At 52.2% G+C, this 115,343-nt stretch carries 91 protein-coding genes, 1 pseudogene and 1 riboswitch (2 of these 93 cut by a window edge); of the genes and pseudogenes, 22 read left to right on the top strand and 70 right to left on the bottom strand.

The features are described from left to right. The 4 genes from PUT07_RS21835 to PUT07_RS21850 all read right to left on the bottom strand — a co-directional run. Positions 1 to 931: the 5' portion of a GntR family transcriptional regulator gene (locus tag PUT07_RS21835; protein WP_274470560.1), read on the bottom strand. The gene continues 212 nt to the left of window position 1, outside the view; 931 of the gene's 1,143 nt are visible here — the first part of the coding sequence; the start codon lies at positions 929 to 931; its stop codon lies beyond the left edge, outside the window. An 815-nt stretch (positions 932 to 1,746) separates the two neighbouring features. Then, on the bottom strand, positions 1,747 to 3,615 hold the full coding sequence (locus PUT07_RS21840) for an S-layer homology domain-containing protein (protein ID WP_274470562.1): 1,869 nt from the start codon (positions 3,613 to 3,615) through the stop codon (positions 1,747 to 1,749). Positions 3,616 to 3,671: 56 nt separating this feature from the next. Continuing rightward, the gene (locus tag PUT07_RS21845) at positions 3,672 to 6,263 is read right to left on the bottom strand and encodes an Ig-like domain-containing protein (protein ID WP_274470563.1); all 2,592 of its coding nucleotides are present in this window, start codon (positions 6,261 to 6,263) and stop codon (positions 3,672 to 3,674) included. A gap of 25 nt (positions 6,264 to 6,288) precedes the next feature. Then, entirely contained in the window at positions 6,289 to 11,034 is a 4,746-nt protein-coding gene (locus tag PUT07_RS21850) for a pectinesterase family protein (RefSeq protein ID WP_274470564.1), read from the bottom strand. 421 nt (positions 11,035 to 11,455) lie between these two features. Here PUT07_RS21850 and PUT07_RS21855 point away from each other — a divergent pair, with 421 nt between their 5' ends. Together PUT07_RS21855 and PUT07_RS21860 are read left to right on the top strand one after the other, a co-directional pair. Next, complete coding sequence (locus PUT07_RS21855) at positions 11,456 to 11,860, top strand: VOC family protein (protein ID WP_274470566.1); 405 nt, start codon at positions 11,456 to 11,458, stop codon at positions 11,858 to 11,860. A gap of 3 nt (positions 11,861 to 11,863) precedes the next feature. Further along, the gene (locus PUT07_RS21860; RefSeq protein ID WP_274470567.1) at positions 11,864 to 12,001 is read left to right on the top strand and encodes a hypothetical protein; all 138 of its coding nucleotides are present in this window, start codon (positions 11,864 to 11,866) and stop codon (positions 11,999 to 12,001) included. Between the two features lie 524 nt (positions 12,002 to 12,525). Here PUT07_RS21860 and PUT07_RS21865 read toward each other — a convergent pair. From PUT07_RS21865 to PUT07_RS21905, 9 genes are all read right to left on the bottom strand, one after another. Then, positions 12,526 to 13,512 carry a LacI family DNA-binding transcriptional regulator gene (locus PUT07_RS21865; RefSeq protein ID WP_274470568.1) on the bottom strand — a complete coding sequence of 329 codons (987 nt, stop codon included), beginning with the start codon at positions 13,510 to 13,512 and terminating at the stop codon, positions 12,526 to 12,528. Positions 13,513 to 13,536: 24 nt separating this feature from the next. Beyond that, on the bottom strand, positions 13,537 to 14,292 hold the full coding sequence (locus PUT07_RS21870; protein WP_274470570.1) for an SDR family oxidoreductase: 756 nt from the start codon (positions 14,290 to 14,292) through the stop codon (positions 13,537 to 13,539). Positions 14,293 to 14,312: 20 nt separating this feature from the next. Continuing rightward, a complete protein-coding gene (locus PUT07_RS21875) occupies positions 14,313 to 15,140 on the bottom strand; it encodes a phytanoyl-CoA dioxygenase family protein (RefSeq protein WP_274470571.1) in 828 nt (275 codons plus the stop codon). A 117-nt stretch (positions 15,141 to 15,257) separates the two neighbouring features. Next, positions 15,258 to 16,796: an extracellular solute-binding protein gene (locus PUT07_RS21880; RefSeq protein WP_274470572.1), complete on the bottom strand. Its 1,539-nt coding sequence runs from the start codon at positions 16,794 to 16,796 to the stop codon at positions 15,258 to 15,260. 97 nt (positions 16,797 to 16,893) lie between these two features. Beyond that, positions 16,894 to 17,754 (bottom strand): carbohydrate ABC transporter permease, encoded by an 861-nt coding sequence (locus PUT07_RS21885; RefSeq protein WP_274470574.1) that lies wholly within the window; start codon positions 17,752 to 17,754, stop codon positions 16,894 to 16,896. Further along, positions 17,748 to 18,608: an ABC transporter permease gene (locus tag PUT07_RS21890; RefSeq protein ID WP_379240391.1), complete on the bottom strand. Its 861-nt coding sequence runs from the start codon at positions 18,606 to 18,608 to the stop codon at positions 17,748 to 17,750. The genes PUT07_RS21885 and PUT07_RS21890 overlap by 7 nt, the downstream gene beginning before the upstream one ends. Before the next feature lie 230 nt (positions 18,609 to 18,838). Then, a complete protein-coding gene (locus PUT07_RS21895) occupies positions 18,839 to 20,590 on the bottom strand; it encodes a sensor histidine kinase (protein ID WP_274470576.1) in 1,752 nt (583 codons plus the stop codon). A 43-nt stretch (positions 20,591 to 20,633) separates the two neighbouring features. Next, positions 20,634 to 21,422, bottom strand: coding sequence for a response regulator transcription factor (locus PUT07_RS21900; RefSeq protein WP_274470578.1), 789 nt, complete (start codon positions 21,420 to 21,422; stop codon positions 20,634 to 20,636). Positions 21,423 to 21,593: 171 nt separating this feature from the next. Further along, complete coding sequence (locus PUT07_RS21905) at positions 21,594 to 22,325, bottom strand: MBL fold metallo-hydrolase (RefSeq protein ID WP_274470929.1); 732 nt, start codon at positions 22,323 to 22,325, stop codon at positions 21,594 to 21,596. Positions 22,326 to 22,425: 100 nt separating this feature from the next. Here PUT07_RS21905 and PUT07_RS21910 point away from each other — a divergent pair, with 100 nt between their 5' ends. From PUT07_RS21910 to PUT07_RS21920, 3 genes are all read left to right on the top strand, one after another. After that, positions 22,426 to 24,174 (top strand): sensor histidine kinase, encoded by a 1,749-nt coding sequence (locus PUT07_RS21910; RefSeq protein WP_274470579.1) that lies wholly within the window; start codon positions 22,426 to 22,428, stop codon positions 24,172 to 24,174. A gap of 74 nt (positions 24,175 to 24,248) precedes the next feature. Next, positions 24,249 to 24,347, top strand: a riboswitch (purine riboswitch). Between the two features lie 58 nt (positions 24,348 to 24,405). Then, on the top strand, positions 24,406 to 25,839 hold the full coding sequence (locus PUT07_RS21915) for an NAD(P)/FAD-dependent oxidoreductase (protein WP_274470581.1): 1,434 nt from the start codon (positions 24,406 to 24,408) through the stop codon (positions 25,837 to 25,839). Positions 25,840 to 26,358: 519 nt separating this feature from the next. Continuing rightward, positions 26,359 to 26,709 (top strand): LytTR family transcriptional regulator DNA-binding domain-containing protein, encoded by a 351-nt coding sequence (locus PUT07_RS21920; protein ID WP_274470582.1) that lies wholly within the window; start codon positions 26,359 to 26,361, stop codon positions 26,707 to 26,709. An 827-nt stretch (positions 26,710 to 27,536) separates the two neighbouring features. On the opposite strand, the gene PUT07_RS21925 is transcribed toward PUT07_RS21920, so the two are convergent. The 6 genes from PUT07_RS21925 to PUT07_RS21950 all read right to left on the bottom strand — a co-directional run bounded on the left by PUT07_RS21925 (position 27,537) and on the right by PUT07_RS21950 (position 34,228). Further along, positions 27,537 to 27,947, bottom strand: coding sequence for a hypothetical protein (locus PUT07_RS21925; RefSeq protein WP_274470583.1), 411 nt, complete (start codon positions 27,945 to 27,947; stop codon positions 27,537 to 27,539). Between the two features lie 79 nt (positions 27,948 to 28,026). Further along, positions 28,027 to 29,286, bottom strand: a complete 1,260-nt coding sequence (locus tag PUT07_RS21930; RefSeq protein ID WP_274470584.1) for an MFS transporter — start codon at positions 29,284 to 29,286, stop codon at positions 28,027 to 28,029. Positions 29,287 to 29,292: 6 nt separating this feature from the next. Further along, on the bottom strand, positions 29,293 to 29,733 hold the full coding sequence (locus tag PUT07_RS21935) for a MarR family winged helix-turn-helix transcriptional regulator (RefSeq protein ID WP_274470586.1): 441 nt from the start codon (positions 29,731 to 29,733) through the stop codon (positions 29,293 to 29,295). A 224-nt stretch (positions 29,734 to 29,957) separates the two neighbouring features. After that, positions 29,958 to 31,037, bottom strand: coding sequence for a lactonase family protein (locus PUT07_RS21940; protein ID WP_274470587.1), 1,080 nt, complete (start codon positions 31,035 to 31,037; stop codon positions 29,958 to 29,960). Between the two features lie 26 nt (positions 31,038 to 31,063). After that, positions 31,064 to 31,687, bottom strand: coding sequence for a DUF2238 domain-containing protein (locus PUT07_RS21945; protein WP_274470588.1), 624 nt, complete (start codon positions 31,685 to 31,687; stop codon positions 31,064 to 31,066). 87 nt (positions 31,688 to 31,774) lie between these two features. Further along, positions 31,775 to 34,228, bottom strand: coding sequence for an HAD family hydrolase (locus PUT07_RS21950; protein WP_274470589.1), 2,454 nt, complete (start codon positions 34,226 to 34,228; stop codon positions 31,775 to 31,777). Positions 34,229 to 34,324: 96 nt separating this feature from the next. On the opposite strand from PUT07_RS21950, the gene PUT07_RS21955 reads away from it, so the two are divergent. Next, positions 34,325 to 35,140, top strand: a complete 816-nt coding sequence (locus PUT07_RS21955; protein ID WP_274470590.1) for a glycosyltransferase family 2 protein — start codon at positions 34,325 to 34,327, stop codon at positions 35,138 to 35,140. Here the strand turns inward: PUT07_RS21955 and PUT07_RS21960 are convergent. Beyond that, complete coding sequence (locus tag PUT07_RS21960) at positions 35,129 to 35,974, bottom strand: helix-turn-helix transcriptional regulator (RefSeq protein ID WP_274470591.1); 846 nt, start codon at positions 35,972 to 35,974, stop codon at positions 35,129 to 35,131. The two genes, PUT07_RS21955 and PUT07_RS21960, sit on opposite strands and share 12 nt — an antisense overlap. A gap of 132 nt (positions 35,975 to 36,106) precedes the next feature. Here PUT07_RS21960 and PUT07_RS21965 point away from each other — a divergent pair, with 132 nt between their 5' ends. The 4 genes from PUT07_RS21965 (at position 36,107) to PUT07_RS21980 (ending at position 40,652) form a co-directional block, all read left to right on the top strand. Continuing rightward, positions 36,107 to 37,102, top strand: coding sequence for a Gfo/Idh/MocA family protein (locus PUT07_RS21965; RefSeq protein WP_274470592.1), 996 nt, complete (start codon positions 36,107 to 36,109; stop codon positions 37,100 to 37,102). Between the two features lie 37 nt (positions 37,103 to 37,139). Then, positions 37,140 to 38,078: an aldo/keto reductase gene (locus PUT07_RS21970; protein ID WP_274470594.1), complete on the top strand. Its 939-nt coding sequence runs from the start codon at positions 37,140 to 37,142 to the stop codon at positions 38,076 to 38,078. Positions 38,079 to 39,391: 1,313 nt separating this feature from the next. Next, on the top strand, positions 39,392 to 39,757 hold the full coding sequence (locus PUT07_RS21975) for a DUF1304 domain-containing protein (protein ID WP_274470595.1): 366 nt from the start codon (positions 39,392 to 39,394) through the stop codon (positions 39,755 to 39,757). Between the two features lie 139 nt (positions 39,758 to 39,896). After that, the gene (locus PUT07_RS21980) at positions 39,897 to 40,652 is read left to right on the top strand and encodes a DeoR/GlpR family DNA-binding transcription regulator (RefSeq protein WP_274470596.1); all 756 of its coding nucleotides are present in this window, start codon (positions 39,897 to 39,899) and stop codon (positions 40,650 to 40,652) included. A 54-nt stretch (positions 40,653 to 40,706) separates the two neighbouring features. On the opposite strand, the gene PUT07_RS21985 is transcribed toward PUT07_RS21980, so the two are convergent. The 14 genes from PUT07_RS21985 to PUT07_RS22050 all read right to left on the bottom strand — a co-directional run bounded on the left by PUT07_RS21985 (position 40,707) and on the right by PUT07_RS22050 (position 60,718). Then, positions 40,707 to 40,901: a YbdD/YjiX family protein gene (locus PUT07_RS21985; protein WP_274470598.1), complete on the bottom strand. Its 195-nt coding sequence runs from the start codon at positions 40,899 to 40,901 to the stop codon at positions 40,707 to 40,709. Between the two features lie 5 nt (positions 40,902 to 40,906). Next, positions 40,907 to 42,976, bottom strand: coding sequence for a carbon starvation CstA family protein (locus tag PUT07_RS21990; protein ID WP_274470599.1), 2,070 nt, complete (start codon positions 42,974 to 42,976; stop codon positions 40,907 to 40,909). A 119-nt stretch (positions 42,977 to 43,095) separates the two neighbouring features. Next, complete coding sequence (locus PUT07_RS21995; protein ID WP_274470600.1) at positions 43,096 to 43,854, bottom strand: LytR/AlgR family response regulator transcription factor; 759 nt, start codon at positions 43,852 to 43,854, stop codon at positions 43,096 to 43,098. Between the two features lie 5 nt (positions 43,855 to 43,859). Continuing rightward, positions 43,860 to 45,467: a LytS/YhcK type 5TM receptor domain-containing protein gene (locus tag PUT07_RS22000; protein ID WP_274470601.1), complete on the bottom strand. Its 1,608-nt coding sequence runs from the start codon at positions 45,465 to 45,467 to the stop codon at positions 43,860 to 43,862. Positions 45,468 to 46,607: 1,140 nt separating this feature from the next. Next, the gene (locus tag PUT07_RS22005) at positions 46,608 to 47,879 is read right to left on the bottom strand and encodes an MFS transporter (RefSeq protein ID WP_274470602.1); all 1,272 of its coding nucleotides are present in this window, start codon (positions 47,877 to 47,879) and stop codon (positions 46,608 to 46,610) included. Positions 47,880 to 48,032: 153 nt separating this feature from the next. Continuing rightward, entirely contained in the window at positions 48,033 to 49,127 is a 1,095-nt protein-coding gene (locus PUT07_RS22010) for an ROK family protein (protein ID WP_274470603.1), read from the bottom strand. Positions 49,128 to 49,315: 188 nt separating this feature from the next. After that, positions 49,316 to 50,950 (bottom strand): beta-N-acetylhexosaminidase, encoded by a 1,635-nt coding sequence (gene nagZ, locus PUT07_RS22015; RefSeq protein ID WP_274470604.1) that lies wholly within the window; start codon positions 50,948 to 50,950, stop codon positions 49,316 to 49,318. 27 nt (positions 50,951 to 50,977) lie between these two features. Further along, positions 50,978 to 51,790 carry a carbohydrate ABC transporter permease gene (locus tag PUT07_RS22020; protein WP_274470930.1) on the bottom strand — a complete coding sequence of 271 codons (813 nt, stop codon included), beginning with the start codon at positions 51,788 to 51,790 and terminating at the stop codon, positions 50,978 to 50,980. Further along, entirely contained in the window at positions 51,790 to 52,674 is an 885-nt protein-coding gene (locus tag PUT07_RS22025; protein ID WP_274470605.1) for a carbohydrate ABC transporter permease, read from the bottom strand. Before PUT07_RS22025 ends, PUT07_RS22020 begins: the two co-directional genes overlap by 1 nt. An 11-nt stretch (positions 52,675 to 52,685) precedes the next feature. Further along, positions 52,686 to 54,026 (bottom strand): extracellular solute-binding protein, encoded by a 1,341-nt coding sequence (locus tag PUT07_RS22030; protein WP_274470606.1) that lies wholly within the window; start codon positions 54,024 to 54,026, stop codon positions 52,686 to 52,688. 94 nt (positions 54,027 to 54,120) lie between these two features. Next, positions 54,121 to 55,722 carry a response regulator gene (locus PUT07_RS22035; protein WP_274470607.1) on the bottom strand — a complete coding sequence of 534 codons (1,602 nt, stop codon included), beginning with the start codon at positions 55,720 to 55,722 and terminating at the stop codon, positions 54,121 to 54,123. Further along, a complete protein-coding gene (locus PUT07_RS22040; protein WP_274470608.1) occupies positions 55,719 to 57,539 on the bottom strand; it encodes a cache domain-containing sensor histidine kinase in 1,821 nt (606 codons plus the stop codon). Before PUT07_RS22040 ends, PUT07_RS22035 begins: the two co-directional genes overlap by 4 nt. A gap of 138 nt (positions 57,540 to 57,677) precedes the next feature. Then, on the bottom strand, positions 57,678 to 58,121 hold the full coding sequence (locus PUT07_RS22045; RefSeq protein WP_274470609.1) for an OsmC family protein: 444 nt from the start codon (positions 58,119 to 58,121) through the stop codon (positions 57,678 to 57,680). 824 nt (positions 58,122 to 58,945) lie between these two features. Further along, positions 58,946 to 60,718, bottom strand: a complete 1,773-nt coding sequence (locus PUT07_RS22050; RefSeq protein ID WP_274470610.1) for a methyl-accepting chemotaxis protein — start codon at positions 60,716 to 60,718, stop codon at positions 58,946 to 58,948. 295 nt (positions 60,719 to 61,013) lie between these two features. On the opposite strand from PUT07_RS22050, the pseudogene PUT07_RS35650 reads away from it, so the two are divergent. Continuing rightward, a pseudogene (locus PUT07_RS35650) lies at positions 61,014 to 61,148 on the top strand (hypothetical protein); the annotation flags it as partial. A 15-nt stretch (positions 61,149 to 61,163) separates the two neighbouring features. Here PUT07_RS35650 and lplT read toward each other — a convergent pair. From lplT to PUT07_RS22070, 4 genes are all read right to left on the bottom strand, one after another. Next, positions 61,164 to 62,333, bottom strand: a complete 1,170-nt coding sequence (lplT, locus tag PUT07_RS22055; protein ID WP_274470611.1) for a lysophospholipid transporter LplT — start codon at positions 62,331 to 62,333, stop codon at positions 61,164 to 61,166. A gap of 15 nt (positions 62,334 to 62,348) precedes the next feature. Beyond that, positions 62,349 to 64,508 (bottom strand): AMP-binding protein, encoded by a 2,160-nt coding sequence (locus tag PUT07_RS22060; RefSeq protein ID WP_274470613.1) that lies wholly within the window; start codon positions 64,506 to 64,508, stop codon positions 62,349 to 62,351. A gap of 265 nt (positions 64,509 to 64,773) precedes the next feature. After that, positions 64,774 to 65,151, bottom strand: a complete 378-nt coding sequence (locus PUT07_RS22065) for a VOC family protein (protein WP_274470614.1) — start codon at positions 65,149 to 65,151, stop codon at positions 64,774 to 64,776. Positions 65,152 to 65,297: 146 nt separating this feature from the next. Continuing rightward, complete coding sequence (locus tag PUT07_RS22070; RefSeq protein WP_274470615.1) at positions 65,298 to 66,029, bottom strand: glycerophosphodiester phosphodiesterase; 732 nt, start codon at positions 66,027 to 66,029, stop codon at positions 65,298 to 65,300. A gap of 207 nt (positions 66,030 to 66,236) precedes the next feature. On the opposite strand from PUT07_RS22070, the gene PUT07_RS22075 reads away from it, so the two are divergent. The 4 genes from PUT07_RS22075 to serC all read left to right on the top strand — a co-directional run bounded on the left by PUT07_RS22075 (position 66,237) and on the right by serC (position 70,881). After that, the gene (locus PUT07_RS22075) at positions 66,237 to 67,208 is read left to right on the top strand and encodes a carbohydrate ABC transporter permease (RefSeq protein ID WP_274470616.1); all 972 of its coding nucleotides are present in this window, start codon (positions 66,237 to 66,239) and stop codon (positions 67,206 to 67,208) included. Further along, on the top strand, positions 67,205 to 68,026 hold the full coding sequence (locus tag PUT07_RS22080) for a carbohydrate ABC transporter permease (protein ID WP_274470617.1): 822 nt from the start codon (positions 67,205 to 67,207) through the stop codon (positions 68,024 to 68,026). The genes PUT07_RS22075 and PUT07_RS22080 overlap by 4 nt, the downstream gene beginning before the upstream one ends. 84 nt (positions 68,027 to 68,110) lie before the next feature. Next, entirely contained in the window at positions 68,111 to 69,499 is a 1,389-nt protein-coding gene (locus PUT07_RS22085; protein WP_274470618.1) for an ABC transporter substrate-binding protein, read from the top strand. Between the two features lie 293 nt (positions 69,500 to 69,792). After that, entirely contained in the window at positions 69,793 to 70,881 is a 1,089-nt protein-coding gene (gene serC / locus PUT07_RS22090; RefSeq protein WP_274470619.1) for a 3-phosphoserine/phosphohydroxythreonine transaminase, read from the top strand. Between the two features lie 82 nt (positions 70,882 to 70,963). On the opposite strand, the gene lpdA is transcribed toward serC, so the two are convergent. The 4 genes from lpdA to pdhA form a co-directional block, all read right to left on the bottom strand. Continuing rightward, positions 70,964 to 72,376 (bottom strand): dihydrolipoyl dehydrogenase, encoded by a 1,413-nt coding sequence (lpdA, locus tag PUT07_RS22095; RefSeq protein ID WP_274470620.1) that lies wholly within the window; start codon positions 72,374 to 72,376, stop codon positions 70,964 to 70,966. A 4-nt stretch (positions 72,377 to 72,380) separates the two neighbouring features. After that, entirely contained in the window at positions 72,381 to 73,715 is a 1,335-nt protein-coding gene (locus tag PUT07_RS22100; RefSeq protein ID WP_274470621.1) for a dihydrolipoamide acetyltransferase family protein, read from the bottom strand. A 32-nt stretch (positions 73,716 to 73,747) separates the two neighbouring features. Next, positions 73,748 to 74,728 (bottom strand): alpha-ketoacid dehydrogenase subunit beta, encoded by a 981-nt coding sequence (locus PUT07_RS22105; RefSeq protein WP_274470622.1) that lies wholly within the window; start codon positions 74,726 to 74,728, stop codon positions 73,748 to 73,750. A 113-nt stretch (positions 74,729 to 74,841) separates the two neighbouring features. Next, positions 74,842 to 75,924: a pyruvate dehydrogenase (acetyl-transferring) E1 component subunit alpha gene (pdhA, locus tag PUT07_RS22110; RefSeq protein ID WP_274470623.1), complete on the bottom strand. Its 1,083-nt coding sequence runs from the start codon at positions 75,922 to 75,924 to the stop codon at positions 74,842 to 74,844. Between the two features lie 264 nt (positions 75,925 to 76,188). Between pdhA and PUT07_RS22115 the strand changes: the two genes are divergently transcribed. Next, the gene (locus PUT07_RS22115; RefSeq protein WP_274470624.1) at positions 76,189 to 76,920 is read left to right on the top strand and encodes an alpha/beta hydrolase; all 732 of its coding nucleotides are present in this window, start codon (positions 76,189 to 76,191) and stop codon (positions 76,918 to 76,920) included. 1,125 nt (positions 76,921 to 78,045) lie between these two features. On the opposite strand, the gene PUT07_RS22120 is transcribed toward PUT07_RS22115, so the two are convergent. Then, positions 78,046 to 78,882: a lipoate--protein ligase family protein gene (locus PUT07_RS22120; protein WP_274470625.1), complete on the bottom strand. Its 837-nt coding sequence runs from the start codon at positions 78,880 to 78,882 to the stop codon at positions 78,046 to 78,048. A 193-nt stretch (positions 78,883 to 79,075) separates the two neighbouring features. Between PUT07_RS22120 and PUT07_RS22125 the strand changes: the two genes are divergently transcribed. Next, positions 79,076 to 80,347, top strand: coding sequence for an ATP-binding protein (locus tag PUT07_RS22125; protein ID WP_274470626.1), 1,272 nt, complete (start codon positions 79,076 to 79,078; stop codon positions 80,345 to 80,347). Here PUT07_RS22125 and PUT07_RS22130 read toward each other — a convergent pair. The 15 genes from PUT07_RS22130 to cymR all read right to left on the bottom strand — a co-directional run bounded on the left by PUT07_RS22130 (position 80,330) and on the right by cymR (position 96,554). Beyond that, a complete protein-coding gene (locus tag PUT07_RS22130; RefSeq protein ID WP_274470627.1) occupies positions 80,330 to 82,147 on the bottom strand; it encodes a peptidoglycan D,D-transpeptidase FtsI family protein in 1,818 nt (605 codons plus the stop codon). The genes PUT07_RS22125 and PUT07_RS22130 overlap by 18 nt on opposite strands. Positions 82,148 to 82,288: 141 nt before the next feature. Then, positions 82,289 to 84,466 carry a methyl-accepting chemotaxis protein gene (locus PUT07_RS22135; RefSeq protein WP_274470628.1) on the bottom strand — a complete coding sequence of 726 codons (2,178 nt, stop codon included), beginning with the start codon at positions 84,464 to 84,466 and terminating at the stop codon, positions 82,289 to 82,291. A gap of 189 nt (positions 84,467 to 84,655) precedes the next feature. Further along, complete coding sequence (locus tag PUT07_RS22140) at positions 84,656 to 85,939, bottom strand: peptidase U32 family protein (RefSeq protein WP_274470629.1); 1,284 nt, start codon at positions 85,937 to 85,939, stop codon at positions 84,656 to 84,658. A 26-nt stretch (positions 85,940 to 85,965) separates the two neighbouring features. Beyond that, on the bottom strand, positions 85,966 to 86,895 hold the full coding sequence (locus PUT07_RS22145) for a peptidase U32 family protein (protein ID WP_274470630.1): 930 nt from the start codon (positions 86,893 to 86,895) through the stop codon (positions 85,966 to 85,968). A 45-nt stretch (positions 86,896 to 86,940) separates the two neighbouring features. Next, the gene (gene mltG, locus PUT07_RS22150; protein ID WP_274470931.1) at positions 86,941 to 88,038 is read right to left on the bottom strand and encodes an endolytic transglycosylase MltG; all 1,098 of its coding nucleotides are present in this window, start codon (positions 88,036 to 88,038) and stop codon (positions 86,941 to 86,943) included. Positions 88,039 to 88,154: 116 nt separating this feature from the next. Next, positions 88,155 to 88,451, bottom strand: a complete 297-nt coding sequence (locus PUT07_RS22155) for a DUF1292 domain-containing protein (protein WP_274470631.1) — start codon at positions 88,449 to 88,451, stop codon at positions 88,155 to 88,157. Next, positions 88,448 to 88,756 carry a DUF1292 domain-containing protein gene (locus PUT07_RS22160; RefSeq protein WP_274470633.1) on the bottom strand — a complete coding sequence of 103 codons (309 nt, stop codon included), beginning with the start codon at positions 88,754 to 88,756 and terminating at the stop codon, positions 88,448 to 88,450. Before PUT07_RS22160 ends, PUT07_RS22155 begins: the two co-directional genes overlap by 4 nt. A gap of 6 nt (positions 88,757 to 88,762) precedes the next feature. Next, positions 88,763 to 89,179, bottom strand: coding sequence for a Holliday junction resolvase RuvX (gene ruvX, locus PUT07_RS22165; protein ID WP_274470634.1), 417 nt, complete (start codon positions 89,177 to 89,179; stop codon positions 88,763 to 88,765). A gap of 18 nt (positions 89,180 to 89,197) precedes the next feature. Then, positions 89,198 to 89,458 carry an IreB family regulatory phosphoprotein gene (locus PUT07_RS22170; RefSeq protein ID WP_028555746.1) on the bottom strand — a complete coding sequence of 87 codons (261 nt, stop codon included), beginning with the start codon at positions 89,456 to 89,458 and terminating at the stop codon, positions 89,198 to 89,200. 113 nt (positions 89,459 to 89,571) lie between these two features. Next, on the bottom strand, positions 89,572 to 92,199 hold the full coding sequence (gene alaS / locus PUT07_RS22175) for an alanine--tRNA ligase (RefSeq protein ID WP_274470635.1): 2,628 nt from the start codon (positions 92,197 to 92,199) through the stop codon (positions 89,572 to 89,574). Positions 92,200 to 92,993: 794 nt separating this feature from the next. Then, positions 92,994 to 94,064, bottom strand: a complete 1,071-nt coding sequence (locus PUT07_RS22180; RefSeq protein ID WP_274470637.1) for an AI-2E family transporter — start codon at positions 94,062 to 94,064, stop codon at positions 92,994 to 92,996. Positions 94,065 to 94,216: 152 nt separating this feature from the next. Continuing rightward, positions 94,217 to 94,417 carry a hypothetical protein gene (locus tag PUT07_RS22185; protein ID WP_238169887.1) on the bottom strand — a complete coding sequence of 67 codons (201 nt, stop codon included), beginning with the start codon at positions 94,415 to 94,417 and terminating at the stop codon, positions 94,217 to 94,219. 10 nt (positions 94,418 to 94,427) lie between these two features. Further along, positions 94,428 to 94,949: a PRC-barrel domain-containing protein gene (locus tag PUT07_RS22190; protein ID WP_274470638.1), complete on the bottom strand. Its 522-nt coding sequence runs from the start codon at positions 94,947 to 94,949 to the stop codon at positions 94,428 to 94,430. 28 nt (positions 94,950 to 94,977) lie between these two features. Then, positions 94,978 to 96,126, bottom strand: coding sequence for a cysteine desulfurase family protein (locus PUT07_RS22195; RefSeq protein ID WP_274470640.1), 1,149 nt, complete (start codon positions 96,124 to 96,126; stop codon positions 94,978 to 94,980). Between the two features lie 8 nt (positions 96,127 to 96,134). Beyond that, positions 96,135 to 96,554 (bottom strand): cysteine metabolism transcriptional regulator CymR, encoded by a 420-nt coding sequence (gene cymR, locus PUT07_RS22200; protein WP_274470641.1) that lies wholly within the window; start codon positions 96,552 to 96,554, stop codon positions 96,135 to 96,137. Between the two features lie 312 nt (positions 96,555 to 96,866). Between cymR and mnmA the strand changes: the two genes are divergently transcribed. From mnmA to PUT07_RS22215, 3 genes are all read left to right on the top strand, one after another. Next, complete coding sequence (mnmA, locus tag PUT07_RS22205) at positions 96,867 to 97,955, top strand: tRNA 2-thiouridine(34) synthase MnmA (protein WP_274470642.1); 1,089 nt, start codon at positions 96,867 to 96,869, stop codon at positions 97,953 to 97,955. A gap of 30 nt (positions 97,956 to 97,985) precedes the next feature. Then, positions 97,986 to 98,678 (top strand): AlkZ-related protein, encoded by a 693-nt coding sequence (locus tag PUT07_RS22210; protein ID WP_274470643.1) that lies wholly within the window; start codon positions 97,986 to 97,988, stop codon positions 98,676 to 98,678. 132 nt (positions 98,679 to 98,810) lie between these two features. Next, positions 98,811 to 99,191 carry a DUF3889 domain-containing protein gene (locus PUT07_RS22215; protein ID WP_274470644.1) on the top strand — a complete coding sequence of 127 codons (381 nt, stop codon included), beginning with the start codon at positions 98,811 to 98,813 and terminating at the stop codon, positions 99,189 to 99,191. Here PUT07_RS22215 and PUT07_RS22220 read toward each other — a convergent pair. The 6 genes from PUT07_RS22220 to PUT07_RS22245 form a co-directional block, all read right to left on the bottom strand. Further along, on the bottom strand, positions 99,186 to 100,505 hold the full coding sequence (locus PUT07_RS22220; protein ID WP_274470645.1) for a replication-associated recombination protein A: 1,320 nt from the start codon (positions 100,503 to 100,505) through the stop codon (positions 99,186 to 99,188). The genes PUT07_RS22215 and PUT07_RS22220 overlap by 6 nt on opposite strands. A 774-nt stretch (positions 100,506 to 101,279) precedes the next feature. Next, positions 101,280 to 101,501 (bottom strand): hypothetical protein, encoded by a 222-nt coding sequence (locus tag PUT07_RS22225; RefSeq protein WP_274470647.1) that lies wholly within the window; start codon positions 101,499 to 101,501, stop codon positions 101,280 to 101,282. 2 nt (positions 101,502 to 101,503) lie between these two features. Further along, entirely contained in the window at positions 101,504 to 102,256 is a 753-nt protein-coding gene (locus PUT07_RS22230; RefSeq protein WP_274470648.1) for a tRNA threonylcarbamoyladenosine dehydratase, read from the bottom strand. Positions 102,257 to 102,282: 26 nt separating this feature from the next. Then, positions 102,283 to 104,061 carry an aspartate--tRNA ligase gene (gene aspS / locus PUT07_RS22235; RefSeq protein WP_274470649.1) on the bottom strand — a complete coding sequence of 593 codons (1,779 nt, stop codon included), beginning with the start codon at positions 104,059 to 104,061 and terminating at the stop codon, positions 102,283 to 102,285. A 36-nt stretch (positions 104,062 to 104,097) separates the two neighbouring features. Further along, entirely contained in the window at positions 104,098 to 105,363 is a 1,266-nt protein-coding gene (gene hisS, locus PUT07_RS22240; protein ID WP_274470650.1) for a histidine--tRNA ligase, read from the bottom strand. A gap of 426 nt (positions 105,364 to 105,789) precedes the next feature. Then, positions 105,790 to 106,095 (bottom strand): winged helix-turn-helix transcriptional regulator, encoded by a 306-nt coding sequence (locus PUT07_RS22245; protein ID WP_274470651.1) that lies wholly within the window; start codon positions 106,093 to 106,095, stop codon positions 105,790 to 105,792. Between the two features lie 122 nt (positions 106,096 to 106,217). Between PUT07_RS22245 and PUT07_RS22250 the strand changes: the two genes are divergently transcribed. Both PUT07_RS22250 and PUT07_RS22255 read left to right on the top strand, forming a co-directional pair. Beyond that, on the top strand, positions 106,218 to 106,613 hold the full coding sequence (locus PUT07_RS22250; RefSeq protein WP_274470652.1) for a DoxX family protein: 396 nt from the start codon (positions 106,218 to 106,220) through the stop codon (positions 106,611 to 106,613). Positions 106,614 to 106,898: 285 nt separating this feature from the next. Further along, the gene (locus PUT07_RS22255) at positions 106,899 to 107,207 is read left to right on the top strand and encodes a hypothetical protein (protein ID WP_274470653.1); all 309 of its coding nucleotides are present in this window, start codon (positions 106,899 to 106,901) and stop codon (positions 107,205 to 107,207) included. Positions 107,208 to 107,308: 101 nt separating this feature from the next. On the opposite strand, the gene PUT07_RS22260 is transcribed toward PUT07_RS22255, so the two are convergent. The 6 genes from PUT07_RS22260 to recJ all read right to left on the bottom strand — a co-directional run. Continuing rightward, positions 107,309 to 109,255 (bottom strand): FAD-dependent oxidoreductase, encoded by a 1,947-nt coding sequence (locus tag PUT07_RS22260; RefSeq protein ID WP_274470655.1) that lies wholly within the window; start codon positions 109,253 to 109,255, stop codon positions 107,309 to 107,311. Positions 109,256 to 109,452: 197 nt separating this feature from the next. After that, entirely contained in the window at positions 109,453 to 109,626 is a 174-nt protein-coding gene (locus tag PUT07_RS22265; RefSeq protein ID WP_274470656.1) for a hypothetical protein, read from the bottom strand. A gap of 83 nt (positions 109,627 to 109,709) precedes the next feature. Further along, positions 109,710 to 110,150: a D-aminoacyl-tRNA deacylase gene (gene dtd, locus PUT07_RS22270; protein WP_274470657.1), complete on the bottom strand. Its 441-nt coding sequence runs from the start codon at positions 110,148 to 110,150 to the stop codon at positions 109,710 to 109,712. A 41-nt stretch (positions 110,151 to 110,191) separates the two neighbouring features. Continuing rightward, entirely contained in the window at positions 110,192 to 112,375 is a 2,184-nt protein-coding gene (locus PUT07_RS22275; RefSeq protein ID WP_274470659.1) for a RelA/SpoT family protein, read from the bottom strand. Positions 112,376 to 112,634: 259 nt separating this feature from the next. Further along, positions 112,635 to 113,147 carry an adenine phosphoribosyltransferase gene (locus PUT07_RS22280; protein WP_274470660.1) on the bottom strand — a complete coding sequence of 171 codons (513 nt, stop codon included), beginning with the start codon at positions 113,145 to 113,147 and terminating at the stop codon, positions 112,635 to 112,637. Continuing rightward, positions 113,144 to 115,343: the 3' portion of a single-stranded-DNA-specific exonuclease RecJ gene (gene recJ, locus PUT07_RS22285; RefSeq protein WP_274470661.1), read on the bottom strand. It continues 251 nt past the right edge of the window; the window shows 2,200 of its 2,451 coding nt (coding positions 252–2,451); the start codon falls outside the window, past its right edge; the stop codon is at positions 113,144 to 113,146. Before recJ ends, PUT07_RS22280 begins: the two co-directional genes overlap by 4 nt.

Consider the following 115,343-nt stretch of genomic DNA (forward strand, 5'->3'; position numbering starts at 1 on the left):
TCCCCATACTCAAAGCTGTATATAAGGTTGAAATGGCCACATGATCATCCCCGCACATGAGGGCCGTCATCTGCGGATTCTCCTGAATAAACCGTTCCTGTTCGGGGTCGCTCTCGTTAATACGGCTCGGATTGCACGGCACACTTTTGAAAAGAATAGATTGGTTCTTGACTGGAATCGCATGATCGAGCAGCGCCTGAATATAACCTTGGTACCTCTCCTCCCTGCTGGTGATATTATCTATCGAGTTCGAGGTGTATCCGATTTCACGGTGCCCTTTCTCGATCAAATATTGGGTCATCTGGTAAGAGCCTTGATAATGATCGTGATACACGCAATCAATCTGAACCTCACGAAAAATACGATCGATAATCACAATCGGAAACTGCTGTAATTTCAATCTCAGCACCTGATCACTGCAGGTCTTGCGCCCCTGAGGAAATAAAATGATGCCGTCGATCCCCCCTTCAACAAGCCTCTGCAGGCAGCGATCCTCATCATCTTTATCCTTGCTTATTTTCAAAATAAGATCACAATCGTGCTTTCGCACTTCGTTCTCCGCTGCCGCAATAATTTTTGAAGTGTAATCAGATAGATGGGGCACTATGAGCGCTACCTGATTACTCTTCTCCGCTTTTATTGGAAGCGCTTTATTAATTGGCGGAAGCACGCCGTTGTTAGGCTCTCCATCCCTTTGTTCGGAAAGGAAGGTCCCCCTTCTCGGCAAACGGTACACCAGCCCCTGCTCGACCAACCGTTCCAGCGCCAGCTTACTCGTCATCCGGCTAACACCGAACAGCTTCGCAAGTTCTCCTTCCGAAGGGACTGGATCATGCGGTTGAAGCCTGCGGCTCTGGATAATGCCTATAGCCTTATCGGCTATTTGCAGGTACAGTAGACTCGATTTCTTTGACGCCTGTGCATTTTTCATTACTGGTTATCCCTCGTTCTAATCAAAATCATGACGGCAGCATTGGCGGCTAGTTCATCATTCCCTTGTGTGATTCGTATTGCCATCTTGCTATGAGAACACTTAGTTCAGTGATCTATATTGAGCTTAATTCATGTCACTGACATATTCAATGACATATCTCGTTAAGTTTTTGTAAAACAAGTATTTTACCTGAAGAGTTCAAGATGCATGAACAATATGTATATCAATGCTTGCGTTTTAGAATATCGGTCAAAAAAGGCTGATGTCAACTGCTGCTGAATATGTTTGCAAAGCATTAATTATGCTGCAGCTTTGCTCTTTCGTATGCAGCATGGAAACAGGGACCAGCACCTTTTGGTGGTAGTCCCTGTTCGTGGTTAGGGCTTTTTCGGCGGCTGGACTTGCTGGAATTCCGGATCGCCGTGCAAGCAACCAACCGATAAATGGAAAAACTCCTGTTATTCCGCTAACAAAATAGCTCGCTCTATTGGATAACTGGAACATCTCCCGTTAAATCTGCGATAAATGACCGAATGGCGGCCATTTCACTGCGATTAGCGGGAGATTTTCCAGTTATGACGCCGGTTGAAGCTAGATATCGCGAAATTAACTGGAGAAATTCCAGTTACGCTCCCGCTTAGCTAGTTCGTCCTCCCCCCCATACGCAATGTGATACTACATCTTGTTGGCGAGGAAATTGGCTGCTTCGTTTCAAATGTTGCTTCACGCTATCCAATCTGCAGTCCAAGCAAAAACACCGATAATCGAATGGATTATCGGCGCTTAAGCCACATGAACTATTCTTATTTGATTTAAAGCTTATTAAAAATCCTGTACATAATAGCGGCAGTCTCGGCACGGGTGGCATTCGCGCGCGGATGGAGCAGGCTTCCGTCCCCGCTCACGATTCCTTCCCTCACCATGGCCGCGATATCTTCTACTGCATACGAAGCTATATCCGTTTTATCGCTGAAACTCTGAATATCATCCGCTTTGCCTTGACTCGTCAAAATGCCTGCGAGCGTCAGTGCTCTTGCGCTGAGAACCATCAAATCTTGACGGGAGATATTTTCCTTGGGATTGAAGGTATTCGTACCGGTTCCATTCGCGATCCCGAGCTTTTTCGCAATACCCACTGCTTCATAATAATAGTCGGATGGACTGACATCGCTGAAATTGTCGCTGAAATCCGCCGTTAACCCCAACGTTTTGATCAGGAGAAGCACGAAGTCCGCTCTTGTAATTTTCTCTGCCGGACGGAACTCAGACTCCGTGATCCCATTAATGATTCCCTTGGAGGCTAACACTTCGATTGGCGCTTGTGCCCAAGGGTAAATACCTGCATCGTCGAAGGTCTTCATTCCATAGGAGACAGCATATGTACTGAAATGGGACGTACGGAAGGTTACCGTTCCTGTTGCCGGATCGTATTTGGCATTCGGAACCTTGACCGCTTTCCCTGCTCCGTCTATATACCAAACTACCAAATGTTCAGGATTCTCTTCAGGCCGAGGGGTATACTTGACGGATACCTGGACGGGTGCATCCTTGTTTTCCCAGCTCATAACCTTGCCGTCAGCTAGCAAATTCAATTCTACGATTGGCCTGTCACCAATGGCTTCTCTCATTTCCGGATCAACAATCGTTGATAGGTCAACTGCTTTAATCGAAACGGAAATGGTGGTACTACCCGTTCCTGCTGATTTTACCATATTGCCCGGCAACTTGATGTCTCCCACAGGTGTATGAATGGCAATGATTTGTTTGCTTCCACCTTGAACCAACACGCTTGCGGGCAGTGACAGTTCGTAAGCCTCGGCGTCGTTAATGGGTTCCAGATGGATGATGACTGTTTTGACGCCTTTCTTATCGGCAGCTGCCTGGGCGAATGCATGGTTGACAGCTTCTTGTGCGACTTCTGCTTTGGCTGCAGCTGTTGAGCTATCCAGCTTGGACGGCACGGTTATCGTCGAACTGTTGACCGTTGATGTCGAGCCATTATTCGACGTTGTACCGCCGCTGTTCGTATTGTTATGCCCGCTCCCGTTATTGCTGTTATTGCCGTTGTTGTTATTGTTATTGCCGCCGCCGGCACTGCCATCGCCGACCTTGACAGCCAAACTCACCGTTTGGCTGCTTCCATTCACTTTACCGATCAGCGTATACTGACCGTCTCTGTCCGTTGTCGGTACGTTCATCCACTGAACACCGATCTCGCGATTGGCTCCATCATCGAAGACGGCAACGACGGAGCTTGGCAATACGAGGACCGCGCCTTTGGCTGCTGTTATCGGATTCAACGACCGAAATCCGACGATGCTCTCTTCCTTTACGATACGGAAGTCCTGAAGCATCACCTTCTCATTGCTCGCGGAGCTAACAAATCCGCTGTATTCACCCTTTGGCAGCAAGGTGCTGAATGTGAATTCCCCATTTGCAAGAACCGCTTGGTCCGTGTAGACCACGGAGTTCGTCTGCTTTTGCATGACCAATATGGATACCGCATCATTTGACGTTACGGCACCAACAACTTTAAATTCCGCTTTATTATTCTCTAAAGTCTGACTAACGGTTAGCGATGTGTTGGCGAATACTTTCACAGGGCTTGCTTGGAGAATCATCGTTGAGAATAACAGCACGGCCAACAGCATTCGCAAGCAGCTTAAACGATTGGTTGTCATATCTTCGCCCCTAATTTAGATTCCATAACAAGCTCAAATGAGGTTTCGAGCTCCGATTAATGAACCGACATTTCATTCGAAATTCTCATGCCCTCTGTCAAACTATTGACTACGAATGCTTTTAATTGGAGTCCCTCCACGCCTATCGGGGTGCTGAACCCAGCTTTCACCGTCTTGGTTTGCCCGGCATGGAACTGTGACTTTACGTAGGAAGTGCCCAGCACATGATCGTTCGAGTCACAAAGCTGAATCGCAATGACAGCATCCTGGACCGCTATAGAATTCTTATTTATTGTAACTTCAGCGACCGCATTTAATCCTGGCGTAAGACCGGTCCGTGCATTCCCCCATAAATCAGTAACCTTGATATCCTGCACGACAAATGAATTCGTGAGCTGGATGTTGGAGAATTGGGCCGTATTGTAATAAATATTAGCGATCGACGGCTGAGAGGCATCTACGGCGAAACCGATATAGGCCTCTTTCCCCATAGCCACCTCCTTCCTTGCAAGCTCCTTCCACGCATGACCATCATTCGAGGTGTAGGCAATTATCGTATTCTCCACACGCTCAATTTTCAACCAGACGGGCATGACGTGGTCCGTTAATGCCGGCAAATAATCTTGCGGATAATCACTGCTATTGAGTGTTTGGGCTGTTTGGCCTTTGTTCATTCGGGTTGAAAAATAAGTCGCATAATACGTGTCATCTTTATCGCCATTTAAATTCTCGTCTCGGTCAGCCTTCACGATGGAAGTACTGATGATCGCCTCAGCGGCATCGGAATCCAGGCTTTCCCGTATCATGAGACCGGAAATCGCATTATTATCCAACAGGGCAATCGAATCCAGTCTCGCCGTCAGTGCGGCATTGCCGCTGATGGGCTGGTAAACGAAGTGGAAGCTATCCTTTGTACCGGTTATTTTACCCGAGCCCTTAACCGTCAAAGTACCGGAGGCATCCAAGCTTCCGCTTCCTTGTACAGGCGTACTGCCAATATCTGTGGAAATCCAAGGCTCCTGTACCTCTGGACCGTTCACATGCACCGGCATAGAGGTCGATTGGGTTGCATTCCCTAGATGATCGTACGCTCTGGCAGAGATATAATAAGTACCTGCAGCAGCTTGATCCAACGTATAACGATAAGGAGCTTCCGCGTCTTCTCCGATCTTCTCATCATTCTTATAAAATTCTACTTTCGTGATGCCATCCGCATCTGTCGCCTCCACATCAATTTCCATGGAGCTGCCTTCAGCATACCGGGCATTATAGGTTGGGGTTGTCACCTTGACTACCGGATTATCCTGAAGTGAATTCAAATCGGTCAAGCTGTTGAGATAGACCTCCAGATGGCTGTAGCCGGAAGCCGTGATGGCCTTGCCGTCCGATGCATCATTCTTATTCAAGCTATGCGCATCTTCCCAAGCATCGGGCATACCGTCATGATCCGTATCTGCCGGAACGGCCCCTGTTTTCAATTCCGGGTATCCGCCTACTTCATATTCCCGATTGATGATTCTTCCGGTGCCGCCGATGACATCCTGAATGACTCGGGCATCCACCGCATCCCGTTTGGGCAGGTTGGCGCCGACCTGACGAATCACTTTCTCATAGGCAACTTGAGCATCTTCTACTTGCAGCAGCGTATACCCACTGTCAGTAAATGGCGTACTGGAGATTTGGGCGGTCGCACTCTGGTCTTGAATCCCTTTGCTGTTATCTGCGCTTGCCGTCGGATTGCCAACCATGAAATTACCTTTCACATGGAACTCCCCGTCGCTAGGGTTAACGATTCTCCCTTTCACCGAACTGAATGTCGAAGGACCCGGCTTATAATAGTTATTGATAACATTGGTGCTTAGGCCAGCTGTTCCCCCATACATGTTATTGAAGCCCCAGTTATAGATCACGTTGTTAGCTATCGTCACAATGCCCGGTGTAGTACCGTTACCTACCCTTGCCATCCGGCTCGTATGCGTGGAGAACAGATTGTGATGGAAGCTAGTCGCATTGCCTCCCCAGATGCCGCCATATCCATGCTTCCCTTTATAGTGGCCGGATAAAGTCAAGCTCTCACTGATCAAGCTCCATTGAACGGTCATATTGTTGTTTTCATAAAAAGATAGCGATTCGTCCGTGGACCAACCCGCGGATACGTGATCGACCATCACATAGTTGGAGCCTCTGCCCCCCAGAGAGTCCGGTTCACTCGCGATATTCGCAGCACCGGGTCTGAACCGCAAGTACCGAATGATGATGTTATAAGCATTGCTTACGTCTGTATTGTACCCGGCAATGCAGATTCCGTCTCCCGGTGCCGTTTGTCCCGCGACGGTGATATTTTTCCTGTTCGCAAAGCTCAAAGAACTTGCTAACTGAATGGTTCCCGATACACGGAACACAACCATTCGATTATCCGCGCTGATGGCATCTCTTAAGGAACCTGGACCGGAGTCATTCAGGTTCGTAACTTCGTAGACGTCGTAGCCGCGTCCGCCGCTGGTATACATGCCTCCGCCCTCAGCGCCGGGAAAAGACGGGATGGTTGAAGGTGCTGCCGCACCTTCAGCCTGAACCGCCCCTTCCATAGGCAGTGATGATAAACCTACTACAGCACACATCACAGCCAATATAAGTTTCTTTTTCATGTGTAGGTATCCTCCCCATTTAGCCTTACTTCAGCTCGATTACATCGGATACAGGTTGCATATGGACGACATGATCCCAAATGAAAACTTTTAACGTATACCCGCTCACATCATCAGGAAGCTTCATACGTGCAGCGAATTGCTCAGCATCTCCATTGGCTACAGTCTCCGCCGTACTTATGAACTTAATCAGGTTGTTGTGCTCATCATAGAGACCGGTAAACATCACAGCGTCTTTCGTGGGAGCAATGAAATTATCAACCTGCCCCATAACAACAATATCCTTACCTGGCGCCAATTTTGTAACGACTTGTCCGTTGTCATCATAGAAGTTGATCGTCGTTGCTTTATACGTATAGGTAACCTGATAGTTCGTTGTCGTTACATAACCGTAGTCATCAGCCGCTTTGATTTCGATCTCATTCATGCCAGGCAGCAAAATCAAAGTGGCGTTAAATGGTTCATCCTTCTTTACGTGCAGACTTGTTTGTTCACCAGCCAGCTTAACGGGCACTCCATTATTCGTAATGGTTAATGTGCTCTGTTTGTTTACTTTGCCGCTGATAGGCAGCAAAGCGCTATACAATTGGCTTGCCGGTTCTGCGGAAGTCATCGTAATGACAGGGGGCACGGAAGCGGAAGCCGTGGGAACGACACTTACTATCGCGGACGGAATGCTCTCCCCGCTTGCATTGCTTGCGGTTACGACGAAGTAATGCGTCTGTTCGTTAGCCAGACCTTTAATTTCCGCTTGATAGGTGGAATCGGTAACTGTTTTGGCAATTGTAAAAGGCCCCTGCGGATTCGCGCTTTGTTTGACGGTATAAGACGTTGCTGTTGGCAGTGCATCCCATGTGATGAGCGCACTCGCATCATACGGCTTAGCGGCAACATTCTTCGGAGCGACCGGCTTCCCTTCATTCGAATCAAAAGCAACCGTTCCATCCGCCATCACAATTCGGACATCTTCAAATGTCGCTGTAATACGCTTGCTTGCATTCGCTGAAGTAGCCAGCAAGCCTACGTAAAGCTCCTTGGGATTACCATTGGCGTCCAAACCGAGGTTCGTAGCAGTAGCAGAGCTGATAATCAAGGAATCGGATGCAATGGGCTCCTTAGGGATGGGAGAGGAGCTGATAATCGATGTGATTTTATCTCCAACCTTGGTTAATTGCAGATAAGCCGTACCATTAAGCGGGAAGTTATTATTGGAGCCATTTGAAGAACCGTTGTACCGGAACATTTTTCTCCCGCCTACCGCTGTGCTGGCATATTGCTCTAATTGTGTAAAGTGATAACTGTTGGGATCAAGACTCTCCCTGATCGTCAATCCTGGATTGCCGTAAATCCCCGGTCCATAGCCGACGAATGCAGCTTTTGCACTGATCGTATAATCACCTTTGATCTTAACGGCTTTTAGATAAAACTGATCGAGTCCGGTGGCGTTTTTATTAATACCCGTACCTGAACCGGTGAGCGTGAATACATTCGTATCATCGTCAAAACTCGAAGAACCTGCGAGCGCCGGACTGCCCACATCCGCACCCATGAAATCCTCCGGCTTGATTCTTGCATGGTTCCCCGGAGTTACGCTTACGATATTCGAAGCGGCACTTTCTCCATACTCGTTGCTTGCCGTCACAACGAAATTGTAGGTTGTTCCATAGGTTAAACCGGAATAGGTATAGGAAGTTATTGTCGCATCGTTGACCGTTTGGACCATTGGATAGACACCGCTGGATGTACCGCCTTTAATCTGATACGATGTTGCTCCCGGTACGGCGTTCCATGTAAGCATTGCCGAAGCTCCCCCCGCTATTGCTTCGATAGAAGGTGCGGATGGCGCAGTCCCTGAAACGCCGGGTGTTACGGTCACGACATTTGAATTTACGCTTCCGCCATAGCTATCGGATGCCGTTACGATAAACTGATAGGCCGTTCCGTTCATCAGACCGGAGTATGTATACGAAGTAACAGTCGGATTATCCACCGAGTAGACCATGTTATAAACCGTACTGTCCGCCGTCCTCCCTTTCACCGTGTAGTAAGTGGCGCCTGTGACGGTAGTCCATGTAAGGGTAGCATTTCCGTTTCCGGCAAATGCCGTAATGACCGGTGCGGTCGCGCCTGGGGTATAATACTTCGGCAGCCAATCGCTGCCCAAATAATCAGTTACGTTAGTAACGGCGGTGTCAGCGGTAAGCACATATCCTCTTCTCGATGATGTATCCACCGGCTGACCGTTATAAGTCGTGTTATATTCATAGAAGCTTGCGTTCTCCGGCGTAGAGTTGCTCATCGACGTCCAGCCCTGCGGGGCAATTAAGGAGCTGTCTTGAAGTCTCGTATCCAGAAATTTCACTTTGGCCTCTTGTCCCCAAGGTCTTCCGAAATAACCGGGCGCCTGGATCTTGCCTTGTGTACCGGTTATCGTAGCTCCCTTGAACAAATAGCCGAAAAATTGCGGATTGCTTGCCGCAGAAGGCTTGGCCGCCGTAATGTAGCCTCCCGACCCTGTATCGCTATATCCAGTAAAGTTCAAGATACAATTATCGAATACCGCATTGCCATCACCGAAAATATAGTCCGTATTCCCCTCTATGAAACAGTCTTTGTAATACTGATTCGTTACGGAATTACCGGTATACAGGGTATCCTGGCTTGACAGGAATTTGCTGTTATAGAATTCTACATTATCGGCTTCAACCCCCACAGCCGCTGCTCTTTCCGTTGCTGCTCGGGAAGTGGCATCCATCCCCATTGTTCTTACGGTAAGATTCGTCGGCGTGCTGATCGTCGTCACTTGTACGCCGTCATCCAGCTCCTCCTGCGTTACGTATTTATTGAACGAATTCTCGAAGACGATGCTTTCGGCTCTAAACCCTTTGGCGGCGCTCGTTAAGAAAACGGTAGCTCCCCACTTGAAGTTGCCTGGGTAGCCTTTGGCATATTTGTCGAAGGCGCGGTCTTCGTTATAGGAACCATCCGGTCCTGCACTGTAGTAATCATAACCGACGCCGTAGTACCAGGTGATTTTGACTTCCTTACTCGGATCTGTATTGACAAAGCTAATATAAGGAGTGGTCACTTTCAATTGTTCCCGGTAGACGCCGGGTGCAATATGGATCGTAATTCGCTGCGCTTCACTTGCCGGATTCATCCGCGCAGCAGTCGCAAGCGCTTCCCTGATCGTGGTGAAATAGTTTGCCTTGGTGCTGTCTCCCACATAGAGATCGCCGACCCATGGAAGTGCAGAAAGTGGCGTTGTTGTCGAAAATTTCACATTCTTTGTTACGCTGCTTCCGCTCACCACGACATGTCCGATCGTCGAATAGGTGGGATCCGTGCTAGTGGCCGATACGGCGTAGGCGCCATCTCGAAGGCTAACTGTGTATCCCCCGTCTATCCCATTGCCCGAGCCGGTCACGGTACCTGGATAGCTATAACCGTCATCCACATTCGTAAATGTCATGCTGGAAACGGCAACAGTCGGCGGCAGCCCTACGAAAGCACCCGTTGCCATATAAACCGCTTTCTTGGCAACCGTAATATCTTGCGTCATGTTCGTGCTTGTATGGACGCTGCTTCCGCCCGTAAGCTCATAATCGTTCACCCCAGAGAGCACGGTTGAGTATGCTACGCCTGCTCTGACATCGACAGAGTACGTCATACTCGCCTTATTGAGATCAGCCTCAACGGCCGGAGCGAGACTTCCTTCTGGCGGGTTGAATGTGATTTTGAAATGATCCAAGTTATATCCGCTATCAAAACCCGCGATGCTGCCACTTACTGTCGACATGGGGGTTTGGGCTACATCCAAATGATGATCATTGATACCGCTTACAATTTGTGCAGTCGAAGTGATCAAGGTTTTCGTGGTGTCGGAAATCGAATACTCCGAATTGACGCCTTGCAGAACAGCCGTGTACGTATAATCGGCATTCAGAGTCGCCTCATAAGTCCCGTCCGGGTCAAGCGTTGCCTTGAGAATATCCCCGGTTGATTCGTTCTGGAAAACAAGCGAGTGCCCCGAAATCGCATATCCATTCAGATTCAGCATGCCGCTTACCTTAACGCCGGGCGTTCTGACGATTCTTGCGATATTCGGTTTTACACTTGCCGTGGAATTTGTAAAATAAATTTTCAAGCTGCCGGAATCTTTCGCTAAATACGTCACTTTCTTGCCGTTTTGATCCACGGTATCCGTGCCTTTTTTCGTTGTTCCATTCGATGTACTGGTCAAATCAAAATTAACATTGGACGTGCCGGTACCGTTCGTCACAAATCCATAAAGCGTAATGGTATCTCCTGCCACCACATTGTCGAGCTTGATATACTTCGTGGTATCGTCCCCGTTACCGGCTGAGTAGATAGAACCTTTGGACACATATCCGTCGCTAAAGGTCTTGCTTGTAGGATTGCCATACGATAATGCACCGTTCGCGCTCCCGTCGTAATAGTAAAGTCTGTTATGAGTGCCGGATGTAAATAAAGTTAAATCGCCGAACGGTGTATTCGCCTTAAACACACCTTTAGCGGGCGAACCTCCCGTGGAAACATAGTCGGTTAGTCCATTGAGCAGGCTGACCGTGATCTGGTTGACATAGGCTTCCTCAGGAGCTTCTGCTCCACCGAAATCCCACACGTCAAAGCTTCTGGTATTCGTCGTATCAATTGCCAGAACTGTGCTGCTGCCTACACCTAATAACGTAGTGGACAGCATGAGAAACACCATTAGTTTGCTGATGCAGCTTTGTAATCGTTTGTCCATTTCATTCTCCTTTGTCGTAGTTTGGAAAATTCGATTTCGATCTGTCCAGCCTGCATAGCCGCAACTTTCCTACCCCTGATTTCAACTATGCAACAATAGTTCTCCCCCTAACTTATTAATATTTATTTATTATGGCCTCTACGGCCAATGCCAGGCTATAGCTATTAGATAACCTCTTGGGCTGATAACCTTATTAACTGCGTAATAGCTTCTAATTAACTTCATGTGCTTGATCGTACAAAGCCCGCTGGGCGCCCTCCCCGTACCTTAATTATGATATCGAATAGCTACTGACACACTGTTGTCAGCAGCGTTTTTTTATAATTGGAGTAAGTCAGGAGTGGGTGTTAAATGCAAAGTATTTGGGCCCCAAATGATAGGACACGTATTGTATTATTTGTTATAGGAAGGATGTTATCTCGTGAATTTTGCTTCAGTACGTATCATTACCGACGACGTGGATCGTCTCGTCGAGTTCTATGAGAAAGTCATGGGGGTTTCGGCGGAGCGCCTCGCGCCCGTCTTTGCTGAACTCATTGTGCCATCGTGTACGCTGGCGATCGGCCACTCCCAGACGGTGCAGCTGTTCGGCGCTGGTTCCGCAGCGGCAGCCGACAATCGCACGGTCATCATCGAGTTCCGCGTCCACGATGTTGACGCGGAATACGAGCGCTTGAAGCCGATTGTCAATGAGTGGGTCAAGGAACCCACTACGATGCCGTGGGGGAACCGTGCTACGCTATTTCGCGATCCCGACGGCAACCTGATTAACTTCTTCACGCCGGTGACTGAGGAAGCGATCAAACGGTTTAGCGGCAGGCGGTGACGGGTGACACGGCGACTGCAGGAGGTGGAGGAGCGCTATGAAAAAGCGGTTAAGGTTCTTGGTGAGAAAGAACTCGAAATAGAAATCCTCCGAGAACTATTAAAAAAGAAAAACCCCGCTTATCAGAAAAATTTGAAGTAGCAGACCCATTCATTAAGCGGGGTGAGCCAGCAGCAGTTGTACTGCGCATCCTTGGGTTATCGGAGTCAACATACTACGAACGTAAGAAAAGAGCGACTTGTAGGCAGACCGAACATCCAACAGAATGTCACCGCCGGGGACGCCCTGTTCCAGGCTACTCTTTTACAGTAACAGGTGAGAAAGTTAGCGATGAGCAAATTAACGAGTGGCTGCTTGAGCTCGTTGAAGGCGAGGAACACGTCTATGGATACAAGCTGCTGGCGAAATGCATCCGCGACAAGCACCAGGTGAAATTGAATAAAAAGAAAGCACATCGTCCGAAAAATCATATACATTATCGCTTGGGAGCTGCTGCGGGTGAGACGGGGGGTTTGTGCGAACACGGGGATCTAGCGGTATTGCTGAGCTGATAGCCGATCGGTCTAAGCCCCCTCCGCGGGTAAGCTTCGCTTACCCAAAACAAAAAAACCGGCCTCGGCCGGTTTTTCGCATGATCCTATTTAGCTTGCGGAGCCAAGCCTATCTCATCCTTGCGTAGAACCCCGAACAATCAATTCACCCGCGAATAACGGCTGCTGAATCCCTTGTCCTTCGATCGTGTCCAGCAGCATTTTCATGGCGGCTTCCCCCATCTGCGGACGGGGATAATGAATGACCGTGAGCGGCGGATCAGTCTGAGACGACATCAGGATGTTCTCGCACCCGGCAATGGCAAGCTGCCCGGGAACCTGCACGCCCGCTTCGCGGCAAGCCGCCAGACAGCCGGCCGCCATCAAATCGTTGGCGCACACCAGCGCACTGAATCTGGCCGAGCCGCTGCTCCATGCCGAAGTCAGCGCTCGTTCGGCCAGCTCAAACTTGCCGCCGCCAACCAGCAGATCCTCTGCGTGCCACTCGCAGCCCATTTCCTTCAACGCATGAAGGAACGCCTGCCAGCGGACGCCATAATGCTGCGCCTTCTTTCCGCCGCCCATGAAGCCGATCCGCGTGTGGCCCTGCTGCTGCAAATGACGGACAAGCTTCACCATCTCCGCTTCCCAGTCCAAATCGATATGAGGAATCTGCGGTTCTCCCCCATCCGGCTTCAGAACGGATGCGACCGGAATACCCAGCGACCGGAAGTGGTCCACCAACTGCGGCTGCAAGGACTGGCCCAGCAGCAGGATTCCGTCCACCCGTCCCATGAACAAGCTCTTCAGCTGCTCCTCTTCCTCTTGGCTGTACGTTTGGAAGAAAACGAAATAGCCCCGGTCTTTCGCCTGTTGTTCGATACTAATGAGAAGACCGGCCTCGAACGGATTGCCGAGATAGTTAATCAAGACGGCGATCTGCCGCGACTTTTTCGTTTTCAAACTCTGCGCCAGCAGATTCGGCTGGTAGCCCAGCTCACGCACGGCTTCCAACACTTTCTGGCGCGTCTCTTCCTTCACAATCTTCCGATTGTTCAATACATAGGAGACGACCGCGGAGGAAACCCCTGCGCGGTCGGCTACGTCTTTCCTGCTTACCATGCTTCTTCACCCTAACAGGATTAATCAAATGCCGAACGTGTTGCCTCCGTTCACGGATAGACATTGTCCGGTAATAAAGGCCGATTCCGGCGATGCCATGAATACGACGGCTGCCGCGATATCCGCCGGCTCTCCGACCCGCCCCAGCGGCACGCCTGCGCGGTAGCCGTCCGTGTTGGCCCCGGCATGCCGCTCAACGGGAATCCATCCGGGAGCGATCAGATTGACGCGGATGCCGTGCGGCCCCAATTCGCTGGCCCAGGAACGCGTCATCCCCACCATCGAGGACTTAGCAGTTACATAGCTGGAGAAGTTGGCGTTGCCGATCTGCACGACTTCGCTTCCGATGTTAATAATACTTCCCGCTCCCGCAAGCTTCATACCCGGCAGCACCGCTTGGGTCAGCAGCAAAGGCGCCTTCACGAAAAACTCCAGCTGATCCATGTACGTTTGCCAGGTGCTCTCCTCAATGGATACCATCGGCTGCGGCCCTGTCGCATTATTGACGAGAATATCGATATGGCTGCCGAAATGCCGCTCCACACGCGATACGAGCTCCGCCACTTCCGCCTCATTCGTGACGTTCGCGCGGAACGCGGCGGCAGTGCCCCCCGCAGCGGTGATCATACGCACCGTTTCCTCCGCATCCTGGATGCTGTTCGCATAGTTGACGGCCACCTGAGCTCCCGCTGCCGCAAGCGCAGCTGCGATATGGCGTCCCAGTCCGCGGGAAGCTCCGGTGACAAGCGCAATCTTGCCTTCCAGCTTGGCTCCTTGCAAGGCGTTCCCCTCCAACATGGTTATTTGTAAACACTTTGTCCAGCGTCATGAATATATAGCTCCTTCAATGGTACCATAGATTCCTGCGGAACATAATACTTGAACGGATTATCGTCGATAACACCCAGCAATTGCTTCCGGTAGGGGGATGCAGTCGCCAGCAGCCTGTCGGATGCGGTGCGGTAATCGATCGGTCTCATCCAGATCGGACTGTAGCCCAGGAACAGTTGGCGGCGCGTGAAGTCGGAATGGTTAGGCGCTCCGGCATGCCACAGATTTTGCGGGAAAATGAACACGTCGCCAGGCTTGCCGCATACTTGAACCTCGCCTTCCACCTTGCCCCGAACGTCCTGGCTCTCCGGTTGAAACGGCTTGTTATGCGAGCCCGGGATCACTTTGGTATTGCCGCGGTCCGGCTGCGACATATCACTCAAAATGTAGCAAGTCTTGATGTAGTACGTAGAGGTAATGCCGTTCTGCTTAGGGAATTGCGGGTGCGGGCCGTCCTGGTGCCAGTTGATGAAGCTCTGCGACTCGGTCTTCACATCGTTCGGATTCGGCTTCCGAATCGTTAAATGCGAGATATGCAGTTGAATGTTATAACCCAGCAAATTCACCATCAGCGGCAGCAGCGTCGGTTCGTCGATGAGTGAAGCAATTTCATCGTCGCGTTCCACACTGTTATAGATATTGTAAGCCAGCGTTTCCGGCTCCTCAGCTACGATTCGGTCGATGGCTGCGTTCAGCCGGTCCACTTTCTCCTGGGATAATACGTTTCGCAGAATGAGATACCCATCCTCGTGAAATTGTTTCGTTAATGCGGCAATATCTAAGGTTTGTTGCGTCATGGTCAATCGCTCCTTTTATAAAGTTTATGATGTAATCCCATCATACCCGTTTAATTTACACGTGTAAATAGTTGTTTAAAAGGGGGAAGGAAGCACAAGCTCCTTCCTTCCGTCCCGTTACTTCACATATCCGAGTTCTTTCACTCGTTTCTCCGCCGCATCCAAATAAGCTTTATAGTTCATTGATCCTTCCAGCGTTTTGAGGAAAGCGTCATACTCGCTGAGCGGACGTTTGCCATAGATGAATTTAGAGAACTCCTCCTCAATATACCGGCCTGCATCGGCAGCGTTATACCCATTCGGCAAATCAACAAAGCCTGCCAAACCGTCGATATGCGGCTGCTTACTCGCGAATTCCATAAATTTAGCTTGAGGCCCGAATTTCACTGTCAAATATTCCATTTCCGGACGGCCGGCGAACTGATACAGCCAGAAATATCCGCCTTCTTTGCCCATCAAATCGGTCGGAACCACTTTATTGCCATCGAGATTATAGTGCTTGCCTTTCACGCCATACTGCACCAGCAAGGAGCCATCCTTGGAGGACACATAGTTGAGCAAATCGATAACCTTTTGCAGCTTCTCCGGATTTTTCTCGAGCGACTTCGGAATGGCATATAGCGCAGCCGCCCGGCCAATATCGTAGGCGCTGGCATATTTGCCGCCAGGTCCTTTAATCGCATCGACCTGCACCCATTTGGCATTCGGATTCACTGCTTTAATCTGCTCGACGAATTGATCTTTCGTCACATTCGGCCAATCCAAATAGACGATACCCGCCTGTCCTTTGATCGCCTTCTGCTGATGCTGAAGACCCGTGTTGGCTAGAAGCTCAGGATCCACCGAGCCGGAAGCGATCATTTTCTGCACGAACGCAAGCGCATCCTTCATCCCTGGGTCATACAAGGAATTGACGACTTTATTATCTTTGACATATACGGTTGGCGTGCCGCCGTCCATCCCGACGCCATAAGCTCCGAATACGGTGTCAAATGCGCTGAGCTTACCGCCTGTAAGGCCATACGTATCTTTCTTGCCGTTACCGTCAGGATCTTTCTCTGTGAATGCTTTCGAAACCTCCAGCAGTTCCTCCGGTGTCGTAGGAATTTTCAAGTTCAGCTTATCGAGCCAATCCTGGCGGATCCAATACGTATTGTAAGGAACCTGCGGGGATTTGGCGATGGCGTATGTTTTGCCGTTCAGCATCCCTTTCTTCAAGCTGTCAGCCCCGATGAAATCCTGCACCGGTTTCAATTTATCCAAGTAAGGCGTAAGATCGAGCAGCAATCCTTGCTCGGAGAACTGTTTCAATTGCTGGCGGTCTACAGCGAATAAATCAGGGAAATTGGCAGAAGACATCCGCACATTAAGCTGATTTTTGTAATCATCGCCGGATGCGTATACAGTCAAATTCAGATCCGTATTGAGCGCTTTATCCAGCTCCTGCTTAATAATATCCTGATCCGGAGACGGCAAGCCATTGCCGGTTTCGATAATGTCGAGCTTGACAGGCTTGGTACTGGCCGCCGGTTTGCTGCTTTCCGCTGCTTTGTCAGCCGGCTTGTCGGCCGCAGGCGTTCCGCCGCATCCGGCAATCAAGGTGCCGCCGGCGAATGTCATGGCGAGAAGAATTGGTACGAGCAATTTCTTTTTCATTGATACCCCTTCTTTCTGTGGATAATGAAAGTTGCTTCTATTGTCGCCGAGAGCGGAACGAACCAGGCTGCAGTCCTGACGAATTCCGCAGCCGGGGTCAACCTTTGACAGAGCCCATCAGCATGCCTTTGGTGAAATGCTTTTGAATGAACGGATACACGAGAATGATCGGCAAGCTGGCCGCAACGACGGATGCCATCTGCATCGTTTCGGTTGGCAGCATATTTTCTGCATTTTCCAGCGGTTGTTGGGTCAACATAAGAATTTCGCGAATAATGACCTGCAACGGGAACAAATTACGGTCTGTCACATACATGATCGCTTGGAAAAACTCATTCCAATGGCCGACCATATAGAACAGGCCGATCGTCAGCATCGACGGAATCGAGAGCGGGAGCACGATTTGCCACAAAATCCGAAATTCCTTCGCGCCGTCCATCCGAGCGGATTCGAACAGCTCTTCCGGCAGGTTCTCGAAGAAGCTCTTCATAATCAGAATGTTAAAGCTCCAAATCGCATTCGGCAAAATCATAGACCACACGGAATCGAGAAGTCCTAATGACTTGACAATCAAGTACGTCGGGATAAGCCCCCCGCTGAACAGCATCGTGAATACGACCATAAGAAGGAAGAAGCTTCTGCCCGGAAGATTGCGCCGGCTAAGCGGATAAGCCATTAGAGAAGTCAATATCAGGTTGACGATTGTACCAACGACTGTGATGAAAATCGTGATCCAGAACGCCCGGGGAATATTGGTTTCAGTGAACAGCTTGTGGTAAGCAGTGAACGTGATCGATTTAGGGATGAGAATAAAGCCACCGTTCTTGAGCACCTCGGAGAACGGCGTGATGGATACCGACACGACATACATCAGGGGTAATATGGCCGCCAATGCCGTCAGTCCAAGGACAACAACGACGATCGTATTGACGATCCTGTCCTCCCAGCCTCTTACCATATCCCATCCCCCCATTTCTTGGACAAATGATTGGAACCGAGCACCAGCACGAGTCCGATCACCGATTTGAACAATCCGACGGCCGCCCCCAGCGAGAAGTTCAGCTGCTGCAGACCTGTGCGGAACACCCACGTGTCGAGAATATCCGCAACTTGATACACTTGAATGTTATACAAAATATAGATCTGATCGAAACCGGCATCCATGATATGGCCCAGCTTCAGAATCAGCAGCAGCACAATGACATTCCGAATGCCCGGCAGTGTAATATGCCAAATCATGCGCAGCCGGCTTGCGCCATCCACACGGGCCGCTTCGTACAAGGTCGGATCGATCGCCGTCATCGCCGCTAAATAAATGATTGCGCCCCAACCGAGATCTTTCCAAACCTCGGAGCTGACCAGAATCGTCCGGAAATAATCAATCGATGTCATGAAGCCGATCGACTGCCCTCCCGCATCTTCAATCCAGCGGTTGACGATCCCGGAGTTTTGCGACAGCAAAGCGATTAATATGCCGTAAATAATAACCCACGATAAGAAATGCGGCATATAGGTCAGCGTTTGGACCGCCGTTTTAAACCATTTCAGCCTGCACTCATTGAGCAGCAGCGCCATAATGATCGGCGGGGCCATCCCGAACACCAGCTTGTAAATGCTAATGACGAACGTGTTGACCATCAGCTGTCCGAAATAAGGCGAATTGAAAAACGTTTGGAAATGCTTGTACCATGGATCCGCCCACCCGCTGCCCATAATGCCGTCCAAAATTTGAAAATCCTTGAACGCAATGATGACGCCATACATCGGTATATACTTGAAAATCACATAGTAGATAACGCCGGGCAACAGCATGAGATAAAAAGCCCGAAATGCCCAAACCTGCTTGGTGGATAATTTAAGTCTGGATGCCTTGGTCTTGCTCCCGGCTTTCGTTTCCTGTCCGACTACGATTTGCTGTTCCATTCGACCACCTCTTTCCGTCTGATCCCTTGCTTCCCACCGGGTTGACTTTAGTATAGCAAGCGCTTACAGCGGAAAATATACAGGGATCCAGTAAAAATGTTCGAATTTTTGCAAACGCTTTATTCTTCTTTTCCTGCATGCTCCACAGCCGGCAGTTCAATTCGAATCATCGTGCCGACCTCCGGCAGAGAGAAAATCGATAACCCGTACCCCGCTCCGAAATGGAGCCCGATTCGCTCGTGCACGTTCATAATGCCGATTCCGGTAAATCTGTGCTTGCTCGGCGCCTTATGACGCTCCGTGAATAAGCTGTCGAGCTGCTCCCGGTTCATGCCCAGTCCGTTATCCCTGATCGTAATAACCAGCTTATCCTTTACGCATTTGGTCCGAATCCGAATCGTTCCGGTCCGCTTGAGCGGAACCAGCCCGTGGAAAATGGCATTCTCCACTAACGGCTGCAGCGTTAACTTCAGCATCGTTTGGGAGAGTGTCTCCGGTGCGGCATCGATCTCCATCGTGAACTTATCGCCATAGCGGACCTTCTGAATATAGGCGTACATGCGCAAACCTTCCAGTTCGTCCTCCAGCGTAACGAATTCCGTACTTTTATCGAAGCTGAAAGATAGCAGCCCGACCAGCGCCTTGATCGTTTCCCGCACCTCGACGATTTTGTGCTGCTTGGCCAGAGAGCTGATGCAGGCGAGCGTATTGTACAAAAAGTGCGGTGCGATCTGACTTTGCAGCATCTTCAGCTCGAATTGCTTCTTGCGGCGCTCCGCTTCCTTCGTCTCATGCATAAGCAGATGAATCCGCTCCATCATCGCATTGTAGCTTCGCGCCAATCGGCCGATCTCGTCGTTCCCGGTGGCGTGGATGCTATGCAGCACCTCCATATCGCGAACCCGGTCCATCTTCGCAACCAACGTGCGGACAGGCAGTGTAATGTAACGGCTGATCATATAGGTGCTGGCCAGGACGATGAAAATCCAGAACACGCCTGCCGTGCTGAAATTTCGGTACAAGCTGCGTATATTTTGATAGAAAAAGCTATTTTCATAGAAAGCGATGAAATGCCAGCCCAAATTATTCAATCCGGATTTCACAGCAACCAAATCGCCTTGCGGCCCTTCAATCTCTGATGCGCCAAGGGGCAGCTCCGCTATTTGCTCCACGAAGCCGGTATCCAGCTCCGGCGGGAAGACGGACGTATTGTAAGGCAGCAGCCGGTAGGAGCTGAGAGGAAGTCCGGAATCGAATGAGTGGACGACGTTTCGTTTATTGGTAATAATGGCGAACGTTTGATTTTTGGTATTCATGAATTGAGCGAGCAGGTTCGTCAACTGGACGAGATCGATTTCCACGACGGCGATCCCTTTGAGCGACTTCGTTGACCCGGACGGAATGGGCAGAACGAATGCCACCGTTTTCCCCGACATCGGGGATTGGTACGGCTCTGTGATGAACATTCCGTAAGTTTGCTTGGCTTTGGCAAGCAGCAGCGGAATTTGGGGGTTGCCTACGATCTCGAACGTGGTTTGTGAATTGGATATGACGCCGCCGTCCGCCCGGACCAAATAAATCGATTTATACAGCGTCCTGTTCATATTCGCATACGAGCGCAGCACGTCCGCAGCTTCCTTCTCCATCCCTTCGTTCAGCAAATCATCCCGAGTAGAGATGAGCATAAGAATATTTTGCACATTATCCAAATAGGCATTCATATACAAATTCGTTCGGTCAATGATGATTTGAGCATCCGACACGACCTGCTTCCGGAACAAATCCTCCGCTTCGCGCAAGTTGATCCAGCCAAGCCCGCCTAACAGCACAAGCGTACCTATGGATAGGAATAGAAAATGTTTGGCCACCATGCTCCATCGGCCAAACCATGAGATAAGCGCTTTCAATTTGTCATCAGCCCTTTTTATAATCTGTTGGCGCAACGCCGGTCCAATTGCGGAACAGCTGCGAGAAATAGCGGTAACTCGGAATGCCCACCTGCTCGGCTACCTCGTACACTTTCAGCGGTGTAGACTGAAGCAGATGAACAGCCTTCTCCATGCGCAGCCGGGTCACATAATCGTTGAAGGATTCTCCGGTTTCTTCCCGGAACAGACGGCTTAAATAGTACGAGCTCAGCCCCACCTCCTCGGCGATTGAAGTCAGTGTAATCGGTTCTCCCAGCTTCGTCTCGATCAATCTTTGCGCAAGCTGAACTTCCTTCCGAATCTTCTTATTGTCGCCCGCTTCCCCCTTGGACGATTGGGAGGCGTCCCGGCGCTTCCGTTCCCGTTCATATTGTCTGAGATCGGTCTCGCGTCGGATCGCTTCCCGTGCCTTCTCGACCGCTGCTTTCATGTCCCCTTCGTCGAACGAAAGCTTTGTAAAATAGTCTAACGCTCCCAGTTTTAACGCTTCTTGGGCATAATGGAAATCGCTATGGCAAGTTAGCAGCACAAATTGGATCAGCGGATCTCTTTTTTTGACAATTCGAAAAAGCTCCAAGCCGTCCATAATCGGCATCGTTATATCCGATATCACGAGATTCGGCTTCAGGGACTCGCACAGCCCGAGAGCCTCCTCCCCATTCTCGGCTTCTCCCACAAGCTCCGCCCCGAAGGAAGACCATGGCATCGACCTCAGCTCCTGCCGAAGCGGCAGTTCATCGTCAATGATTAACACTTTTACCGGTGTAGTCGACATGCAGCGCACCACCTTGTTTATGAATTATGCTGCTTATTTACGACCATAATACCATACCTGCACGCATAGCGGACCGGACCGCCGATTTTTGTTCCTGCCGCGCAAGCCAAGAAAGCTCCCCAAAAGCAGATGGCTCTGCTTTTGAGAAGCTTGGGTACATCGTTTCATCCCTCAGAACATATACGTCCGCAAAGGCTCCGCCAAGCGCAGCTTCCGTCCTTCATGAAACCGGTCGCGCGCTTGCGGCTGCACATAATCGTCGACATAATGCATCAGCAGCATCTTCTCCTGCATAGACTCCGGCAGCGTCAGCAGCTCGTCCAATGACGTGTGCGACGGGAGTTGATCGTCCTGCATATGACACTCATGGAAAATCGTTTGTACAGATCCGGCAATTTCACGAAGAAACGGCTCGTCCAAGCGCGTATCCCCGCTAAAGTAGAAATAAGGTCTGCACAACAGCCCGTAGCTGAGCATGTCCGGCACATGCTGCGTCCGAACCAGCTCGAAGCGCTCCCCTGCGATTTCGAACGAGTCCTCCACGCACACCACGTCGAAATAGTCCTCCAGACTCCGCTTCCCTCGCGTAGTCAGCTCCAGCCCATGGCGCATAATCTGCCATAGATCGCTTAGCAGCCCTGTCGGCACGTACAGTCTGGGCTTCGTCTTGCCGGGATAGACCCGATGGTACAGCCCCAGCTTCTGCAGGCCGTTCACATGATCCTCATGCAAGTGAGTGACGAAAATATGCTCCACCTCATTCAGCTTCATACCAAGCTGGTGCAGCCCCCCATGATTCGATTCCGGAAAATCGATGCACAGATTCGTGCCGCCGAACGCCAGCAGCGCGCTGTTATGTCCCTGCTCGACACTGAAGCCGTCGCCGCAGCCCAAGAACGTCATTTTCACACAAACGCCTCCCTTTATCAGTGAAATCAACCCCAATTGCTGCTTTATTTGTAATATGATAGCTGTAGTAAGCTGAACATTCTAGGAGGACACCATGAACACCACAAGTAAACCCAAGCTCAAGCCAAAGATTCCCTTGCGCTCATCACTCTTCATCCTTATGATTTCGCTCATTATTGTACTACTTACCGACAGCGTATTCTACTATTATACGAAACGCATGCTGACAACCGAGCTGGAAACCAAGCTGGGACTGATAGCCAATAATGTCGCCATATCCATCAAGCATTCCAAAACAGGCGAGAGATATGTGGAAAATTTGATAGGACAAAATCTGCGTACAGCGGCATTAGCGGCTCAGTATAAGCTCGATCCCGATATTGAGCAGGTGACCAACGAGGAGCTCGTTAACCTTAGTCAAGAGCTCATGATCGATCATATTACACTTATGAAACGCAGCGGCGACGACATTATCGGCTACAAATCCTCCGAACCCAAAGAAATCAACATGAGCACGAAGAACTGGAGCCGGGACTGGTTCAAAGCTTTCAATCAGCTGCTCGATACCAAAGAGACGAACGTCCTGAGCGGCCAGGCATTGCCCCATTACTGGTCAGGCCCGATGAATACGTCCATGTCCGACCCGAAATTCGTAGACAAATGGGGTTACTACTATGACGGCCGCACGAATTATATTGTCGATCCATACGTGCACGATACCTATTTCCGGGATTATCAGCGGGAAACGGGCGTAGATGCCGTTATCGACGAAATGATTCATGGCTACACCGACCATGGCGCCACAGAGATCGCCGTCTTCAACCCTCCGATATTTCTCGGACAGCAGGAGCAGTACAAGAAGGAAGGGTACACCTGGTTCACCGACCGGGAAGTTTTATTCGGCTCCTATACGATGCAAGACCCCCGGGATCGGCAATTCGTTCAATCGGCGCTGGCTTCGAAGCAAACCCAGCAAATGATGGCGACGATCGAAGGCAAATCGTACCTCAAAATGTTCATCCCGCTCCAGCTGGACATCCCTGTCGTCATCGGCCTGACAGCCGATTATGAGCAGGTGCGCAATTCCATCAAGCGGCAGCAGACGAATCTTCTGCTCTTGATCGGTTCAACCGCGCTCATCGCCTTCATCCTCGTGATTCTCAGCGTTCGTTTCATGAACCGGAATCGCGAAGCGGCGGCTGAAAGTGTACAAGGGGTCTACGTCGATCATATCGGTTCCTTGTTCCGTTCCATGAAGGAGCAGCGGCACGATTTCAACAATCATGTGGCGACCATCCATTCCTTGGTCCATCTGCAGCAATACGAGGAATTGAGCCGGTACACGTCCGAAATCATCGGAGAAACGACCGCTCTGAACGATATTATCCAGATCAATGTGCCCGCCATCAGCGCCATCGTTCAGTCCAAGGTCATCCAAGCTGTCGAACGCAAAATAACATTCGAGCATGAAATCGCCAATTTGAAGGATGTGCAGCTGAGTACGGTGAAAGCCACCGATTGGGTCCGCATCATCTCCAATCTGATCGATAATGCGTTCGATGCCGTCTCCGTATCGGACCCGAATCGCGATAAACTCGTTCGCCTGGAAGGCCAAGTGCAAGGTCATGCGCTCGTGTTCCACATCAGGAATGCCGGCGATCCGATTCCCGGCGACTTGATTGAGCGCATTTTCGAGCCGGGTTTCTCCACCAAAAAGCAGGATGCCGCACATGCGGGCTTGGGACTGAGCATCGTCAAACAGCTCGTGGACAAGTACGGCGGAACCGTTCGCGTCAGCTCCACGGAAAGCGAAACGGTATTTACGGTATCCCTGCCGCTATAAATCTAATTTCGCGAACATTATCTGATTGACAACTCCGAATGTTCGTATTATGATATTCAAGGCAAGAAGAAATAGCCACATACGTCATGATCGTTCGTATATCCTTGAGAATTGGCTTAAGGGTCTCTAGAGGAAGCCGTAACTTCCTAGCTACGACGGGTACTTGTTTACGCATACCCGTGTGGCTAGGTTTTTTTGCGTCCAAAAATGAATGTTCCAGAGGAGATCGCAATGAACGCTTATGATTTTATCGTTGTCGGTGCAGGACCTGCCGGTATTTTTGCCTGTTATGAAATGACACTGCTTCACCCTCACGCTAAAGTTTTGCTCGTCGACAAAGGCCATGATATTTATCATCGCAGCTGTCCGATCCTGGAAAGTAAAATTAAACTATGCCCGCCGCCTGCAGGTAAAAAAGAGTTCTCAGGCTGCCTGCCGGCATGCTCGATTACAGCTGGATTCGGCGGCGCCGGCGCTTACAGCGACGGCAAATTCAATATCACAACCGAATTCGGCGGTTGGATGACGGATTATTTGGCCCCGAGCAAAGTTCTCGACCTGATCCGGTATGTGGATCGAATTAATCTGGAGCATGGAGCCACGGAGATGATAACGGACCCGACGACGGAAGCCGTGAAAAGCATCGAGCAGCGCTCTTATGCAGCCGGACTGAAGCTGCTTCGTGCTCAAGTGAGACATTTGGGCACCGAACAAAACCTGATGATTCTGAAATCTATTTACGAATATTTGAAAACCCGCATCGACATGCAGTTCAAAACCGAGGTTGACGATATACTGACGATCAAACGCGAAGATAAGCACGTCATCCAAGGCATCCGCCTGAAAGACGGCACCGAGCTTCATAGCGATCACGTCATGCTCGCGCCGGGCAGAGACGGTTCGGCTTGGCTGACGCAGATCCTCAAGAAGCGCCGGCTCAAAATGTACAACAACCAAGTCGACGTAGGCGTGCGCGTCGAAACGTCCGATGTCGTCATGCGCGAGATCAACGAGCATCTGTACGAAGGGAAGTTCATCTACAACACATCCGTGGGCACGCGGGTCCGGACCTTCTGCAGTAACCCGTCCGGGCATGTTGTCGTTGAGAATCACAGCGGCGTCATGGCGGCCAACGGCCACTCGTACAAGGACCCTGCACTTGGGTCCAGCAATACGAACTTCGCACTGCTCGTCTCGCATAAATTCACGGAGCCTTTCGATAAACCGAACGAATACGCGCGCGAAATTTGCAAACATGCGAACGATTTATCGAGCGGCGGCGTCATCGTTCAGAAATTCGGCGATATCATGCGCGGACGCCGATCGACTGCGGACCGGATTCGCGAAGGCTTCCTTGAGCCGACGTTAGCCGAGGCCGTTCCCGGCGACCTGGGACTTGTCCTCCCGTACAATACGATGAAAAGCTTGATCGAAATGATTCATGCGCTCGAGAAGGTTACGCCGGGGATCGCTGCCGAGCATACGCTGTTCTACGGCGTCGAAGCGAAGTTCTATTCCGCACGTCCGAAGCTGAGCGAAAGTTTCGAAACCGAAATTCGCGGCTTGTTCTGCGGCGGAGACGGCGCTGGCATTACGCGGGGCTTGGCGCAGGCTGGGGCTGCGGGCGTCTGGGTGGCGCGCAACGTGCATCAGCGGTTTAAGTAGGAATTGGCTTCAAGTAATAGTCCAAACCTTTTAAGCAAGCAATTAGTTCCATCCTTGAAGTTGCAACAGCTCCAACCTTTCAAATAAGCAACTAGTTCCATCTTGAAGTAACAACTAGCTCCAACCTTTCCAATAAACAATAAGCTCCGTGCCTTTAATGTAAGCAACTAGTTCCAAGCCTTCAAGCAAGCAACTAGTTCCAAGCCCTCAAGTAAGCAACTTTGCGTTCGGGCTTCCAGATAATAAATAGAACCAGACTAGACTGCGGGCACCACTGGTGCATTAGCATTAACGGTGTTAATTATTTCCTAGGAAATAGACTGAAAAATCAGCCTTAGCCATTTCCTGCTTCCCGGAGGAGGGAAGGCTCGTATAGACACAGTAACGATGGATCCCCCCTATCTGGTAAAGGGATCCATTTTTTATTGAAAAGACTTGGATTCTCACTTGAAATATGATAAGATGTAACCGTTCTCATTGTGTGTAAGCGTTATCATTTTGAAAAGGGGGATTTTAAAAATGACTGTAGCGCTCGAAACAAGAAACAGCTATGAGGATTTCGTACTGGAGAAGGACATTATGTACTTCCGCGTCGGAGAACATGGGCTTGTTTCTTTCCATGGGAAAAATTTTCACATCAAAAAACGTATGACCACCGAAGAAATTACAGAGATAACGACGGGCGGTACCTTTTTCAAGGTAAATACGGATTGCTATGTGAATACGAAGAAAATCGTCCAAATTCAAGACGGTAAAGTGTTTTTCGAGCTCAAAGGCGCGGATTCCAAATTCACTTCAATTACGAAGCTCCGCCAATACCGTTTGAAAGAAATCGTACAACAACACAAAGCGGAAGCCTCCGCGAAGTGATTAGCTAGAGAAATAAAGCTTAACGAGATACTTATCTCATTAAGCTTTTTTTTTTTGCCGTTAGCGGCATGCTGCAGCGGCTAACGGACACCGCGGCCCTTATTCTTCCGATTTGTGCCGCTTTGAGCTTCTAACGGACACCAGTGACGTTATTTGCCCGTTCCGGCCTGATTTCGCCTCGGAATCGGCAAAATAAGCGCACTGGTGTCCGTTAGCTCGGACGCATGGCGATTATCGAGGCAATAGCGTCCGTGGTGTCCGTTAGCCGGGGCTGCCTTGGTGACGCGATCAAAGACGACAGGTGCAGGAGAGTCCCGCACCGCTCACCGCTGGATCTCGACGAAGTCACAGCGCTCACCGGCTGCAAGACGACTCGTTGGCTACTGCGTCCACCTGCAGCTAGTTCGCTCGATGGCCACTGCACCCACCCGCCGCTGGGCCGCTCGAGCAACAGTGCCCAGTCACCCAGTCAGGTACACAGCACCCAACCCAACAGGCCGCGAATTCCCCACCGCTGCATCACGTCATGTCCCGGCTTCCTGAGCCAATGGGATAGTGCTCAAAGCGGAAGCTTCTGCGAAGTGATTAGCTATTTACCCGCCGCTAGGCCGCCCGAGCCACAGTGCCCAGTCACCCAGGCAGGTACACGCCCCCACCCCAACAGGCCGCGAATTCCCCAGATCTGCATCACGCCAAGTCCCAGCTCCCTGAGCCAATGGGATAGTGCTCATAGGCACGCACCTGAGCAACGCCCTCCCCCGGTCCAAGCACCTCTCCGCCAAAAAAAGAAGCAAGCGATTACATCGCTTGCTTCCTTTTCCAGAAACCTATGATATTTTGGCAAGCGTCTCTTGTTGATGTTCGCGGATCAAAAAGCGTATGTAGTCGACGGTCGTATCTTTGACCTTTTTGGCTTCTTCGAGAGTAGCAAAGCTATACTCCGCGTAATCCGTACTTCCGAATCTCTTCAATTCTTCGTAGTTCATGCCGAGCGCAGAAAAGTTGTAGACGAGCTCATAGGGCGTTTTCGCATCGACATTTTGGACGAAAATGTCTCTCGTAAAGAAGGAACCCTGCTTCTCTACTTTAAAAATCACACGAAACGGCTTGTCCTTATCAGACACAAAGCACTTGATAACCACGTCGATTTCCATCGTTTTGTAATCCACAGCGTTCGTAGGCTCTTGCTTTGGCGCATGTTTTGGCGAATGCATCCATCTTTTCAAAAATCCCAACACAAGATTACCTCCCCAATAACGACATGAATATATCTCATATTGTAAAGGATGGACAACCAATTGACAATCCATAATTTGGTTATTCCGCAGCTACAGCCTGAATTCCGCCTTTTTTGCGGCGATAATTCCATATAATGATCAAACACAGAATGCCCGTTAACACGCCGCACCCGATGAATGCGCCATTCGCACCGAAACGGTCTGCGACATAACCCGCGAACAAGCTGCCAATCGGCGTCGATCCCGCGAAAACAAGGGAATATACGCTCATCACCCGCGCGCGGTACTCTTCCTTGGCATTCATCTGCAAGTTCGAGTTGCTGTTCGTTGCGAATGTAATATTGAAAAATCCGGTCAAGGCAAGCAAAGCGCCGCAAGCGATAACGGACGTGCTAAGCCCTGTTAGAATCAAGCACCCGGCCACGACGAGACTGGCGACGATGCTGATTTTCAGCTTCGGTCCCTGTTTGCTACGAAAGGACATCGTAAGCGCCCCAGCGAACGAACCGACGCCAAGGCAGGACATGAGCGTTCCATACGTCGTCTCCCCCATTTGCAGCACATTTCGGGTAAACACGGGAATCAAGACGTTAAAGTTAAAAGCAAGCGTTCCGATCACCGTCACCAGCAGGACCGTTTGCGCCAATAACGGATCCCTGGCGATATATAAGATCCCGTCTTTAATTTCCTCCAAAATGCCCTCGCGCGACGTTTTCTTCCGAACGTAAGGTGCTGTCTGAATATGGATAATGCCGTAGATAACGGCAATAAAGCTGATGCCGTTAAGCAGGAAACACCACCCGGCTCCAAGCCACGCCATCATAACGGCCCCGATGGAAGGTCCGACGATACGGGCCATATTAAAGGTGGTGGAATTCAAGGCAATCGCATTCATGAGATCTTCCTTGCCCACAATTTCAATGTTAAAAGCTTGCCTGGTCGGCAAATCGAGCGTATTATTGAGCCCCAACAGCAGGGCCAAAATTAGAATGAATTCATATCTGACGGTGTCGGTCAAAACCAGCGCCGCCAATGTAAACGCGAGAACCATCGAAACCGATTGCGTCACCAGAAGTATTTTTTTCTTCGGAAATCTGTCCACGACAACCCCGGCAAACAAAGAAAACAACAGAATGGGCAAAAACTGGCATGCCGCAACCATCCCCAGCTTAAGCGGAGATCCGGTAATCGTGAGAACAAGCCACGACTGCCCGATATTTTGCATCCATGTACCGATAAGCGAAACGCACTGCCCTAACCACAAATAGCGATAATTGCGATGCGTCAAAGCGTGGAAATGCCGGTCAATGAAGCCGGCGCCCGCCATCCTCATGTTCATACCTATCTACACCTCCTTTGAGAATCGTGATGCGTTGGTGCCCATTTTCTCCAAAATGGTTAAGGCCAGCTCTTTTTCTTCGTCCGACAGCCCGTATGTAAGGCGTTCCCGCCAATCCGTCAGCACTTTACGCACATCGTCTTTAATCTCGAGCGCCTTAGCCGTTAGATGGACTTCGTTGCGTCTCTTGTCCTCTTCACTGACCGTACGCGTTATGTAGCCTTGCTCTTCCAATTTCTTCAGCGCTTTCGCCGTCGTGCCCTTGTCAATTTTCAAGTAGTCTGCCAGTTCTTCCTGCGACAGGCCGTCTTCCTTATACAACGCATTGAGAAAAATATGCTGCCCCTTGCCGATCTCATAGGCTTTCAGGTGCTCGCCGATGTACATTTGTCCGTACCGGTACAAAAGCGAAATCCACCTTGGAATCGTATTCCGGCTATCGATCATGATGCTGTCTCCTTCCCTTGTTAACCGAATCGTTGCACTTGCCACTATTTTAATATACGCCCGAATAGTTGCATGCGCAACTAATTTTTCGCATAGCAAAAGCCCCTTTATGAACAAAGGGGCTTGCAACTATTTGCTGCCGTACCCGCCCGGGTCCGTAGCTCTATGGTGACGCTGACGCGGCGGCATCCGCGTCAACGGACTAGGCGGCCGCTATGCCGCTGCTATAGAAAGTGAATGCAGACCGGCTTCGACACCGCCGCCGATTGGCCGGTCTCCTGCAGCATGCCGGTCTCCGCGTCCACGCGGAACACCGTGATGCTGTTCGAGTCCTGGTTCGCCGCGAGCAAATAATCCCCCAGCGGCGACAATGCGAAGTTCCGCGGCGTACGCCCCAGCGTCGCCTGCCAACCCGCAACGGACAGCGTGCCGCTATGTCCGTCAACCGCATAAACCGCGATACTGTCGTGTCCGCGGTTGGAAACATACACATGGCGGCCATCCCCCGAGAGATGGATGTCCGCACATGTGTTCCCGCCGCTGAAGCCCTCCGGCAGCGTCGAAATGCTCTGCAGCGCGGTCAACGTTCCCGCGCCCGCATCATAGGCCAGCACCGTCACCGTGCTGTCCAGCTCACCCACCGCGTACACGTGCCGGCTGTCCGCGCTGAATACCACGTGCCGCGGGCCTGCGCCCGGCTTCACCGCCGCTTCGCTATGCGGCTCAAGGGTGCCGTTATCCGCGTCGACGCGGTACACCAGCAGCCGATCGAGGCCCAGATCGGCAGAAATCGCGTACCGATTGTCCGGCGCCACCACAATCGAATGCGCATGCGGGTGCTCCTGGCGGTCCTTCCGCGGCCCCAGCGCCCCCTCGTGCTTCAGCAGCTGCACAGGCTCGCTCAGCCCGCCGTCCGCTTGGACCCGGTACGCGGTAACGCTGCCGCTGGAATAGTTGGCCGCGAAGACGGCGCGGCCTGTCGCATCGGCGCTAATATAACAGGGCGACTCGCCCCCCGTCGGCTGCTGGTTCAATTTCGTCAGCCTGCCGGTTCCCTCTTCCACCGCATAAGCGGCGGAGGAGCCGCCGAATTGCCCCAAATACGTATTCGTTTCGCTGACCGCATAGAGGACCGTCCGGTCCTTATTCAAGGTGAGGAAAGAAGCGTTCGGCAAATCGGTATACGATTCCAGAAGCGTCAACTGCCCGTTCTGTGGATGAAACTTGTATAAGGAGATTCCGGTCTTACTCTGTTCGTCCGTATAGGAGCCCACGTAACATAATTGTTCTTTGGCATTTGACATTAGCCATCATCCTCCACTTGTTCATATCAGTCTTTTCGTTCACTGAACCGTGAGGCAGCGGCCGTCGCCGCCATGGCAAGGATCGCGCCATAGAGCGCCAGCTCCATATCGTGGTGCGTATCCCACGGGTCGCCTTGGGTTCCAAGGAACAGCGTCCCGATCTCCGGGGCAACGAGCAGCGCCACCCACATCTCAATGAGTTCATAGAAAGCCCCTAATGCCAAAATCATGACACAAGTCATGACATAAAGCCACTTTCGCCCAAGCGGCGTCCAAGCTCGCAAAGCCTCTCTCAGCGGATAGGCAAGCAGCAGGCCGAAGCTGAAATGCACCAAACGGTCGTAATTGTCGCGTTCCGAATGCAGCAGCCATCTGAGCCATACGTCCACGAGATTTTCATTGTATGAGTAATGAGCCCCGACAGTATGCAGCGCGAGGAACAGAGCGATTAACGCATAAGATAAATTGGAAAAAGTCATCCGCTTATACGTGCTGACAAGACCGATCAGCGTCGCCCAGATCAGCAAATTTTCCAGCATCCAATCGAACCTGCTGTATGGCGCATAAGCCATCCAAATCCACAAAGCCGCATAGAGAATGATCAGTATGTGCAAAGTTGTATTGCTGCGAAAAGCAGCTGGTTTTCCCATGGCTTAGCCCCCTTGTTTTAGGTTTCAAACTCAGGTTATCTCGCCACAGTGTTTTCCAAAAGTACTAAGTTTATGTAGTACCGCTCGTTAAGTGGGACGAAGCTCGTACAGAACAGGCGTCACGCCGGTGCCTTCAAAAGCTTGCCTGATGCGGGCGGGGTAAGCCTGCAGCTCAGATAGCGTCGCAATTAGAAAAATCGCTTCTTCCGCTCCCCGCTGTGCCGACTGCTCGCTCACTCGCTCCAGGGTCGTATACGCGAACCTTCCCCAAGGCGCCGTATCCGGAGAGACTGCCGGATCTATCCAGTACGGGATGTGCAGGCCGTGAAACCATGCCATCTTCAGCAGCTGCTCCGCAATGGCGCCTGTGCCGTACAGCGTCAAGGAGCGGACCCCGTCCTCTTTCACTTGATGAATGAGGTCGAACATCATCGTCTGCGGTCCGAAGCTGTCCGTGAGCCGCAGGTAATACCGGTACAAGTAATACGGAAACCGCCGGGTCGCCATGCCCTGAGGCCAATTCACATTCAACACGGACGGGGCGTAATTGCAGGCATTCAGGAAAGCTTCCGCCCCCTCCGCGTACCATTCCTCGGCAACCACGCCGCAGATCGGGGCGATGTACTCCGTGCCGTAATTGTCCTGATGCGTCAAATCACCGAGCAGCTGCGCTTCCTGCGGCATCGGCATGGCAAGCACGCGGTGCAGCGGCTTCGCCCACTCTTCAGGCTGCCGGGACGCCCTTGCCAGCCTCCCCTCTTTTTGCCGGAGCAGGTAGGCATAATAGCTTTGGAACGCCAGCGCCCCTTCCTGGCAAGCTTGCTTGAGCGCATACTCTTCGTCCGATCGATGAAGCTCGGCCAGGACCGGAGATATGCTCCCCGCTTCCTCCCGGGAATAACGGAGCGTCGAGCCGAAGGCGCCCATCATCAGCTCTTCCAGGAAAGCCGGCGTTCTCGCAATCCGCCTGCCGGCCTCGCTGCCGCCGCTGCCTGCACGCAGCATGCTGCGAATGTTCATGCCTTGCATGCGGCGCTCATCCGTCCGGCCTGAGCCGACGGCGAGCAGATGCAGCATCTGCGGCTTCAGCCCTGCGAGGCGGACAATGTTCTCCAGCGCGCTTTGGATCGTGCCTTGAAAGCCGATATCGACGGTCGCCAGCCGCTCCGGGGAGCCGAACGATTGCGTCAAATAACCGATGAAAAGCTCCCGGTGCCGCTGAATCGAAGCTTCAATCCGTCCTTGCGCCTCGGCGCTCAGCAGTGCTTCTTGAAGCAGCGCATAGACTGTTGTTTCACCGCTTACTGAGGCCGTCATCCTCTTGCAAGATTCGACCGTTTCTTGAAGATAAGGCGCCAACCGGTCGTCTTGCGGACCGTCAATGCCCAATACGTCGAACAGCTCGTGTACTTTCAGCCCATGGATTCCCGCCAGAGCCGCCAGCTCCGCCTCGCCGAACCGCTCCAGACCCGCCATCATCGTCGCTTGCCTGGACACATAAACAGGCTTCACCTGCAGCTCCATTCCTCTCAGCCGGGAAGCGTGTTCGAGCATAGGCGCAAGCAGGTACGCCTCCCTCATGAGCGGATTCACACAGGTGATGTTCTCCTGCTCGCAAACATCAAGCACCCATTCGCATAAGGCGTGCAGGAACGGCCCGATCACATCCGTGCCGAACTGATACAACAGACGCTCCTTCTCCCCGCGACTCTCCGCTGCGCCTGATGCCGCAGCCAGCTTGCGCAGCGACTTCCACTCCGGAAGCATATCGCCGTGCCTGACGAACTCCCAATGGTGAATGCTGGCGAAATGCTCCGGAATGACGGGATAATGGAGTCCTCTGATCCCTTCTAGCGCTGCACCGGCCACGTCAGCCGCTACATTATCGCCGATATGTACGATTGCGGATGCTTCGATGTGCGGAAAAAGGGCTTTCAGCCGGGCGAACAGATGCCCCGACGACTTCCCTTCCCTCTCCTCGGAAGAAACGAGAATCGTGTCCACACAGCTCATATCCAGGCCGCTCGAGGCCAAGATGGTGCGGAGCTGCGCGGAAGATAAGTACATATCGGATAGCAGCGCCACCGGAATACCCGCTTGGCTGCAGGCATAGAGCAGCGAAGCCACATGAGGGTTCACGTAACAGACGTCCGCTTCGGCTTCGACTTCCATCCGCGCGAATGTATCCCTGCTGCCGAGGATCTCCGGCATTTCTTCATAAATGAGTTCCAATGTCACTTCGGCAAAGCCTGTCCGTGCGGCTTGCCGCTCACGGGCTTGGGATTCCGCCCGAATGCGCATGTCTTTGAATGCGGCCGCCGAGACGGACGGTGCCAGATCGCCATGGCCGAGCGCTCTCTCGCCAACTATCGCAAACACATCGGACGGATTGGCGCAAGTGCGGAACAATAGCGTATCGAAAATATCCAAGCTGAGCAGCTTGGGCGTTGGTAATTCATTTTGCAAAACGCGGAGATAGCGGTCCTTTGTCCATAAGTGTACATCCTTCGAACTGATCCCGGTATGCGGTACCTGCAGCATAAGGTTCCTCCTTAACGCTCTTAGCCAGAAATTGATTTGAGAAATGTGACACAATTGAGGTAAGCTTATTCTATGAATATTCGGAGGTGCTCGATCATGCCGGCCCAACCCTTGGTGTCCATTATTATTCCGACGTATAACCGTCGTATTGAGCTTGCGGAGCTCGCAGAATCATTATACCGTCAAACGTACACAAACCTGCAAATTATCGTTGTCAACGATGCCGGTCCTCCGGTAGATTTCATTAAGGAGCTGTACCCGGAGCTCTCCATTCAAATTGTGAATATGCCGGAAAATGCCAAGCATGTCCATGCACGCAACCGCGGTTTGCAAGAGGTCAAAGGCGATTATATCATGCTGTGCGATGATGACGATCTGCTGCTTCCGATTCATATCGAACGGATGCTGCAGGAGATCGAAGGCTATGATCTGGTGTATCCGGACGTTGAAATCTTCGATTATGTGTATGAGAACAACGCTCGTTCCATCACGAACCGGTTTGTTTTTGCCTATGAATTCGATGTGCCGGCGATGCGCCGATTCTCCACCTTCTTCTCCTCCGGCTGCATTTTCCGCCCGGAGCTGATCGAAGCTTTGGGGCCGTTTGATACGGAAGTATTCCATTATTGGGACTGGGACTTCTTCTTGAGAGCAGCGGAGAAGTTCCGCGTGAAGCGCGCGCCGATCGCCAGCGTCCTGTACGCCTTCGCGCAGGCAGGCACCAGCAACATGTCCGGACAGCTCGACAACATGCGCCCTTATCTGGACATGCTGTCCGCCAAGCACGGGCTCGGCGACCTGCCGACCAAGAACTTCTTCCTTCTGCTCGAAGAGCCGGAAGTGAAAGCGCGCGAGGCCAAGACCGAGCTCGTCTGGGACGGAGAGCCGATTCGCTCGCGCCTATTCGAGTAATCCTTTGGCATACAGACTGCGGAACTCGCTCGGCGTCATCCCCTCCTGCTCCTGAAACCGCTGATTGAAATAACTCGCGCTGGCATACCCGGCCAAGGCGGCGATATCTTTCACCGGCATCGTTTCCTTCTCGATTAGGTGCTGCTTGGCGAATTGGATCCGGCACAGCGTGATGAAGGAGAGCGGCGTCATCGAGGTCGCTTTGCGAAACAATTTGCAGAAATAGTACGTAGACACGCCTGTGAGCTCGGCCCATTCCTCCAGAATGAACGGTTCGCAGGCTTTTTGCTGCATCATCGGGAGCAGAGCAAGAATGCGGTCAACGGATTCCATCCCGCGGTTGCCCGTTAGCGGTGCGGCATAGCTCATAAACTCGCTCAAAATCTTATACGTTAGCGTAGAAAGATTCGTCTGCCTGAGAATGCCGTTATTTTCGGCTTCCAGCAGCAGCTCGTGAAAGGCTTCCTCCAGCTCCGTCCACCTCTTTAGCGTCCAAAGCGTCCGCAGAAAGCCTTTCTCCAACAAAAACTCCTTCAAATGCTTCCCGTAGAAATGAACCCAACGAACGTTCCACGGATCATCCTTGGAAGAGTAGTAGCGCTGCTCCTGGTAAGGGAAGTACAGGAATGCGTCGCCCTTTTGCAGCACATGCTGATCCCCTTCGATCTCCACGTAGCCTTTGCCCGAGATGATGAAGTGAATGCTGTATGTTTCGTAGTACCCTTCTTGCCGGTAAACGGAATGGCCGGGGTGGTCGGTGTACCATCCGACGGATTCCGGAAAAATGAAATAAGAGGACTGCTGAAATCTCGGCAGCATCACTTGTCTCTGCATACGTACCCCCTCTTCCAAATGGCAATATTACGATATCGGATGCAATATATTATCATATTCATTTTAAATAACTCGATTTATAATAACAATATAACGCTATCAAATATTTTTCTAGAAGGAGATTATACCGTCATGACAAAGCTTCGTTGGGGAATTCTAGGATGTGCCAAAATTGCGATCAGAGCTTGCATTCCCGGCATTCAGCAATCCGAGACCGGTGTTGTAAGCGCTATTGCGAGCCGCAATTTACAGAAGTCGCAGGAGACTGCGGAGCAGCTGGGAATTCCGAAAGCATACGGCAGTTATGAAGAATTGATTGCCGACCCGGATATCGATGCGCTGTACATCCCGCTGCCGAATCACCTTCATAAAGAGTGGACCATTCGTGCGGCAGAGGCCGGAAAACATGTGCTCTGCGAGAAGCCTGCCGCACTGACGGCGGCCGAGGCGGAGGAAATGGTTGCCGCGTGTGAGAAGGCCGGCGTCCAGTTCGCGGAAGCTTTCATGTATAGACATCATCCCCGCTTCGAGCGCATCAAGCAAATTATCGATTCCGGGGAAATCGGCGACATTCGCGGCATTCACGGCGCATTCACCTTCAGCAATCCGGGCGACAAGACGAATGTGCGCTACAAGCGCGAATGGGGCGGCGGTTCGCTCTACGACGTAGGCTGCTATCCGATCTCCGCAGCGAGAATGATTCTAGGCAGAGAGCCTGAAGCGGTGACAACGCACGCCTTCTTCTCGCCGGAGCATGACGATGTCGACATGATGATGTCCGGGCTGGTGGAGTTCAGCGGCAATGTCGCGCTTACGTTTGACTGCGGCATGTGGGCGGGCTTCCGCAACACGCTGGAAATCGTTGGCGCGACAGGCCGCATCGAGGTTCCTTCCGCATTTGTCACGCCAACGGAGGAATCGGGCCATTTCATCGTCCATGCAGGCGGTGAGCGCCGAGTTGAGAATGCTCCTTTCCTTAATCAATATTCGCTTGAGGTTGACGACTTGGCTTACGCCGCTTGGGGTAAGAAAGCACCGAATTACGCGGCTGGCGATGCCATTTTGAACATGAAAGTACTTGATGCCTGCCTGCAATCCGCAAGAGAGCGTTCCCGTATCGTTCTTTAAACTACTAATGAATCGGTGAAAGGTTGGGATGACCGCGATGAAGCACATTCAAATTAAAGGCTTGGACAAACCTGTATCCAAACTGATTATGGGCTCGGACTTTTTCCGTCTGGACAACAAGCAGGAAGTTAGCGACATTCTTGGACACTATCTGGCGATCGGCGGCAATACGATCGACTCGGCATTCATCTATTGCGGCGGCCAGAGCGAGCAGGCGCTTGGCATTTGGCTCGATGAAGTGGGCAACCGGGATGACATCAATATCTTCACCAAAGGCGCGCACCACGACGCTAACGGCCCGCGGGTGAACGCGGAAGCGATCCGCAGCGACCTCTTCACGTCGCTTGAGCGGCTGCGCACCGATTATATCGATTTGTACGCGCTGCACCGCGACGATCCGGCTGTTCCGGTCGGCGCCATCTTGGAAGCGCTGAACGAGCATGTGGAAGCCGGACGCATCCGCGCCTTCGGCGGCTCCAACTGGACGCATGAGCGTCTGCAGGAAGCGAACGACTATGCGGCGAAGAACGGGCTTATCGGCTTCAGCTTCTCCTCGCCGAACCTCTCCCTTGCGAAGGCCAAAGAGCCGTTCTGGAAGGACTGCGTGTCCATCGACGAGGCAGGCCTGCGCTGGTATGAAGCGGCGCAGATGCCGCTTCTCTCGTGGTCTTCGCAGGCGCGCGGCTTCTTCACCGGCCGGTACACGCCGGATGTGCTCGACAATGCCGATCTCGTTCGCGTATTCTACAGCGACGAGAACTGGACGCGGCTGCGCCGCGCGGAACAGCTGGCACAGGAGAAAGGCGTCACCGCGATCCAAATCGCGCTCGCCTATGTGCTGAACCAGCCGTTCCCGTCCTGCGCGCTCATCGGCCCTCGCACGCAGGCCGAGATGGAGTCATGCCGCGACGGTGCGGAGCTCGTGTTGACTCCGCAGGAGATGGCATGGCTAGATTTGACTGCAGCTGCGGTATAGCTGCTTTGTTTACCCCGGCTGCTTGCGGCCGGGGTTTTGTTGTGCCCGCTGGCCGGCTAACGGCACAGCAGCGGTGCGAGCATCCTAGCCGCCGACACATGCAGGGGCTTCCGGATGAGCTCGCAGCCTCCCTCGTTCTAACTATCGGACACAGCGGACGCTATTTGCCGTTATGGGGCTGATTCTCAGCTCTAACGGACACAGGTGACGCTATTCTGCTGAAATCGTAGCGAATCGACCAAATAATCCGCGAATAGCGTCCTCCCTGTCCGTTAGAGTTTCATCGGACGCCTCAGCCTGCAGATAACGGCTCGTGTGTCCGTTAGATCAGTGCGATGCTGCTCGGCGGCCGCCAGAAGAATACCAAGCCGCTGCCCGGTGGAGGCGTGGTTAATGGGCGGCGCAACCGATGGCTTCCGATGCGCACGCAGCGCCCCTCGCTCTAACGGACACAGTGGACGCTATTTGCCGTTTTGGAGCTGATTTTCAGCTCTAACGGACACAGGTGACGCTATTCTGCTGAAATCGCAGCGAATCGCCCAAATAATCCGCGAATAGCATCCTCCCTGTCCGTTAGAGTTTCGTCGGACGCCTCCGCCGGCAGATAACGGCTCGTGTGTCCGTTAGATCAGTGCGATGCTGCTCGGCGGCCGCCAGAACACACCTTGAACGCCGGTTCATGCCGATTCAACTACATCCTGCTTTACTTCTATGTCTTTCTGTCACATCTACATCACCTGTATCTTCTACCTCGAGCTCATCTACTTTCCGTTACTATCCACGTCTTTCTGTCACATCTACATCACCCGTAACTTCTACCTCTCGCTCATCTACTTCTCCGTTACTTCTACGTCTTTCTGTCGTATCTTCACCACCCGTATCTTCTACCTCGAGCTCATCTACTTTCCGTTACTATCCACGTCTTTCTGTCACATCTACATCACCCGTATCTTCTACCTCTCGCTCATCTACTTCTCCGTTACTTCTACGCTCTTTCTGTCACATCTACATCATCCGCATCTTCTACCTCTAGCTCATCTACTTTCTCTTACTTCTACATCTTTCTGTCATATCTACAACTTCCGCATCATTTACTTCCCCCCATCTCCTTCATCACAGCACCAGCAGCGGATTCAAAGGACATACCGACACCCTGCCCAACGAGGTTGGGCATTGCTCCTCGCCCGCTCCCACGAAATGGTCGTTGTAACTTTTCCTAAATCCGTTTGTCTTATTTTGACAAAAGTACACAAAAGCCTTATATTGATTTTAAACAAAACAATTGTGTAACATATAATGGAAGGTGATCTGAAATGGCAATCATCAGCGCAATTTTCGTAGCGCTTGTAGCAGCAGAGCATGTATACATACTCATATTGGAAATGTTCCTGTGGACGACCCCCCGAGCGCTTAAAGCTTTCGGAACGACCAAAATGTTCGCGGAAGAAAGCAAATCATTGGCCGCCAACCAAGGATTGTACAACGGCTTTTTGGCAGCGGGGCTTATATGGGGCCTGCTTCATCCCGATGCCGCTGTGGGGCATCAGCTTCAGCTATTTTTTCTCGGCTGCGTGCTTGTTGCCGCAATCTATGGAGGCATCACGGCCAAACGATCGATTCTCATCGTTCAGGGCCTTCCCGCTCTCATCGCGATGATCGCTGTGCTAGTAGCAGGATAGCATGGAACCGCTGCATAGACCCGGCCCGGCCACTTCCGGTCTGATAGACGCTTATCCTTCCGCATGATAATATAGAAGCTAGCATGATTTTACATCGTTAGCCCGCTTTCGCGAAGAAGGAAAGCTTACAGGAGGTACCATGGGAAAGACAGATATACGCCGCGATGCCATAATGCAAGCCATTAAAGATAAAGGCTCCATCGCCTTGATCGATATCGTTCAACAGTTTGGCGTATCGGAAGCTACGGCAAGACGGGACCTTGAGATTCTGGAGCAAGAGAAACGCTGCATCCGAACCTTCGGAGGCGCCGTGTTGGAAAGCTTGAAGGTGGAAGTTCCCTTTTTTAACAAAATGGACCTCTATACAGAAGAAAAGAAAGAAATCGCCGACAAGGCGCTGAACTTCATCGAAGACGGCGACATCATCGGCTTGACGGGCGGAACGACCACAACGTTCATCGCCAAGAAGCTCAACCAATTCAAAAACCTCACTGTCATCACCAATGCAGTGAATATCGCGTATGAACTGATCGGCACGCAAGGACTGCAGCTGATTCTGACAGGCGGAGTCATCCGCACGCAAACGTTCGAGCTATCGGGCCCGCTGGCCAATGCGACGCTCGATAACCTAAGCATCCGCAAAACATTCATGGGCGTAGACGGCATCTCGCTAACCCGCGGCATGATGATCTATAACGAGCTGGAAGCGGAGACGAACCGCCGGATGATGAAGCAGTCGATGGAAACGTATCTGGTCGCCGACCATTCCAAATTCAGCCGAAGCTCGCTCTTCGTCATCGGCGAGGTGCAGGAGACGACAGGCATTATCAGCGATTCCAAAATCACCCCGGAGATGAAGGATGCCTTCAAAGACGCCGGAGCCCCCTTCCTGTAAAAAAACAAAAAACTCGACCTCATGGCAAGTCGCCGTGGGATCGAGTTTTTTCATTTAACAGCAGCGGTTGATTTTGCCGCTCTCATAGCGTTCATGCAGGGAGCGCATGTAGAATTCTTTCTCCGTCAACACCGGATTGCCGGGATGATGTTCCTGCTGGTGTTGCACATATTTGGCATAGTCCGGAATATTGAAAATGATTTTAATCGTAGTGTTTACCTTGCGCGAAAAACGGGCAATCGCTCTCAAGCTCATCACGCTCCGAATGTAGATTGAACGAACGGCGATTCCTTCAGTTGAGGCTTCTGTTTCTGAACGATAATGTTGAACCATAAACGAATCGAAATGATGATCATCAGCAGAACGACGATCCCGAAGAAGATCGTAAGGCCCGCATCGATGTAATTGTTCGTGACGATTTGTTGCATGACTTCCATATTTTTGGCGGGCGCAATCACTTGGCCGCTGTCAATGCCGGCCTGATATTTCTTCGCTGCCGCCAAGAATCCGATGCTCGGATTGGCAGAGAACGCTTTCTGGTATCCGGCAGTAAGGGTCGTCACAGCCAAGAAAACGAATGGAATGATGCTTACCCAAGCATGGCGGGCTTTGCCCATTTTGATCATAATGGTAACGGCAACGGCCAGAGCGATAGCGGCCAGCATTTGATTCGCAATGCCGAACAATGCCCACAGCGAGTTAATGCCGCCGAACGGATCGACCGCCCCTTGATACAAGAAATATCCCCAAGCCAAGCAAACAAGCAGCGAAGCGATGAAGTTGTATCTGAAATTGGTCGTTTGACCGAAAGGCTTGTAGAAGTTGCCCACCAGATCCTGCAGCATGAAGCGGCCGACACGTGTCCCTGCATCTACAGCTGTTAAAATAAATACGGCTTCGAACAAAATCGCAAAATGGTACCAAAACGCTTTGGCGCCGCTCAGGAACGTTGAGAAAATCTCCGCCATACCGACAGCCAGCGTCGGCGCTCCGCCCGTACGGGAAAGAATCGTTTTCTCGCCGATCTCCTTGGCTGTGCTTGTAATTTGGTCCGGCGTCAAGGTGAAGCCCCAGGACGAAATTTTCGCAGCGACCGCAGCGGCATCCGTACCGATAACAGCAGGTGAAGAGTTCATGGCAAAGTAGATGCCCGGCTCCAAGGAACATGCTGCAATAAGCGCCATAACGGCAACGAAAGATTCGGCGGCCATCCCGGCATAGCCGATGAACGGCGCATGGCTTTCTCGATCGATCATTTTCGGCGTCGTACCGGAGGAAATCAAGGCATGGAACCCGGACACGGCACCGCACGCGATAGTGATAAACAAGAACGGGAACAAATTACCGGAAAAGACAGGACCGGTGCCATCGATGAATTTCGTCACGGCAGGCATTTTGAGTTCAGGCAGGATCAGCATAATGCCTCCGGCCAGCAGCACAATTACGCCGATCTTCAAGAACGAGCTCAAATAATCCCGCGGCGCAAGCAGCACCCATACCGGCAAGACCGAAGCAATCAAACCATAAATGACCATCATGATTGCGATTTGCGGCGCACTGAACGTAAACATATTGGATAGAAGCGGACTTGCCGCAACGTATTGACCCAACCACAGAACGATCATAAGCAGTACGAAGCCAATGATGGAGCCCTCGATCACTTTCCCCGGACGAATATAGCGCATATAAAAGCCCATGAAAATCGCAATCGGCATCGTCATCGCGATGGTGAACATTCCCCACGGTGATTCTGCTAACGCTTTCACAACAACGAGTCCAAGAACGGCCACGATGATAATCAAAATCGCAAGCGTCGCAATGGAAGCCAGCGTGCCGCTGAAACGGCCGATTTCATCCTTGGCCATTTGGCCGAGCGACTTGCCGTCACGGCGCATAGAGCCGACCAGCGTTACGAAATCCTGCACGCAGCCGGCAAGAACAGCGCCGATGATGATCCAGAGAATGCTCGGCAGGTACCCCATTTGCGCGGCAAGAATAGGTCCAACCAGCGGACCCGCCCCGGCGATAGCGGCGAAATGATGGCCGAACAGCACGTACTTGTTGGTCGGCACGTAATCTTTGCCATCGTTATTGACGTGTGCCGGCGTAGCCCGCTTATCGTTCAATTCGTAAATTTTTCGAGCGATGAAACGGCTGTAAAAGCGATAACCAAATGCATACGTACAAATCGCGGCGATAATGAGCCATACCGCCGAGATGCTTTCACCTCTGGACAAGGCGAGCATAGCGAACCCGGATGCGCCAAGCGCGGCGATGACCGCCCAGATGACGTAGGAAACAAATTTGTTTTTTAACAGCAACATATCTATGACACCCTCCAATGAACATGATTAGTATTGATAGCGCTTACAGGAAGTATAGCTTGTTTGGGCAACAAGCGGAATACCTGAAACGCAACATGCCATTTTCGAGCCTCATGATGTTATATTTCGAGCTTCAAACGCAGCAGCTTCACATAGTTCCGGCTAACGGGAATGGAGCTTCGCTCCGCATCCTCCATCAGCAAATTATAAGCGCCATTCACCCATGACTTCATCTCGGAGATGGCGGCAAGGTTAACGAGATAGCTTTTGTGGCAGCGAAAAAAACCGTAGGGCTCGAGCTTCTGTTCCAGCTCCGACAACGTATACGAGACATGATACGCTTTATCGTACAGGTGCACCTGCACATGCTTCACCTCTTTGCTGATGTACATGATATCCTTCGGGGATACATAAATGATCCCTTCCCCCAGCTCCAGCGCCAGCTTCACACTCGATTTGGCGGAAGGCGCCGTTTGGCCCGCCGTGCTTGGGACAGCGGATCCGCCGCTTGGCTGCTGTATTTTGCGCAGCTCCCGAAATACGATCGCAATATCCTCCTCGTCGTACGGCTTCAGCATATAATGAAAAGCGCGCAGTTTGAACGCATGAACTGCATATTGATCGTATGCGGTCGAGAAGACGATTTTCACCTGCGGGTTCAGTTCCCCTACGATTTCGGCAACCTGCAGTCCATTCAAGTCCGGCATATCCATATCCAGAAACAAAACGTCCGGAGCTTGCTCTTTCACCTTCTTGATCGCATCCATGCCGCCGGTTGCCGCGGTAACCTTGTCCACCTCTTCGCACTGTTCCAGCAGATAGACCAATTCCTCTCTAGCCGGCTCTTCATCGTCTGCAATGACAACGTTCCATCCCATTTCGATCACCTTACCCAAAATTTAATGATTGTACCTTCTCCCGGCGTACTTTGAATGTCCAGCGGATGATCGCCGCCATAATGATAGCTTAACCGCTGTTCAATATTTCGCAGAGCCATGCCGGTATGCTCCTCTTGGCTTTGAAGTTCCGCCGCTTCCAGACCGACGCCATTGTCCTCCACCGTGATCCTGGTGCGCAGCCTCCCCCCGTCCTCCTGCTCCTCCTTCACCGTCAGGCGGATGATGCCAATGCCTGGCTTGTTTTTGATGCCGTGAACGATGGCATTCTCGACCAAGGGCTGAATCGTGAAGGGAGGGATCGACCGCTCCAGCAGTCTTTCTTCAATATCGGCGTAAAATTCCATCTGATCGCCAAGACGGGACTTGATAAGACTGAGATATGACATCACCAGCTCATATTCGTCCCGGATCGTGACCAGGCGCTCATTGCCGTGGCTCATATTTTTCCGCAAAAATTTGGACAAATGCATCACCATCTGCCGAGCCTCTTCCGGCTTCGTACGGATGAACGACTTGACCGTGTTCAGCACATTGAACAGGAAATGCGGATTCATCTGCGCCTGCAGAGAGCGGATCTCCGCATCGGCGAGCAGCTGCGTCTGCCGCTCGGATTCCACGAACGCATACTGCTGGGACAGCAGCTCGGCCAGAGAAGCGAGCATTCTCCGGCGGGACGGATTGTCATCCTGCTCCCTTTCGTAATATAAGCGGAAATGCCCGATCGGCGGTCGATGGGGGACGCGGATAAGCAGATCGCTCCAATATTTCGTTTTTCTGCCTTCCGCGATCCATGCTTCGCCGTCTTTGCTGAAAAACGCCCCAACCGCCTTCATTTCCCCATGCAGCACTTTGGCAATTCCCGCTACCGCCTTGTCGAATTCCAGCCGCCACAGGGGCATCGTCATGTCCGCAATTTGCAGCGCCTGATGCGCATGTTCCGCGCCGATCCGCGCCTCTTCCCGTTCCATCGTGTTGTACAACACGAAATAAAGCGCCACACCGACGCTGTTAGCTAACGTCTGCGGCAAGCCGATAAGCGACACCAGGTTGACGGCTTCTCCCCACGGCTTGGCGAGCGCAAGGATAAGAATCATTTGCAGCGCTTCCGCTAGAAAACCGACGACGAATGCCAACTGAACGGAGGAAACTTTGCGAAACCGTTTCTTGAAAGCATTGCGGCATAAGCCGGCGAGCACCCCCTGCAGCATCGGCGCAATCATGCACGCAACGGCGACGAAGCCGCCCAGGCTGTACCGATGCAGGCCGGCGATAGCGCCGACAATGAAGCCGCTCTTGACGCCGCCAAGCAGCCCGGCGATGACCACGCCGACGGTTCGCGCATTCGCGATGGCTGCCGTCGGTGCGACTTCGCCGATCCATGGCGCCGGCCGGTACGAATAATCCGAGACCGTCACGCCGGAGTAGGTGGCCAGGATCGCGTAGGCGGAAAAGAATACCAGGAAGCGCCACTGATACGTCCGTGCGCCCTGATAGCTCATATAACTGCGCATCCAGCGGCTGCGAGAGAAAGCGAACGCCAGCGCGATCAAGAAGCCCACCCGCTCCATCATATCGACGAACAATTGAAGCATGTTTCACACACCTTTCCTATCGTTATCCTAGCAGAAAACGAAAGGCTTTGCAGTAATGTGCCCCGAAGCTGCTGTACTATCCTTTTTGTCCGGAGTCGATGTTGGGTGGGCTTCTTTGACCACTCACCCCTTGGATCAGCTGCGGAGTTGTATGGCCGGTTCTCTTTGGCTACTATCCCCTTGAATCAGGAGCGGAGTTACTTGGCCGGCTCTCTTTGGACACTATCCCCTTGGGTCAGGTACGGAGTTGTTTGGCGGGCTCCTTTGGACACTATCCCCTTGGATCAGGGGCGGAGTTACTTGGCCGGCTTTCTTTGGACACTATCCCCTTGGATCAGGGGCGGAGTTACTTGGCCGGCTTTCTTTGGACACTATCCCCTTGGATCAGGAGCGGAGTTACTTGGCAGGCTCTCTTTGGACACTATCCCCTTGGGTCAGGTACGGAGTTGTTTGGCCGGCTCTCTTTGGACACTATCCCTTTGGATCAGGGGCGGAGTTACTTGGCCGGCTTTCTTTGGACACTATCCCCTTGGATCAGGTGTGGAGTTACTTGGCCGGCTCTCCCTCCACTATCCCCTTGAGTCAGGGGCGGAATTGTTTGGCCGGCTCTCTTTGGACACTATCCCCTTGGATCAGGGGCGGAGTTACTTGGCCGGCTCTCTCTCCACTATCCCCTTGAGTCAGGTGCGGAGATATACCTGAGCGAATGGGGGAATGGCCAGAAGCGGCGTCCATCCAACACACTGAGCGAACGGGATAGTGGCCAGAAGCGGCTTTCATCTCACGCACTACGGATGGGATAGTGGCCAGAAGCAGCGTCCATCCGACGCACTGAGCGAATGGGATAGTGACCAGAAGCGGCTTTCATCCCACGCACTGAGCGAATGGGATAGTGGCTAGAAGAGGCAATTCATCCATAATCCTGAGCGAACGGGATAGTGGCCAGAAGGAAAGTTCATCCAACACACTGAGCCAATGGGATAGTGGCCAGAAGGAGCGTTCATCCAACACACTGAGCGAATGGGATAGTGGCCAGAAACGATGTTCAGGCTACACACTCGAGGGTAAGAGAAAGAAGGCAGAAAAAATGGAACCGCCGCTCGGGCAGTTCCATCCAAACCAATACTATCACTATCACTATTAACCGGCTTTTGCTTCCTCGCCACTTGTCTGATTAATTGCATTCGCCTTATACTTCAGCGTCGGAAGCATGATCAGAATGCCAATTACAAACAACGCGGCAGAAGCAATATAAATGCTTGCAAGCGGGAAAGCAGCTTTAATGCTGCCAGTCAAGCTCATCGTCAGAACCATCGCTCCCATAAACAACGGGTTCAAAATCCCATTGACACGCCCGACGAAGGACTCTTCGGTATTGCCTAGAATCATCGTCGAAATACCGATTTGAATGGCCGGCATCACGAGACCGGACATAAATTGGAACACTAGCGCCAGCCAAACCAGATGCGTAAGTCCTAACACAGTGAATGCAACGACGTTTACCGCCATGCCGATAATAAGGAGCATCTGCGGTGATACTTTTTTGGAGAAGCCCATCGTCAAGCCGCCCCCGACAATCATCGCAACCCCGTTGGCTGCCATGAACCATTGTAGATCTTGTTTCGGCAAGGATAGATTTTCGGTTACCAAAAAAATGCCAAGCTGGGAGATAAGACCGATCCCGAGTCCGGCTACCAAGAAACATCCGCCTAAGGTGACAAGCATTTTATTCTTCAGAACATACCTGAACCCTTGACCCATTTCTGCGATAATGTGCGTGGACGGTTTCTCGGTATCTCCGATATTTTTGCGGTCGGCAGGCAGAAATGTCAGCACCAGCGCGGATAAAAGGAAACACACGCCCATAATGGCAACCGCCACTTCAATCCCGAAGTGGTAGTACACGAACGTTCCCATAATTGGCCCCAAAATCATGAAGATCGCCATCATCGATTGGAATAGCGACATCCCCATTTGCATTTGGGATTCGTGAACATGGACTTTGAACAGCTTCATGCCGGAAGGTTGAGAAAATTGGGACAAAATCGACGACACAAGCGTGGCGAAAAAGATCGCCTTCCACGAGCCGAAGTACAGCGTCACCATGATAACAAATACGGAAATGGCGCTTAATATATCACACCAAACCATCGTCAGTTTGGGTCTCCACCGGTCGGCGAACGCGCCGCCAATGAAAGAGAAGATAAAAATTGGTGCGAACTCGGCCACCGAAATCAAAGAAATCGAATAAGGATTATTATTCGTCATATCCGTTACATAGAGAAGTATCGCAAAGTTGCGGATCCAGATGCCGATTTGCAGAAAAAGGCCCGATAGCATAATGGACTGCACGAAACGATTAGCGAAAAAGGATCGCATCGTAGGCGCGTCCGAAGCTATTGTTTGAGACATAAGAAAAAACACCCCTTCTTCATTCATTAGTCCATAAAACTTAACTTCTTCTTGACGAGAAAAAAAGAAATAAAGTTTCATAAGCCTTATTCAATTTAACGAAAAAGGTGGTTACCGTCTAGTGACATAGGTCATATGACCGGTCATAAAGGTTCAGCGTGACTGTGACATCAGCAGCGCAGCGCCGACAGCCCCGGCGGCCGAGCCAAGCGAGGATGATGCGAACCGGACCGGCTGGCGAATCGAAGGCAAGCAGCGCTCTTCGACGATCTCGCGCATCGGTCCGAGCAGTCCCTCGCCGATCCGCGAAGCGCCGCCGCCAAGAACGACCACCTGCGGATTCAGCAGGTGGAGGATACTCACGAGCCCGATGCCGAGTGCTCGGCCCGCTTCGCGCAGGATGCCTGCAGCATCGGCATCCCCTTCCGCGGCTGCAGCCGCAACGAGCCGCGCATCCACGCGGCCCGGGTCCCCGCCCGACAGCCGCGTGAGCGCGCCTTCGCCGCCTGCGCGTACGAGCTCTGCGCCGCGGCGGCCAATGGCGGTGCCTGACGCATAGAGCTCCAGGCACCCCACGTTCCCGCAGGGGCAGAGCAGCCCATTTCCATCGATGGAAATGTGGCCGAGCTCCCCTGCGTTACCGTTCGTTCCGGCGATCAGTCGCCCGCCGGAGATGATACCCCCGCCGATCCCCGTGGAGATCGTCACATAGATGCAGTCCGGCGCGCCTTCACCGGCGCCGGCCAGCCATTCGCCGACCGCCGCGGCGGTGGCGTCGTTCTCTACTCTGACCGCGCATGCGAAGCGGTCAGAGAGCACGGCGGCGACGGGAACGTCGCGCCAGCCGAGGTTGGCGGCGAACGTGACGACACCGTTCGCCGTATCCAGCGTGCCCGCGGTGGCTACGCCAATGCCGCGGAGAACGTCGCGGCCGCCAGGCGCCGCCGCGATGAGCTTGTCGATCAGGCTGCACAGCCGATCGAGCACGGCCGCCTCACCCTGCTGCGCGAGGGTGGGGATTTCGTCTTTCGCGATGATGGTGCCATCGCTGGCAATGAGGGCGGCTAACATTTTGGTGCCGCCAAGATCAACCCCGACGTAACAATCCCGCAGAAGTATACCCTCGTCATCGCCATCCTGGCTCTCGGTGGTCCCTTTCGCCGCACTCACATCCTGCACCTCACGCACTCCCTCACCTTCCACACTTACGCCCTGCGACTCCCTCGCTCCCTCAACTTTCGCACTCACATCCTGCACCTCCCTCACTCCTTCACTTTCCACACTCGCATCCTGCGACTCCCCCACTCCTTCACCTTCAACACTCACATCCTGCATTTCCCTCGCTCCCTCAACTTCCGCACACACACCCGCATCTGCGTCAGAGTATGTCTGGCCTGTCGCCAAGTTCCGGACTTGCTCGCTCTCGCTCTTCCCCCTCATATCTCCTGCCTCCATCCAATGGGATATAGCTCCGACAGCGTAACAGGCAGCCGCCCGACGGGCTTCTCTTTGCCTAGAAGCACGCTCGCGAGAGAGGCCATCGCCAGCGGGCGATTCTCGTAGCAGGCCAAGTAGGTCTTCACCTCGGGGAATTGGAGCAGATCGTACGGGTTACGGCCCGCAGCGACGATGAGATGCAGCGCTTCGCGTTTGGCCAGCTCCTTCACCAGCTGTGTTTGCCCCTGTGAGAAAGTGGCGTTGTACGTCACGACCACGACTTGCTGCTTGCCTTCGGCAGCTTGCAAGATGGTCTCGATTTCCGGCTCTGACGGAAATAATCCCACGTACACCTCTTCGACAGGCTGGCCGGAAATATCCGCTAATGCGCTGCCCAGCGTGCCCTGACGCTCCACCACTTCATCGATCTCCGTGCCTGCCTGCACTTCCGTCCAGACGACCAGAAGCGATTCGTGCATGTCCACGAATTTGGCGGTTTCGGCTTTCACCAGCGTAATGCTTTTGCGGCTAAGCTCCTTCGCCAAGAGCTGGTGCTCCGGAGTCGAAATCGGTTCGTCCGGGACAGGGACCAGCTTATCGAAAGCAATTTCACGCTTGCATTTATGAGTCATTATCCGCAGCAGGGATTCGTCAATGCGGGATTCCGCAATCCGGCCGCTTTCTACGGCAGCAATTACCGCCTCTATAGCGGCTATTTGACGTTCCAGCGTATGGCTGACGAGGATCAAATCCGAGCCGGCTTCCACCGCGCGCACCGCTCCCTCGGCCACGCCGATCCCCTCGGAGATCGCTTTCATTTCCAGGCAGTCGGTGACGATCAAGCCTTGGAAACCAAGCTCCTTTCGCAGCAGCTCCGTCAAAATGCGATAGGACAGCGTCGACGGAACTCCGCTTGGCTCCAGCGCAGCGAATACGACATGCGCCGTCATAATGGCGTCTACGCCGCCTTCGATCGCTTGGATGAAGGGAGCCAATTCCAGCTCCATCAAACGCTCCATGCTATGCGGCACAACCGGAAGGTCATGATGCGAATCCTCCGACGTATCGCCATGCCCGGGGAAGTGCTTGACCGTCGCAATGACGCCTGTATCCTGCAAGCCTCTGACCGCGTGCGTGCCCATGTCGCCGACGATAGCGGCCGTTTCCCCGTAAGAGCGCACCCCAATGACCGGATTCAGCCGGTTATTGTTAATATCGAGGCACGGGGCGAAATTCATATTCACGCCCATTTGGCGCAGCTCTTTTCCCATAATTTTGGAGCTGGCATATACTCCGGCTGGGGCAAAAGTCGCTCCCAGCGCCATGTTGCCCGGTAGCAGCGTCGCTCCTTGTTCAATCCGGGACACCATCCCGCCTTCTTGATCCACCGCAATGAACAACGGCTGCCCGCCGCTGCGCTGGCTCCGTTCCTGCAGTTGGGCCGATAATTGTGCCAATTGGCGGGCATCTTTCACATTGCGCCGGAAATAGATGACGCCGCCGAGCCCATACTGCTCGATTAGCTGCGTAACGGCATCATTCGGCTCCATCGTTTGGAACCCGCAGATAAACATTTGACCTACTTTTTGCCGCAGAGTTAAAGGAAGATGTGAAGTGTTGGACGAGGATGACATCGATGAACACGCTCCTTGATAGTAGGGTTAAGCTTTAACGCTTTCGATCATGCGCTTCTGCAAAAACAGGTAGATCAGAACGACGGGAACGAGACTGAACATAATCGCCGCACATAGCGAGCCGTAGTTCATATTCAGCTGGTCGTAGAAGGCAACCATGCTGACCGGCAATGTGCGAAGTCTCTCTTTGGACTGGAACAAATTAGCCATCATGAACTCGTTCCAACTGCTGAGGAAGTTGAGCATAAACACGGGGAGGAGCATAGGAGCTGTCGTCGGGACGAGGACGCGCCCCAGCAATCCGTAGATCGAGAGGCCGTCCATGATACCCGCATCCTCCAGCTCACTGGGAATGGACTTGAAGATCGCATTAACCATGAAAACCGTGAGCGGCAGTCCAACCGTTATGTAAGGCAAGATTAAAGCCATAGGTGTATTATACAAATGCAAGCTTCTTAGCAGCATATATAGCGGTACAAGCAGCGAGCCTGCGGGTACTAGCAGCGCCAGCATCAGCACTCGTCTGATCGCTTTGCTCAAGCGCGGAAATGTCATGCGTGTCAGCGCGAATGACGTAGCTGTGCCAAGCAGCAGCGTCATCGCTGCCGATATGATTGAAATGACTAGACTGTTCGTGAAATATTGGGAAACGTGCGCTCCCGTCCAGGCGTTCCAATAATTAGATATGAGCCATTCGTTCGGCCAAGACCAGGGCGAAGTGATGATTTCCTTATTCGTTTTGAAGGAGGAGAGGAGTACCCAACCCATTGGTAATAAAATAATGCCGATATACAGAGCCAGGACGGCATGCGGCAGCGCATTTCGAGGCGCCCGCTTCATCACAGCCGCACCTCCTCTTGCTTCGCCGTCATCCATCCGAAAACGGACGTCAATAGTCCGGTAAATAATAATAGGAGCAGCGCAATTGCATTGGCGTAGCCGTATTCGCCTATCCTGTACGCTTTCTTATACATGTAGGTACCCATCACTTCCGTAATCCCGTATGGATTGCCGCCTGTCATGACGAAAACGATATCAAGCGCCTTCATGCCTCCGGTTATCGACAGCAGGATCATCACTAGGATGACGGGCCGCAGAAGCGGAAGCGTCATCGACCAGGCTTGCCGGAAGCTCGATGCTCCGTCCATCTCTGACGCCTCCAGAATGCTCTTCGGAATGGCATGAATCGCCGACACGACCAGAATGACGTAGAAGCCGATCCACTGCCAAGCGTTCGTCACGAGCACGGACAGCATCGCGGTCGATTCATCCGCCAGCCAAGTATGCTGCCATGTCTGCAGACCGGCGGCCTCCAGCACCTGGTTCAGCAAGCCCGCTTCGGGATGGTAGATGAAGCCCCAGAGCACTCCGATCACGGCCGTTGACAAAATCGTCGGAAGGAAGATCATCGTTCGATAGAAGGCCATCCACCGCCGGACTCTGCTCAACGTCAGCGATAATCCGAGAATGAACGGGATCTGCAAGCCTACGGAGAATACGATAAAATACAAATTATTTCGCACGGCCATCCAGAAATATGGGTCCTGGAACGCCGTGATGAAATTGTGCAGACCATTCCATCGGGCCGGCGATACCCCGTTCCACGCTGTGAATCCGTACCGGAAGGACATCATCATGGGGGATATGAAGAAAATGACGAGTAAGAGCAGCGTGGGAATCGTAAAAATGGCGTAAGCTAACCGGCTTCTTCCTGCTTGTTTCATGGCTTAACCTACTATTTCGTATGAGTTTCTTCCTTATTGGAAGCCTCCTGCTGCTTCTGGATATCCGCCATCAACGAGGCCGGGTCCGTTCTTCCGCCTACCAGCTCCTGCATGCCGCGCTCCAGCTTCTCCCGAACCTTGGTCTGGATGCGCGAGTCGAAGGCGGGGAAAGCCCCTTTGCTGCTAGCGAACACTTGTAAAATCTCGGTAACGAGCGGATTCACATTGCTGGTGTCCTGAAGCTTCATCGCAGGCGGCATGCCTTCTTCGACAAGCTGCCTTTTCTGCATCGGTTCGTTATACATCTGGCGGATGAATTCCTTGATCGCCACGAGCTGAGCTGGCGTCGCTTTCCTGGAAAAGCCGTAAGCGTTGGACCAGCCGCCGTTAATATAGCCGTCTCCCGGCCCGCCCATGTCCGGGAAGCTCATGAATCCTACGTCGTTCGCGATCGTCGACTTCTCGGGATCGAGCAATGGCGTATTGGCCCAGGAGCCGTCGAACATGAATGCAGCTTCGCCGCTGCTGAATTTATTTTGCTGTTCGGCATAGGAGAGCGCCAGGCTGCCTTCTTGAAAATATCCTTTTTTCACCAGCATATTGTACTTCTCGAAAGCGTCGGCTACATCGGGATCCGTCCATCGCTTGCTGCCGTCAAGCAACCCTTCGACGGATTGGGGACCGGCCGTACGAACCCACATCGTATTGATCATCATATTGATGACCCAGGAATCTTTGGCGGCGAGCGCAAAAGGCGTGATTTTCCGCGCCTTCAGCTTGGCGGCGGCGGCGATCAGCTCCTCCCAGGTTCGGGGCGGATCTATCTGTTGGTCGGACAAAAGCTTTTTGTTATAATAAAGCCCCTCGACATACCCTGCCATCGGGATCCCGTAAATTTTGCCGTCTACCGTAAACTCCTCGAAGCTGTAGAACTTATCCGTAAGTCCCAGCTCCGCCAGAATAGGCGTCAGATCAAGGAGCCTGTTCGCTTTGACATAATCCCTCGTATCGGTGCCTCCGAACAAATCGAAGATTTCCGGCGGATTTCCGGCTGCCATCTCGGCTCTCAGCTTCTCGAACCGGTTCACCTTGTCCTCGACGCCGTCCAGCGTGATCGATAAGCCCGGCACCTTCGCCTCGGTTGCTTTCACTACCTCCTGCAGCATGGCCAGCCGCTTCTTCTGCGTATCTTTCACCTGCGTATGGCGGATTGTCAGCAGGACAGGCTCCTCTTTGGCGCCAGGCGCCGGAGCTTCGCCGCCCGGATTCGTCAGGTTTGCGCTGCTGCAGGCTGACGCCGCGAGCGAAACGGCGACGAGCCCGGCTGCCAATCTCCACTTACTTTTTGCCATGTTCCTCGGTCGCCTCCAAGCTTGCAAAATAAGTATAATTGAACGGTCGTTCACCCTGAAGACCTACAAATTCCTCATCCAGGGGCAAATTTCTCTACTTTGCCTCCATGCGCTTCTCCCGGTACTCCGACGGGATCTCGCCGGTGAACTTCTGGAATACTTTGGTGAAATAACGCCGCTCGACATACCCGACGGATTTGCCGATATCGGTTATGCTCTTGTCGCTGTGCAGCAGCATCGATTTGGCCAGCTCCATCCGGTGCCTGGTGACATACTCCACGAAAGTTTCCGCGAAATGCTGCTTGAACAACAAGCTGAAATAGCTTGATGATATGCCGAGGGAGCCGGCGACGTCATCGATGCCGAAGTCGCTCGAATAATGTGTGCGGATATACTCCTTCGCCTGCGCCATCAGCACCTCGCTGTTTTTCTTCTTATTCGCGCCTTCCAGTCCGATCGCGGCGAGCTGCTCCATGACTTGGAACAGATGCGGAATGCTTTCGCTTTGGTCCAACTGGCGCCACACCCGCTCCTCCTCTTGCACATTCAGCGAACTCATCTCCCGCAGCTCGCGCAGCACGTGCAAGATCAGAAAATGCAGCATTTGATAAGCTCTGGCGAAGGAACTGTTCGGCAGCCCTTCCAGCAGCGTCTTCAACCGGTTCAAAGCATCCTCGGTTTTGGCGCGATTCAGCTGTTTGAGGCCGGTCACCACCTCCTCAACCAGAAACCACAACGAGCTGTTCGCATCCGCGGGCTCTTGCGACTCTTTATAGCGCAGCACGGCTTCCTGCTTGCCCATGTTAAGCTGCATGAACCGCTGCAGCTTGCGGTATGTGCCGGACAGCTCACGCAGTCCCACTGCGGCAGGATAGAAGCCAACGCTGATGCCCAGCTTCACCGATTCCCGCACATTCTTCTGCAATTGTGCTGCCAGCCCGCCAAGCCTGGCATCCGATGATTCGTCCGTGTCCGACTCATCCCACTGAATCAGTAAACACCATTCGCCTTCCCGCATCTGCAGGACGGAGAATTCAGCCTTGTGCCCGGCCATAGAATCCTGCAGCACGTTGCGGACCGCGAAATTCCACAGCTTCCTCTCCTGTTCCGGCCAATGGAGCGATTGCTGCGAGTAATCGTCCACGTCGATCAACATGAACGAATACTTGAGCGTATCCAGATCCACGTTATCGATCGGCAGCAGTGTGTTCGCCGCAACATCCGTACAATTGAGCAGGACGTCCTGCAAAATTTTCTCATAGGCCAGATTTTTCATCCGCCCCCATCTCATCTGCTCCTCGCGCTTGCTCGCTTTCTCCTCCCTGATAACGCCAGCCAAATGGCGTATGCTGGTTTCCAGCTCTTCATAATTGATAGGCTTTAATATGTAATCTCTGACGCCGGAACGCATTAGTGAGCGGGCATACTCGAAATCTTGATACCCCGTAACCATAAGCACCTTGCACGTCTCGTTAATCTCCCGGAGCTGGCCGACGAACGTAATGCCATCCATCAAGGGCATGCGAATATCGCTCATCACCAGATCGGGCACATGCATCTTGCACAGCTCGAGTGCTTCCATCCCGTTTCTCGCCGTTCCGGCTATATCGATCTCCAGCTCGGCCCATGGAATAACCATTTGTAAATTCCGCAAAATGTTAGGCTCATCGTCCGCCAATATCGCTTTCAGTCTCATAGGCTTCCTCCTCCCGTCTTGGGAATGACAATCTTGATCGTTGTTCCATGCCCTTCCATGCTGCAAATAAACATCCCGTACCGACTGCCGTACTGGATGCGGATGCGGTCCGCTACATTGCTGACGCCAAGCCCTCTCCGCTCTTCATTGACGTTCGCCCCGAGTATTTCGTGGAAAGGTGTCGCCAGCTCCGTCCGGTAATGAAATTTAGCCAATTTCTCATGGCTGATGCCTACGCCGTTATCCGCGACATACAACCCGATCCGTTCGCCTTCATCGGCAACCGTGACCGTGATGATCCCCATGTAATCAATCGGCTCGAAGCCATGCTGTAACGCATTTTCTACCAATGGTTGAAGCGTCAGCTTCAGGATGTTGAACGGCATCGCGGCGGGGTCCGCCTCAATGACATAGCGGAATTGATCCTCGAAGCGAAATTCCTGAATTTCCAGATAGCTTTTGAGATGCTCCAGCTCTTGTCCGAGCGTGATCTCTTCCCTGTTCTCCATGCCGATCCTTAGCAGATTGCCGAGCCGGTACACCATTTGGCTCACTTTCCTGCCCTGATTCTGGATCGCCAGCACATTGATCGATTCCAGCGTATTGAACAGGAAATGCGGCTTGATCTGAGCCTGCAGCAGCATCAGCTCGGCCTTGTTCTTGCGGTCCTGCTGCAGCTTGACCTCTTCCAGCAGGTCCTCGACCCGCACGACGAGGGAGTTGAACCCTCTGGCCAGCGCCGACGTTTCATCTTTGCCGCTTTCCTCCATGCGCGTCGTCAGGTCGCCGCGTTCCACTTTTTTCATAGAGGAGAGCATACGCAGAATCAGCTGCACGATACGCCTCACGAATACCAGATTGTATACGAGCGCGAAAAATAAACAAACAAACGTAATCCCGGCAACCAGCTTCATAATCGTCTCGATTTCGCCTGCGACATATTTCCATGAGGTGATCGATACGACGCTCCAATCCTGCACCCCCATCTGATTAATGTTCAAATGATAGAGGGAGACCAAGCTCTTTTCGTTTTGAAAATTAGCCTGAAAACTTTGATTGCCTTGCCGCAAATCGAGCTTGCCGCCCAGCAGCTGGAGCACATTGGCCCCTTCCAAATCCTGCTTATTGTCATAGAAAATAAGTCCGCTCTTGTTCACAAGCAAGTATCGTTTGGAGCTGCTTTCGGTCGTATTGAACGATTTGAAAATTTGATCAAGCTCATTGAATCTGAACTTCAGCAGCATGAAGCCGAGATTGTCCATCGTCCAGAAATCTTTGACCATTCGCGCTTGGTAGAATTCGCCGCGGCCCGCCCCCAGCTCCTTATATTCCGACGGTCCGATCCACAGCGGACTGCCGTTCAATTCCTTAATCTGCTCAAAGGCCGTGGAGCCCGCCAGCGTCGCCCAAGGCAGGGCGCTGCCGCTCGTTCTTCCCGCGCTGAAGGAGCTGCCGGCGTTGTTATAAATGACGACGGATTGAATCGGTGAATACGTCAGGATGGAGCCGCGCAGCAGCGTATCGAACGTGTTCAAATCGTAGGAGGAGGGCGCCTCCTCTCCTGGCTTTACCTCGTCAATCGTCCGGTAAATGCCTTGAATGCTGTCCTTGACCATCCAGAAGTCGGAGAAATAGTTCGCTTCCTTGAACATGTAATAGATGTTCCGGGATATCGCCTGCAGAGTGACCTCGGTCAAGTCTCCGTATTTTTTCTCAATCAGCTGCTGCGAAACCGTATATACAGCCGTGCCCAGCACGAATAAGGGGATAATAATGAATAATAAAAAACCGATAAAAACTTTTTTATTCAAATTCATTTGTCGTCTCGGGGACCCCTTCTAAACCGAATCAGGCACCCTCCTGGGGACGGCGCCTCTCTACTGATGCTTTTATTATAAATGAGCCTTCTTGGGGGAACCTAGGGATAGGATTAGCCTGCTGAGGGATAAAATCGTCTACTCCGGGACGGTCGTAATCACCGGTTCTACGGACACGTCTATATTGCCTTTGAGCGCCTTGCTGATCATACAGGCTTGCTCCGCCCGGTACACCGCCTTGTTTATTTTATCCAACTGCTCCTCCGGCATATGAACGTTGACGGAAATTTGCGGCCGATGAATGATACGGTTCACCTTCATAGCCGGGCTGCTCTCCACATAGATCTCGGAATGCAGCTGCAGCGATGCGATGCCTTGCCGTTTCAGCAGCATGCCGAGCGTAATGAGATAGCATGTCGCCGCCGCGCCCAGCAGCAGCTCCTCCGGATTCGTACCGATGCCAGGCCCGTCGAATTGGCTGGGCACCGAGATCGCCGAATCCAGATTGCCGGACCGGATATGTCCGTTGCCGTCGAGTCCTCCGGTCCATTCGGCTTGCAGCTTGAATGGCTGTTCGCTCATACAGGAATCACTCCTTCTCTTCTGATGCAGATGATTGCTCTCATTGTATCGAAATGCGCCGGCATTCACCAGTCGGTTGGATGAAGAATTTTCCCTGAAATGGAAAAATCGCCCCCGTCCTGTGATCAGGACGAGAACGATTTCGATTTGCGCAATATAAAAGGCTCCGCCATTAGGCTGCACTTCGATTGCGATTATTGATCTCTATGATTATGCATTCTCTATGTGTTGGAATCAAAACAATGAAAGCCCTACCTCTCTTCCATCCTTGCGGCTCCAATGACCGCGCCAGTACGAATTGCTTAACAAACACTGCTGCCGAAACACGAAGACGCTGCCTCGGTTTTACCTGAACAAACTATCATTGGGATTGAACTAACAAGGAGAGGGGGTTACTTTCTACTCGTAAATTGTCTTAATGAGGGTAAATGAGGTTTTAGTCTATAGTGTTTATATGGTTCATTTCAATCAATAGATGAAATTATACTTGATAGAGAACACACTTGTCAATAAGATTCTTTTTCCTAAGCAGAGAAAAAGGCAGTCCCGCTGACCAAATCAGTAGTCTGGGGCTGCCTTGATGCACGTGCTGTGTAATACTTACGGACACCGGTACTCTTATTTCCGTTTCCATCGCCCCTTTTGAGCTCTAACGGACACTAGCGACTCTATTTACCCATTCGGGGCCACTAACGCGCTCCAAGATAACGAATAGCGTTACCTCTGGCCGTTAAAATCCCAGATCGGCCTTTTACCTCCTAATAAGCGCTGTGGTGTCCGTTAGACCTGCTTCGGAGCCGTCGCCTCCAACCGGCGGGGCATTTCTAAACGGTAAATTTCTGCAGTGAAATTTGCAGCTCCTCCGCCAGTCCGGCCAAGGACTTGGCGGAATTCTCGATTTCCTCCGTCGTCGACATTTGCTGCTGGCTGGCGGCTGACGTCTCCTGACTGGCGGAAATACCGGTTTCCGACACGCTGCTCACGATCCCCATCACCTGTTCGATGCGTACATTGGCGTCCACGAGCTGGTTAATGTTCTGATTCACCCGCTCGACTTTGGCATTCACCTTCTCAACGGACAGCTCGATGTGCGTAAACGATTCCTGCGCCTCGCCGGAAATCGTCAGTCCGGCCTGCACCTTGCCTGCTCCTTCATGCATCGAGCTGACCGCGTGATTGATCTGTCTCTGAATCGTAGAGACCAGATCCGTGATGTTGCGCGCCGAAGATGCGGACTGCTCGGCGAGCTTGCGCACTTCTCCGGCGACGACAGCGAAGCCGCGGCCCGCTTCTCCTGCGCGCGCCGCTTCAATCGCAGCGTTCAACGACAGCAAATTGGTTTGCGTCGAAATTTCATTGATCACATTGACGATCTCGCCAATCTTATGCGCATTTTTCCCAAGTGCCGCGATGACGCCGTTCACCTCTTGAACCGCATCCGAAATCTCGGACATTTGACCCGCAATCGAGACGACGGAACGTTTGCCGTTCTGCGCGGCAGCAGTCGCTTGACCGACGAGCTCCGTGACTTCCTGCGCCGATTCGTCGATCCGCTTCGTGCTTGTGAGCATCTGCTGCACGGCTTCATTCGCTTGATTCACACCGGCGAACTGCTTCTCGAAATCTTCCGAGAGCTGTGCGCTGGAAGAAGCGACTTGCTTGGCGGCAAGCGTGCTTTGCTCGGAGCTGGCGAGCAGCTCTTCGGAGCTGGCCGATAGCGTCAGCGCATTATCGGCGATTTGCGCAACGAGGCTGCGCAAATTGCCCGTCATCGCGTTGAAGGAACTGGTCAATTTGCCGACTTCATCCGCATACGGATAATCTCCCTTCACGGAAAGATCGCCGCCTGCCGCTTTCTCCATGTGTTCCTGCAGCCTGCGGATCGGTGTCGTCACAATCATATTGAGCGCCAGCGCATTCACCGTCATCACCACGATAGCGATGATAGTCGCTACAATAATGACCCCGTGCGAGATGCTCGAATCTCTGCTGCTTGTTTGTTGAAACTGCTCCGCCGCGGCTTCTTTAAGCTCCACCAGCTTATCAAGCGCCGCAATCGTTTTGTCGCCATGAGGGGACACTTCATTATTATAAACCTGGTAAGCGACTTGGTTATTTTGCGTCGCATGGTCCATCGTCATCGTTACGATTTCCCGGTATTTCTTATTCAGCTCCTCGAAACTTTTGAAGGCGGCCGCTTCCTCCTCCGTTAACGGGATCCCGGACAGCTTGGCGACCAGCTCCTGATTCTCGGCGCCGCTCTCATCCAGCTTCGCTTTCAGCTTGGCTTTGTACTTCACATCGACGGACAGCATCATTTCGAGCAGATACGATTCCGTTTCATTGAAATTTGATTTCAACTGATTCATCCATTTGACAGAAAGCAGGCTTTCCTCATACATCCTAGTAGAATTGCTAGACATCTTATCCATGAAATAATAGCCGGTAATACCAACGATCAGGAGGAATAAAATAGCAATCGCATTCATCAAAAGCAGCTTAAATCTGAGCTTTAGATTTCGAAGAAAGGACAGGTTGACTTTCATATTTCTTACGTTGTTCAGGCTGTTCATATTCAAACTCTTGGCGAATTTCAAAGTCCGTTCTCCTCCTGATCATGCAGACCTTCTAACGAATGTTAGATTCTCTCACACAATTATAAATTAATTTACCTATGGTTTATTTTACAAACAAGCGGCCTTTATGTAAAGACAAAATTCGGCAAAATCGCCTGTACAATCATACTTTCCTCCTAGTAAAATACTACCAATCCAGCTGCGGCTCGGTAATGATTCTTATGCTTTCTTTTGGTTTCATTGTGAATCCGCTTTCGATTGATGGGAGGGGATCTAACATCGTGAGCATCCCTTTCTCGGAGCCGCCGCAATACAAATAGGCCCAGCCGCTTCGTCTCACGACGGCATCGCCGATGTCGTCGTGAGTCAGAGCAGAGGGCACTTAAGGCTGCTGCTTATTTTATTCAAAGTGTATCAAGGCAAACATTCGCAGCATCTTGAGGCTTCCGTCTATCGCGGTGATCTGCTAAATCGCCGTTTTCAGCCGTTCCCGCTGCACGATCAGATAGACTACGAACACGGCCAGCATGCAGGCGATCCCGGTGATCGACAGATCCGGAGACAGCCCATCCTTGGAGATTTGCGTGTAGATCCCGACGCCCCCCAGCATCATCGCATTTTCGATGAAGTTTTGAACGGCAATCGTTTTCCCCGCCCCGATCATTCCCTGTCCCTTATCCTGCAGGATCGTATTCATCGGTACGATAAACACGCCGCCGCTGAAGCCCACCAGGAGGAGCAGAGCAATCGTCATGTACAGGTTCGTGATAAGCGGGAACAGCAAAATGACAATGATCATGATGATACCGAACACGAAGGAATTATAATAGCGCCGGGCCGGAACAAGCTTCGGCGTCGCCAGCGCCCCGATCATGATGCCGACGCCGGTGACGGCCACCAGCAGCGAAATCTGATCGACCGACTGGATGCCGAGATGCAGCGGTACCCAGGCAATGATGGCAAGCCGAACGACCGACGATGTCATCCAGAACGAGCCCGTGCCGACGAGCGAGAAACGGGTAGCCCGATCCTCCAGCAGCAATCTCATATCCGCCGCAAAAGCTTTGGCCGCCTGGCCGTAGCGAATCGCCGGATTGCCGTGCAGCTTAGGCATCTGAAGCGTCATCGCCAGCGAAATCAAATAGAGCGCCAAGCAAGCGGAGATGGAACCCGGGAGCGACATCTTGGCCAGGATGCCGCCGCACACCGAGCCAAGCAGAATCGCCATGATCGTATAACCTTCCAGCCTTGCATTTGCCCGCAGAAGCTCCTGATCGGAATGCGTCAGCGAAGGCAGAATTCCATACTTGGCCGGCGAGTAGACGGCAGCTCCTATTCCGACAATGCCGTAGCTGACTGCCGGGTCTACATGCAGGAACATGGCCAGAATGCCCAGGCTTTTAAGGGCATTTCCGACGAGAAGGACGCGGGACTTGGAATTTCTGTCGGCGAATGCGCCGACGAATGGCGCAAGCAGGACGAATGCCGCAAGGAACGAGCCCTGCACGACACCGATGTAATAGTCGGGAAACGCATGCTGTTTAATTATGGCGAGCGTGATGAAGAGAATCATGTTGTCGGCACATGCAGATAGAAATTGAGTAAAGTAGAGTAGCTGAAGAGGTTTCATTCTCATATTGGGTTCGCTCCCTTAAGATGCGTGAGGATCCTGCAGAGCACGCCGCTTGATCGTCACATAGTCGATTTTGCCGCTGCCGAGCAGCGGCAATTGTTCCACGAAGCGAAGCTCCGAAGGCATATAGATCGATGGATGCCCCTGCCCCTTCATCGCTTCTCTAAGCGCATGCAGTTGGACGCTCGGATTGTTATGATAGACAACGATCCGCTCCCCCTTGCGCGTATCCGGCACCGCGATCGCAGCGCACAGCGCATGGGGCGGCAAGCTAGCGGCGACCAGCTCTTCAACCATCGGCAGCGATACTTTCTCGCCGCCGATTTTGGCGAAAGACTGCAATCTCGCCTGGATCGTCAAGAATCCCTCGCTATCCATCTGAACGACATCGCCGCAGCTGTACCATTCCGGGCAAGGGACGAAGCCCTGGCCATGGATCAGATACCCTTTCATAACATTCGGGCCCTTCACCAGCAAATGGCCGCCCTTCTCAATTCCATCCACCTTCTCGATCCGGATCTGCATTCCCGGCAGCACCCGGCCAACAGTTCCTTTCCGCACATACATCGGCGTATTCAGCGAAATGACCGGCGCCGTTTCCGTCGTTCCGTACCCTTCAAGAATCCGGATACCGAACTTATCCGCCCACGTTTGCCTCACTTCTTCCTTCAGCTTCTCGGCGCCGGCCACTACGTATTTGAGCGCACAGGCGAAATCATAAGCATGCGCCGTTCTCGCATAAGCCGCCAGAAACGTTGACGTACCGAATAAAATCGTAATGTTCCGATCATAGACGATCTCAGGTATAACCTTGTAATGGAGCGGATTCGGGTACATGACCACTTTCATGCCCGATAAGATTGGCAGCATCGTACCGGCTGTCAAGCCGAACGAATGAAACATCGGCATCGCGCCGAGCACAACGTCGGACGCATTGAAGGCGATCGCGACTTTAGCCTGCTGAATGTTGGCATAAATGTTGCGGTGAGTCAGCACAACTCCCTTCGGTTTACTTTCACTGCCCGAAGTGAAGAGGACGACTTCGTTCGCGTCTTGCCCGACAGGCCCCTCCGTCTTCCGTATCCAATCGAGGAGTCCGCGCCATTTATGAGCAAAACCAATGGTCGTTTTCATATCTTCCAGATAAATGATCGTATGCAAGCTGCCTGCTCCTTCGATGAAACCGGCGAGATCCGCCTTCTCCACGAAGGCTCTGGACGTAATAATCGTCGTTGCAGACGCGGTTTCGCAAGCATCCAGCATCGCCTGCTTCCCGGCGGAGTAATTCAGGATCGCCGGCGTAATGCCCAGGCGGAATAGCGCGAACAGCGTAACGGCATGCGCCGCTGCATTCGGCAGGAGCACGGCTGCGCGCTTCTGTCCGGACAGCTCCTGCTCCAATCGGCGAGCGATTGTATAAGTGGACAGCAGCAGCTTGCGGTAGGATAACGCTGCATCGGCCATCACATCTTCGCAAATGATCGTCCCGTAGCCATGCTGCCGGGCCGCAAGGAGCAGCTCATTAAATAAGTTGATCTGCGGCTTCATCCGGCTGTCCAGCAGATGGCTCTGCATGCGGCTGCCGATCTCGTCCGTGGCCCGCTCCTTCTGCGCTCTCCGCGTGAGTTTCTCGTCCACAGCCACTTGAAACGCTTCGCCGATTGAAATGGTTACCGCCGGAAACCAGATCTGCTTGATTTTGCCGCGGAGGTAGGAAAGCTTGGAATGCTCCAGACCGTTCAAGGCCACCGGCACCATACGGGCCTGAGACCTCACCGCGATGTAACCGATGCCGCCGTAGAGCTTCATCATGCCGCCTGTCGTGGTAATGCGCCCCTCCGGGAAGATGACAAGCGGCGTTCCGCTTTGCACGGTTTTGAGCATTTTGCGTACGGAGTAGGGGTTCAGCGGATCCACCGGAATGTGCGCCCGGAAGTGAAGCAGCCAAGCAAACCGCTTGGCGATTCGCGTGTTCACCACGAAAGCCACTTCCTTCGGCAGGATCAGCGCAAGCAGCGCCGCATCCAGCAAGGAAACGTGATTCGGCACGAGCACCGTTTTCTCCGACAAAACAAGCCGTTCCATTCCTTTCACTTGGACTCGAAAGCTGGCAAGAACAACGGGGCGCAGCAGCGGAAGCAGCAGCCTTAGCAGCGTAATAAACAACCATTTGATCATGGTGACTCCTCCTAAGCGTTCGCATGGCGATACTGGAAATCCGGCATAAAACACGAAGTTTATTTGGGCTTCTCTTAATACCAGGTCATAATTCCATTGTATTCATCTGCCGCCGTTGTGATAGTACTAACTTTACTTAGTACTGTCTGCGGTGCGAGTGCCAGCTTGCGTTTCCCCTTCCTCTCCCTTCCTTCACCTCCCATCGCAGTCTCCACAAAATAGACCGCGGCACGGGCTGCAGCGGTCTAGTCGTCAAATGCATATGTTATTTCGAAACTTCACTGGTTAAAGCCAAAGTGTTGCCTTCCGAATCCTGGAAGAAAGCCATCCAGAGATCGAAGCTTCCCATGTCGGCCACTTGATGCGGTTCGCCTACGAACGCAACGCCTCGGTCCATGAAGGTCTCATATACGCTCTTGATGTCGTCGACTTTGTAGTAAATCACCGAACCCGGGTGGTTGAATTCAGCTTTCTCCGGGAGACTCAGCATCAAGCGGATGCCGCCGCAATCGAAGAAAGCCATCTGTCCCGCTTGGAACAGGAATTTCATCCCCAAGGTGTCGCGATAAAAAACTACGGCTCTGTCGATGTCCCCCGCATGAACGGAAATTTGTGCGATTTGAGTTAGACGGTTTGTGCTCATCCGTGTTCACGTTTCCCCTTTCGACTGGATCTGTCCATATTTTACCATGGCGGACGGATCTAGGCACCTGTAGATGGAGACGAACTCCCACAGGAAAACAGGCGACCGGTGAGCAGGCCTCGCGAGCACATCCGTACCGACTCGACTTACACGCCCAACACCTTCCGCAGCTTCGCCGGAAAATCTGTAATAATCCCTGTCACACCGGTGTCGATCAGCCGTTGGAAGTCGCGGACATCATTCGCTGTATAAGGATACACCGCAAGTCCCGCGGATGACGCCAACTCGGCATCCTCTTTCTCGAAATGGTGGTGGCTCGGGTGCAAAGAATGCACCTCCACTCCCATTTGCTCCGCATAGGCCGCGTGATTGATCAAATCGGCTGCATACAGCAGGCCGACTTTGACGGCAGGCTCCGCCAGCTTGATCCGGCGGATCACTTTATGATCGAACGAGGAGATGACCACATCCTCCATACGTCCGCTCTCACGTAGAAAAGCGAGCAAAGACTTCTCCATCCGCCCTGCATAGGCATGCTTCACTTCCACATTGATCAGACGGCCGCGCGGCACGAGGTCGAACACGTCCCGCAGCAGCGGCACCCGCTCCCCGGTGAACGCTTCGGAGAACCAGAATCCGGCATCCAGTCCTTTGATATAATCCCAGCTGTGCTCGCCAATAAGTCCGGAGCCGTTCGTTGTTCGGTCCAGCGTAAAATCATGGCACACAGCAATCTCGCCATCCAATGTGAGATGAACATCAAGTTCGATGCCGTCCGCCCCTTGCTCGAAAGCGAGAGCGAAAGATCCTAACGTATTTTCAGGCGCTTCCCCGGCCGCTCCGCGGTGGCCGATCACAATAGGTTTACTTGCTGTCATATCGTTCTCTCCCATCTATTCATCGGTTTCATGACCAAATTATAGCTCCATCACTCAGCGCTTGCCCAGTAGACAAGCGTAAAGGTTACGTAAATCCGCAAGGAAAATTCACAAATCATTTAACTGTATTTAACATTGGTCAAATAAGCCGCGGCTAAGCTAGATCAGGTACAGGCCAGTTACTAACTTTCATGGAGGAACGATGTCATGAGTACGATAGATCGCGATGTACCGTTTCCAACGGCTGCATCTTCCGCTAAGCCAATCAACGTTAAAGCAGGGCTTCCCCCTCGTACCCTTCTGTCCGCACGATGGGCGGAGACGCTGCTAGGCTATGTTTTCTTGCTGCCGTCGCTTGTCTTGTTCGGCATATTCTTGTTTTACCCCTTGCTGCAAACCGTCTATCTCAGCATGCACGAGACGGATCCCAGAGGCCGCGTAGCCGATTATGTAGGCTTTGACAATTTCATTGCCATCTTCACTTCCGAGCGCTTCTATCAAAGCTTGAAAGTGACAGGCCAATTCACCTTACTGACCGTGCCGGCCAGTATCCTTCTAGCCCTGCTGCTCGCCGCACTTACGCACAATCATCTGAAAGGCATGCGTTTCTTTCAATTCGTATTCTCGCTGCCGGTTGTCCTCTCTGTCGGGACATCCTCCGTCATCTGGATGATGCTGTTCCATCCCAGCGTCGGGATGCTGAACTATCTCCTGCAAGCTGCCGGCTTGGAGCCAGTCGCCTGGCTGACCGATCCGAGATGGGCGCTGCTCTCCGTCTCCTTGATGACCGTGTGGATGAATCTGGGCTTCAATTACATCGTCCTGTTCAGCGGACTTCAAGGCATTCCGGACGACATCTACGACAGCGCCTTAATCGATGGTTCCGGACCGATCAGAACCTTCGTTCAAATCGTGATGCCGCTGCTGTCTCCAACCCTATTCTTCGTCACCATCGTCTCGATCATCGGCGCTTTCCAGTCCTTCGGACAGATTCATATTCTGACCAAGGGCGGACCGGTCAACACGACGGACGTTCTCGTTTACACGCTGTACCAAGACGCTTTCATCAATTTCCGTTTCGGCATCGGAAGCGCCCAGGCGCTGGTGCTCTTCACCATTATTTTGCTGCTCACCTTGCTGCAATTCAAAGTATTCGAAAGGAATGTTCACTATCAATGAACCGACATCTGCAAAATACTTTCGTCTATGCCCTGCTGGTCATTGCCGCCGCGCTTGTGCTGTATCCGATTTTCTACACGTTTGCGTCTGCGCTCATGACGCCCGAGGAAGCTTCGGCTTATCCGCCGCATATGCTCCCCGGCAGCTTCTACCTGGGAAGCATTCAAGCCGTCTTCGATCTCGTGCCGATCGCCAAGTTTGTGACCAACAGTCTGATCGTCTCGATCATCATCATGGTAGGTCAGCTCATAACGTCCGCGATGGCCGCTTACGCATTTGCGAATATCCGTTTTAAAGGGAAGGCTGCGGTCTTCGCCCTGTTCATGGCTACGATGATGATTCCTTGGGAAGTTACAATTATCCCTAACTATTTGACCGTCAAGAAATGGGACTGGCTCGACAGCCTGCAAGGGTTGACCGTCCCGTTCCTGGCGACGGCTTTCGGCACGTTCCTGCTGCGCCAATTTTTCCTGCAGCTGCCGAAGGAGCTGTTCGAAGCGGCGCGCATCGACGGCTGCGGCCATATCCGCATCTTCTGGCGCATCGTGCTGCCGCTGGGCCGGCCTGCACTCGCTACACTGGCTGTCTATGCGTTCTTGAACGCCTGGAACATGTACTTGTGGCCGCTGCTCATTACGAACAGTGAAGACATGCGCACCGCGCAAATCGGCATCGCCATGCTGCAATTCGAGGAGCTCACCGTATGGAACCTCGTTCTGGCAGGCGCCACAATCGTTCTCCTGCCTTCTCTCATCCTGCTCGTGCTCGGGTTAAAGCAGCTCGTCCGCGGACTTACCGCCGGCAGCGTGAAAGGTTAATCTTTGTTGGCTGCTCTGCTTTGGCTCTAACGGCCAAGGCGGAATTCCATATATCTAAATTAAAAAAGGGAGAGAAACAAACACATGAAATACGTAAACATAAGAACATCCGCACTCGCCATGACTGCCTTCATGATGATGCTGACCAGCGCTTGCGGCAAAGCCGAAGTTGCATCCTCCGGCTCCACGGCAGCTGCCAGTCCGTCAGCGGCTGCATCAACTGCACCTGCCAAAACGTCTGAGCCCGTGAAAGTCATTTGGTGGCACTCCATGAGCGGTGAGCTCGGTCAAGCCGTCGATAAGCTTGTGGCCGATTTCAATGCCTCGCAGAGCAAAGTGAAGGTTGAGGCTGTTTTCCAAGGCACTTACGATGAAAGCTTGAACAAAATGAAAGCTTCGATGGATACGAAGAGCGGTCCGTCCCTTATTCAAGTGTACGAGATCGGTTCCCGTTTCATGATCGATTCCAAAGCGATTACGCCGGTTCAGAAATTCGTTGACAGCGATAAATTCGATCTTTCCCAGCTGGAAGAAAACATTTTGAACTACTATAAATTTGACGACAAATTGTATTCCATGCCTTTTAACACGTCCAATCCGATCCTGTATTATAACAAAGACATGTTCAAAGCTGCCGGTCTCGATCCGGAGAAGCCGCCAACTACGTATGAGGAAGTGGCCCAAGCAGCGCAAGCGCTCAGCAAAGACGGCAAAGCAGGCGGTTCGTTCGCCATCTACGGATGGTTCATGGAGCAGTTCTTTGCCGGACAAGGCGCAGAATTCCTGAACAACGGCAACGGCCGCACCTCCCCTGCAACCGAAGCTCTTGTCAACAATGACGCAGGCGTCAAAACTTTGACATGGTGGAAACAAATGGTGGACAATAAGTCCATGCAAAACCTCGGCCGCAAAACCGACGATACCAAAAAAGCTTTCGCTGCGGGGCAAATCGCGATGACGCTCGATTCCACAGCTTCCTTGCGCGGTATCGTAACAAGTGCAGAGGGCAAATTCCAAGTTGGAACAAGCATCCTGCCTAGACCGGCAGACGCCAAAGACGGCGGTGTGGTTGTCGGAGGAGCAAGCCTCTACATTCTGAACAACAAATCCGAAGCGGAGCAGCAAGGCGCTTGGGAGTTCATCAAATTCCTGACCAATCCGCAAACGCAGGCATGGTGGCATGTCAACACAGGCTACTTCCCGATTACGAAAATAGCGTATGATGAGCAATTGGTCAAAGACAATCTTACGAAATATCCGCAGTTCAAGACCGCCATCGACCAGCTTCATAACACCAAAGCGAATAAAGCTACGCAAGGCGCTGTCATGGGCGTATTCCCGGAAGCCCGCCAAATCGTAGAGACGGCGATCGAAGAAGCGCTCACTGGCAAGAAGGCGCCGAAGGACGCGCTGGATGCAGCCTCCAAAAGCATTGCCGAGAAGCTTGCAGCCTATAATAAGACCGTAAAATAATCGGCTTCCAGAAAAAGTATTGACCTTTGCGGTTAACAGGCATATAGTTAGAGTCAACTTCCATATTCGATTATGCCAATGAAGAGAATCCAACTCCGAGGCGTTATCGCCAAGCAGGCCTGAGAAGGCTGACCTAAGTTAACCGGCACCGCCCGTTACCGCGGAACCAAGTGGAGAAGCAGCCGCAAGGCACTTCTTAAATTGGGTGGCACCGCGAGCTAACGCTCCTCGTCCCAATCGGATGAGGAGCGTTTTTTGTTGTTTGCACATCCAATTATCGGGAGGAATGCCACATGTCAACACGCAAGTACAATTTTAACCCGGGTCCGGCCGCGCTGCCGCTAGAGGTGCTGGAGGAAGCTCAAGAGCGTTTCGTCGACCATGAGCGCCAAGGGATCTCCTTGCTCGAAATGTCGCACCGCAGCCGCACAGTCGAGGAGCTAAGCGAAGAAACCCGGAACCTGCTGCGAACTTTGCTCGCGCTGCCGGACTCGTATGAGGTGCTCTTCATGGGAGGCGGAGCCAGCACGCAATTCGCGCTGCTGCCGATGAATTTCCTGGCTCCCGGGCAGACGGCCAACTATGTATTGACGGGGAGCTTTGCGGAGAAAGCCTATAAGGAAGCCGGCTATATCGGACATACGCATATTGCAGCCAGCACGAAGGAGCAGGGTTGGCGCACCGTTCCTGCGGTAGGCAAGGACGATCTCCGCGGCGATCCCGCTTATCTGCATATCACGATGAACAATACGATCGAGGGTTCTTGTTTTACACAAATACCGGATACCGGGGGTACCCCGCTAGTAGCCGATGTGACAAGTGAAATCTTGAGCAGGAGGCTCGATTTGGAGAAGTTCGACTTGATGTATGCCGGTGCCCAAAAAAATCTCGGACCTGCCGGCGTCACTGCGGTCATCGTGCGCGATGCCTGGTTGGAAACAGCCTCCGCCCGGATACCGGAAATTATGCGTTATTCCACCTTTGCCGCGAATAAATCGTTGTTCAATACGCCGCCCGTTCACGCGATCTATATGATGAATCTGGTGCTCAAATGGACGCATCAGCAAGGCGGTGTGGAACAAATTGAGCGGCACAATCAGCGCAAATCACAGCTGGTTTATGATGCTATAGATCGAAGCGATGGTTTCTATCAAGGTGTAATCGAAGCCGAATACCGCTCATCGATGAATATGACCTGGCGGATGGCAACTGAGGAATTGGAACGTGCGTTCATTGCGGAATCCGTGTTAGCCGGATTTGAAGGTTTGGCAGGTCACCGCAGCGTCGGCGGACTGCGCGCTTCGGCGTACAATGCGGTCACTTATGAGGCTTGCCTGGCGCTGGCTGAATTCATGAATGACTTCGCCCGCCGGCACGGTTAGCAAATAAAAGAGTCCCGTAGAGCGGCTTCCGCCGACTCTCGGGACTTTTTATCTAAAGGTATGGAGATACCGTTAATGAGGCTTATTTCAACGTGTGAATCGGATGACCCAGCGCACCTTCGGCTGCGTCCATGATCATTTCCGTTAATGTCGGATGTGCGTGAATCGTAAGCGCGATGTCTTCCAGGTTAGCGCCCATCTCAACTGCAAGAGCTAGCTCTCCGATCAAGTTCGAGGCTTCCGGACCAACGATTTGACCTCCCAGCAGCGTGCCTGTCGCTTTATCGGCAACCAGCTTCACGAAGCCTTGGCTGGCGTTCAAAGAGTTGGCGCGGCCGTTAGCGCCGTAAGGGAATTTCCCGATCGCCACCTCAATGCCTTGCGCTTTCGCCTCTGTCTCGCTCAAGCCGACACCGGCAATTTCCGGATCGGAGAAGACGACAGCTGGAATTGCTTTGTAATCGACGACGCTGGAGTGACCCGCGATCGCTTCTGCCGCAACTTTAGCTTCATAAGAAGCTTTGTGCGCAAGAGCCAAGCCAGGGACAACGTCGCCGATAGCGAAAATGTGCGGGATGCTCGTTCTGCCTTGGTTATCCACTTCGATCAGACCGCGATCCGTCATTTTCAAGTTGATCAGATCCAAGCCAAGCTCGCCATCCGTGTTCGGGCGGCGGCCGACCGTTACAAGCACATAATCAGCCGTTACTTGCTTCTCTTCGCCTTTGACCGTGAAGGTAACTGTTACGTCATTATCTGTTTTGGTGCAAGATTGCGCCAGCGCTTCCGTATGCACTTCAACGCCGACTTTGTCCAGGTTGCGTGCTACCAGCTTCGTGAATTCTTTCTCGAAGCCAGGAAGAACGTGATCGGAACCTTCCAGTACCGTAACTTTCGTACCGAATTTCGCATAGGTTTGACCCAGCTCGATCCCGATGTAGCCGCCGCCGATAACGACCATGCTTTTCGGAATTTCAGGCAGGTTCAGCGCCTCGGTGGAAGAAATGATTCTGCCGCCGAACGGGAATGCTTTCAATTCGATCGGACGTGAGCCCGTTGCGATAATGCAATGTTTGAAACGGTAGCGAGGCGCTTCCGCATCGTTGAACACACGCGCTTCGTGCTCATTGATGAACATCACTTCGCCTTTGAACATTTGCACTTTATTGCCCTTCAGCAGGGAGCTTACGCCACCTGTTTGTTTGGCCACAATGCTGTTTTTCCAAGCTTGTACTTTAGCAAAATCGACTTTGACATTCTCTACGGAAATGCCCATCGAATCTGCGTGCTGAGCATGCTCATACGTATGAGCTGCAGAGATCAGCGCTTTGGACGGGATGCATCCGCGGTTCAAGCAGACGCCGCCCCAATCCGATTTATCTACGATCAGTACGCTTTGACCGAGCTGGGCCGCGCGAATCGCCGCGACGTAACCGCCCGGGCCCGCACCGATGACGAGCAAGTCAATATCTAAAGAAGCATCTCCTACTACCATGCTGTTACACCTCCAAGACGAGAAGCTCTGGATCAGCCAGAAGCTGTTTGATATAGTTCAAGAAGCTTTGTGCTGTAGCTCCATCGACAATGCGGTGGTCAAAGCTTAAGGAAAGAGCCATAACGGATGCCGCCACGATTTCGCCGTTCTTAACGACCGGTTTCTCGGTGATGCGTCCTGCGCCAAGGATCGCAACTTCAGGGAAGTTGATGACCGGTGTGAAGAACATACCGCCTACGGAACCGATATTCGTAATGGAGATTGTACCGCCCTTCATCTCGTTCGGAGACAGCTTGCCTTCGCGGCCGCGAAGCGCCAGGTCTTTGATCGAGGAGGCGATGGACCATACGTTCTTACGGTCAGCATCGTGGATAACAGGAACGAGCAAGCCGTTGTCCGTATCTGTAGCGATACCGATGTTGTAGTACTTTTTGTACACGATCTCTTGCTTCTCTTCGTCGATCATTGCGTTCATAACCGGGAATTGACGGCATGCTGCAACCAAGGCTTTCACGATGAAAGGCAGGTACGTCAGCTTCACGCCTTTCTTCTCGGCAAGAGGCTTCGTGCGCTCGCGCAGCGCTACTAATGCGCTGACGTCGATTTCGTCCATCAGTGTCACGTGCGGTGCCGTGTACACGGATTTCACCATAGCGTTCGCGATGACTTTGCGGATTCCTTTGAACGGAATACGCTCTTCGACGCGATCGCCTGCCGCTACCTGCGTGCTAGCCGCAGGTGCCGCGCTGCCAGCTGCTTCCGCTGCAGCCGGGGCTTCCGCCGCCGGAGCTGCCGCCGCGCCGGCTCCTGTAAAGCCAAGGACGTCCTCGCGTGTAATGCGGCCGTGCTTACCAGTCGGCGACACCTCTGCGAGGGCGACGCCTTTCTCTCTTGCCAGCTTGCGCACGCTAGGCGTTGCAAGCACTTCGCGGCCTGCGCCGCCGCTTGGCGCGGACGGAGCCGGAGCGGCTGCAGCAGGTGCTGCCGCTGGAGCCGGTGCTGTTGCTACCGCTGTAGCAGCAGCTGCAGGAACCGCTGCCGCCGCAGGGGCAGCATGGTTCGAGCTGGCGTGATGCATGGATTCCGCCGGCATCTCGCCAGTGACTTCGATCGTCATCACGAGTTCGCCGATCGTACAAACTTGTCCGTCTTTGACCGCGACGCTTACGACTTTCCCTTCGACCGGACAAGGAACTTCAACGACCGCTTTATCGTTCTGTACTTCCATCAGAATCGTTTCGTCTGTTACCGTGTCGCCAGCTTTCACGAGCAGCTTGACGATCTCGCCTTCATGTATGCCTTCACCAAGCTCTGGGAACTTGTATTCAAACAATGCCACGTGGACAACCTCCTGTTACCTTCGAGTGAGAATTAGAATTCGAGTACTTGTTTAATTCCAGCAATAACGCTTGCTGGGCTTGGCAACCAAGCATCTTCGATTTGAGCGAACGGATAAACGGTATCCGGAGGCGCTATACGCAATACCGGAGCTTCCAGGTGAAGAATGGCTTTCTCGTTAATTTGCGCGATAACTTCTGCAGCTACACCGGAAGTTTTCTGTGCTTCTTGAACGATAATCGCACGGTTCGTTTTCTTAATCGAAGCGACGATCGTGTCGATATCCAGAGGAAGCAGCGTGCGAAGGTCGATAACCTCCACTTTCACGCCTTGCGTCTTCTCGATTTCTTCAGCGGCTTTCACGGAAGTATGAACCATGGCTCCGTAAGTGATCACCGTTACGTCAGAGCCTTCGCGAACGACGTTCGCTTTGCCAAGCTCAACCGTATACTCGCCTTCAGGTACTTCTGCGCGGAATGCGCGGTATAAGTTCAGATGCTCCATGAAGAAGACAGGGTCATTATCGCGGATCGCGGAGATGAGCAAGCCCTTCGCATCATAAGGATTGGATGGGACGACTACTTTGATACCAGGCGTCTGGACGAGCAAGCCTTCAAGCGCATCCGTGTGAAGCTCAGCCGCTTTCACGCCGCCGCCGTAAGGCGTACGGAATACGATCGGCGAGTTGTAACGGCCGCCGGAGCGGTAACGCATACGAGCTGCTTGCACGCAGATTTGGTCAAGCGCTTCGTAGATGAAACCTACGAATTGAATCTCGGCGATCGGACGGAAGCCTTGAACGCCAAGACCGACGGCAAGACCGCCGATTGCGGATTCGGCAAGAGGCGTATCGAAGACGCGGTCTTCGCCGAATTCTTTTTGTAAGCCTTCTGTAGCACGGAATACGCCGCCGACATGGCCCACGTCTTCACCGAACAATACGACATTTGGATCTCTTTCTAGTTCAACGCGCATCGCGTCTTTAATCGCTTGAATCATCGTCATTTGTGCCATGACTTCTTCGTGCCTCCTAAGAGTTTTTCGCCAGAAAAACTGGCTTCGTAAGCATATGCTTGTTTTCGTTAGAAAACTTGCATCGTAAGGTTAAGCTGAGTTTTCGTTAAAACTTATTTGTACGCTTGCTTCTGTTCTTCTAGGTGAGCCGGTGTGACTTCGAACATGGAATCGATCAAGCCCGGGATCGTCATTTTCTCTGTTTCCTCGGCTTTCTTGATGTGTTCAGCAACCGTTGCTTTCGCTTCTTCTTTCACTTGTGCCTCGATCTCTTCGTTCCATAGACCTTTCTTGGTCAAGAAAATACGCATGCGCGTAAGCGGATCTTTAGGCTCCCAGTTGGACTCTTCGTCTTTGGTACGGTATTTCGTCGTGTCATCCGCCAAGGAATGCGGACGGTAACGGTATGTCAACGCTTCGATCAAAGTAGCGCCTTCGCCTTTGCGGCCTCTTTCGGCAGCTTCTGTGACAGCTTGAACAACCGCCAGAACGTCCATTCCGTCAACCTGTACGCCTTTGATACCGGCTGCAAGTGCTTTATGCGCTACGGACATAGCACCTGTTTGCTTCGCGTAAGGCGTTGTAATGGCATAGCCGTTGTTTTGGACGAAATAAATCGCAGGCAGCTTGAACGCTCCCGCAAAGTTCAAACCTTCGTAGAAATCGCCTTCGGAGCTTCCGCCGTCACCTGTATACGTAATCGCTACGCGCGGCTCTTTACGCTTCTTGAATGCCATCGCTACACCGGTTGCATGCAGAACTTGCGCGCCGATGATGATTTGCGGCATAAGAACGTGAACGTCCTGTGGAATTTGACCGCCGTGCTGATGTCCGCGGGAATACAGGAACGCTTGATAAAGCGGCAGTCCGTGCCATACGAGCTGCGGCATATCGCGGTAACCCGGGCAAATGAAATCATCTTTATTTAAAGCAAATTCACTACCGATCATGGAAGCTTCTTGGCCGGATACCGGCGCATAGAAACCAAGGCGTCCTTGACGGCCGAGGTTAACTGCTCTTTCGTCCCATACGCGTGTGAATACCATTCTTCTCATTAATTCTTTCAATTGGTCATCGCTAAGATTAGGCATTTTGTCGGGATTTACAATCGTGCCGTCTGGAGCCAGTACTTGTAAAGGCTCAACCTTCTCTGTGGTCACTTCGTAATTTGCTTGGCTGACAAGTGGCTTACTCATACCATTTCACCTCTTATATGATTTTGATGCCTGCTAGCTTCACTTCTGTTATAGTATTATTATAAACCTGTTTTCGTGAATTGTACACCAGTATCCTTGTGTTATATGACCTTTTTTAGCGGAAATGAATAGTACAGTTTAGGAAAATATATAATACAGTTAACATTAAATTCACAACTGCTATAATACACCTTACCCAAACCGCTTCCAACATACGCTTCCGGTTCCATATTTGCCCAAAGATAAAATAAAGGAGAATTACTTATGTCGGATGACTCCCGCTACTATCAAAGAACGATTATAAAGGATGAACTCACCTCTGTCCTGCTTCAAGAAACTCGCCCGCTTCGCATTTACCTGCCTCCCGGTTATAACGAATTGCTGTCCTACCCCGTCATTTATTGCCAGGATGGCGAGCAATTCTTCAACTTCGGGCGCATTGCCACAACGATCACACGCTGTATTTTGGATGAAGACCTGGAGCCTGCTATCGTAGTAGGCGTCGACGTCAACAACCTCCACCGCACATCGGAATATGCTCCGGAAGGAGAGCGACATGACACTTACTGCCGCTTCTTCGCCGAGGAGCTTCTCCCTTATATAGAGAGCCGTTATCCGGTCCGAACAGAGCGATCGGAGCGTATTGTTGCAGGCGATTCTCTCGGAGGAACCGTTTCCTTGCATCTCGCCTTAGATTATCCTAGCCTTTTTTGCCGTGTTATATCCTTATCGGGCGCATTTTTCGACATCACGCGGGAACGCATCAAAGCCGCGGACGACTTGTCTTGGCTGGAGCTGTACATGCTAGTCGGTCTGGATGAAACGGACGTAAAGACAGAGCGAGGGACTTTCGATTTCGTCCGCGAAAACCGGCTGGCCAAAGAGGAGCTCGAGAACAAAAACGTTGTTCTCCATTACCTCGAGAAGCCGGGCAAGCACCTTTGGGGCTTCTGGCAAGGTGAGCTTGCCGCGGCGCTGCATTATTTTCTCGGGTAGCCACAGCAAAAAAAACCGTCAAGAATCTGAAATTCACCCACAATGTGAGGTTCAGTTAATTCCTGACGGTTTTTATTCGTTTGGCTGGCCTTTGGACTTTGCCCGGAGGGCCTCGGCCCGAATGACCTTATTTCCCGATTTCAGGCCGAAATCGGGTGCAAAACGGACAAATAAGGACACTGGTGTCCGTTACATTTGCCAAACAGCCCTTTTTCGCCGAATAAGGGCTGCTGTGTCCGTTAGCGGGGCGCGGCTCCTCGCTTGCGCCACAATGTCTGCCAATTGTATGAAGGGCAGACTGCCTCGACCTTTCTAACGGACACAGCGACCGGTATTCTCACGAAAGACATCGTGTTCCGTTTCTAACGGACACGGATGACCTTATTTCCCGATTTCAGGCCGAAATCGGGTGCAAAACGGACAAATAAGGACACTGGTGTCCGTTACATTTGCCAAACAGCCCTTTTCGCCGAATAAGGGCTGCTGTGTCCGTTAGCGGGGCGCGGCTCCTCGCTTGCGCCACAATGTCTGCCAATTGTATGAGGGGCAGACTTCCTCGACCTCTCTAACGGACACAGCGACCGTTATTCTCACGAAAGACATCGTGTTCCGTTTCTAACGGACACGGATGACCTTATTTCCCGATTTCATGCCGAAATACGTTGCAAAACGGACAAATAAGGACACTGGTGTCCGTTACATTTGCCAAACAGCCCTTTTCGCCGAATAAGGGCTGCTATGTCCATAAGCGTGAGCGCGTACCTCGCCTGCCCATTCCTGAACCAACGGGATAGTGTTCGTAAGGACACATCCAACGATGCAAGCCAGCCTGCCACTCCCTCCGGTCAGTCTGTCTCCTGCCTACTGGTCTACCTACCCGCCATGCCTGGCCACCAGTCGTTCTTCCCATCTGCCTTCCAGTGACCTGCCTGCCTACTGGCCCGCCTACCCGTCACGCCCCACTGTTTGCCTATTCCCCGCCATGCCTGATCCACTAGTCACTCTGCCCGCCTGCCGCCCCGCCTACCCGTCACGCCTGTCCACCAGTCATTCTGCCCATCGGCCTTCCGGTGACCTGCCGGCCCTACGACACGCCGCCACGCCTCCCTGTTTGCCTGCCAAGCATCACAATGTGCCACTGTTCGGAATCGCATAACGGTCTTTCAGCAGTTCCATCATTGCTGCAATTTGCTCTTCGTCCGGATAACCCGGTATGTCCGCCGGACGCTTGGCCAGCAATCCGCGTGCGGCCATCAGCGTATGCAAGTGCGCGGTGAATGCCGCTGACGTTAACGGCACATTCAGGCACTCCGCCAAGCTGGCCATGCTCCCCGGGGCCACTAACGGATAATCGCCGGGGGATGCGGACCCGGCTGCCCGTTCATAGAAGCCTCTGGCAAGCGCTGCTTTCGCTTCCCCCTCGCCTTCCACAATAATGAAGGCTTGCACGGATATCGCACGCTGCTGCCTGCGCTGCGCGATACCGCAAAACTTGCGCCCGCCAATCGATAAGTCGAATTCCCCCGGGCAGAACGATCCGAGCACTTCACCTTGATCGATCCGGTCTGTCAGCGTACCCATGAGTTCGCGGATCAGAGCCGCCATTGCTTCAAAATCTTTGCGGTGCTCCATATCTCCCGCTTCTTTGGGCAGCAGCAGCGACACATTCACGACGCCTAGGTCCAGCGGAACTGCCGCTCCTCCCGAGTTTCGCACCGCCGTGTCGTAGCCCTGCTCCAATAACCAAGAATTCGCTCGTGCCGCTTCAGGCAGCCGGCTGTCCCTTAACCCCATGACGAACGCCCTTGGGTGCCGCCATATGTGCAGAATGGGAGGAGCTGTCGGGCCGATCGACCGGCACAGCAGCTCCTCCAATGCAAAGGAATATCGGATGGACCGAGATTCGGTCTCGTCCGTCCGATCCAGAATGACCATCGAAGATGGGAGTGGTGCATATGTCATTGTCGTAATCTCCTGAGCTCGCAATTTACTTCCATGCTTCGAATTGTACGGGATTCCGGCTTATGCCGCAACGTGCATACGGCGTTTTTTCGCCAAAAATCATCAAAATTTTGGAAGCAAATCAAAGGAATTTCTAATTTTCTGTCGAATTAGAACGTGCTACCATCAAATTTTTATTAAGTAGGCGAGATCCTTGAACGTAATTGACGATTTACTGCTCAATATTCTTGTTTTAACCGTCCCCATCGTATTATCACACATTTTTTGGCTGGACAGGCCTGACAATACGGACCGTTATTATAAATACGGCGATGTCCTCATCTTCGTCATCAGCTCGGTCCTCGCTATCTTTTGTATGACCCATCCGGTTTTCAAATTCACCGGCATCGAATTCGATCTGCGCATCATTCCGTTGCTTATCGCTTTCCTTTATAGCGGCGTCAGGTCAGGGCTTGCCGTCTCAGCGGCCATACTCGTCTTCTCCTACTTCATGAACGGAGCGCTTTTCATCTGGAGTTTCACTTTATCGGCCCTGCTCGTTCCCTTCATTCTTGCTTTCATTGCGCTGAGCAATTGGAAGCATCTCACCCCCAAAGTCATGTTTCCCAGTTTGCTTGCCTGCGTCAGTGCTTTGGCTACCTTTTGCTTAACGATGTTGGACCGGATATCATCGTTTGTTGCGATGGACGGCACCTTCTTGCTTTACGGCCTGCTGTTCTGTGTCATACATTTCTTTACCATGTGGTTCCTGACCTCTCTCATCGCCCGTATCCAGGAAAATATCGCCATGCGCCAAGAAGTCCACCGCTCCGAGAAGCTGAACGTCTTAAGCGAACTGGCTGCCTCTGTCGCCCATGAAATTCGAAACCCGATGACGGTTGCCCGCGGCTTTATGCAAATCCTCAGCCAATCCCAAGTCACCGAAGAGAAGAAGCAAATCTACACGTCCATGGTCATTAAGGAAATTGACCGCGCCCAAGCCATTATTACCGATTATTTATCTTTCGCCAAACCGGAAGCCGAGAAGCTGGTGCAGCTTAACGTATCCGAACTGACGAATAAACTGAGCAATCTCATTCATCCGTATGCTTCCATGCGCGGAGTAGAAATCTCCATCGACATGGAGCCATCGCTGAACATACAAGCCAATCAGGAGAAATTGATTCAATGTCTCGTCAATTTAACGAAGAACGGCATCGAAGCCATGCCGGAGGGCGGCCAACTGCGAATTGCCGGCTTTAAGCAAGGCTCCAAGGTTATCGTGCAAATCACAGATAGCGGGGTCGGCATGACCTCCGAGCAGATCAACCGTCTGGGAACTCCCTTCTACTCGACGAAAGATAAAGGGACGGGCCTTGGCATGATGGTCTCGTACCGAATTATCAAGACGTTCGGCGGCCTTATTGAAGTTACCTCTCAGCCGGATCAAGGAACGCGCGTCACGATCTCACTGCCTGCCGCTTGACGAACCTGCGAGAATATCCATAATTCCTTTGAATAGCGGTATGGCCTTGTTGCTCTCGGATGGATCCGTGTTCTTAATGACCACGGACACGGCATACTTCGGCGCTGTCACAGGGCCGTATCCGATGAACCACTGGTTGATCTTCTCTTGCTTGCCTGCCATCGTTTGGGCGGTTCCGGATTTGCCGGCCAACGACCACTTCGCCCCCTTCAATCCTTGTCCCGTTCCTTCGGTCACGACTTCTCTCATCCAGCTTAACAGGGTGCGGCTTGTCGCGGCCGATACCCGGCCTTCACTCGAAGCTAGCGCCTGCGGCGGGAACTTCTCCATGACCCGGTCCGTTTGGTACCGGATCTCTTGCACCACTCTCGGGGAATAACCCTTGCCCGCATGAAGCAGCGTGACGATCATATTAGACGCTTGCAGCGGGGTCATCAAGACATCTCTCTGCCCGATAGCCGTCTGCATCAGAACCCCTTCGTCATCGTGCGGCGTATGGGCGCCGAACAGCTGCCCGCTCTCCTCGCTGTCGAACTGGCGGAGCATTGTTTCCGCGTCTGTCTGTCCCTTCCAACCGACCTCATCCAACACGCCCAGCTTGTGCGCGTAGGCTTCCAGCTGAGCAGGCGTCAGCCGCTGCATCACGTTCGCGAATACAATATTGCAGGACTGCGCAAAGCCCTCCTCCAACGTTAACGGGCCATGCCCGTCCTTCCTCCAGCACGTAAATCCGTATTTACCGAGCGCTCCATTGCAGGTAAACGTCTCCCCCGGCTTGACAACACCGAGATCCAAGGCGGCGGCAGCCACGACTGTTTTGAAAATAGAACCCGGTGCCGTCGCTTTCAACGCATAGTTGCTCCAGCTATTGCTAGCCAGATCGACAGCCGTCTGGTCGTAATTAGGCCTGCTCGCCATCGCCACAACGTCCCCTTGCTCCACAGCCTGCACAACGGCAGCCCCCTCACGGATATTCATCTGATCCATGAGTTGTTCGATCTGCCGCTGCAAGCCCGCATCCAGCGTCGTTACCAGCTTAACCGGATAAAATGTGTTATCCGGAGCGATCATGCGGGCATCGAGACCGGCCAAAGGCCGCTTGCCGGCATCCATGAAATAAGAGATCGAAGTCTCTCCGATGCCGCGCAGCCACCAATCGAACGTTTTCTCCAGACCTGCTCCGCCAATCTTCGTTGTCAGAGCAACTTTGCCCTTTGCCAAATCTGCTCCGTACAAATTCATGACACGGTCCGGGTTTTGGCCGACGAACCCGATCAGCTGCCGTGCCGTCATGCCGGCCGGATAACGATCCTCCATCTCCACCACCTTGACGTTCGGCAGGCCAAGCGCATGAATCTGCTCCTCTTGCCTGTCCGTTAACGCAGCCGGTTTCCCATCCAATGCCGTGCTCCACACCTGCGGTTCTGTCAAGTCTTGCATGAATGCATGCCACGCCTTACCTGTCGTCTGCAAGATCCGAACCAATTGAGCTTCCTGCTGCGGATCCGGCCTCATCTCGTCATGGATGGGGAACACGACAAGCGCTTTAACCTGAGCGCCCGTCATCGGCCTCAAGTTCCGATCGAGAATATCTCCTCTGCCGCTGTCCAGCACCAACGCGCGCTGTCTCTGGACAACCGAATTTTTGAGCAAATTCACTCCCCGCGAGCTGTAATTTTCCGTTGCCGCAATCTGGATCCAGAACAGCTTGCCGGCAATCCCCGCAAACAGGAGCACAATCGTGAGAAGAACTAGAAACATACGGCGTTTTTCATTTAAAGATAGCTGTTTAACCCTCATGCCACGGACTCCCAACTTTGCCAATTGATGCTGATGGCTACAGTATCGTCATTCCCGCACGCCGGCAAACCGCTCGTTTCCAGGATATATCAAAAAAGCCTACCCTCTGAAATCGAGAGCAGGCTGCGAATGATATAAGAACTATATTTCGAATTTGGAAAGCGTGTCGTTCAGCGACTTGGACAGCAGATCCAGCTTGTCCGACAATTTGACGAGTCCGTCACTGATGCTAAGCTGTTCGGAGCTCAAGGAAGCTACTTCCTCCGATGTCGCAAGCGATTCTTCCGCGACCGCGCTGACATTCGTCATAGCGTCCGAGAGAACGACCTGAGACTGCTCCAGGGTGGAAATGGAATCGCTGACCGTGCTGAGCTGCTCGATAAAGCCGCCCATGTGCGTCGTCACTTGTTTGAAAATGATATCCGCTTCTTTCACGGCCAAAATTTGCTCTTGGAAGATCGGCGTTGCGGTTGACAATACCTTCACCGTCTCATCGATTTCCTTTTGAATCGTTTCTGTAATCTGTCCGACGACGTCGATGGATTGGCGCGATTGATCGGCCAGCTTGCGGATTTCATCGGCCACGACCATGAAGCCTTTGCCTGCCGCTCCGGCGCGAGCCGCTTCAATGGTTGCATTCAACGACAAGATGTTCGTTTGCTTCGTCATGTTGTTGAGAACATCCAGAATTTTGCGGATGGAACGGGTGCTATCCTTCAGATTGTCGACTTTATCGACCATCGAACGGATCATTTCCTCGGTCAAATTCGTTTTGGAGATCAGCTCCGACATATACTTCGTACCTTGCTCGGAGGAGCTTTGAACGTCGGCGGCCGCCGTTCCCATCTCCAGATTCGCTTCAATAACTTGCTTCATTTGGACACCGATATGCTGTGTCAGTTCGTTGCCGCGTTCGGATTCCGTCGCAAGTCCGCCGGCCCCGTTGGAAATTTCATCGGTCGCTACCGCAATCTCTCTGGCGGCAGTCGCCGTCACCTTAGAGGAGTTGCTTAACTCCTGCGCGGTTTCGAACACAGCTTGCGCAGAGTTGCTCGTTTGTTGAACAAGCGTTGTGATCTGCTGCATCATCGTATCGAAGCTTGCGCCGAGCTGTCCGATTTCATCCTGGGTGACATAGTTGGCGCGAACCGTTAGCTTGCCTTTCGCCCCTTGCTGCATCAGGTTGCGCAAATTGATCAGCGGACGGCCGATCATTCTCGCTACGAATAGACCGATTAATACGGCAGCGATGGCAGCGAAGAGAGCGATGAGAAGTGTATAGTTGAAAATTTTCTTGGCATCTTTAACCAATGCGCTGACCGGAATGTCGCCAACCAGATTCCAACCGGATAAATTGGATTTGTAGTAAGCGACCAGATGGTCGTCTTTCGTCGTGAAGGAGCCGTGCTCTTCGGCAAGCTGCTCTTTCGTCAATTGAACTTCCGCATCTTTCTCAAGCTGCGTGATATCTTTGACGGCGACGTTTTTGTTATCAGCATTCGTGATTACGACTTTGCTGTCGTCTCCCAAAGACATGCCATCCAGTTCTTTATTCAACAGATCCGTGCTAAGCTCCAGCAGAAGAACCGCGGAAGTGCTGTTCGTCAGTGTATTTCTCATCAGGCGTCCGATGGCGAACGTATTCGTCGAAGAAGACGAGTACCCTTTGAGCTTACTGTCCAGCCATGCGACCTTGCCGCCGTTATCAATGATCTTTTTGAACCAATCCGTCGAACCGGAATTCTCGCTAAGCGTGCTTCCGCCGGAACCCGTAATGACGATCAATTTGCCGTCGGGTCTGTACAGATGAAGCGTTTTAATCGACTTGTTGGAGAAGGTCACGACATTCAATTTATCCGTTAATTGACGGACGACCTCAAGCGATTCATAGGAGGATGGATCCAGTGTCGGCACTTTCTCGAGAAGGTCCTGCAATTCCTTGTTCAACATAATTTGCAGCGATGTTTCTTCGAACGTCTGGTAGAGGAAGTCCAGCTTCTGCCCCGCCTGCGTGACGGTTTGAAGCGACGATTCCGCCACTTTGTTCTTGATGACGCTCTTGGATACGCTGTACGAAATCATCCCAACGATCAGAACGAAGAACAGAATGCTGATGAAGAACATTAAAAACAGCTTCATGCCGACGGACTTCACCGGGTTCTCCAGCTTCACCTGCTTCATTTCCTTGAATGCGGCTGTGCCCATTTGCTTGGAAGTGCTGCCAGCTGCGCCAAGAATACGACCCCACGGAACATTTCGAATTGTTTGAACGACTGCTTTGTTTAAAAATGCGAGAATACTTTGGAGTCCTTTTTTCATTTCATTCACCGCCATTAGTTTCTGCTTCAATGCCCCCGTACTTTCGTCCTAAATTGAAAAGGGTTACATTCAAGTTTTTTTATATATTTCGACACGCTCAAACAATTTCCTTTATTATTCGTTCCAAAAAAAGAATAAAAAAAGAAACTTTCTCCAATATACCTTAGTGTGGAGAAAGCTTCCATGGTACTATTTTCCTGTTTTCTTTCGCATCATATCCCATTTTTTTACAGGAAGTTCCGTCTTCAATTCGATAATTTGCAGCGGATGCCTTGCTGCGTCCAGCTTTTGACCTTCTTCATTCCAAATCGCGTCAACCTTTTGTTTGAAATGCGTGCCCTCCGGTCCGAAAAACTCGACTTCCTGCCCCGGTTTAAAATGATTCCGCTGCTGAATGCGGGCGATGCCTGTTGCTGCATCATAGGAGAGCACCAAACCGACGAAATCAAACCCGACGACTTTATCCTCCGGCTCGAAGATGTGATCCTCAGGACCCGGTGCTTCGTAGAAAAAGCCCTCATTCAATGGCCGGTTCGCCGCTTTATGAATTTCTTCCAGCCACAGCGGATTCAGCTTGAAATTGTCCGGATCTTCGAAGTAACTGTCGATGGCTTGACGGTACGCATTCACGACCGTTGCCACGTAGTGGATACTTTTCATCCGGCCTTCAATCTTGAAGCTGTCGACGCCGGATTCTATCATATCTGCAATATGCTCTATCATGCTGAGATCCTTGGAGCCCATCGTGAAGGCATCGTCATCTTCGCCGAACAAAGGCAGATCCGTCGCAAGCGGGCCCGATAGCGGCTCATTCTTGGCGAACAAATCATATTTCCAGCGGCATGATTGCGAGCAGCCGCCGCGGTTCGAATCCCGGTCCGTGAAATGGTTGGAAAGGACGCATCTTCCGGAATAGGAGCTGCACATCGCGCCGTGAATGAACGCTTCGATTTCGACATCGACATGCGCTTTAATCTCATCGATTTCCTTCATGCTCGCTTCACGGGCCAGCACGACCCGTTCAATCCCTTGATCTTTCCAGAATTTCACGGTCTGCCAGTTCATGACCGATTGCTGCGTGCTGACGTGAACCTCCAGCTTGGGAGCTACGCGGCGGCACGTCTCCATAATGATCGGATCCGCTGCGATGATCGCGGAGATCCCGGCCTCTTGCAGTCCGCGCAAATAATCTTCCAAGCCCTCGATATCTTCATTGTGGGCATAAATGTTCGTAGCGACGAAAACCTTCGCGCCATACCCGTTCGCGAATTCCACCGCCTCGCGCATCTCCTCCAGCGAGAAGTTATCGGCGCTCGAGCGCAAACCGTATTTCTGCCCGCCGATATAGACGGCATCCGCTCCGTAATGGATCGCAAATTTCAACTTCTCCAAATTGCCCGCAGGGGCCAATAGCTCAGGCTTATGCAGCCTTACACGCTTTCCTCTCGCTCGTTGTTCCAACGCTGTCGTCATCTCGAAAACGCACCTTCTTCCATGTATCAATATACCTGTTCTTTATAGAAAAACCCGTAGGATAGTTCGCGCTCAGGATCCTGCAATTCGGCGATAGCGTCCAGCCATTCCTGCTTGAATGTATAGCCGGCCGGATCGGCCGCATACGCGTCAATGGCCGCGCGATAGCTTCTCACAACCGTTTCATTGTAAACGGCAGATTTCAGGAGCCCTTCAATCTTCAAACTGTCGATATTTCCGTCCATCAGCTCAGGCAAATTCTCCAGCATGCAAATATCTTCCGAGCTCATGATATGCGTGCCGTTGCTGTCCTCATACACCGGATAACGCTGGTCGCGGCGTTCATGCTCAATCAGGAATAGTCCGCGCCCGATGGAGCGATCCTCCGCTACGGCGTCATGGCCCTGATGTTCGATATAATTTTTCACTAGCTCCCGCTTGGAGTGATAAATATTCGTGATGCCGTGAACCTGAACTTCCACGCTCAGTTCCGTATTCGCTTTGAAAGCCAGCACCTGATCCATGTTCAGCTCTCTGGCCAGCACGACGCGCGATGCGCCCTGCCTGCCCCAATAATTCGCCGTCGCATAGTTGGTGGAGGTCATCTCCGCATTCCAATGCAGGGCGAGCCCCTGCGGCAAGGTGCGCGCAGCCATCAGCACCGCAGGATCGCCGAAAATGACCCCGTCAGCACCAAAGGCTTGCAGCCGGCTCAAATATTCGTCAAGCCCTTCTAGCGAGGCGTTATCGAATATTTTGTTAACCGACACATAGACCTTCGCCTGCTTCTCGTGCGCCCAAGCGACGGCCTCTGCGATCTCCTCCGGCTTCATATTCCCCGGAAGGCGCATGGCGTAGCGCTCTTCGCCGACTATAACGGCATCTGCGCCCGCTTCGATTAATCGTTTCACATCTGCGATCGAGCCGCAGCTTACTACGAGTTCTGGTTTTTTCACTTGCTTACCCTACCTTCTGTCAGCTTCCTGTCCATCTTCCATCTTCTAATTCGCGGCTTTTTTGCTTTCCGCAATATTTTTCTTATGTTCCTCGAACGTCTCGGCGAACAAATGCCCTTTCGTTCCATCCTTCTTCGTTACATAGAACAAATATTTCGTCTCTTCCGGGTAGATTGCGGCTTTCATCGAAGCCAGACTGGGACTGGCGATCGGCCCCGGCGGCAAGCCCGTGTTCAAATACGTATTGTAAGGGCTTTGAATCTGCAAATCCTTCTCCAGCAATCGCTCTTTGGATTTATCGAATAAATATTGCACCGTGGCATCGATTTGCAGCGGCATGTTCTTCTTCAGCCTGTTTTGGATCACGCCGGATACGAGAGCCCGCTCTTCATCCTGCACGACCTCCCGCTCAATGAGCGAAGCGATCGTCAGCATCTGATGCACGGTCAGTCCGCGCTCCTTCAGCTTGTCCTTCCAGTCGGGAGGCAGCGTAGCCAGCTTCTTGTCCAGCTCTTGCAAGGTGCGCTCAATGAATTCCTGTTCCGTCGAACCCTTCTTGAATTCATAGGTTTCCGGGAACAAGTAGCCCTCCAGCTTGTGCTTCAGGTTTTTGTTATCGGGGATGGCTAAAGCCGTCTCGCTCTTCAAATCCGCAGGAGCATTCGCCATCTGCAGGAATACATCCTTGCTCCATGGCGTCCCCTCGCTCAATTTAGCAGCGATCTGTTCGATGGTATACCCCTCGGGAATCGTAACGCGGATAACCTCTTCCTTTACGGTTTCCCCTTTATTGAGCTTGTCAATCACCTGATCGAACGTAATCCCCGGCTTCATGCCGTACTCGCCAGCTTGAAATCTGGAGCCTTGCTTCTTCAGTTTGAGATAGTACGTAAAAATGGATGAGTTCTTAATAAGACCTTTGGCCTCAAGCTCTTTGGCAATTTGGACGGATCCGGCTCCTTGCGGAATGGATACCCTCACCTCTTGCTCGGATGCTGCAACCGGCTGCATCGCATTCACGATGAACAGTCCGATCCCAGCGGCCGTCCCCACAAGAAGAAGCAGGATCAGACCTATCACGATCAGGACGATTCTGCGCGTCCTCTTCCTGGGTTCATTGCCTTCACTGCCATGATCAAGCATGTTGTTCACTATAAACCTCCTAAGTGCATAACGGCTTGCTTGCCGCGCAGCCCCTCTGCGCTAGCTCTCCAAGCAAACAAAAACGAGCGGATGCGCTCCGCTCGGTTGTTTGCTTCTTACAAGTCATCCCCATCCGGAAAAACCATCTCGTCGTAGAGCTCCGAAACGGTTTCCCATTCATCGTCGTCCTCGATGGTTTCCAGCTCGTATTGCCCGTCCGCATCCGTCGTTACCCGGAAAACCGCAACCTCGTCTTCCTTCTTCAACTGATCCGATTGCAAAACGGCATAGGTTTGACCCTCATATACGAATTCTTTAAGAAGATGATAGACCGTCGATTCGTTTTGCTCATCAAACAAAATGATATCATCCCCGTAAGCTTTACGCAATACGTCGGAAGGCGTCGTACTCATGCTTCGTCTTCCTCATCGAATTCCGCCATCAACGTGTTGAAGGTTTCTTCCACGATGTTCCATTCTTCCTCATCCTCGATCGTGAACAGCTTCAAATCTTCGCCGTCGTCATCCTCTTCGTAACGGAAGGCGTACACTTCGTCGGATTCTTCGTCTCCTCCGTCCGTAGGCACAACCATCATGTACTTCTTGTCAGAACCGTCCACTTCGAATTTCATGATAACCTCGAACTCTTCTTCGTTGCCTTCATCGTCCGGGATGTAAATGATTTCTGGTTCCTCTTCACGCAATTCTTCTTTGGACATGTCCATTCACCTCTTCATATTGGCATCCATGTACCCCTGCAGGATGATTTGCGCCGCCATTTTATCGATGACAGCCTTCCGTTTCTTACGGCTCACATCCGCTTCAAGCAGAGTGCGAGTGGCTGCTACGGTTGTCAAACGCTCATCCCACAAATGTACCGGTACACTTAGTTTTTGTTCTAATTCTTTCGAGAAAGCAATGGCCAGCTCGCCTCGAGGACCAATCGTGTTGTTCATATTCTTGGGTAGACCTACAACGATCTTGGATACATCGTACTGCTTGACGATGGCCTCCAGCCGCTCAATGTCTTCCCCAGGCTTACGCCGGTGTATGACTTCAAGCGCTTGGGCCGTCCAGCCCAATTCGTCGCTTATCGCTACACCGATCGTTTTATCCCCATAATCCAAGCCAATCCATCTCATGCCGGTACCCATTTCCTTCTATTTGTGTTGACCCAGGTAAGCGCGAACCAATTCCTCGATCAGCTCGTCGCGTTCCCGTTTGCGAATGAGGCTCCGCGCATTATTATGCCGTGGAATATAAGCAGGATCTCCGGAAAGCAAGTACCCGACAATCTGGTTAATCGGATTATACCCTTTTTCCTGAAGAGCATCGTACACCGCCAGTAGCACATCTTTGGGGGAAGTTTCGATTTCTTCTGCTTTCACGTTGAACTTCATCGTTTTATCCATGGAACTCATCAGGAGCACCTCACTTTCCTTGTGAAACCATTTGTAAAAAATTTGAAAATTGTTCGTGTATACTGGTTTATATTCTCTATGGGTTTAAAAATTCCTGTCCCACAAAAAAATAATTATGCAAATTGGGAAAGAAGTCCTTCTACACCGGACAATGCCGCTTGCAATTTGGAAGGATCTTTGCCGCCTGCTTGCGCCATATCCGGACGGCCTCCGCCGCTTCCGCCTACGGCAGCCGCCACTTCTTTGATGATCTTGCCGGCATGGAAGCCCTTAGCCACAAGATCCGGGGTAACCGCTGCAACCAGGTTCACTTTATCGTCAGCAACTGCGCCAAGCACGATAACGGCTGAGCCCAGCTTCACTTTCATCTCATCGACGATATTGCGAAGGGAGTCCATATCCGCCGCACTCACTTGAGCGGCTAGTACCGATACGCCGGCAGCTTGCTTCACCTGATCGGCCAGCGAACCCGCTTCGATGCGGTCTAGCTTGCCGCGCAGCGACTCGTTCTCACGCGACAACTCTTTAATTTGCGACAGCGCCGCTTCCACCCGTTTCGGCACATCCTGGATGTTCGACTTCAACAAGCCGGCCGATTCCTTCAGCAGTTGCAGCTGCTGGTCCAAATACTCGTACGCGCTGCGGCCGGATACCGCTTCGATCCGGCGTACGCCTGATCCGATACCGGATTCGCTGACGATTTTGAACAGACCGATCTGCCCTGTGTTCTGAACGTGGCAGCCGCCGCAAAGCTCCAAGCTATAATCGCCGACTTGTACAACACGAACGATATCGCCGTATTTCTCGCCGAACAGCGCCATGGCGCCCATCGCTTTCGCTTCCGCGATCGGTTTCAAGGAAATGTCCACATTCGTGTTATTCCAAATTTGACGGTTGACACGCTGCTCCACATCCTGCAATTCTTCGGCGCTGATGCTTCCGAAGTGCGAGAAGTCGAAGCGCAGCCGGTCCGGTTCGACAAGAGACCCTGCCTGGTTAACGTGAGTGCCGAGCACTTCCTTCAGCGCTTTGTGCAGCAGATGCGTCGCCGTGTGGTTCTTGATAATATCTCCGCGCTCCGCACTCGAAACGATTGCTTCTACGGTATCCCCTTTGCGGAGCACGCCGGACTCGACGACTACCTTATGAACATGCTGACCGTGAGGAGCTTTGATCACGTCTTCCACTTTCAGCGTCACTTGCTTGTTCTTGATCGTTCCGAAGTCGCTCACCTGACCGCCGCTCTCCGCATAGAAAGGTGTGCGGTCAAGAATCACTTGGCAGGTCTCGCCGACGCCGACAATGTCCACAAGCTCGTTCTCATGAACGATCGCTTCGATTTTAGCAGTAACTACCAATTCATTATAACCAACAAATTCGCTTTTAACCGTCAATTCGGACAGCGGGCCGCCCTGTACCTTCATCCCGCCTTCTTTCTGGCTGGCTGCGCGAGCACGGTCGCGCTGCTCCTGCATCGCCGCATCGAAGCCTTCGCGGTCAACGCTCAAGCCTTGCTCGGAAGCGAAATCCTCTGTCAGGTCGAACGGGAAGCCGTACGTGTCGTACAATTTGAAAGCGTCAGGTCCGCTGATTTGATTCAAGCCTGCTTGACGCGTCTTCTCCACCATTTCACCAAGAATAACCAATCCGTCGCTCAGCGTTTCGTGGAATCGCTCTTCTTCCGTACGAATCACCTTCTCGATGAATTCGCGTTTGTCCACAACTTCCGTGTAGTACACGCCCATGATTTCGCCGACGGTAGCGACCAGTTTATACAGGAACGGTTTGTCTTGGCCAAGCACCTTGCCGTAGCGTACGGCACGGCGCAGCAGACGGCGGATGACATAGCCGCGGCCTTCGTTGGAAGGCAGGACGCCATCGCCTACGGAGAAAGCAACCGTACGGATGTGATCGGCAATCACTTTGAACGCTACATCGTGTTCGTCATTCGTATGGTAGGTTACGCCGGTAAGCTCACTAGTTTTGTCAATGATCGGTTTGAACAGGTCCGTATCGAAGTTGGAATCCACGTCCTGCAGAATGGAAGCAAAGCGCTCCAAGCCTGCGCCCGTATCGATGTTTTTGTTCGGAAGCGGCGTGTAGCTGCCGTCCTTATTGTGGTTGAACTGTGTGAATACGAGGTTCCATACTTCCAAGAAACGCTCGTTCTCCCCGCCGGGCCAGCACTCCGGATCGGAAAGATCGCCGTATTTGTCCCCGCGGTCATAAAAGATTTCCGTACACGGACCGCAAGGGCCTTCCCCGATGTCCCAGAAATTGTCTTCTTTGAGCTTGTAAATACGCTCTTCCGGGATGCCGATCTGCTTATTCCATATCTCAAAAGCTTCTTCGTCGTCTTCATGCACAGTGACCGAAATCCGGTTCGGATCGAATCCGATCCACTGCGGGTCCGTCAGGAACTCCCATGCCCATGGAATAACTTCTTTCTTGAAATAATCACCGATGGAGAAGTTACCTAACATTTCGAAGAACGTATGGTGACGGCGCGTTTTGCCGACGTTCTCGATATCGTTGGTCCGAATACATTTCTGAGCGTTCGTAATCCGCGGATTCTCCGGGATTTCACGTCCATCCAAATAAGGCTTCAGAGGCGCAATCCCCGCATTAATCCAGAGCAGCGACGGATCGTTATGAGGGACGAGCGAGGAGCTCGGCTCTACCTTATGCCCCTTACTTGCGAAGAACTGCAACCATTTGGAACGAATTTCACTTGCTTTCATCTCTCTCAAGCCTCCAAGTTTCCTTATTAATGTTTGATTAACAAACAAAAAACGCCCCTGCTTGAACAGGGACGAATCATCGCGGTACCACCCTGGTTATCGCATTCGCCTCCGCGCAGCTTAAGCAGCGGAAACAAAGCAATCTCCTTGTGCGGATCTGTAACGGGTCCAACCGGTGGAGTTCATCCACACTCCGAAATCAGCGTTCAGCCATCCTAGCACCGAGAGGTCCTCTCAGCCGGAACGAGGAGCTGCTGCTCACCCGAATCGGAACCTCATCTCTGACAGTGGACTATGGCTTACTTCAATTTCATCAACGATTTCTGAAATAGATCTAGATAAGGCAAATTATAACTATATGCCGCAGCGGTGTCAATATTCACAACTGTCATGGAACCATTGCCGATGGGGAAACGTAAGAACATTACATTCTTCTACCGAAGGGCGGGAATCGGGCATGGATGTCTCCACGCTTACATTGTTAGGACTGATTGCTCCCGTTTTCGTACTAATTATCTATATCATGACCAAAACGCTCATTAAGAAAGAGATCCCGGTTTAAAAACCTAGTTGACAATCGTTCTCAGTCAGAGTATACTAAACTCATTGATAATGATTTTCATTATCGTATGTCGCTTAAAGCGAACCTTGTATACTTACTCCGTAGCCCACTCGATGGTTTACGTATGCCACACCCTTTAATATCCTCAACCCTCGTACAGAACCCCTGTAACCATGATCCCGCAAGTCATGGCTTACAGGGGTTTTGTGCGTCTTCCAGCTGCTTCGTCAGGTCACGTAGGCTGCTTATGAACATAATGCAGGAAGATATGCTGAATAATGACTTTCATGACGGCGAAGAAAGGCACGGCTAAGATCAAACCGACGATCCCCGCGACTTCTCCTCCCACCAGCAAGGCGAATATGATCACAAGCGGGTGCATATGCAGCTTTCTGCCGACAACCTGCGGTGAAATCACATTGCCCTCGAGAATTTGCACGGTCATGTTGACGAGCGCCACGAACAGCACCATTCTGAGCGAAATGGTTGAAGCCATAATAATCGCGGGCGCTGCCCCGAAGAACGGTCCCAGGTATGGGATAATGTTGAAGATCGCCACTACGCTGGCCAACAGCAGCGGGTACGGCATATCAATCAGCCAGTACCCCAAATAGGCCAGCCCGCCGATAATGACACAGACCAACAGTTGACCGCGGATATAATTGCCGAGCGCCGTATCGATGTCAAGGAGCAGCTTGACCGTTCTCTTCCGGTGCTCCTTCGGTACGATCGCCAGAGCTGTTTTCTCGATAATTTGAAAATCCTTGAGAATATAGAACGCAACGAACGGCACGATGAACGCCACGAACAGCATGGAGATCGTTGCGCCGATCTGATTCATATAGTTGGAGATCGCCATCGAAATACTGTTTTCCAGCTTCGTCAAGGAATTGTTGAACCCCGTACGGACACTATCCGGCAGCAGCTTATTTTGATTAAAACCGTCTACAAGCGACTGCGCCTTCACCGCCATCTGCGGCATGTGTTCATTTAACTCCGCAATTTGCGTCATGAACATCGGTGTCATATTCATAATGATGACTGTGAGCGATGAAATAAAGACGCTGTAAATAAGCAGCACCGCAATCGTCCTGGGAACCTTCCGTTGGTTCAACATATTGACGACCGGATTCAAAATGTACGAAATAATCACGGCGATGAAGAATGGCATCAGGATGGCTTTCAAGAACGTAAACAAGCTCAGCAGAATCGGCTTGATTTGCAGCAGCATATACAGGCAGGCCAGAGCAAGCAGCAAATAAATGAGCCCAACAAACCAGCGGTTTCTCCAAAAACGTTCCACCTGTGTTCACCTCGGTCATTCAAATAATGTTAATGCCCATACAGTATATGTACATGCTGGTCAAATTAACCTCGGTGGCGATGAAAACGGCAAAAAACGTTACCTCTCCGGCACGGCCGCGCTGGAAAAGTAACGTTTTTGGTGTATTATGGTTAATTGGCGTGTTCTTGGACCAGAGGCATTTCTTCTTCAAAAAACAAATCATCCAGAGAACTTAGCGTACCGTCTTCCTCTACTTGGTAGACGGACATCTTCTCTCCGTTCACGCTGAGTTCGATAAAGCAACCCCAGCAGTAAAATTGGTGGGAACCGATTTTTCCAATGTCTTTGGAATTACAGTTTGGACAACGCATCTTGCTCACCCTATTCTTCTTTGGATACGAAGAGTTCTTCAACTTCCTGAGCGCAATGTACGGGCACGATGATGGCATCGTCTCCCTTCGTCGCCGTCTCCGGCATCGGGAGCCATCTTCGCCCTTCTTTTAAATCAGAAATAAACCCTTCGGACAATTCATAACCTACTATTTGTTTACCCCAATCCTGGGTTAAATAAACATCTTCTACCATGCCTAATTTGTCTCCACCGACTGTGACGACAGGAAGTCCCTTGATTCGCCGGCTTCCTTCCAGAAGAGCATGACACTCTCTCGTATGCTCGAATTCGATAATGACATGTTCGTTCGGTATGGTAACGGCATCTTCTCCGGCAGCAACGACGCCATCCCACGGTACATACCGTAAGGAGGAAAACCACATCTTCGCTTCCAGGATGATCCCTCGTATATTCCACTCAGGGTCAATCAGCAAATCTTTAACTTGACCTATCTGCTTGCCGGATTCTACCGTCAGAACGGGAAGTCCGATCAAATCGTGCGCTTTGCGCAAGGTGTTTTCCCCCTAGAACCACCCGGTACTAATTAGTACGCAGCCGTTTGACAATGGTTGCAATTTTCTGGGCAGCTGTTTCAATTTGATCTTTAGAATTCCCCATTCCAAAGCTAAATCGAACGGCTGAGGAGGTAACATTTTCTGGCAGTTTCATCGCTTGCAGCACATGGGATACTTCCAGCGAGCCTGACGTACAAGCCGAGCCGCTTGCCGCGGCCACGTCCTCCAGATCAAGATTCATCAGCATCGTTTCGGTCGAGACGCCCGGGAAGCTGATATTCACAATGTGCGGAACGCGCTGCTCCGGATGCCCGTTGATGACGAAAGCCTCGCGGCCCAATTGCTGCTCCAGGGAGGCAATCAAGCTGCGGTTAAGTTTCGCGGCTTGCTCATAGAAGCTGTCCGTCATTGGCAGTATCCGCTCTACAGCCTTGGCGAAGCCGGCTATTGCCGCCACATTCTCTGTTCCCGCCCGGCGCTTGCGCTCCTGCGAGCCGCCATAGACATGCGGGACAAGCTTGGTGTTCTTGGACACGTATAAAGCGCCAATTCCGTTAGGTCCGTATATTTTGTGAGCCGATAAGCTTAGCATATCGACGGGAAGATCATGCAGATGAATGGGCAGCTTACCTAACGCCTGCACGGCATCTACATGGAAGGGGATATTCCGGCTGCGGGCCAGACGCCCGATCTGTTCAATCGGCTGAATGGTGCCGACCTCATTATTCACATACATGATGGAGATTAGAGCCGTGTCGGGACGAATAGCGGACTCAACATCTTCCATTTGAATAAGACCAGTCGGACCTACTGGCAGGTAAGTCACCTCATAACCGAGGCTCTCCAACCGTTCGCATGGATGCAGAACAGCGTGATGCTCAATGGATGAAGTGATGATGTGCTTCTTGCCTTCTCCACCTGCCTGGATGATCCCGAAGATGGCCATGTTATTGCTCTCCGTTCCACCGCTCGTGAAGATGAGCTCGGCAGGCAGACAGCCCAAGGACTTCGCCATCGCGTCACGAAACCTGTTAAGTGCTGTTCTTGTCGCTCTGCCGAAGCTATGGGTGCTGGAAGGATTGCCAAAATACGTTGTATAGTAAGGAAGCATCGCTTCCATGACTTCGGGATGCACCGGCGTCGTTGCCGCGTGATCAAGATAAATTGGATTCATAATCACCTTTAGATATAGAACATGTAGTTATCGTGCTTGCCTTGATCCTCGAAGGAGATCAAGTTCGCGAGCGTTGTTGAATCCAGCACTTCCGCAATGCTGTCGCGAATCCGGATCCAGAGATCACGCTTGGCCGGATCGTCTTCTTCCGTGAAATCGACCGGAGAGATCGGCCCTTCCAGAACGCGAATCACTTCGCCTGCTGTTACTTGATCGGCGGATTTCGAAAGGATATACCCGCCGTACGCTCCGCGAATACTCTTGACCAATCCCGCGTTACGCAATGGTGCGACCAGCTGTTCCAGATAGTGCTCGGACAGTTGATGCTTTTCCGCAATGCTTTTGAGTGAAGTAGGACCTTCACCGACTCGATTGGCCAGCTCCATCATAATAGTTAAACCATAGCGGCCTTTTGTGGAAATTTTCAAAAATTACACCTCATTTAATAACATATATGCCATCCAAGGGGCTAATTGATATGACGAAAAATTATGACGCTTACCAATGGCTATGCCCGCATTAAGACTAAGGCTCGTCCCTGTCTTGGTAAACAGCGTTTCCATTTTTAGCAAAAACATTCCTAAACATCCGTATATCATATACATGGTATCATAGATTCCTTCTTCTGTGGGGGAAAACAATGACATTCTCATGAAATATTTTAATTTTCAAGGGTTGAGATGTATAATAGTTTGTGTTTACAAAAATGTCTTACAAGATGGAAAAGAGGAACAGGAGCGATGAACAAGAAAACACGCGTTATTCTCGGCATGTCCGGGGGTGTCGACTCGTCCGTAGCCGCTTTGCTGCTGAAGGAGCAGGGCTATGAAGTGATCGGCATTTTCATGAAAAATTGGGACGATACCGACGAATTTGGCCATTGCACAGCCGAAGAAGATGCAGAGGATGTCCGCAGAGTGTGCGACCAGCTCGGCATCCCTTTCTATACAGTGAATTTCGAGAAACAATATTACGACAAGGTATTCGCCTACTTCTTGGACGAGTATACCAAAGGCCGTACGCCGAATCCGGATGTGATGTGCAACCGGGAAATCAAATTCGGGGAGCTTCTCCAGAAGGTCTTGGACCTGGGCGGCGATTATATTGCGACAGGCCACTATGCGCAGGTGAAAGAAGAGAATGGGGAGTACAAGCTTCTTCGGGGCAACGATCCCGGTAAGGATCAGACGTATTTCCTGAATGTACTGACACAGCATCAGCTGTCCAAGGCGATGTTCCCGATCGGCCATCTGCCGAAGCCAGAAGTCCGCAAGATTGCCGAGGCCGCTGGTCTCGCGACAGCCAAGAAGAAAGACAGCACCGGCATCTGCTTTATCGGCGAACGGGACTTCAAAGAATTCCTCAGCCAGTATTTACCCGCCAAACCTGGCAACATGGTCGATATTCGCAACGGCGATATCAAAGGCCGCCATGACGGCCTCATGTACTATACGCTCGGCCAAAGACAAGGGCTTGGCATCGGCGGTTCCGGCTCAGGCGAGCCATGGTTTGTCGTCGACAAAAATTTGGAAACGAACGAGCTGCTCGTCGTTCAAGGCGAACAGTATCCCGGCCTCTACTCCAAGGGATTAACGGCCACCGACGTGAACTGGATTTCACCTGTTAAGCCGCAAGGGGCCTTCACCTGTACGGCCAAATTCCGTTACCGCCAGCCCGATCAAGGCGTGACGCTTACATTTGCAGAGAACGGAACCGTGGAAGTCGTTTTCGATTCGCCGCAGAAGGCCGTTACTCCCGGACAAGCCGTCGTGTTCTATGACGGGGACGTTTGCTTGGGCGGCGGCGTCATTGATCAAGTTCACAAATAAGCACAAGGAACGCGAGGAAGGATGATTGCAATGCCCAAAGTGAATGAAGTCGCGCTGCGCGCTAACACTTACGAGGATGTGAAAGCTATCGTGAAAGAGGTTGGCATTCTGCCTCTCTCCTCTTTCATCCCCGATCATCCCTCTCTTGAATCCGTAACGACGCACGATCAGTGGCACACCGGACTCGAGACGGATCCTTGGCTATGGCGGGATCGGCTGCCAGGCGACGGACTTGCCGCTTACGGAAGGTTCTTCGCGAAGAAGCCTTTGTTGATTTCGGCCGACCTCTTTCCACTGGTCAAGAACCTGCTGGAAGACCCGTACTCCGTTGAAGAACGGTATGAGGACGGGCAGCTTCCCAAGTCGGCCGTCCAACTGTTCCAAGCCGTAGAAGCGAACGAAGGCATCGATGTTAAGGAACTGCGGGCTGTGACCGGCATGAAGGCTAAGGAGTCCAAAGCCGAATTCGACCGGGCGCTCATTGAACTGCAAAGCACAACGGATCTTGTTATTGCGGGAATCAGCGAGCGATTGAATGCCAACGGAACCAAAAACGGCTGGAATAGCACTTGCTACATGACGGCGCTGCATTGGATGGAGCTTCACCGTTTGAAGCCGAATACGGAGCCAACGCCGGAGGCAAGAAGCCGGTTCAGAGCTTATGTGCAGGAACGATACAGTCAAGCCGCCGCTGCGTATTTAGGGAAGATATTCAAGTTATAAGGATGAAGCCTGTTCCAGGTTGGAGGAACAGGCTTTTTTATTTGAGTCCTGCGATGTGGCCAAATTTACCGTTAGCCCCGCCGTATGTCGCCAACTTACAGAGCGAACCCTATTGGCGAAAGGTGTGAGCGAATGAGTACACTCTCAACCGTATTTCTCCTTATCGGGCTAGGCTGCTGCGATGCTTCACAGGCTCAGCCAGGCATGCTGACAGGCCCCCAGCAAACCATAGCCATTCATGCCGCCAACTACCAAGAACCCGATCCCTCTTATGCCAAATGGAGCCGTCTTGCTTTCAGGGAAGCCGGCAAAGTATATACCCTGCTCGATTACAAGTACATGGGCCATTCCCATGTTGCGGCTGGCGTGGATCAACAGCAGTTCCGATTCTGGGTCAGACATCAAGGCAAGGAATTTCCGCTGATTGTTTCGATTCGGTATAACCCTGTTACAGAGAAGCTTTACAGCATTGATATGGAACAAGAAAAAAGAGGGAACCTGCCGATCCTATAGATCCGCAGGCTTCCCTCTTCTTTTGAGCTGGTTCTGCCGCATTTTCTCTTCCGTTCCTTGTTCGCTGGCGGCGAAGATGATTTCATGCTTGATTTCATCCGGCAAATACTGCTGCTGAACGAAGTGGCCGGGGTAATCATGCGGATACATATATCCTTTGTGCCCGAGCTTCTCGGCACCTTTGTAATGGGTATCCCGCAGATGAAGCGGCACATCGGCGGATCTCACACGCTCCATCAGCTGCTCCGCGCGGGAAATCGCGATCGGGATGGAATTCGACTTCGGACTTTCTACGGCGAACAAAATTGCCTGGGAAATGATGTACTTCGATTCCGGCCAGCCAATCTTATGATAAGCGTCCATGGCTGTCACGGACTGGATCATCGCCTGAGGGTTCGCCAGGCCGATGTCTTCGCTGCAGCAGACGATCAGGCGCCGCAGGAACGTCATGGGATCCATGCCGAGCTTCTCGACGGCATAGAAGAACCAGAACAGCGCGGCGTCGCTGGAGCCGCGTAAGCTCTTGTGGAAAGCGGACAAGACGTCGTATTGCGTCGACTCGTCCGCTTTCACGATCGGGCGGCGGATCGACTCCTCCGCCACCTCGAGCGTGATCCGAACCGTGCCGTCCGGTTCGGGGGAAGTCGTCAGCGCTGCCAGCTCCAGCGCGTTCAGGGAGCGGCGGATGTCGCCGACGGCCATCCGCGCGATGTGCTCCAGCGCCTCCTCGTCCACTTGGAGGCGCATGAAGCCGAGCCCCTTGACGGGGTCGGCGATGGCTCTGCGCATGGCGATCAGCGCATGCTCCGCCGTGAGGGGTTCGAGCTGAAACAGCGTCGAGCGAGACAGCAGAGCCCCGTTCACATGGTGGAACGGGTTCTCTGTGGTCGCCCCGATGAAGATGAGGATGCCCTGCTCCACGGCAGGCAGCAGCGCATCCTGCCGCGAGGTGTTGAAGCGGTGCACCTCGTCAAGGAACAAGATCGTCTTGCGGCCGTACATCGCTTTGTTGTTTTTGGCCAGCTCGATGATCTCGCGCACGTCTTTGACCGAAGCATCGACCGCATTCAGCTTCATGAACTCGCCTTGCGTGCGGTTCGCGATGATGCCGGCTAAGGTCGTTTTGCCGGTCCCCGGCGGGCCGTAGAGCAGAATCGAGCTGACTTGATCGGCTTCGATGGCTCTGCGCAGCAGCTTGCCTTTGCCGACAATCTGCTCCTGGCCGATATATTCGTCCAGCGTTGTCGGGCGCATCCGGTCTGCCAGCAGCTTGCCGGCCGGTTCTTGTGATGCGGCATATGTAAACAGGTCCATGTTGACTATCCTTTGCTTTGTAATGAAGTAATGATCGAACTTGTACCATTATAACCTGCGGGAGCTGAGCCTGTCATGTCTTACGTAGGGTCAAACCGCTTATTGCGGGGCGTGCAGGTACTGATGCGTGTCGGAAAAGTAGCTTACTGGTAATAGATTAGCGTGCAGCTATTGTGTGAGTATTAGGGTGATTGGATTGTGTAGGGTGCTATGGGGAGTAGCTATAGTGTTTCTTGCGGGAGCTGCCTTTGGCGATTAGCGTGTTTCTTGTGGGGAGCTGATAGGTTAGTGTAACTCGTAAGGCATGAGTAGATCGGTGCGACAAAGTGTTTGAGCTGACCAGAGCCGCCTTCTAACGGACACACAAGACGCTATTTTGCGTTTCTAGCCCTATTGGAAATCTAACGGACAGGAGAGCCGCTATTCGGCTGTTTTTGGAGGTTTTAGGGGCATTTTAGGCCAAATAACGGCTTCCCAGTCCGTTAGAATTTAGATTAGCCCTAAAACAGGGAAATAGCGTCCCCTGTGTCCGTTAGAACCCGTGCTCGCCCGCCTGCTTGCCACACTGCCACTCCGCCATTCTGCCATTCTACCATTCTACCATTCCCTCATTCCGCCATTCTGCCATTCACCATTCTGTCCTCCCTCATTCTGCCACTCTGCCATTCACCATTCTGTCCTCCCTCATTCTGCCACTCCGTCACTCTACCATTCCGCATTCTAGCCCCCCGCATTCTGCCACCCCTGCCCTCCGCCGTTCCTTCGTTCTGTCAGTCATCTGTCTTCCTGTCTTCCTGTCTTCCTGTCTTCCTGTCTTCCTATCTTCCTGTCTTCCTGTCTTCCTATCTTCCTGTCTTTCTGTTTCTGCTTTCCTGCCTTCCTGCCTTCCTGCCTTCCTGTCTTCCTGTCTTCCTGCCTCCCTGCCCCGCCCGCATAAAGCAAAAAAAAAAAACGGATGCCCAAGGGCATCCGCTCAGGGCATCCGTTCATCTTCAAACCTACTTCTTCAAGCCGCTCTCCAGCAAATCCTTCACAGCTTCGCTCACCATAATGAGTCCGGCTACTGGAGGAACGAACGCATTGCTCGCCGGAGGCTGCTTCGCTTTGCGAATCTCCGGGGCATTCGCCGGCACGATTTGCTGCGTGACGTCCTCACGCGGCTTCATCGGCTCCTCGGTCGAGAATACGACCTTAACGCCTTTCTTGATGCCCTCTTTGCGCAGCTTCTGCCGCACCACGCGGGCGATCGGGTCCATGCTCGTTTTGGAAATATCCGCAACTTTGAACTGCGAGGGGTCCATCTTGTTGGCGGCTCCCATGCTGGAGATGATCGGAATCTTCCGCTCCAAGCATTGTTTGATCAGATGAATTTTGTACGAAATCGTATCGCTCGCATCAAGCACATAATCGATATGATGCGCGAATACTTCCTCATACGTCTCCTCCGTATAAAACATCCGCAGCGAGATGACGTCGCATTCCGGATTAATCAGCTTGATGCGGTCGCGCATCAAATCCGCTTTCGGCTGACCGACCGTCGTCATCAGCGCATGAATCTGGCGGTTGATATTCGTGATATCAACCACGTCTTTATCGATCAGAATCAAGCGGCCGACACCGGTCCGCGCCAGCGCTTCGGCAGCGATGGAGCCGACACCGCCGATACCGAGTACCGCGACGGTGCTGTTCTTCATCACTTCCAGGCCCTCAGGGCCGATGGCAAGTTCTGTCCGAGAAAATTGATGAAGCATGGTAACACTTCCTCTTAATATGGTTCTTAGGCTTTGGCAGGCTGCTTAAGCGCTAAGCGAATCGACAGCTGCTCGAGCTGCTTGTCGTCGACAGTTCCCGGCGCATCCATCAGCAGGTCTGTCGCGCTCGCCGTTTTCGGGAATGCGATCGTTTCTCTCAAGTTGTTGCGGCCTGTAATCAGCATGACCAAACGGTCGAAACCGAAAGCGAAACCGCCGTGCGGAGGCGTTCCATATTCGAACGCTTCCAGCAAGAAGCCGAATTTCTCCCATGCTTCCTCATTGGAGAAGCCAAGCGCTGCGAACATTTTCTCTTGAACCTCACGCTTATAAATACGCATCGAACCGCCGCCCACTTCGTACCCGTTCAAGACAAGGTCGTAAGCTTGAGCGCGGATTTGGCCCGGATCCGTATCGAAGAGATGAATGTCCTCTTCGTTCGGACGCGTGAACGGATGGTGTTCCGCTACATAGCGTTTGGCTTCTTCGTCGTATCCAAGCAGCGGGAAATCAACAACCCATGCGTATTTGAATTGCGTATCGTCGATCAAACCGAGGTCGCGGCCGATTTTCAAACGCAGGTTACCGAGTACGTCCGCTACAACTTTCTTCTTGTCTGCGGAGAAGAGCAGCAAGTCGCCTTCCTCAGCGCCCAGACGCTCTGTCAAAGCGGCAATCTCCGCTTCGCTGAAAAATTTCACGATCGGCCCTTTGAACTCGCCGTCTTTCACTTGAATCCACGCCAAGCCTTTGGCCCCGTAACGCGCCGCGAATGGCAGCAGGTCGTCGATCTCTTTACGGCTCCAAGTACCGCAGCCTTTGGCGTTCAGCGCCTTCACTTGGCCCCCGCCTTTGACTACATTCGCAAATACTTGAACGCCGGAAGCTTCAACGATATCCGACACATCTTGAAGCTCCAGTCCGAAACGCAGGTCCGGCTTGTCGGAGCCGTACTTCGCCATAGCATCGGCATGCGTGATGCGTTGGAAAGGACGAGGAATTTCCACTTGCGCAGTTTCTCTCATCAAGTTAACGACAAGCTCCTCCAGAATGTCCAGAAGCTGATCCTGGGACAGGAAGGAAGTCTCGATGTCGACTTGTGTAAATTCCGGTTGGCGGTCTGCGCGAAGATCCTCATCACGGAAACAGCGTGCGATTTGGTAGTAGCGTTCAAGACCACTCACCATTAACAGCTGCTTGAAAATTTGCGGAGACTGCGGCAGCGCGAAAAACTCGCCTGGATGCACACGGCTCGGCACCAAGTAATCGCGTGCGCCTTCCGGCGTGCTTTTCGTCAAAATCGGCGTTTCGACTTCAATGAATCCTTGATCGTCCAAGAAATTACGGAACACTTTGGACGCTTTGGAGCGCAGCATCAACGTTTTTTGCATTTCCGGACGGCGCAGGTCCAGATAACGGTATTTCAAACGAACGGCCTCATCCACTTCAACACCGTCTTCAATGAAGAACGGAGGCGTTTTGGCAGCGTTCATGATTTCAATTTCAGTTACTTGCACTTCGATTTCGCCTGTAGGAATGTTTTTGTTCACTGTTTCCAGATCGCGTTCTACAACTTTCCCTTTCACGGCGAGCACATATTCATTGCGTGCACGGTCGGCAATCGCCAGTGCATCTCCAGAGAAATCAGGGTTAAAAACAATTTGGACAAGTCCGCTGCGGTCGCGAAGATCGATGAATAGAACGCCCCCTAGGTCGCGTCTTCTTTGCACCCACCCGTTTAGTGTTACAGTCTGTCCTACTTGGGCTTTCGTCAGCTGCCCGCAATGATGTGTTTTGAGCATCATAATAGTATTGCCTCCTCATAAGTAGTTATACAACATTTATTCGAATAGTGTTTTTGCGGCATTCGAGCCCAGGTCCACTAAACTCACCGTAACTTGCGAACCGGTTTCCATCTGCTTCAGCGTAATTTCGCCGCGAGCCAATTCATCGTCCCCGAGAATCGCCACATATTTCGCTTGGAGACGGTCCGCGGATTTCATTTGCGCCTTCATTTTGCGGCCTTGGTAATCTTTCTCCGCCTTAAGCCCTTGGATACGCAGCTGCTGCAGCAGCTTCGTCACTTCTTTCTCCGCCGCAGCGCCAAGTCCAATCAAGTAAACATCCAGCGGCTCCGGCTTCGGAATTTCCACGCCCTGCGCTTGGAGCACGAGAAGAATGCGCTCAAGGCCCAAGCCTAAGCCGACACCCGGTTGATCGGTCCCATGGCCGCCGATTTGTTCCACGAGGCCGTTGTAGCGTCCGCCTCCGCCAATCGTATCGATGGCGCCAATGCCGGCGGCTTTGTACTCAAACGCGGTGTGCGTGTAATAATCAAGACCGCGAACGAGACGGGGATTCACCCGGTATGGAATTTCCATTGCAGACAAATGTTCTTTCACTTGAGCGAAGTGTGTGGAACATTCTTCATCCAGGTAATCCAGAATCTCAGGTGCGCCTTCGCCGTACTTTTGATCGATTTTGCAATCAAGAATACGCATAGGGTTTCTGTCGTAACGGGACTGGCAGTCCTTGCAAAGCTTATCTTTCACCGGTGCGAAAAACTCCTGCAATTTCTCGCGGTAAACCGTTCTTACCGAAGGCGTACCGACGGAATTAATTTCGACCGTGACGTCTTTGAGACCGATTTCTTTATAGAACGTATAACCAAGAGCGATCACTTCGGCGTCCATGCTGGGATCGACGGATCCGAAAGCTTCGATGCCGAACTGGTGGAATTGGCGATATCTTCCGGCCTGCGGCTGCTCATAGCGGAACATCGGACCTACGTAATACAGCTTGGTAACATCCGGTACCCCGTAGAGCTTATTCTCGACATAAGCCCGCACGACACCTGCCGTACCTTCAGGACGCAACGAAATGCTGCGGTCTCCCTTATCCATGAAGGTATACATTTCTTTCTCCACGATGTCGGTCGTTTCGCCAACCCCTCTTGAAAACAGTTCCGTGCTTTCGAAGATCGGTGTCCGAATTTCTTTGTAATTAAATCTTTGACACAAGTCTCTCGCTTTGTTCTCCAGGTACTGCCACTTCTCGACTTCACCGGGCAGAAGGTCCTGTGTGCCTTTCGGCTTCTGAATGCTCATGTGTTCAACCTCCCTTTATCTCATCAATAACAAAAAAATCCCCCGCCCCTGACATTCGCCAGGGACGAGAGATTTGATTAACAAATTCACCCGTGGTACCACCCACATTCAGCCAATTATGCGCTCCTGCTCACAGCATGGAGGGACACAATCTGCACTTTACGGTTAACGCCCGCGAAACGCATTGCCGCTACTAGACCGATCGACGGAAGCCGATCTGCCGTTCCCAGCAAGTCCTCGGGGAGGTCTTTTCGTTCGCTCATCATTGGAAGCTCGCAGCCTGGACTTCCTTCTCTGATAATGTGGGGGCGACATACTTTATCCCTTCAACGGATCACAAAGGTATTGAATTATTGTTTATTGTAAACATTGCCAGAAGCAAAGTCAAGCATTATGCGCCTATTCGACAATTGTCTCTTGATTCATTTAATGAGAATCCGCCCATTTTTGCAACTCGTCCATCACGGGCTTAAGACCTCTTCCTTTGGCAGTCAGTTCATATTCGATACGAACCGGGGTTTCCGGGTACACATGTCGGACAATGATCTCTGCAGCCTCGAGTTCCTTGAATCTCTCTGAAAGCATCCGGTCGCTCATGCTCGGGATCAGAACGGAAATGTCTTTAAACCGCTTCGGGCCGGTCATCAAGACATGAACGATAAGTCCTGTCCATCGTTTTCCCAGAAGTTCAAAAGCATTCTCGAATTTAGGGCACAGTTGATAGTGTTCCATATAAATCATCTCCTTATAAACAATTTTAACATAGTCGCTTGACAAAAGTAAGTATTGCGTAATAATATACTAACATAAAGTAAGTAATTAAATAAAATTTATTTTAAGAGGAGTTGTTAGTGATGGCTTTAGGTCTTCTTATTATTCGTTTGGTGTTAGGTTTAACATTTGCGGCGCACGGTACGCAGAAAGTATTTGGTTGGTTCGGGGGCTACGGTCCCAAGGGCACGGGCGGCTTCTTCGAATCGATCGGCATTAAGCCCGGTGTGACGATGGCCGTTCTTGCGGGACTCGCGGAAATTGCCGGTGGCTTGCTCTTCGCCGCAGGCCTTTGGACACCGCTCGGCGCTGCCCTTATTATACTTACTATGCTGGTCGCGATCGTGAAGGTACACGGCAAAAGCTATTGGGCTTCTTCCAACGGTTATGAGTACAATTTGCTCTTGATCGCCGTTGCCCTTGGCGTAGCGCTGATTGGTGCCGGTGACTACTCCCTGGACGCTCTAATGTCAAAATAAATCGATAACCGCCGCTGATTAGCGGCGGTTTTGCTATGCAAAGAAAATAGCCTGCAGCACGTGGCGGCAGGCCTCTAGACAATATATAAATTAAAGGGGGTCGACTTTTATTATATCCCTGCTTGATTAAAGGCATATGAAAAAATGATTACAATTTCATTACAGCGATACTCCTGAATTTTCAAGCATTTTCATTTGTTTCCCCCCGTATATTCGAATTTCTCGCAACATATACATGTACAACAAGGCAAATGGCCTTGAATTTATCATCAGGAGGCTGTAACAATGACAACACAAAACGAGTTTCAAGAAGAACGGCAAGATCTAGTGGTGCTCTTCTCCGAGGAGTCCGAAGCCGAAGCCGAAGATGAAGTAGCCGACGAAGCAGCCGAAGAAGAGGCCATTGAGGATTCGGAAGCTGCTGAGGAAGCCGAAGAAGCAGAGGAAGAAGCGGAAGTCGAAGCGGAAGAAGAAGCGGATGCCGAAGAGGAAGTCGAAGCTGAGGAGGAAGCCGAAGCGGATAGTGAAGATTCTGCGGAAGAAGAAGCGGAAGAATCTGCTGAAGCCGAAGAGGATGCAGCCGAGGCAGACTGAATTTTGTAAGCGCAGTCATCAAAACTTCCACAAGCTTCGAAAAGCAAAAGAGCCTTACCGCCCATCCAATTGCGGCGTCATAAGGCTCTTATTTGTGTTCTCTAAGGCTTGCCCGTTAGACCAACCTTCAAATCTCTAATCATCATGTACGTATCTGCATTCGTTAACTTTTGTTTATCAGCAATCAGGTTCAGCGTTGCGTCTGTCAGCAGCTTGTTCGCCGCCAGCTTCGCTTGTGCATCTTTCGGCTCAGCCGCGATGCCCAATGCTTGTGTCATGGTAAAGGCCGCTTGCTCGAGTGACAATGGGAGCTTGTCCGAATTGTCCATCTTCGCAATCGCCTGCGACACGTCGCCTTTGAAAGCATCCGGTTTCATTTTGCGGGCTCCGCTCACAAGATTCACCATGCGCTTCGGATTCGCCGCGTCGTCCAAACGGAAATTGTTGTCGTACGCTCCTGATGCCAATCCGAGCATAAGCGCCGTCTTCAGCCCCTCATACGCTTTATGTTCCATAAACGGCTGAGGCTTAAGCGTAATCGGATGAATCTCCATCCCCTGCTTATTGAGCTGCTCCTGCAGCTTGGCGATCATGTCCTTCGAAGCCGACAGCTGACGGAACGTCATCTTCTCCTGCTTCGCAAACATGGCCGCGGCTCCAGCCGCTTCTCCTTCCGCCATGCCCGTAGGCATCACGCGCGCACTGCCATGCGGAAGCGTATCGTAGCTGGCCGCTCTGCCTACCACAAGCAATCCGTCTATGTTCTTAGGCACCAGACTGCGGAAAGGAACGGCGTATTGTTTCGGCTTGCAAACGACGGTACCGGAATCCGTCGGCGAAATCCGCTGAATATCAACCGGATAAGAGCCGAAGCCGATGCGGTCCCACTGGTCGGCATTCGTACACACGTCGACAATGTTAAGCCTGTATTCTCCCTGCATATGGCGCGTTTCTCTCACGTACAGCTCCGGCGCCGAGCCATCCAGCTCAAGGCTTGCAAACTCGGGGAATGTCTTCTGCATGTAAGCCAAAATGCTAGGCAGCTCTTTTTTGCCGATATCAAAAGCTTCTTGCACCGATTTCGGGTCAAAAGCGTCTACGCCAAAAATTTGCAAAGCGTTGATGAGGACCGTATTGTCATTCTGTCGCCCCATATTGAAGCCCCGCATCTTGGCCCGCTCCTTGTTCACTGGCGGGTATTTGCTCATCTCCCCGTAGCCGAACACGCTAACTTCATTCACACCAGTATCGGGATTATTATCGCCGTTCAAGCGGGTAGCCATCAGGTTCCACACCTCAGGCGTCACGTTCTTCAGTCGGAAGGCCAGCGTTACGGCCATCTTGGAATTCGGGTCGCCAATGTCCTCGTGACCGATCGTAAACGGTACGCCGGCCGCCGCGGCGAAATCACCGTCCTGTGTCGCATCGATCACAGACCCGGCTTTGACGACTTGCGTGCTGCCGTTCTCAAGCGTGATCGTTGCGCCGTGTACATTCTTCTTATCTTCGGAGAGCAGAGGCTCGATCTTTTTCGTTTTGAGCAGCAGATCGATATTCGACTCATTTCTAACCAAATCATAGAAAGCATTGGCTGCCGTATTGACGTCGAAGGAATCACCTTCAATCTTGGCGTACCATTCGGAGAAAAAGCCTTTGTTAAACACATCGTCTTTCCCCAATAGATTCTTGTTCGGGCTATAATTCATATCGATCGAATTGATCCAGCCGAGTGTCATGAGCCCGCCGAGTATTTCCCGGTTGCGGCCGTCGACAAGCAAAGTGTTCAACCCGTTGCGAGCCGCAGAAACGGCTGCCGCAACCCCTTCAGGATCGGTACCGACGACGATAACGTCATACGCATCCTTCGCCTTTTTCACCGATTTCACTTCTTCAAGCTCCTGCTTTTCCTTGCTATGTCCGCTGCTTGTATGATGTTTGTATTGATAATACAGGGATGCTGCAGCAGCCAGCACCGCTAGCAGAATCAAGGTTCCCATCAACCAAAGCCAACCTTTGGAAGTGGCGTTGTTACGATTTCCATTAGCCATTAAAACCAAAGCACCCACCTTGTCTCCTGCTTGCGCGCCGCCTTCCCTCCAGAGGTTCGCTAAGCTTCGCCAGCAGTCGATAATTTTTTCAGCTCAAAATATCACTTGTTAGTTTATCACATTTTACCGGTATATAGAAATTTTGCCGGAAACAAATAAAGCCGCGCACTGCTTGGCAGCACGCGGGCTTTATGGATTTACCGGTACGATTTTTTCGGAATGCTTTTGAGCTTCTCCTGTTCGGAGGTGAATTCGGCGCTGATCTCCACGTCGGCGAGAGCCGGGGCTTGACTGATCCGCTCAGCGATCGTGGTGTGCAGCAGCTGCTGTACTGGTGCCGTCATGATCTGTTGCTTCATGGATTGACGCATCTGGATGCTCCTAACTGCAAGAATCTACAGTTACAGTATACCCAGCAGGCAAATGAATTAATCGAAAGGGCATAAGTGCCCGCTCATTTGCTGTCGATAATCAGAGTAACGGGACCCCAGTTCGTCAAAGAAACGTCCATCATCTCGCCAAAGGCTCCGGTCTCCACCACCAGGCCTTGCGCACGCAGCAGCTCATTGAATTGATCATACAGCGGCTGTGCCACTTCCGGTCTGGCCGCCGCCATGAAATTGGGACGCTTCCCTTTGCGGCAATCGCCATACAGCGTAAATTGCGACACGGACAAGATGTGCCCGCCTGTTTCCAATACGGACAAATTCATTTTGCCGGACTCATCTTCAAAAATACGAAGGCCAGCTACTTTATCGGCTGCATATTTGGCATCCTGTTCGGTATCTTCGTGCGTAATGCCGACCAGCAGCATTAAGCCCTCGCCAATCCGGCCGACGGTTTCACCGCTCACGGTGACTTCGGCGCGCTTGCACCGCTGAACAACAACTCTCATAAGCGTCCTGAATCTCCTTACACGCGCGTGCAGCGGTCAGCTTAGCTTTGCATGATGCGCTGCACGGAATATACGTCTTTCACACGTTTGATTTTCTCGACGACGGATTGCAGATGATCGATATTTTTGATCAGGATCGTCATATGAATCGTCGCCATTTTGTTTTTATCGGAACGGCCCGATACGGCCGAAATCATCGTTTTGCTTTCGGAAACGGCTTGGAGCACCTCGTTCAGGAAGCCTCGGCGGTCATGGCCCGTAATTTCAATTTCGACGTTGAAATTGGATTCCACCGCTTCCGCCCATTCGACCTCGATGACCCGTTCCTCCTCGCCCATGCTCGTCGGAATGTTCGTGCAATCCGAACGATGGACGGAGACGCCGCGACCTCTCGTAATGTAGCCGATAATGTAATCGCCAGGGACCGGATTGCAGCAGCGGGCGAAGCGCACCAGCAGGTTGTCGACGCCCTTCACCCGCACCCCGTTCGTCGGACGGCCCTTCCGCTCCGCAGCCGGCGACTTGACTTCCTTCACCTCGGTTGTAAGCTGCAGCACCTGCGCTTCTTCCGCTTCCCGGCGCAGCTTCTCCGTCAGCTTAGTGCATATCTGTGCGGCGGTAATGCCGCCGAAGCCGACAGCCGACAGCATATCTTCAATATCGTTGAAATTGTATTTCTTCGCCGCTTCGAGCAGCTTCTCATCGCTCATCAGCGTTGGCGGGTCAATGGCAAGCCGTTTGAGCTCGCGTTCGATCATGTCTTTGCCTTTCTCTACATTCTCCTCGCGCTTCTCTTTCTTGAACCACTGCTTAATTTTGCTGCGGGCATGCGAAGACTGGGCAATTTTGATCCAATCCTGGCTAGGTCCGTATGAATGCTTGGAAGTCAAGATCTCGATAATATCCCCGGTCTTCAGTTTATGATCCAATGGGACGATACGGGAGTTGACTTTAGCGCCAATCGTACGGTTGCCGACCTCGGTATGAATCCGGTAAGCGAAATCGAGCGGCACCGACCCGGCAGGAAGCTCGATGACTTCGCCTTTCGGCGTAAAGACGAAAACAAGGTCGGAGAAGAAATCCATCTTCATCGACTCCATGAATTCGGAGGCATCGCTTGTCTCTTGCTGCAGCTCCAAAATTTCGCGGAACCAGCTCATTTTGTCTTCGAAGGTGCCGGCTGGAACGATCGAGCCGCCTTCCTTATACGCCCAGTGTGCGGCGATACCGAACTCGGACGTTTTGTGCATTTCCCAAGTCCGAATCTGCACTTCCAGCGGCTCCCCCTTAGGACCTATAACCGTCGTATGGAGGGACTGGTACATATTCGGCTTGGGCATCGCGATATAATCCTTGAACCGTCCCGGCATGGGCTTCCACAATGTATGGATAATCCCCAGAGATGCGTAGCAGTCTTTGATACCGTCGACAATTACGCGCAGCGCCATGAGATCGTAAATCTCATTGAACTGCTTGCCGCGGGAGCTCATTTTCTTATAAATGCTATAGAGATGCTTAGGTCTTCCGGAGATATCCCCCTGAATGCCCATTTCTTCCAGCTTCTCCTTAATGGAGTGGATGACGTCCTCTATATACTGCTCGCGCTCGGTTCGCTTCTTCTGCATCAGGTTAACGATCCGGTAATACTGCTGCGGATTCAAATAACGAAGGGCGATATCCTCCATCTCCCACTTGATCGTGGAGATCCCGAGTCTGTGCGCAATCGGGCAGAAAATTTCCAGCGTTTCCTCCGCGATGCGGCGCTGGCTCTCTTCGGACTGGTACTTCAACGTACGCATATTGTGCAGACGGTCCGCTAATTTGATCAGAATGACGCGGATATCCTGCGCCATCGCGACGAACATTTTGCGGTAGTTCTCGTTCTGCTGTTCTTCTTTGGATTTGAACTTAATCCGCTCGAGCTTCGTCAAACCATCGACGAGCATCGCGCATGTTTTCCCGAATTTATCTAGTACAGTTTCTAATGAAACCGTTGTATCTTCAACGACATCATGCAGGAGTGCCGCAATGACCGAAGTGACGTCCATCTGCATGTTCACCAAAATATCTGCTACAGCGAGCGGATGCAGAATATAGGGCTCCCCCGATTTGCGCACTTGGCCATGATGGGCTTCATCCGCGAATTCATAGGCCTCCCGAATCCTCTGCAAATCATTCTCCTTCAGATAGGTGGCTGCCTTCTCCAACAGCTGCTCTATACCCATGCATCTACCCATTCCCTTTAAAGGTTGTATTTTTAAAAAAAGATCTATACTGATTTTTATTCATTATGCCTTCAAGGCAGGCTCCGCGTCAACTATTGGGCGTCAGACTTTCGACAAAAACCATCATTTCGCCATATAACCGCTTTCATTCTTTGCAAATATCTCGGTTCCATCTCCAAGATCACGGACAGCCATTATAAGAAAACGGGACTGTTCCCCGAGCCATATGCATGACTCTTGGGACAGCCCCCGCCAATTATTAATATTGAACTAAGGAAACGACGTCGATGCCATTGAATTTGTTGCGGCCTTCCAAATAGGACAACTCAATAAGGAACGCTGCTCCGACGATTTCCCCGCCAAGCTGGTTGATCAGATCGATGGAGGATTGAATCGTTCCGCCGGTTGCCAGCAGATCATCAGCAATCAGCACCTTTTGACCCGGTTTAATGGCATCTTTGTGCATCGCCAATTTGTCTTTGCCGTACTCCAGGGCATAGTCCACTTCGATCGTTTCGCCAGGCAATTTGCCGCTTTTGCGAATCGGAATAAAGCCCACGCCAAGCGCGTAAGCGAGCGGTGCGCCGATGACGAAGCCCCGTGCCTCGGGACCTGCAATCACATCGATCTGCTTCTCTTGGACCATGACTCTCAGCTGGTCGATCGCTTGTTTGTACACCTCGCCGTTTTGCAGCAAAGTCGTGATGTCCTTGAACCGGATGCCCGGTTGCGGGAAGTCGGGGATGACGCGAATGTAATCTTTGAAATTCATATGATTTCCTCCAATGTTTGGTTTACTGTATCTATATGTTCAGACATCCATTGCTCCAATTCCTTCGCGGATGAATACATAACGACGGATTCCACTTCCTGCCGCTGCATCCGGTGTTGGTACAAACGTGATGCCGTAAGATCTCTCTTGGCCGGAGACGGTTGAAGCTTAACTAAAGCCCCCTGCCTCTCGACAAATTCCAATTCTTCAAAGACGGATAATATAAAATGGATCATGGCTGGCGATAAACCGGACCGTCTGCTGAATGCGGCCAGCAGCCTTGCATCCTGCACATTGAGCTGCCCTTCTTTTTGCAAGGTGCCGTACATCATTTTAAACATATCCCGTGAAGGCAGCGTACTGCCGCTATCCGGTCCAAGCTCAGCGAATACGGGATAACAGCGCATCATGCTCTCAGCCTGCCGCAGAACGCTCTGCAAGCTAGCAAGGCTCCTAGGGAGTGTATACAGAACGACATCCTGCATACGGGCGAATTGCCATCTCCGCGCCGCTTCGTTCCCAGGCCGCAACGGCCCGCTGTCTTGAACGACCCAGTAAGGAATTGCGTCTCCGATTTGAAATGCCGTAGACGCATAAGCGCCTTCGTCCGCTTCGTCGAACAGTACGATCGCCGGCGGCGGCGGCTCGCTGCCGGCGGTGCCGGCGGCAAGCGCGCTCCGGAGCATATCCAGCTTCGCGCTGAGCTGTCCGGCTCCCCGCCAATCAAAGAGCTGCATATGCCTGATTCGCAGGTCCTGCATGACGATTTGCGGCTTGCGCACCCCGTTCCACTCGTTGATCGACAGCTCGCCGAGTACGTCGACCTTGGCCATCGGAGCGATGAATCCGGCCAGGCTTCCCTTGCCGAAGCCGACGGCTTCCACCGAGCAGCTGACCTCCTCCTTCGCTTGGGAGAGAGCGAGCTTCAAATGCTGCTTCTCCTTCCCCATGGTCCGGACTTCACTCAGCTGCAATTCCGTGAACATGAATCTAGGGGCTGGATTCCCCATACCGAATGGCGCCAGTTTATCCAGACCTTCGATACTCGCAATCGGCACCTCATGCAGGGAACAGACCGCATCGGCCTTCAGCAGCGGTATGTAATCATCCTCGGTTAATGCAGCCGCTGCCAGCTCATTCATTCTACGTGCGAAAGCGTCCAAATGTACGGCGCTCAGGCTCATCCCGGCAGCCGCTTGATGGCCGCCGTAGTGGTCCAGCCATTCTTCGCACGCCGTCAGCGCCTTATGCAGGTCGAAGCCGGCGATGGAGCGAGCCGAGCCCTTGGCCATTCCTGTTTGCGGATCTATGCTGAGAACCAAAGTCGGCCGATAGAATCGTTCCACGATTTTGGAAGCGACGATCCCGACAACACCGACGTTCCAACCTTCCTTCGCGACAACGATGACTTTATCGAGGCCCTTGGCCTGCTGCTCCTCAGCCAGTACGAATGCTTCCTTGACCATCTCTTCAACGATCAGCTGCCGTTCTTTATTCAACATATCCAATTCGAACGCAATTTGCTCCGCTTCCCGGTCATCCGAGGTCGTGAGCAGCTTCACTGCGATGTCCGCCGCTTCCAGCCGGCCGCTTGCGTTGATTCGCGGGGCAAGCGAGAAGCCGATGTGCCCGGCCGTAACTTCTTTGCGCTCAATGCCGGAAACGCCGATCAGCGAGCGAAAGCCTGCATACGCCGACTCCTGCATGCGCTGCAAACCCATCTTGACGATCAGCCTGTTCTCTCCGGTCAGCGGCATAAGATCGGCAACCGTCCCGAGTGCGGCGAATTCCAGCAGCTCTTCCGGCAGTCTATTCAGCAGCGCATGCGCCAGCTTGAGGGCTACGCCCACCCCTGCGAGATGCTTAAAGGGATACGGGCAGCCGGGCTTCTTGGGGTTAATGACCGCCAAAGCTTCCGGCAGCTGCTCAGGAGGTTCATGGTGATCCGTTACGATGACGTCGATCCCCAGCTCCTTGCAATAGGCAATTTCCTTTACGGCGCTTATGCCCGTGTCGACGGTAATCAACAGATCAACGCCTTGTTCTTTGGCCAAATCCATCGCCGGCCGGTTCAGACCATAGCCTTCGCGAATGCGGTGCGGGATATACGTATCGAACCGTGCGCCCAAGCCTCGGAGGAGATGATACATCAGCGAGGTGCTGCTTACGCCGTCTGCATCGTAATCTCCATACACC

Origin of the sequence: Paenibacillus sp. MAHUQ-63 (assembly GCF_028765165.1) — a bacterium.
In the GTDB taxonomy this organism is placed as follows: Bacteria; Bacillota; Bacilli; order Paenibacillales; family NBRC-103111; genus Paenibacillus_E.

Coding starts and splice junctions, on each gene's coding strand:
- PUT07_RS22040 (WP_274470608.1), bottom strand. CDS start 57,539: ATGAATTTGAATAAAAAAGTTTTTATCGGTTTTTTATTATTCATTATT.
- PUT07_RS22195 (WP_274470640.1), bottom strand. CDS start 96,126: ATGAATCCAATTTATCTTGATCACGCGGCAACGACGCCGGTGCATCCC.
- mltG (WP_274470931.1), bottom strand. CDS start 88,038: ATGCTTGATCATGGCAGTGAAGGCAATGAACCCAGGAAGAGGACGCGC.
- PUT07_RS21960 (WP_274470591.1), bottom strand. CDS start 35,974: ATGCAGAGACAAGTGATGCTGCCGAGATTTCAGCAGTCCTCTTATTTC.
- PUT07_RS21990 (WP_274470599.1), bottom strand. CDS start 42,976: ATGTTGCTGTTAAAAAACAAATTTGTTTCCTACGTCATCTGGGCGGTC.
- alaS (WP_274470635.1), bottom strand. CDS start 92,199: ATGAAAGCAAGTGAAATTCGTTCCAAATGGTTGCAGTTCTTCGCAAGT.
- PUT07_RS21930 (WP_274470584.1), bottom strand. CDS start 29,286: ATGAACATGAGGATGGCGGGCGCCGGCTTCATTGACCGGCATTTCCAC.
- PUT07_RS22140 (WP_274470629.1), bottom strand. CDS start 85,939: ATGACGACAGCGTTGGAACAACGAGCGAGAGGAAAGCGTGTAAGGCTG.
- PUT07_RS21885 (WP_274470574.1), bottom strand. CDS start 17,754: ATGGTAAGAGGCTGGGAGGACAGGATCGTCAATACGATCGTCGTTGTT.
- PUT07_RS22030 (WP_274470606.1), bottom strand. CDS start 54,026: ATGGCAAAAAGTAAGTGGAGATTGGCAGCCGGGCTCGTCGCCGTTTCG.
- PUT07_RS22280 (WP_274470660.1), bottom strand. CDS start 113,147: ATGAATTTCAAAGATTACATTCGCGTCATCCCCGACTTCCCGCAACCG.
- PUT07_RS21995 (WP_274470600.1), bottom strand. CDS start 43,854: ATGGGATGGAACGTTGTCATTGCAGACGATGAAGAGCCGGCTAGAGAG.
- PUT07_RS22115 (WP_274470624.1), top strand. CDS start 76,189: ATGTCGGATGACTCCCGCTACTATCAAAGAACGATTATAAAGGATGAA.
- PUT07_RS22275 (WP_274470659.1), bottom strand. CDS start 112,375: ATGGGTATAGAGCAGCTGTTGGAGAAGGCAGCCACCTATCTGAAGGAG.
- PUT07_RS22255 (WP_274470653.1), top strand. CDS start 106,899: ATGACAACACAAAACGAGTTTCAAGAAGAACGGCAAGATCTAGTGGTG.
- PUT07_RS21965 (WP_274470592.1), top strand. CDS start 36,107: ATGACAAAGCTTCGTTGGGGAATTCTAGGATGTGCCAAAATTGCGATC.
- PUT07_RS22000 (WP_274470601.1), bottom strand. CDS start 45,467: ATGCTTCAATTGTTCGTCGATATGATGGAGCGGGTGGGCTTCTTGATC.
- lplT (WP_274470611.1), bottom strand. CDS start 62,333: ATGAGAATGAAACCTCTTCAGCTACTCTACTTTACTCAATTTCTATCT.
- PUT07_RS22160 (WP_274470633.1), bottom strand. CDS start 88,756: ATGTCCAAAGAAGAATTGCGTGAAGAGGAACCAGAAATCATTTACATC.
- PUT07_RS22070 (WP_274470615.1), bottom strand. CDS start 66,029: ATGACAGCAAGTAAACCTATTGTGATCGGCCACCGCGGAGCGGCCGGG.
- PUT07_RS22155 (WP_274470631.1), bottom strand. CDS start 88,451: ATGAGTACGACGCCTTCCGACGTATTGCGTAAAGCTTACGGGGATGAT.
- PUT07_RS21845 (WP_274470563.1), bottom strand. CDS start 6,263: ATGAAAAAGAAACTTATATTGGCTGTGATGTGTGCTGTAGTAGGTTTA.
- PUT07_RS22170 (WP_028555746.1), bottom strand. CDS start 89,458: ATGAGTTCCATGGATAAAACGATGAAGTTCAACGTGAAAGCAGAAGAA.
- PUT07_RS22230 (WP_274470648.1), bottom strand. CDS start 102,256: ATGCTTCATCAATTTTCTCGGACAGAACTTGCCATCGGCCCTGAGGGC.
- PUT07_RS22020 (WP_274470930.1), bottom strand. CDS start 51,790: ATGAAGCGGGCGCCTCGAAATGCGCTGCCGCATGCCGTCCTGGCTCTG.
- PUT07_RS21980 (WP_274470596.1), top strand. CDS start 39,897: ATGGGAAAGACAGATATACGCCGCGATGCCATAATGCAAGCCATTAAA.
- PUT07_RS21840 (WP_274470562.1), bottom strand. CDS start 3,615: ATGACAACCAATCGTTTAAGCTGCTTGCGAATGCTGTTGGCCGTGCTG.
- PUT07_RS21895 (WP_274470576.1), bottom strand. CDS start 20,590: ATGGTGGCCAAACATTTTCTATTCCTATCCATAGGTACGCTTGTGCTG.
- PUT07_RS21890 (WP_379240391.1), bottom strand. CDS start 18,608: ATGCTGTTGCCCGGCGTTATCTACTATGTGATTTTCAAGTATATACCG.
- PUT07_RS22060 (WP_274470613.1), bottom strand. CDS start 64,508: ATGATCAAATGGTTGTTTATTACGCTGCTAAGGCTGCTGCTTCCGCTG.
- dtd (WP_274470657.1), bottom strand. CDS start 110,150: ATGAGAGTTGTTGTTCAGCGGTGCAAGCGCGCCGAAGTCACCGTGAGC.
- nagZ (WP_274470604.1), bottom strand. CDS start 50,950: ATGTCATCCTCGTCCAACACTTCACATCTTCCTTTAACTCTGCGGCAA.
- PUT07_RS22135 (WP_274470628.1), bottom strand. CDS start 84,466: ATGAAAAAAGGACTCCAAAGTATTCTCGCATTTTTAAACAAAGCAGTC.
- PUT07_RS22035 (WP_274470607.1), bottom strand. CDS start 55,722: ATGAGACTGAAAGCGATATTGGCGGACGATGAGCCTAACATTTTGCGG.
- PUT07_RS22210 (WP_274470643.1), top strand. CDS start 97,986: ATGCCCAAAGTGAATGAAGTCGCGCTGCGCGCTAACACTTACGAGGAT.
- pdhA (WP_274470623.1), bottom strand. CDS start 75,924: ATGAGTAAGCCACTTGTCAGCCAAGCAAATTACGAAGTGACCACAGAG.
- ruvX (WP_274470634.1), bottom strand. CDS start 89,179: ATGAGATGGATTGGCTTGGATTATGGGGATAAAACGATCGGTGTAGCG.
- PUT07_RS21865 (WP_274470568.1), bottom strand. CDS start 13,512: ATGGTAAGCAGGAAAGACGTAGCCGACCGCGCAGGGGTTTCCTCCGCG.
- serC (WP_274470619.1), top strand. CDS start 69,793: ATGTCAACACGCAAGTACAATTTTAACCCGGGTCCGGCCGCGCTGCCG.
- PUT07_RS22085 (WP_274470618.1), top strand. CDS start 68,111: ATGAAATACGTAAACATAAGAACATCCGCACTCGCCATGACTGCCTTC.
- PUT07_RS22080 (WP_274470617.1), top strand. CDS start 67,205: ATGAACCGACATCTGCAAAATACTTTCGTCTATGCCCTGCTGGTCATT.
- PUT07_RS21875 (WP_274470571.1), bottom strand. CDS start 15,140: ATGACGCAACAAACCTTAGATATTGCCGCATTAACGAAACAATTTCAC.
- PUT07_RS21935 (WP_274470586.1), bottom strand. CDS start 29,733: ATGATCGATAGCCGGAATACGATTCCAAGGTGGATTTCGCTTTTGTAC.
- PUT07_RS22005 (WP_274470602.1), bottom strand. CDS start 47,879: ATGTCTCAAACAATAGCTTCGGACGCGCCTACGATGCGATCCTTTTTC.
- PUT07_RS22250 (WP_274470652.1), top strand. CDS start 106,218: ATGGCTTTAGGTCTTCTTATTATTCGTTTGGTGTTAGGTTTAACATTT.
- hisS (WP_274470650.1), bottom strand. CDS start 105,363: ATGAGCATTCAGAAGCCGAAAGGCACACAGGACCTTCTGCCCGGTGAA.
- PUT07_RS22245 (WP_274470651.1), bottom strand. CDS start 106,095: ATGGAACACTATCAACTGTGCCCTAAATTCGAGAATGCTTTTGAACTT.
- PUT07_RS21915 (WP_274470581.1), top strand. CDS start 24,406: ATGAACGCTTATGATTTTATCGTTGTCGGTGCAGGACCTGCCGGTATT.
- PUT07_RS22065 (WP_274470614.1), bottom strand. CDS start 65,151: ATGAGCACAAACCGTCTAACTCAAATCGCACAAATTTCCGTTCATGCG.
- PUT07_RS22105 (WP_274470622.1), bottom strand. CDS start 74,728: ATGGCACAAATGACGATGATTCAAGCGATTAAAGACGCGATGCGCGTT.
- PUT07_RS21950 (WP_274470589.1), bottom strand. CDS start 34,228: ATGCTGCAGGTACCGCATACCGGGATCAGTTCGAAGGATGTACACTTA.
- PUT07_RS22215 (WP_274470644.1), top strand. CDS start 98,811: ATGAGTACACTCTCAACCGTATTTCTCCTTATCGGGCTAGGCTGCTGC.
- PUT07_RS21910 (WP_274470579.1), top strand. CDS start 22,426: ATGAACACCACAAGTAAACCCAAGCTCAAGCCAAAGATTCCCTTGCGC.
- PUT07_RS22130 (WP_274470627.1), bottom strand. CDS start 82,147: ATGAGGGTTAAACAGCTATCTTTAAATGAAAAACGCCGTATGTTTCTA.
- PUT07_RS21940 (WP_274470587.1), bottom strand. CDS start 31,037: ATGTCAAATGCCAAAGAACAATTATGTTACGTGGGCTCCTATACGGAC.
- PUT07_RS22075 (WP_274470616.1), top strand. CDS start 66,237: ATGAGTACGATAGATCGCGATGTACCGTTTCCAACGGCTGCATCTTCC.
- PUT07_RS22260 (WP_274470655.1), bottom strand. CDS start 109,255: ATGGCTAATGGAAATCGTAACAACGCCACTTCCAAAGGTTGGCTTTGG.
- PUT07_RS21970 (WP_274470594.1), top strand. CDS start 37,140: ATGAAGCACATTCAAATTAAAGGCTTGGACAAACCTGTATCCAAACTG.
- PUT07_RS21945 (WP_274470588.1), bottom strand. CDS start 31,687: ATGGGAAAACCAGCTGCTTTTCGCAGCAATACAACTTTGCACATACTG.
- PUT07_RS21905 (WP_274470929.1), bottom strand. CDS start 22,325: ATGACGTTCTTGGGCTGCGGCGACGGCTTCAGTGTCGAGCAGGGACAT.
- PUT07_RS22120 (WP_274470625.1), bottom strand. CDS start 78,882: ATGACATATGCACCACTCCCATCTTCGATGGTCATTCTGGATCGGACG.
- PUT07_RS22265 (WP_274470656.1), bottom strand. CDS start 109,626: ATGCGTCAATCCATGAAGCAACAGATCATGACGGCACCAGTACAGCAG.
- mnmA (WP_274470642.1), top strand. CDS start 96,867: ATGAACAAGAAAACACGCGTTATTCTCGGCATGTCCGGGGGTGTCGAC.
- PUT07_RS21900 (WP_274470578.1), bottom strand. CDS start 21,422: ATGTCGACTACACCGGTAAAAGTGTTAATCATTGACGATGAACTGCCG.
- lpdA (WP_274470620.1), bottom strand. CDS start 72,376: ATGGTAGTAGGAGATGCTTCTTTAGATATTGACTTGCTCGTCATCGGT.
- PUT07_RS22220 (WP_274470645.1), bottom strand. CDS start 100,505: ATGGACCTGTTTACATATGCCGCATCACAAGAACCGGCCGGCAAGCTG.
- PUT07_RS21975 (WP_274470595.1), top strand. CDS start 39,392: ATGGCAATCATCAGCGCAATTTTCGTAGCGCTTGTAGCAGCAGAGCAT.
- PUT07_RS22185 (WP_238169887.1), bottom strand. CDS start 94,417: ATGCGTTGTCCAAACTGTAATTCCAAAGACATTGGAAAAATCGGTTCC.
- PUT07_RS21850 (WP_274470564.1), bottom strand. CDS start 11,034: ATGGACAAACGATTACAAAGCTGCATCAGCAAACTAATGGTGTTTCTC.
- PUT07_RS21920 (WP_274470582.1), top strand. CDS start 26,359: ATGACTGTAGCGCTCGAAACAAGAAACAGCTATGAGGATTTCGTACTG.
- PUT07_RS22025 (WP_274470605.1), bottom strand. CDS start 52,674: ATGAAACAAGCAGGAAGAAGCCGGTTAGCTTACGCCATTTTTACGATT.
- PUT07_RS21955 (WP_274470590.1), top strand. CDS start 34,325: ATGCCGGCCCAACCCTTGGTGTCCATTATTATTCCGACGTATAACCGT.
- aspS (WP_274470649.1), bottom strand. CDS start 104,061: ATGATGCTCAAAACACATCATTGCGGGCAGCTGACGAAAGCCCAAGTA.
- PUT07_RS21880 (WP_274470572.1), bottom strand. CDS start 16,796: ATGAAAAAGAAATTGCTCGTACCAATTCTTCTCGCCATGACATTCGCC.
- PUT07_RS22045 (WP_274470609.1), bottom strand. CDS start 58,121: ATGAGCGAACAGCCATTCAAGCTGCAAGCCGAATGGACCGGAGGACTC.